The 112,748-nt window shown below is 59.8% G+C and carries 106 protein-coding genes and 1 pseudogene (2 of these 107 cut by a window edge); 48 read left to right on the top strand and 59 right to left on the bottom strand.

The window, feature by feature from the left end:
• Nucleotides 1-26 carry the beginning of a DUF2141 domain-containing protein gene (locus NTD81_RS12215; RefSeq protein WP_262182702.1) on the bottom strand. 388 nt of this gene lie to the left of the window's left edge, so the window shows 26 of its 414 coding nt (coding positions 1-26); the start codon lies at nt 24-26; its stop codon lies beyond the left edge, outside the window.
• Between the two features lie 87 nt (nt 27-113).
• On the opposite strand from NTD81_RS12215, the gene NTD81_RS12210 reads away from it, so the two are divergent.
• From NTD81_RS12210 to NTD81_RS12185, 6 genes are all read left to right on the top strand, one after another.
• A complete protein-coding gene (locus NTD81_RS12210) occupies nt 114-1,031 on the top strand; it encodes a dialkylrecorsinol condensing enzyme (protein WP_262182701.1) in 918 nt (305 codons plus the stop codon).
• 19 nt (nt 1,032-1,050) lie between these two features.
• Nucleotides 1,051-2,208, top strand: a complete 1,158-nt coding sequence (locus tag NTD81_RS12205; RefSeq protein WP_262182700.1) for a beta-ketoacyl-ACP synthase III — start codon at nt 1,051-1,053, stop codon at nt 2,206-2,208.
• Nucleotides 2,209-2,210: 2 nt separating this feature from the next.
• Complete coding sequence (locus tag NTD81_RS12200) at nt 2,211-2,618, top strand: hypothetical protein (RefSeq protein ID WP_262182698.1); 408 nt, start codon at nt 2,211-2,213, stop codon at nt 2,616-2,618.
• On the top strand, nt 2,615-3,613 hold the full coding sequence (locus NTD81_RS12195) for a BtrH N-terminal domain-containing protein (protein WP_262182696.1): 999 nt from the start codon (nt 2,615-2,617) through the stop codon (nt 3,611-3,613). The genes NTD81_RS12200 and NTD81_RS12195 overlap by 4 nt, the downstream gene beginning before the upstream one ends.
• Before the next feature lie 741 nt (nt 3,614-4,354).
• Nucleotides 4,355-6,211, top strand: a complete 1,857-nt coding sequence (locus NTD81_RS12190; RefSeq protein WP_262182694.1) for a S8 family serine peptidase — start codon at nt 4,355-4,357, stop codon at nt 6,209-6,211.
• 28 nt (nt 6,212-6,239) lie between these two features.
• Nucleotides 6,240-6,701 carry a hypothetical protein gene (locus NTD81_RS12185; RefSeq protein WP_262182693.1) on the top strand — a complete coding sequence of 154 codons (462 nt, stop codon included), beginning with the start codon at nt 6,240-6,242 and terminating at the stop codon, nt 6,699-6,701.
• Nucleotides 6,702-6,882: 181 nt separating this feature from the next.
• Here NTD81_RS12185 and NTD81_RS12180 read toward each other — a convergent pair whose 3' ends face one another.
• The 6 genes from NTD81_RS12180 to NTD81_RS12155 are packed head-to-tail and all read right to left on the bottom strand — an operon-like array spanning nt 6,883 to nt 11,211.
• Nucleotides 6,883-7,386, bottom strand: a complete 504-nt coding sequence (locus NTD81_RS12180; protein WP_262182691.1) for a hypothetical protein — start codon at nt 7,384-7,386, stop codon at nt 6,883-6,885.
• On the bottom strand, nt 7,377-8,501 hold the full coding sequence (locus tag NTD81_RS12175; RefSeq protein WP_262182689.1) for a beta-ketoacyl synthase N-terminal-like domain-containing protein: 1,125 nt from the start codon (nt 8,499-8,501) through the stop codon (nt 7,377-7,379). The genes NTD81_RS12180 and NTD81_RS12175 overlap by 10 nt, the downstream gene beginning before the upstream one ends.
• The gene (locus tag NTD81_RS12170) at nt 8,498-8,764 is read right to left on the bottom strand and encodes an acyl carrier protein (protein ID WP_262182688.1); all 267 of its coding nucleotides are present in this window, start codon (nt 8,762-8,764) and stop codon (nt 8,498-8,500) included. The genes NTD81_RS12175 and NTD81_RS12170 overlap by 4 nt, the downstream gene beginning before the upstream one ends.
• Nucleotides 8,746-9,930 (bottom strand): ABC transporter permease, encoded by a 1,185-nt coding sequence (locus tag NTD81_RS12165; protein ID WP_262182685.1) that lies wholly within the window; start codon nt 9,928-9,930, stop codon nt 8,746-8,748. The genes NTD81_RS12170 and NTD81_RS12165 overlap by 19 nt, the downstream gene beginning before the upstream one ends.
• On the bottom strand, nt 9,927-10,811 hold the full coding sequence (locus NTD81_RS12160) for an ABC transporter ATP-binding protein (RefSeq protein ID WP_262182684.1): 885 nt from the start codon (nt 10,809-10,811) through the stop codon (nt 9,927-9,929). The genes NTD81_RS12165 and NTD81_RS12160 overlap by 4 nt, the downstream gene beginning before the upstream one ends.
• A complete protein-coding gene (locus NTD81_RS12155; protein ID WP_262182682.1) occupies nt 10,804-11,211 on the bottom strand; it encodes a beta-hydroxyacyl-ACP dehydratase in 408 nt (135 codons plus the stop codon). The genes NTD81_RS12160 and NTD81_RS12155 overlap by 8 nt, the downstream gene beginning before the upstream one ends.
• A gap of 92 nt (nt 11,212-11,303) precedes the next feature.
• Between NTD81_RS12155 and NTD81_RS12150 the strand changes: the two genes are divergently transcribed.
• Nucleotides 11,304-11,858: a methyltransferase family protein gene (locus NTD81_RS12150; protein WP_262182681.1), complete on the top strand. Its 555-nt coding sequence runs from the start codon at nt 11,304-11,306 to the stop codon at nt 11,856-11,858.
• Nucleotides 11,859-11,861: 3 nt separating this feature from the next.
• On the opposite strand, the gene NTD81_RS12145 is transcribed toward NTD81_RS12150, so the two are convergent.
• Nucleotides 11,862-12,299, bottom strand: a complete 438-nt coding sequence (locus tag NTD81_RS12145) for a hypothetical protein (RefSeq protein WP_262182680.1) — start codon at nt 12,297-12,299, stop codon at nt 11,862-11,864.
• A 96-nt stretch (nt 12,300-12,395) separates the two neighbouring features.
• On the opposite strand from NTD81_RS12145, the gene pip reads away from it, so the two are divergent.
• Both pip and dtd read left to right on the top strand, forming a co-directional pair.
• Nucleotides 12,396-13,367, top strand: a complete 972-nt coding sequence (pip, locus tag NTD81_RS12140) for a prolyl aminopeptidase (protein ID WP_262182679.1) — start codon at nt 12,396-12,398, stop codon at nt 13,365-13,367.
• Nucleotides 13,364-13,801, top strand: a complete 438-nt coding sequence (gene dtd, locus NTD81_RS12135) for a D-aminoacyl-tRNA deacylase (protein ID WP_262182678.1) — start codon at nt 13,364-13,366, stop codon at nt 13,799-13,801. The genes pip and dtd overlap by 4 nt, the downstream gene beginning before the upstream one ends.
• Before the next feature lie 50 nt (nt 13,802-13,851).
• On the opposite strand, the gene NTD81_RS12130 is transcribed toward dtd, so the two are convergent.
• On the bottom strand, nt 13,852-14,442 hold the full coding sequence (locus NTD81_RS12130) for a 2-hydroxychromene-2-carboxylate isomerase (protein ID WP_262182676.1): 591 nt from the start codon (nt 14,440-14,442) through the stop codon (nt 13,852-13,854).
• Nucleotides 14,443-14,477: 35 nt separating this feature from the next.
• Nucleotides 14,478-15,206, bottom strand: a complete 729-nt coding sequence (locus NTD81_RS12125) for an SDR family oxidoreductase (protein ID WP_262182674.1) — start codon at nt 15,204-15,206, stop codon at nt 14,478-14,480.
• A 97-nt stretch (nt 15,207-15,303) separates the two neighbouring features.
• Between NTD81_RS12125 and NTD81_RS12120 the strand changes: the two genes are divergently transcribed.
• Complete coding sequence (locus tag NTD81_RS12120) at nt 15,304-15,789, top strand: winged helix-turn-helix transcriptional regulator (protein WP_262182672.1); 486 nt, start codon at nt 15,304-15,306, stop codon at nt 15,787-15,789.
• A gap of 1,143 nt (nt 15,790-16,932) precedes the next feature.
• Here the strand turns inward: NTD81_RS12120 and NTD81_RS12115 are convergent.
• The 9 genes from NTD81_RS12115 to ubiE all read right to left on the bottom strand — a co-directional run bounded on the left by NTD81_RS12115 (nt 16,933) and on the right by ubiE (nt 22,976).
• Nucleotides 16,933-17,640 (bottom strand): 16S rRNA (uracil(1498)-N(3))-methyltransferase, encoded by a 708-nt coding sequence (locus tag NTD81_RS12115; protein WP_262182670.1) that lies wholly within the window; start codon nt 17,638-17,640, stop codon nt 16,933-16,935.
• Entirely contained in the window at nt 17,637-18,422 is a 786-nt protein-coding gene (gene tatC / locus NTD81_RS12110) for a twin-arginine translocase subunit TatC (protein WP_262182669.1), read from the bottom strand. The genes NTD81_RS12115 and tatC overlap by 4 nt, the downstream gene beginning before the upstream one ends.
• Nucleotides 18,419-18,889 carry a Sec-independent protein translocase protein TatB gene (gene tatB / locus NTD81_RS12105; RefSeq protein ID WP_262182668.1) on the bottom strand — a complete coding sequence of 157 codons (471 nt, stop codon included), beginning with the start codon at nt 18,887-18,889 and terminating at the stop codon, nt 18,419-18,421. Before tatB ends, tatC begins: the two co-directional genes overlap by 4 nt.
• Before the next feature lie 8 nt (nt 18,890-18,897).
• The gene (locus NTD81_RS12100; RefSeq protein ID WP_262182667.1) at nt 18,898-19,158 is read right to left on the bottom strand and encodes a twin-arginine translocase TatA/TatE family subunit; all 261 of its coding nucleotides are present in this window, start codon (nt 19,156-19,158) and stop codon (nt 18,898-18,900) included.
• 22 nt (nt 19,159-19,180) lie between these two features.
• Nucleotides 19,181-19,513: a phosphoribosyl-ATP diphosphatase gene (locus tag NTD81_RS12095; RefSeq protein ID WP_262182665.1), complete on the bottom strand. Its 333-nt coding sequence runs from the start codon at nt 19,511-19,513 to the stop codon at nt 19,181-19,183.
• Nucleotides 19,506-19,907, bottom strand: a complete 402-nt coding sequence (hisI, locus tag NTD81_RS12090; protein ID WP_262182664.1) for a phosphoribosyl-AMP cyclohydrolase — start codon at nt 19,905-19,907, stop codon at nt 19,506-19,508. The genes NTD81_RS12095 and hisI overlap by 8 nt, the downstream gene beginning before the upstream one ends.
• 77 nt (nt 19,908-19,984) lie before the next feature.
• Entirely contained in the window at nt 19,985-21,592 is a 1,608-nt protein-coding gene (gene ubiB / locus NTD81_RS12085; protein WP_262182662.1) for a ubiquinone biosynthesis regulatory protein kinase UbiB, read from the bottom strand.
• Nucleotides 21,589-22,206: an SCP2 domain-containing protein gene (locus tag NTD81_RS12080; protein WP_262182660.1), complete on the bottom strand. Its 618-nt coding sequence runs from the start codon at nt 22,204-22,206 to the stop codon at nt 21,589-21,591. The genes ubiB and NTD81_RS12080 overlap by 4 nt, the downstream gene beginning before the upstream one ends.
• Nucleotides 22,206-22,976, bottom strand: a complete 771-nt coding sequence (gene ubiE, locus NTD81_RS12075) for a bifunctional demethylmenaquinone methyltransferase/2-methoxy-6-polyprenyl-1,4-benzoquinol methylase UbiE (RefSeq protein WP_262182659.1) — start codon at nt 22,974-22,976, stop codon at nt 22,206-22,208. The genes NTD81_RS12080 and ubiE overlap by 1 nt, the downstream gene beginning before the upstream one ends.
• A gap of 222 nt (nt 22,977-23,198) precedes the next feature.
• Here ubiE and NTD81_RS12070 point away from each other — a divergent pair, with 222 nt between their 5' ends.
• The 3 genes from NTD81_RS12070 to NTD81_RS12060 all read left to right on the top strand — a co-directional run bounded on the left by NTD81_RS12070 (nt 23,199) and on the right by NTD81_RS12060 (nt 25,156).
• Entirely contained in the window at nt 23,199-23,477 is a 279-nt protein-coding gene (locus NTD81_RS12070; RefSeq protein WP_262182658.1) for a polyhydroxyalkanoic acid system family protein, read from the top strand.
• Between the two features lie 109 nt (nt 23,478-23,586).
• Complete coding sequence (locus NTD81_RS12065; RefSeq protein ID WP_262182656.1) at nt 23,587-24,042, top strand: phasin family protein; 456 nt, start codon at nt 23,587-23,589, stop codon at nt 24,040-24,042.
• A 10-nt stretch (nt 24,043-24,052) separates the two neighbouring features.
• The gene (locus NTD81_RS12060; RefSeq protein WP_262182655.1) at nt 24,053-25,156 is read left to right on the top strand and encodes a phasin family protein; all 1,104 of its coding nucleotides are present in this window, start codon (nt 24,053-24,055) and stop codon (nt 25,154-25,156) included.
• 45 nt (nt 25,157-25,201) lie between these two features.
• Here the strand turns inward: NTD81_RS12060 and NTD81_RS12055 are convergent, their stop codons facing one another.
• From NTD81_RS12055 to betB, 11 genes are all read right to left on the bottom strand, one after another.
• Complete coding sequence (locus NTD81_RS12055; RefSeq protein ID WP_262182653.1) at nt 25,202-25,819, bottom strand: TetR/AcrR family transcriptional regulator; 618 nt, start codon at nt 25,817-25,819, stop codon at nt 25,202-25,204.
• Between the two features lie 69 nt (nt 25,820-25,888).
• Complete coding sequence (gene phaC / locus NTD81_RS12050; RefSeq protein ID WP_262182651.1) at nt 25,889-27,571, bottom strand: class II poly(R)-hydroxyalkanoic acid synthase; 1,683 nt, start codon at nt 27,569-27,571, stop codon at nt 25,889-25,891.
• A 48-nt stretch (nt 27,572-27,619) separates the two neighbouring features.
• Nucleotides 27,620-28,474: a poly(3-hydroxyalkanoate) depolymerase gene (phaZ, locus tag NTD81_RS12045; RefSeq protein WP_262182648.1), complete on the bottom strand. Its 855-nt coding sequence runs from the start codon at nt 28,472-28,474 to the stop codon at nt 27,620-27,622.
• Nucleotides 28,475-28,622: 148 nt separating this feature from the next.
• Nucleotides 28,623-30,302, bottom strand: coding sequence for a class II poly(R)-hydroxyalkanoic acid synthase (phaC, locus tag NTD81_RS12040; protein WP_262182647.1), 1,680 nt, complete (start codon nt 30,300-30,302; stop codon nt 28,623-28,625).
• A 307-nt stretch (nt 30,303-30,609) separates the two neighbouring features.
• On the bottom strand, nt 30,610-30,981 hold the full coding sequence (locus NTD81_RS12035) for a DUF971 domain-containing protein (RefSeq protein ID WP_262182645.1): 372 nt from the start codon (nt 30,979-30,981) through the stop codon (nt 30,610-30,612).
• Between the two features lie 63 nt (nt 30,982-31,044).
• Nucleotides 31,045-32,382, bottom strand: coding sequence for an ATP-dependent protease ATPase subunit HslU (gene hslU / locus NTD81_RS12030; RefSeq protein ID WP_262182644.1), 1,338 nt, complete (start codon nt 32,380-32,382; stop codon nt 31,045-31,047).
• Between the two features lie 25 nt (nt 32,383-32,407).
• Nucleotides 32,408-32,938, bottom strand: a complete 531-nt coding sequence (gene hslV, locus NTD81_RS12025; RefSeq protein WP_262182643.1) for an ATP-dependent protease subunit HslV — start codon at nt 32,936-32,938, stop codon at nt 32,408-32,410.
• Nucleotides 32,939-33,076: 138 nt separating this feature from the next.
• Nucleotides 33,077-33,766: an SPOR domain-containing protein gene (locus NTD81_RS12020; protein ID WP_262182641.1), complete on the bottom strand. Its 690-nt coding sequence runs from the start codon at nt 33,764-33,766 to the stop codon at nt 33,077-33,079.
• Nucleotides 33,767-35,506 (bottom strand): arginine--tRNA ligase, encoded by a 1,740-nt coding sequence (argS, locus tag NTD81_RS12015; RefSeq protein WP_262182638.1) that lies wholly within the window; start codon nt 35,504-35,506, stop codon nt 33,767-33,769.
• Nucleotides 35,507-35,693: 187 nt separating this feature from the next.
• A complete protein-coding gene (gene betA, locus NTD81_RS12010) occupies nt 35,694-37,385 on the bottom strand; it encodes a choline dehydrogenase (protein WP_262182635.1) in 1,692 nt (563 codons plus the stop codon).
• Nucleotides 37,386-37,471: 86 nt separating this feature from the next.
• Nucleotides 37,472-38,944 (bottom strand): betaine-aldehyde dehydrogenase, encoded by a 1,473-nt coding sequence (betB, locus tag NTD81_RS12005; protein WP_262182633.1) that lies wholly within the window; start codon nt 38,942-38,944, stop codon nt 37,472-37,474.
• Nucleotides 38,945-39,317: 373 nt separating this feature from the next.
• Between betB and NTD81_RS12000 the strand changes: the two genes are divergently transcribed.
• Nucleotides 39,318-40,853, top strand: coding sequence for a BCCT family transporter (locus tag NTD81_RS12000; RefSeq protein ID WP_262182970.1), 1,536 nt, complete (start codon nt 39,318-39,320; stop codon nt 40,851-40,853).
• Between the two features lie 49 nt (nt 40,854-40,902).
• Here NTD81_RS12000 and betI read toward each other — a convergent pair whose 3' ends face one another.
• Nucleotides 40,903-41,496 carry a transcriptional regulator BetI gene (gene betI, locus NTD81_RS11995; protein WP_262182631.1) on the bottom strand — a complete coding sequence of 198 codons (594 nt, stop codon included), beginning with the start codon at nt 41,494-41,496 and terminating at the stop codon, nt 40,903-40,905.
• Nucleotides 41,497-41,708: 212 nt separating this feature from the next.
• Here betI and NTD81_RS11990 point away from each other — a divergent pair, with 212 nt between their 5' ends.
• Nucleotides 41,709-42,929: a sensor domain-containing diguanylate cyclase gene (locus NTD81_RS11990; protein WP_262182629.1), complete on the top strand. Its 1,221-nt coding sequence runs from the start codon at nt 41,709-41,711 to the stop codon at nt 42,927-42,929.
• Here the strand turns inward: NTD81_RS11990 and NTD81_RS11985 are convergent.
• The 5 genes from NTD81_RS11985 to NTD81_RS11965 all read right to left on the bottom strand — a co-directional run bounded on the left by NTD81_RS11985 (nt 42,921) and on the right by NTD81_RS11965 (nt 47,509).
• Nucleotides 42,921-43,334 carry a GFA family protein gene (locus NTD81_RS11985; protein WP_262182628.1) on the bottom strand — a complete coding sequence of 138 codons (414 nt, stop codon included), beginning with the start codon at nt 43,332-43,334 and terminating at the stop codon, nt 42,921-42,923. The genes NTD81_RS11990 and NTD81_RS11985 overlap by 9 nt on opposite strands.
• Before the next feature lie 137 nt (nt 43,335-43,471).
• Nucleotides 43,472-44,332, bottom strand: a complete 861-nt coding sequence (locus NTD81_RS11980; protein WP_262182626.1) for a glycine betaine ABC transporter substrate-binding protein — start codon at nt 44,330-44,332, stop codon at nt 43,472-43,474.
• A gap of 122 nt (nt 44,333-44,454) precedes the next feature.
• The gene (locus NTD81_RS11975) at nt 44,455-45,399 is read right to left on the bottom strand and encodes a choline ABC transporter substrate-binding protein (protein ID WP_262182624.1); all 945 of its coding nucleotides are present in this window, start codon (nt 45,397-45,399) and stop codon (nt 44,455-44,457) included.
• 24 nt (nt 45,400-45,423) lie between these two features.
• Nucleotides 45,424-46,311, bottom strand: coding sequence for an ABC transporter permease (locus NTD81_RS11970; protein WP_262182623.1), 888 nt, complete (start codon nt 46,309-46,311; stop codon nt 45,424-45,426).
• Nucleotides 46,304-47,509 (bottom strand): glycine betaine/L-proline ABC transporter ATP-binding protein, encoded by a 1,206-nt coding sequence (locus NTD81_RS11965; RefSeq protein WP_262182621.1) that lies wholly within the window; start codon nt 47,507-47,509, stop codon nt 46,304-46,306. The genes NTD81_RS11970 and NTD81_RS11965 overlap by 8 nt, the downstream gene beginning before the upstream one ends.
• Nucleotides 47,510-48,339: 830 nt before the next feature.
• On the opposite strand from NTD81_RS11965, the gene NTD81_RS11960 reads away from it, so the two are divergent.
• From NTD81_RS11960 to NTD81_RS11945, 4 genes are all read left to right on the top strand, one after another.
• On the top strand, nt 48,340-49,719 hold the full coding sequence (locus NTD81_RS11960; RefSeq protein WP_262182620.1) for an L-serine ammonia-lyase: 1,380 nt from the start codon (nt 48,340-48,342) through the stop codon (nt 49,717-49,719).
• 385 nt (nt 49,720-50,104) lie between these two features.
• Complete coding sequence (locus NTD81_RS11955; protein ID WP_262182619.1) at nt 50,105-51,202, top strand: GlxA family transcriptional regulator; 1,098 nt, start codon at nt 50,105-50,107, stop codon at nt 51,200-51,202.
• A gap of 88 nt (nt 51,203-51,290) precedes the next feature.
• Nucleotides 51,291-51,758: a MarR family winged helix-turn-helix transcriptional regulator gene (locus NTD81_RS11950; RefSeq protein ID WP_262182618.1), complete on the top strand. Its 468-nt coding sequence runs from the start codon at nt 51,291-51,293 to the stop codon at nt 51,756-51,758.
• Nucleotides 51,759-51,797: 39 nt separating this feature from the next.
• Nucleotides 51,798-53,009, top strand: coding sequence for an MFS transporter (locus tag NTD81_RS11945; RefSeq protein WP_262182616.1), 1,212 nt, complete (start codon nt 51,798-51,800; stop codon nt 53,007-53,009).
• 28 nt (nt 53,010-53,037) lie between these two features.
• On the opposite strand, the gene gbcB is transcribed toward NTD81_RS11945, so the two are convergent.
• A complete protein-coding gene (gene gbcB, locus NTD81_RS11940; protein WP_262182615.1) occupies nt 53,038-54,138 on the bottom strand; it encodes a glycine-betaine demethylase subunit GbcB in 1,101 nt (366 codons plus the stop codon).
• Between the two features lie 328 nt (nt 54,139-54,466).
• Between gbcB and gbcA the strand changes: the two genes are divergently transcribed.
• The 8 genes from gbcA (at nt 54,467) to NTD81_RS11900 (ending at nt 65,937) form a co-directional block, all read left to right on the top strand.
• Nucleotides 54,467-55,756, top strand: a complete 1,290-nt coding sequence (gbcA, locus tag NTD81_RS11935; RefSeq protein ID WP_262182612.1) for a glycine-betaine demethylase subunit GbcA — start codon at nt 54,467-54,469, stop codon at nt 55,754-55,756.
• Between the two features lie 338 nt (nt 55,757-56,094).
• A complete protein-coding gene (locus NTD81_RS11930) occupies nt 56,095-57,072 on the top strand; it encodes a dipeptidase (protein ID WP_262182609.1) in 978 nt (325 codons plus the stop codon).
• A gap of 1,486 nt (nt 57,073-58,558) precedes the next feature.
• On the top strand, nt 58,559-59,089 hold the full coding sequence (locus tag NTD81_RS11925) for a DUF5943 domain-containing protein (protein ID WP_262182608.1): 531 nt from the start codon (nt 58,559-58,561) through the stop codon (nt 59,087-59,089).
• A gap of 61 nt (nt 59,090-59,150) precedes the next feature.
• Nucleotides 59,151-61,211 (top strand): dimethylglycine demethylation protein DgcA, encoded by a 2,061-nt coding sequence (gene dgcA, locus NTD81_RS11920; protein ID WP_262182607.1) that lies wholly within the window; start codon nt 59,151-59,153, stop codon nt 61,209-61,211.
• A gap of 449 nt (nt 61,212-61,660) precedes the next feature.
• Nucleotides 61,661-63,643, top strand: coding sequence for a dimethylglycine demethylation protein DgcB (gene dgcB / locus NTD81_RS11915; RefSeq protein WP_262182605.1), 1,983 nt, complete (start codon nt 61,661-61,663; stop codon nt 63,641-63,643).
• Nucleotides 63,640-64,863: an electron transfer flavoprotein subunit alpha/FixB family protein gene (locus tag NTD81_RS11910; protein ID WP_262182604.1), complete on the top strand. Its 1,224-nt coding sequence runs from the start codon at nt 63,640-63,642 to the stop codon at nt 64,861-64,863. Before dgcB ends, NTD81_RS11910 begins: the two co-directional genes overlap by 4 nt.
• The gene (locus tag NTD81_RS11905; RefSeq protein WP_262182603.1) at nt 64,850-65,644 is read left to right on the top strand and encodes an electron transfer flavoprotein subunit beta; all 795 of its coding nucleotides are present in this window, start codon (nt 64,850-64,852) and stop codon (nt 65,642-65,644) included. Before NTD81_RS11910 ends, NTD81_RS11905 begins: the two co-directional genes overlap by 14 nt.
• A 41-nt stretch (nt 65,645-65,685) precedes the next feature.
• Complete coding sequence (locus NTD81_RS11900) at nt 65,686-65,937, top strand: hypothetical protein (protein ID WP_262182602.1); 252 nt, start codon at nt 65,686-65,688, stop codon at nt 65,935-65,937.
• 8 nt (nt 65,938-65,945) lie between these two features.
• On the opposite strand, the gene NTD81_RS11895 is transcribed toward NTD81_RS11900, so the two are convergent.
• The 6 genes from NTD81_RS11895 to NTD81_RS11870 form a co-directional block, all read right to left on the bottom strand.
• Entirely contained in the window at nt 65,946-66,986 is a 1,041-nt protein-coding gene (locus tag NTD81_RS11895) for a low specificity L-threonine aldolase (protein WP_262182601.1), read from the bottom strand.
• Between the two features lie 359 nt (nt 66,987-67,345).
• A complete protein-coding gene (locus NTD81_RS11890; RefSeq protein WP_262182600.1) occupies nt 67,346-67,882 on the bottom strand; it encodes a hypothetical protein in 537 nt (178 codons plus the stop codon).
• A 55-nt stretch (nt 67,883-67,937) separates the two neighbouring features.
• Entirely contained in the window at nt 67,938-68,468 is a 531-nt protein-coding gene (locus NTD81_RS11885; RefSeq protein WP_262182598.1) for a hypothetical protein, read from the bottom strand.
• 372 nt (nt 68,469-68,840) lie between these two features.
• Entirely contained in the window at nt 68,841-69,350 is a 510-nt protein-coding gene (locus NTD81_RS11880; protein WP_262182596.1) for a hypothetical protein, read from the bottom strand.
• Nucleotides 69,347-70,051, bottom strand: coding sequence for an alpha/beta hydrolase (locus NTD81_RS11875; protein ID WP_262182595.1), 705 nt, complete (start codon nt 70,049-70,051; stop codon nt 69,347-69,349). Before NTD81_RS11875 ends, NTD81_RS11880 begins: the two co-directional genes overlap by 4 nt.
• Nucleotides 70,048-70,605, bottom strand: a complete 558-nt coding sequence (locus NTD81_RS11870; RefSeq protein WP_410017149.1) for a PAAR domain-containing protein — start codon at nt 70,603-70,605, stop codon at nt 70,048-70,050. Before NTD81_RS11870 ends, NTD81_RS11875 begins: the two co-directional genes overlap by 4 nt.
• Before the next feature lie 205 nt (nt 70,606-70,810).
• Here NTD81_RS11870 and glyA point away from each other — a divergent pair, with 205 nt between their 5' ends.
• The 7 genes from glyA (at nt 70,811) to fdhA (ending at nt 79,706) form a co-directional block, all read left to right on the top strand.
• On the top strand, nt 70,811-72,061 hold the full coding sequence (gene glyA / locus NTD81_RS11865; protein WP_262182592.1) for a serine hydroxymethyltransferase: 1,251 nt from the start codon (nt 70,811-70,813) through the stop codon (nt 72,059-72,061).
• A gap of 55 nt (nt 72,062-72,116) precedes the next feature.
• The gene (locus NTD81_RS11860; RefSeq protein ID WP_262182591.1) at nt 72,117-73,367 is read left to right on the top strand and encodes a sarcosine oxidase subunit beta family protein; all 1,251 of its coding nucleotides are present in this window, start codon (nt 72,117-72,119) and stop codon (nt 73,365-73,367) included.
• Nucleotides 73,368-73,378: 11 nt separating this feature from the next.
• Nucleotides 73,379-73,696 (top strand): sarcosine oxidase subunit delta, encoded by a 318-nt coding sequence (locus tag NTD81_RS11855; protein ID WP_262182589.1) that lies wholly within the window; start codon nt 73,379-73,381, stop codon nt 73,694-73,696.
• Complete coding sequence (locus tag NTD81_RS11850; RefSeq protein WP_262182587.1) at nt 73,693-76,713, top strand: sarcosine oxidase subunit alpha; 3,021 nt, start codon at nt 73,693-73,695, stop codon at nt 76,711-76,713. The genes NTD81_RS11855 and NTD81_RS11850 overlap by 4 nt, the downstream gene beginning before the upstream one ends.
• A complete protein-coding gene (locus NTD81_RS11845; protein ID WP_262182586.1) occupies nt 76,706-77,341 on the top strand; it encodes a sarcosine oxidase subunit gamma in 636 nt (211 codons plus the stop codon). Before NTD81_RS11850 ends, NTD81_RS11845 begins: the two co-directional genes overlap by 8 nt.
• A 95-nt stretch (nt 77,342-77,436) precedes the next feature.
• Nucleotides 77,437-78,300, top strand: coding sequence for a formyltetrahydrofolate deformylase (gene purU / locus NTD81_RS11840; protein ID WP_262182585.1), 864 nt, complete (start codon nt 77,437-77,439; stop codon nt 78,298-78,300).
• 206 nt (nt 78,301-78,506) lie between these two features.
• Nucleotides 78,507-79,706 (top strand): formaldehyde dehydrogenase, glutathione-independent, encoded by a 1,200-nt coding sequence (gene fdhA / locus NTD81_RS11835; RefSeq protein WP_262182583.1) that lies wholly within the window; start codon nt 78,507-78,509, stop codon nt 79,704-79,706.
• A 46-nt stretch (nt 79,707-79,752) separates the two neighbouring features.
• On the opposite strand, the gene NTD81_RS11830 is transcribed toward fdhA, so the two are convergent.
• Nucleotides 79,753-81,480: an acid phosphatase gene (locus NTD81_RS11830; RefSeq protein WP_262182581.1), complete on the bottom strand. Its 1,728-nt coding sequence runs from the start codon at nt 81,478-81,480 to the stop codon at nt 79,753-79,755.
• A gap of 330 nt (nt 81,481-81,810) precedes the next feature.
• Between NTD81_RS11830 and NTD81_RS11825 the strand changes: the two genes are divergently transcribed.
• From NTD81_RS11825 to NTD81_RS11805, 5 genes are all read left to right on the top strand, one after another.
• Entirely contained in the window at nt 81,811-82,377 is a 567-nt protein-coding gene (locus tag NTD81_RS11825; RefSeq protein ID WP_262182579.1) for a DUF2780 domain-containing protein, read from the top strand.
• A 327-nt stretch (nt 82,378-82,704) separates the two neighbouring features.
• Nucleotides 82,705-83,931, top strand: coding sequence for an HD-GYP domain-containing protein (locus NTD81_RS11820; protein ID WP_262182578.1), 1,227 nt, complete (start codon nt 82,705-82,707; stop codon nt 83,929-83,931).
• Nucleotides 83,932-84,018: 87 nt separating this feature from the next.
• Nucleotides 84,019-84,705, top strand: coding sequence for a two-component system response regulator CreB (gene creB, locus NTD81_RS11815; protein WP_262182577.1), 687 nt, complete (start codon nt 84,019-84,021; stop codon nt 84,703-84,705).
• Nucleotides 84,705-86,129 (top strand): two-component system sensor histidine kinase CreC, encoded by a 1,425-nt coding sequence (gene creC / locus NTD81_RS11810; protein WP_262182576.1) that lies wholly within the window; start codon nt 84,705-84,707, stop codon nt 86,127-86,129. Before creB ends, creC begins: the two co-directional genes overlap by 1 nt.
• Before the next feature lie 251 nt (nt 86,130-86,380).
• Nucleotides 86,381-86,812 (top strand): CBS domain-containing protein, encoded by a 432-nt coding sequence (locus NTD81_RS11805; RefSeq protein WP_262182575.1) that lies wholly within the window; start codon nt 86,381-86,383, stop codon nt 86,810-86,812.
• A gap of 41 nt (nt 86,813-86,853) precedes the next feature.
• Here NTD81_RS11805 and NTD81_RS11800 read toward each other — a convergent pair whose 3' ends face one another.
• From NTD81_RS11800 to NTD81_RS11785, 4 genes are read right to left on the bottom strand one after another with little or no spacing between them, the layout of a single operon-like run.
• A complete protein-coding gene (locus NTD81_RS11800) occupies nt 86,854-87,342 on the bottom strand; it encodes a DinB family protein (protein WP_262182574.1) in 489 nt (162 codons plus the stop codon).
• Nucleotides 87,343-87,362: 20 nt separating this feature from the next.
• Nucleotides 87,363-87,698, bottom strand: coding sequence for a DUF2834 domain-containing protein (locus NTD81_RS11795; protein ID WP_262182572.1), 336 nt, complete (start codon nt 87,696-87,698; stop codon nt 87,363-87,365).
• A gap of 40 nt (nt 87,699-87,738) precedes the next feature.
• Nucleotides 87,739-88,209 carry an OsmC family protein gene (locus NTD81_RS11790; RefSeq protein WP_262182571.1) on the bottom strand — a complete coding sequence of 157 codons (471 nt, stop codon included), beginning with the start codon at nt 88,207-88,209 and terminating at the stop codon, nt 87,739-87,741.
• A gap of 39 nt (nt 88,210-88,248) precedes the next feature.
• On the bottom strand, nt 88,249-88,689 hold the full coding sequence (locus tag NTD81_RS11785; protein WP_262182570.1) for a DUF2628 domain-containing protein: 441 nt from the start codon (nt 88,687-88,689) through the stop codon (nt 88,249-88,251).
• A gap of 170 nt (nt 88,690-88,859) precedes the next feature.
• On the opposite strand from NTD81_RS11785, the gene creD reads away from it, so the two are divergent.
• Complete coding sequence (creD, locus tag NTD81_RS11780) at nt 88,860-90,218, top strand: cell envelope integrity protein CreD (protein WP_262182568.1); 1,359 nt, start codon at nt 88,860-88,862, stop codon at nt 90,216-90,218.
• A gap of 45 nt (nt 90,219-90,263) precedes the next feature.
• The gene (locus NTD81_RS11775; protein WP_262182567.1) at nt 90,264-90,569 is read left to right on the top strand and encodes a hypothetical protein; all 306 of its coding nucleotides are present in this window, start codon (nt 90,264-90,266) and stop codon (nt 90,567-90,569) included.
• Between the two features lie 96 nt (nt 90,570-90,665).
• Here the strand turns inward: NTD81_RS11775 and NTD81_RS11770 are convergent, their stop codons facing one another.
• From NTD81_RS11770 to NTD81_RS11735, 8 genes are all read right to left on the bottom strand, one after another.
• Nucleotides 90,666-91,295, bottom strand: a complete 630-nt coding sequence (locus tag NTD81_RS11770; protein WP_262182566.1) for a glutathione S-transferase N-terminal domain-containing protein — start codon at nt 91,293-91,295, stop codon at nt 90,666-90,668.
• Nucleotides 91,296-91,395: 100 nt separating this feature from the next.
• Nucleotides 91,396-93,054 carry a cation acetate symporter gene (locus tag NTD81_RS11765; RefSeq protein WP_262182565.1) on the bottom strand — a complete coding sequence of 553 codons (1,659 nt, stop codon included), beginning with the start codon at nt 93,052-93,054 and terminating at the stop codon, nt 91,396-91,398.
• On the bottom strand, nt 93,051-93,362 hold the full coding sequence (locus tag NTD81_RS11760; protein ID WP_262182564.1) for a DUF485 domain-containing protein: 312 nt from the start codon (nt 93,360-93,362) through the stop codon (nt 93,051-93,053). The genes NTD81_RS11765 and NTD81_RS11760 overlap by 4 nt, the downstream gene beginning before the upstream one ends.
• Nucleotides 93,363-93,519: 157 nt before the next feature.
• Nucleotides 93,520-93,684, bottom strand: a complete 165-nt coding sequence (locus NTD81_RS11755) for a hypothetical protein (protein WP_262182563.1) — start codon at nt 93,682-93,684, stop codon at nt 93,520-93,522.
• The gene (locus NTD81_RS11750; protein ID WP_262182562.1) at nt 93,681-94,811 is read right to left on the bottom strand and encodes a PepSY-associated TM helix domain-containing protein; all 1,131 of its coding nucleotides are present in this window, start codon (nt 94,809-94,811) and stop codon (nt 93,681-93,683) included. Before NTD81_RS11750 ends, NTD81_RS11755 begins: the two co-directional genes overlap by 4 nt.
• A gap of 51 nt (nt 94,812-94,862) precedes the next feature.
• Nucleotides 94,863-97,238, bottom strand: coding sequence for a TonB-dependent siderophore receptor (locus tag NTD81_RS11745; protein ID WP_410017155.1), 2,376 nt, complete (start codon nt 97,236-97,238; stop codon nt 94,863-94,865).
• Between the two features lie 129 nt (nt 97,239-97,367).
• Complete coding sequence (locus NTD81_RS11740) at nt 97,368-98,324, bottom strand: FecR family protein (RefSeq protein ID WP_262182560.1); 957 nt, start codon at nt 98,322-98,324, stop codon at nt 97,368-97,370.
• Nucleotides 98,317-98,838 carry a sigma-70 family RNA polymerase sigma factor gene (locus NTD81_RS11735; RefSeq protein ID WP_262182559.1) on the bottom strand — a complete coding sequence of 174 codons (522 nt, stop codon included), beginning with the start codon at nt 98,836-98,838 and terminating at the stop codon, nt 98,317-98,319. Before NTD81_RS11735 ends, NTD81_RS11740 begins: the two co-directional genes overlap by 8 nt.
• 187 nt (nt 98,839-99,025) lie before the next feature.
• Between NTD81_RS11735 and yegQ the strand changes: the two genes are divergently transcribed.
• A complete protein-coding gene (yegQ, locus tag NTD81_RS11730) occupies nt 99,026-100,342 on the top strand; it encodes a tRNA 5-hydroxyuridine modification protein YegQ (protein WP_262182558.1) in 1,317 nt (438 codons plus the stop codon).
• Nucleotides 100,343-100,345: 3 nt separating this feature from the next.
• Here yegQ and NTD81_RS11725 read toward each other — a convergent pair whose 3' ends face one another.
• Both NTD81_RS11725 and NTD81_RS11720 read right to left on the bottom strand, forming a co-directional pair.
• The gene (locus tag NTD81_RS11725) at nt 100,346-101,053 is read right to left on the bottom strand and encodes a PolC-type DNA polymerase III (RefSeq protein ID WP_262182557.1); all 708 of its coding nucleotides are present in this window, start codon (nt 101,051-101,053) and stop codon (nt 100,346-100,348) included.
• Nucleotides 101,054-101,062: 9 nt separating this feature from the next.
• On the bottom strand, nt 101,063-103,000 hold the full coding sequence (locus NTD81_RS11720; protein ID WP_262182556.1) for a putative nucleotidyltransferase substrate binding domain-containing protein: 1,938 nt from the start codon (nt 102,998-103,000) through the stop codon (nt 101,063-101,065).
• Between the two features lie 311 nt (nt 103,001-103,311).
• Here NTD81_RS11720 and pgaA point away from each other — a divergent pair, with 311 nt between their 5' ends.
• The 4 genes from pgaA to pgaD are packed head-to-tail and all read left to right on the top strand — an operon-like array spanning nt 103,312 to nt 109,627.
• On the top strand, nt 103,312-105,765 hold the full coding sequence (pgaA, locus tag NTD81_RS11715; protein WP_410017154.1) for a poly-beta-1,6 N-acetyl-D-glucosamine export porin PgaA: 2,454 nt from the start codon (nt 103,312-103,314) through the stop codon (nt 105,763-105,765).
• Between the two features lie 9 nt (nt 105,766-105,774).
• Entirely contained in the window at nt 105,775-107,778 is a 2,004-nt protein-coding gene (gene pgaB / locus NTD81_RS11710; RefSeq protein WP_262182554.1) for a poly-beta-1,6-N-acetyl-D-glucosamine N-deacetylase PgaB, read from the top strand.
• Nucleotides 107,775-109,115, top strand: a complete 1,341-nt coding sequence (pgaC, locus tag NTD81_RS11705; RefSeq protein ID WP_262182553.1) for a poly-beta-1,6-N-acetyl-D-glucosamine synthase — start codon at nt 107,775-107,777, stop codon at nt 109,113-109,115. Before pgaB ends, pgaC begins: the two co-directional genes overlap by 4 nt.
• Nucleotides 109,112-109,627 (top strand): poly-beta-1,6-N-acetyl-D-glucosamine biosynthesis protein PgaD, encoded by a 516-nt coding sequence (pgaD, locus tag NTD81_RS11700; RefSeq protein ID WP_262182552.1) that lies wholly within the window; start codon nt 109,112-109,114, stop codon nt 109,625-109,627. The genes pgaC and pgaD overlap by 4 nt, the downstream gene beginning before the upstream one ends.
• A gap of 55 nt (nt 109,628-109,682) precedes the next feature.
• On the opposite strand, the gene NTD81_RS11695 is transcribed toward pgaD, so the two are convergent.
• Nucleotides 109,683-111,860 carry a malate synthase G gene (locus NTD81_RS11695; RefSeq protein ID WP_262182551.1) on the bottom strand — a complete coding sequence of 726 codons (2,178 nt, stop codon included), beginning with the start codon at nt 111,858-111,860 and terminating at the stop codon, nt 109,683-109,685.
• Nucleotides 111,861-112,152: 292 nt separating this feature from the next.
• Here NTD81_RS11695 and NTD81_RS11690 point away from each other — a divergent pair.
• Both NTD81_RS11690 and NTD81_RS11685 read left to right on the top strand, forming a co-directional pair.
• Nucleotides 112,153-112,598: pseudogene (locus tag NTD81_RS11690) on the top strand (N-acetyltransferase family protein).
• Nucleotides 112,599-112,620: 22 nt separating this feature from the next.
• Nucleotides 112,621-112,748, top strand: the beginning of a protein-coding gene (locus NTD81_RS11685; protein ID WP_262182550.1) for a glycine cleavage system protein R. 391 nt of this gene lie beyond the right edge of the window; 128 of the gene's 519 nt are visible here — the first part of the coding sequence; its start codon is at nt 112,621-112,623; its stop codon lies beyond the right edge, outside the window.

Raw genomic sequence — 112,748 nt, 5'->3', positions numbered from 1 at the left:
GCCTGGCTGGCACACAGGAGCAACATGAGGCTGGCTAAGGGCTGGCACATCTTTGGAGCAGGCAGAAATCTCTGTGGCATAATCCGCGACTTTAAAATAATAAGTGACTGGTGATGCGACACGTACTCATCGTGCATTTCTCTCAAACGGGCCAGCTGGATCGTCTCACCCAGTCCGTTAGCGCGCCATTGCTGGAGCGTGATGATATCCAAGTGGATCATCTGCTGCTTGAGCCTGCGCAAGCCTATCCCTTTCCCTGGCCGTTTTTGCAGTTCTTCCGCATCTTCCCGGAAACCGTGCTGATGCAGCCGCAGCCGCTCAAGCCGCTACAGGTCGATGCCAGCCAGCGCTACGACCTGATCATCCTTGCTTACCAAGTCTGGTTTCTCTCGCCGGCGCAGCCAATGACGGCGTTTCTTGCCTCGCCTGAGGCCGCGCAACTGCTCAAAGACACTCCGGTGGTGACCCTGATCGGCTGCCGCAATATGTGGCTGATGGCCCAGGAGAAGGTCAAGGCGCGCCTCAGTCAGCTTGGCGCCAGGCTGCTGGATAACATCGCCCTGACCGACGCCTGTGGCACTGCCGCGAGTTTTTTAGCCACCCCGCTGTGGCTCTTCACCGGTCGGCAAAAGCCCTACAGCTGGGTGCCGCGGGCCGGCATTGATGAGGCCCAAATCGCAGGTGCCCGGCGCTTTGGCGTGGCTATCCAGCAGCGTCTAAGTGCCGACGACCTGCCCTTAAGCGCGCCGATGTTGCGCGGCCTGGGCGCGGTCAAGGTGGATGAAAAACTCATCGCCAGCGAAAAGGTCGGCAACCGCAGCTTCCAGCTCTGGAGCCGTTTGCTTAGCGCCATCGGCCCTGCGCAAAGCATGCGGCGCGGCGTGGGGCTGCTGGTCTACATCGTATTTTTGTTGTGCCTGATCGTCACCGTGGTGCCGCTTAGTGCGTTACTGAAGAAGCTGCTGGCGCCCTTAACCCGTGCCCGCACGCAACGTGAGAAGGCTTATTTCGCCGGCCCATCGGGTGAGTGACAAGTCCTGAGGATGTGTTGTGGTTCAGTCTGTATTTATCAACCGAGTTAATGCGTTTCTGCCCCACGCCGCCGTCAGCAATGAGCAGATGGAGGAGCGTCTAGGGCTGGTCGGCGACAAGCCTTCGCGGGCGCGCAAGCTGATCTTGCGCAGCAATGGCATTGTGCAGCGGCACTACGCCATCGATCCCGCAACCGGCGCGCCGAGCATGAACAATGCGCAGCTCAGCGCTGCAGCCATTCAAGGCCTGACCGGCGACGGCTTTGCCTTAAGCGATATCGAGTGTTTAGTCGCTGGCACCGCTTCACCAGACCAGGTCATGCCCGGTCACGCGGTGATGGTGCAGGGTGAGTTGGGCAACCCGCCGTGTGAGGTGGTGTCCACCGCCGGCATCTGCCTGTGCGGCATGACGGCGCTGAAGTACGCCTGGTTGAGTGTGGCCAGTGGTGAGAGCCGCAACGCCGTGGCCAGTGGTTCGGAGTTGGCCTCCGCGTTGATGCATGCGCGCAACTTCAACGCCGAATATGAAAGCCGCCTGAGCGAGTTGGATGAGCGCCCGGAGATCGCTTTCGAGAAGGACTTTCTGCGCTGGATGCTCTCCGATGGCGCCGGTGCCGTGCTGCTGCAAAATCAGCCGAATGCCAGTGGTATAAGCCTGCGCGTGGACTGGATCGACATTCTGTCATTCGCTGATCAGATGCCGGCCTGCATGTATGCCGGCGCCGAGATGGTCGACGGGCGCCTGCAAGGTTGGAGTCGTTACGACGGCGCCGAGCGCAATCGCCTGTCGGTGATGGCGATCAAGCAGGACGTCAAGCTGCTCAATGACAATATCGTTAAGTACACCGTCGAAGAGACCCTTAAGCGCGTAATGCAGCGCCGCGAGTTGAGCGCACAGGCCATCGATTACTTCCTGCCTCATTACTCTTCGGAGTTCTTCCGTGAGCGTTTGGCGGTGGGCCTGGCCAATGTCGGCTTGCCGATTCCGCAGCAGCGTTGGTTCACCAACTTAACGCGCAAGGGCAACACTGGGGCGGCGTCGATTTTTATCATGCTCGCCGAACTGTTTAACTCCGATCAGCTGCGCGCCGGCCAGCGTTTGCTCTGCTATGTGCCGGAAAGCGGCCGTTTTTCCAGCGCTTTTATGCATCTGACCGTGGTCGGACAGGACGACTAATCATGAAGCTCGACGATGTGCCGCAGGATTCCAGCACCGTCTACGGCGGGCACAGCAAGCTGCTCTACGCCGTCGACGCTGAAGGTCATTATCAAGGTGCACAGAGCGCTGGCTGGGAGCCGGAAACCTACTCGACGCAACTGGCCGTGGCTGAGCTGCAAGAGCAGGAGGCTGAAGCCCATGCGGCCTGGCAGCGCGGCGAGCTGTCGGCACTGGGGTTCCTGATGTATCGCTACCGCCTCGATGAGCCGGCCCTGGCGCAAGTCACCGGGCTATGGCGCTGGCGCGTGCGCCGGCATTTGCGCCCGCACATCTACCGCAAGTTATCCGCCGCAGTTCTCAGCCGCTACGCCGAGGCCTTTGGCCTGCCGTTGGCAGATTTAATCGCTTACCAGAAGGGCCACGCATGAGCAGTTTCCAACACCGGCAAAGCGCCCATTGCGAAAGCGGCGTGATGGCCAGCCTGCTCAGTCACGCCGGCTTGCCCATGAGCGAGCCGATGGCCTTTGGCTTGGCCTCGGGTCTGGCGTTTGCCTACCTACCTATCGTTAAGCTCAGTGGCATGCCGCTGATCGCTTACCGAATGCCGCCCAAGCACCTGATCAAAACCCTGAGCAAACGTCTCGGCGTGCGCCTGCACACCCGCACCTTCGGCAATCCGCAGCAGGGCAAGCAAGCGCTGGATCAAGCGCTGGAACGCGGTCAGCTGGTCGGTCTGCAAAGTTCGGTGTTTTGGCTGCCGTACTTTCCGCCAGAGATGCGCTTTCATTTCAATGCGCACAACCTGCTGGCCTATGGGCGTGACGGCGACGACTACCTGCTCAGCGATCCGGTGCTGGAGGAGCCCGTGCGCTGCCCCAGCGCCGATCTGCAAAAAGCCCGCTTCGCTAAAGGCGCATTGGCTGCCAAAGGCTTGATGTACAGTCTCGAACAAGTGCCGCTGGAGCACGACTGGCACCAGTTGGTGCGCAAAAGTGTGTTGTCCACCACGCGCATCCTCGACGGCATGCCGCTGCCGTGGATCGGCATTCGCGGCATTCAGCACCTGGCCGGGCAGGTGGCCAAGCTCGACCCCAACAATGCCAAATACAACCGCCTGTACCTGACCCATATTGTGCGCATGCAGGAAGAAATCGGCACCGGCGGCGCGGGCTTTCGCTTTATGTATGCCAGCTTCTTGCAAGAAGCCGGCGCACTGCTCGGTGAGCCAAGCCTCAACGAAGCTTCCAGCCGCCTCACCCGCATCGGCGACACCTGGCGCCAGTTCGCCTCCGCCTGTGTGCGCGCCAGCCGTAGCAAAGGCGAAACAGCAAACTTCGCCCCTATCGCCGAAACTCTGCGCGGCATCGCTTTGCAAGAGCGTGAGTTGATGCAGGAGTTGGCGGCGTGGAGTAAGCGCAAATAAGCGTGCAGGGTTGACCCAGTGGTGGATAAACCTAAGCCCTTATCCACCGCAAAAACGCGCCAGCCTCGCGCCAACGCAAGGTGGCTGGCGCTTCACCCATCCCCCGCGAACCAGGTTCTGCCAGCTCGCTGCAGCGTAAAGCGAAGAGGCATTGCCAATCAGTGATGCATGCAACTGTTGGCGATATTTGCCAGGTCAATTAGTGCTGCATTCTGTAGTGAGTAAATTAATTATTCATCTGATCGTTATTATTGAGTACTTTTATAGTGCTTTACTTATAATAATGGCATTTGGCCTCTACGACTAAAGTTTTATAGCGTATTGTCAGTTGCAAAACTATAAAAAGTCCCAGTGTTAGTTAAATATTATTAATGCTGAATTAAGCGGATATTTTTCTTGCACGATAGCCCTATTCTTATTTGAGGATGGGCAGTTGTTAAGAGATTTTGTGCTTTTTAGGATGGTTGTTTTCTCTCAGATCGCGCAACGCGAATAAGTTTTTCTAACTGAGCCATCGCTAATTAATCTGGAACTGATTTGCCAATATTGCTTGTTGGTGAATATATGGCTCCAGGTACTGCTTTTATCTCTTATAAATATATAACTTTTAATTTTAAAAGGAGGAAAATCTACTCGCTGTTTGCCCTATGGACATCTTATCGACGTTAAGGATTTCGTTTGAGTGGTGTCCGCGCAATACCTAGCTACAAGTCAATAATGCCTAACAGATGGAGACTGGAAATGAGGCTAAATACTCTTGCATTGACTGTTGCCGCTACAATTTCAACTGGCGCTATTTCACCGGTATTCGCTGATGAGAGTTGTAAGCTTATAAGCGTAAGTGAGCAGGTGGATATTTCCCGTACCTCGCCCCAGCGTTGTTTGCCTGGGCTTAACCCCCTACAGGGGCAACAATGGAACCTTCTGAATAATGGGCAGGATGCCTTTAGTAGTACTGGTGGTGTACCGGGTAATGATCTGAACCTTTGGTGGGTGCACCGCCTGGGAGGCTTAGGTCAAGGGGTTAACGTTGCCGTTGTGGATGACGGTTTGGAAATTGCGCATCCAGATTTGGCCGCGAATATTCGGCCCGGATCAAAAAACTTTTCGAACAATAGCAACGATCCCACGCCGAGCAATAGGAATGATGCTCACGGCACCTCTGTAGCCGGTATTATTGGCGCTGTGGATAATAAAATCGGCATCAAAGGTGTTGCGCCACTCGTGAAGCTTCAAGGCTTTAACATTATTGCTACTGGAAGTCAGCAACGACTGTCTGATTTTCTCTATGCCTTAGGTAACAGCCCGGCAACAGCGGATAATCGGTTGTTCAATCAGAGCTATGGCAGCACTCCGACCAATTCGCCAAACAGCAACTCATTGTTTGACCAACAGCAAGATGCTTTGCTCGAGTCTAAGACTCTGGCCACTAAGGACAGTGCTGTTTATGTCAAGGCTGCCGGTAACGGATTCGCTAGCTTTGGATCAGATATCTATACTTACCGGCGCCGGGTGGCGGAACCGCAGATTCCGTTCTTTGGCAGCAATATAGAATCAGCGGCCACCAACTTCTGGAATACAGTCATCAGTGCCATCAATGCTGACGGTGTTCGCGCCTCTTATTCCAGTGTGGGCAGTAACGTGTTTTTTGCCGCGCCAGGTGGCGAAGATGGCAGTAAACTACCGGCTCATGTCACGACGGATCTTTTAGGGTGCAACCGAGGATATAGCTCTACGAATTACGCTGTAAGCAACCGCCTGCATAATGATCGCACGCTTGATCCCAACTGCGACTACAACGGGATTATGAATGGCACCTCAGCCGCGACACCTAACGCGACAGGCTCTCTGGCCTTATTGATATCAGCCTACCCGCAACTCTCAGCTCGCGACTTTCGCGACATTATTGCGCGCTCAGCGACACGTATAGATCCCAATCAGCAACCTGCTGTTTTGACCTATTCGAGCGCAGCCGGGCAGCGCAAGGTGACGGCTTTAGAAGGATGGGAAAAAAATGCCGCCGGGACGTGGTTTAGCCCGAGTTATGGCTTTGGCCTTATTGATGTAAACAGCGCGTTGAAACTTGCGGCCAGCCACACCCCGCTACCACCATTGGTGCAGTCGCCTTGGAAACAAGGGAAACCAAGCAACGCCAGCCTGGCAGCTATTCCCGATGTCGGTAGCCAGCCAACCACATCTGCAATTCAGGTCAGCGACGCGCTTACGGTTGAAGGGGTTCAGGTGCGGATTAACCTAGACCATCAGCGTGTTAGTGATCTGTTGATTGAGTTGGTATCACCCGCAGGCACACGCAGTGTGCTGCTCAATCCACTCAACGGTCTGATCGGTCAGGCGGCTGATAAAGCTGCGGGGCTGTCGCCAAGTCCAGGCTTGCGTAATTACAGGCTGTTATCCAACAAGTTTTACGGTGAGTCCAGCGCCGGTCAGTGGAAGCTCCAAGTCACCGATGTGAGCAATAGCGCGCGCCGTTTAGTCAGAACATCAATAATCTCTGGCGTAACCTCGGAGTTGGTTGAGGCGAACAATACAGCGGAAGGTAAGCTGATCGATTGGTCTATTCGGGTTTTGGGGCACTAAAGCCTAGCCGCATATAGGAGTGATATTCATGAAGCATTATTTTTTGACCTATGGTTTGCTCTCAATGCTGGCCGCTGTTTCTCTACCCGCAATGAGCGAAGAAAGCGTCAGCATTGAAGGGGCGACCTATCAGCCTGTTGAAGTCAATGGCCAGCGCTATTACCTCAAAGATTCAGGCACTCGTACCCGGACAGCACGTAGTGCTGACGGCGCATCGGCTAGTCCGGGTCTGTACATTGGTGACATTGTGCGCCGAGATGCGGTTGAACCTGAACTGAGGGTAAACGGCGGTATTCTGGTAAAAGCCAGTGAGCCAGAGGCTCAAGCTATCGCACAGCGCTACGGTTTGCAGGTGCAGAACAATATCGGAGGCATTGCTTTGCTCAATGCTACAGGCTCGACCGATTTGAGGCAGTTAGCTGCGCGTCTGCAGCAAGAAGGCCATGAGGTGGAAATTGAGGTGAGTGGGCCGTTATTAAGGCCTAACTAAGATCACGGCGTCGCCGTCACGTGCTGTAGGTGGCGGTGACGCTGATCTTTAACCCTCTTGGGCCTGAATGGCAGCGCGAATTTTTAGCGCAAAGTTAAAAGTTAAGAGCCAGAACTACTTAATGCTCGGCGCGCAAATGATTAAGCAGCCCTGCTGCACAGGGTGAATAGCCCCAGGTTTTCTAGACACTCTCCAGGCTCCTTTCCATCAGCAACTCAGCACGTACTACAAGCTCTGTGCGCTCATCACACACCACCAATAACGCCTGCTCAATCAGCCCATCTGCCAAATCCAAACTCGCCAAAGCCTGCAACTGTGGCCAGACATGCTCCCCTGCACCAATAAATAGATTCGGTCCTTCCAGCCCCAACTGCTGGGCGATATGGAAGCCGGCGGCGTTGCTGACGCTGTTGACAAACTCAAACGGCTTGGGCTGTTTGTGTTGCACGCACACGGCGTTAAGCAGGGCGCCCATGGTGCTGCGGTCGGGGTGGCTGGTGGCCAGATATAAACCGCAGCGGCCGTTGATTTTGCTTTTAAGCGGGGCGGCGGCGAGCAGGCACTGGAGGATCAGGCGGTCGATACGGCGCGGTGGGTTTTGCAGCCACTGGCTGAGCTGGGCTTTAAGTTCTTTATCGCTAAACGCGGCGGTGTCGCGGACTTCATGGCTGGCGATTAGGCGCATGTGGGGGCTCCCGGCAGGCAGCCTTGTAACACTAAGCTGGCGTTGTTGCCGCCAAAGCCGAAGAAATTGGCCAGCAGCAGGCTGTCGGCGTTTAGCGTTTGCGGCTGTGCGCAGAGCGGCAGGCTGGCCTGGGCGGCGTAGTCGACGGCGGGCAGGGCGCCGAGTTGCAGGCTTTGCAGCAGCAACAGGGTTTCGCTTAGACCGCAGGCGCCGAGGGTGTGGCCGATGGCGGGTTTGAGCAGGCTTAAGGTCGGCATCTGCCGGGGATAGAGCAGGCGCATGCCGTTGTGCTCGGCCTCATCGTTTGCCGTTGTCGCGGTGCCGTGTAGTTTGACCAGGTCGATCTGCTCGGCGCCGCACTCAGCGCTGCGCAGGGCTTGTTGCATGACCCAATGGATATGGCTGCCATCTTCCATTGTGGTGGTCAGGCTGCTGGTGTCGCAGGCGCTAAAGCCACCGAGCAAACGCCCCAGTGGTGTCGCGCCCGGCTCGCGGCTGAGCAGGGCGCAGGCATAGGCCTCACCGAGAATCAGACCATCGCGCTCGGGGTGAAACGGCCGGTACGCAGCGCTGGGGCTACTCAGCATCAGCGCGCCAAAGCCTTGCTGGGCGATGCTGCTGGGCGTCTCGAAACTCAGCACCAAGGCACGCGTGTACAGGCCGCTTTTGACTAGCCGCGCGCCATATAGCAAAGCGTTGGCGGCGCTGGTGCAGGCGGTGTTGAGGGTGAAGGCGGCGGCAAAGCCCCAGCGCTCGCGCACTTGCTGGGCAATGCTGTCCAGCGCGGTGGAGTCGGCGGCAGTGAAGCCTTGTTGGCGCTGCGCCAGTTGCTCCAACTGGCTGATATCCAAGCTGGTGCTGGCAATGATCAGCAGGCAATCGTCCAGCGCCGCGCGGCTGTCGGCCAAGGTGCTGCGGATCAGGCGATCCAGGCGCTGAGCCAACTCGGCTGGCGCGCCTTGGGCGTATAGGTAGCTGCGCGGCTCGTGCAGTTCATGCAGGGCAAAGCTGGCCCGTGGGCCTTGTTGGCCGCGGCTGAAGGCGTCGGCGGCGCTGCTTAAATCGGCGCCCAGAGCGCACTCCAGTGCGGCGCTTTGCACATACACTGGCGTCACTGCTGTTGCCTGATAAAACTGGCGATGCTGCTGATGCTGGAGAGGATGCGCCGGCCATCCTTGGCCCCTTCAATGCGCACGCCGTATTGCTGCTGCAGGGCGAGGGACACTTGCAGGGCGTCGAGGCTGTCCATCTGCACGCGGCTTTTACCGCCGAACAGCTGTTCATCATCGGTAATTTCTTGCCAGTCGATGTCGTCTTCTTTATCGCACTCGCGAATAATCAGTTGCTTGAGTTGTTGTTCTAGTAATGAGTGGTCCATTGCGTGTGCCGTATTCTTCTTGTTAACAAAAGCAGCCCGCCTGCGCCCAGCACTGCTGCAAACAGCACTAGGCGCAGGCAATAGGGGGCAATATCCATCAGGGTGGCGTGCCCCACCAGCAAGCTGAGAAAAGCGTCGAGCGCCCAACTCATGGGGGAGAGCTGCGCCACCTGGGCCATAGTCTCAGGCATAACGCTCTTGGGCACCATAATGCCGCCCAGCGCCGCGAGGATGATATTGATACCGCCGCCCAGCAAGAGCGCTTGCTCACTGCTGCGCGCCAAGGCTGCCAGGAGCAGGCCGAGACTACAGGTGGCCAGGCTTAAACACACCGCCAGCAGTACATAGGCGGCGGCACTGCCAGGCAGGCTCAGGCCGGGCAGGCCGAGCAGCGGCAAGGCGTACACGCCGATGCCCAGCAGTAGGGCGAATTGCACCAGGTTGATGGCCGCGTAGGGCAGCAGTTTGCTTAAGATCAGCGTGCTGTGGCTGAGGCCCATGGCCCGCAGGCGCAACAGGGCGCCGCTCTGTTGCTCGCGCTGGAAGCCGCCGGCCATGGGCAGCACCACAAAGAACATGCCGAAGATCAGCCAGGCCGGCACGCTCAGTTGGCTGGCATTGGCGCGGCCGCTTAAGTCGCCGCTGGCCAGTTGTTCCAGCTCGGTGATCTGGCTTTGTGTGCGTTGTTGCACCCGTTGCAGTTGTTCCGCCTGGCTCAAGTCGCTGCCCAGCGCGCCACTGTCTTGCAGAAAGGCGCGTAGGCGGGTTTGCGCTAAGGCCACATTGACCGCACTGTGCAGACGCTGGCGCGAGAGCTTATCGAACTGCGCCGGGAAACTCAGGCTCGGGCCTTGGTGCGGGGTGTCGAGCAGGTGTGCGGCGAAGTCGGGCGGCAAGCTGATGGTGGCCAAGCGTTCGCTGCTTGCGCGCAGCAATTGGCTGTCGCTGAGCTGCGCTTGCAGGGCGGCGCGAAAGAATCTGCTGTTGTCGTCATCCGCCGCTTGCAGGAGTAAACGCAGGGCCGGTGGCCGCTCCTGCATATAGCTCGACATGGCGCCGGCCATCAGCAGCAAAAACAGGGTCGGCATAATAAACAGCACGGCCAGCGCGTGGGGGTCGCGCAGCAGTAGCAGCAGCTCTTTGCGCAGCAGCGCCCATAGCCTCATAGGCGTCCACCGTTGAGCTGTAAGTAGAGTTGCTCAAGGGATGGCCGGCCAAAACGCAGCAGGCTCGGCAACGGTGTTTGCTGGCTGACGAAGCGGGTGATGGCCTGTAGTTGTGCGGCGTCCAACCGGTTAATGCGCAGGCCTCTGGGCAGCGCTTCGGCGCTTAATTGCAGGCTGTGGATCAGCTCCGTGATGCCGGCCGGGACCTGCTGCGGCCATTCCAGCAGCAAGCCGTGGTTGTCGCCGAGCAGTTGGCGTTTATCCACATCCAACCGCACCTGGCCTTCATGCAGCAGGAGGATACGCTGGGCGACGCGCTCGACTTCTTCCAGATAGTGGCTGGTGTAGATCACCGCTTTGCCGGCGGCGCACAGTTGTTCCACCGCGCCGAGCAGTGGCTGCCGATTGCTGGCGTCGACGCCCACGGTGGCTTCATCGAACAGATACAGGTCCGCCGGTTGCAGCAGGCCGATGGCGAAATTTAAGCGCCGTTGCTCGCCACCGGAGAGCTGCTCGCTGCGCCGTTTAAGCAGGCTGCCGAGGGCGCAGACGTCGATGCACTGGGCTAACTGCTGACGGCGCTCGGCACCGCGCAGGTGGTACAGGTCGGCAAATAGATTGAGGTTTTCCGCTACCCGCAGGGCGCCGTAGAACGCCAACTGCTGGGGAATCAAGCCCAGGCGCGGTTGGCTATCCCAATGCATCTTTCCTTGTTGAACCGCCAGCACGCCGCTGATGAGCGACAGCAGGGTGGTTTTGCCGGCGCCATTGCTGCCGAGCAAACCGAGGCATTGGCCGGCTTGCAGGTGCAGATCGATCTGGCTCAGGGCCGCGCGCTGGGCCCCGGGGTAGTGATGGCTGATCTGTCTAAGCTCAAGCATGGATCAGCACCAGCAACAGTTTGCCGTCGAGCAACAACTGGCCCTGATGGTGGATGGCAAAGGCATACAGGGCACCGCCCGGGCTCAGGGCTTCTTGCTCCGCGCTTAGGTGCAACACGCCGTCGCGCACGTCTGGCTCGTGATGCAATTGCAGCTGGGAAAGCTTGCCCACTAGTGCCATTTCAATGGCGCTGCTATCGCCGTATAGGGCACCATGTGCGGCACATAACTGCGCTGCCGCCTCAAACAACAAACAGGCTGAAGCGTCACTGCGCACCTTGTGCAAGTAGTGCCAGGCGCTAAGGCCAGTGATGCGGCGCGGGTCGTGTTGCAGCAAACTGTCCAGCCACAGGGCAGTACCTTGATGGGGCAGCAGGCTGAGCAGTTGAGTGCGGTCCATGGGGGGCTGCGTGGGCAAATGGAACGGCAGTGTAGCAGAGGGGGTAATGCTGGCGCAGCGCTGCCAGTTGGGTCGGTGATGGAGGAATAAAAATGGGCGCTCTACAGGTTTCAGCTTTTGTGCTGGGCACTTTGCTCTTGCTGGCGTTGTCTTGGCAGGCCCTGCGCCGACCGCAGTCCCACGGTTTTTACCGTTTCTTTGCTTGGGAGGCGATCCTCGTTTTGCTGGTGTTCAATGGCCCGTACTGGTTTGTCGAGCGTTACAGCGCCCATCAGTTGGCATCCTGGGCCTTGTTATTCGCCTCGCTGCTCGTGCTGGTGCCGGGTGTGTACCAACTGCGCCGTGCCGGCAAGCCCAATGATCAGCGCAACGATGCCGAGCTGTTTGCCTTTGAACGCACCTCGCAACTGGTCACCAGTGGCGTGTTCAGCCATATCCGCCATCCGCTGTACGCCTCGTTGTTGCTGCTGGCGTGGGGCGTGGCGTTTAAGCAGCCCAACGGCCTCAGTTGGACGCTGGCCGGTATCGCCACGGTGGCCTTGTATCTGACGGCCAAGTTTGATGAGGCCGAGTGCTTGCAGCAGTTTGGCGATGCCTACAGCGAGTACATGCAGCGCAGCAAAATGTTTGTGCCCTGGATGTTTTAGCCGCTACTGCCAATCGAGCCGGGCCAGGCGCCACTGGCCTTGCTCCAGCCACCACTGCATCTTCAATTGCAAATGCTCGGCGCTATTGGGCAGTAAGTTCTGCGCCCCGGTCAGCGCCACCCGCGCCTCGGTCAGACCGCGTTCACTGTAGGGGCCATCGAGGCTCGTGGTTTTGCTCAGGGTGATGATCTGCACCCGCTTATGGCGCATAAACAGCGCGAGCATGCTGCGCTGTGCCCAGGCGCGGTCGTACTGCTGCTGGGCGAGAAATTGCGGATGCAGTTGTTCCATCACCGCACTGGCGCGCTTGCCCTGAAGGTTTTTTTGCAGTTGGCTGACGGCCTCTTCCAATGCCGCCTGGTTGCTGTCTTGTGGCGTGCAGGCGCTCAGCATGGCGAATACAAGGCAGATAAAAGCGCGGGGGATAACCCAGCTAGGCATGCTCAAGTCCTTTTTTCATGGTTATGATGCTTGGCATTGCGACCCGCCTGTAGCCGTTATCGGGCTCCGGGGCGCGGCTAAGTATAGGAGCAAGTTATGCAGACCTTGTACCCGGAAATTAAGCCTTACGCTCGTCACGCCCTCGCAGTGCAAGCCCCCCATGTCTTGTACGTGGATGAGAGTGGCCGCGCCGATGGCCTGCCAGTGGTGTTTATCCACGGCGGCCCAGGCTCGGGCTGCGATGAATCGAGCCGGCGTTTTTTCGACCCGAACCTGTACCGCATCGTGACCTTTGATCAGCGCGGCTGCGGGCGCTCGACGCCTTTTGCCGAGCTGGAAAACAACACCACCCAAGACCTGATCGCCGATATGGAAAGCATCCGCGAGCATCTGGGGATCGATAAGTGGGTGTTGTTTGGCGGCTCTTGGGGTTCGACCCTGGCCCTGGCCTATGCCCAGGCTCACCCTGAACGCGTGCATGGTTTGTTGCTGCGCGGCATCTTTCTGTGCCGCGAGCAGGAGCTGGAGTGGTTCTATCAGCGCGGTGCCAGCCGCCTGTTCCCAGATTACTGGGAAGATTACATCGCGCCGATCCCGCCGCAGGAACGCGATGATCTGATCGCGGCGTTCTATAAGCGCCTGACCGGTGCCGATCAAATTGCCCAGATGCATGCGGCCAAAGCCTGGGCCACCTGGGAAGGGCGGACTGCCACGCTGCGGCCTAATCCGCAAGTCGTGGAGCGCTTCACCGACGCCAATCGTGCCATGTCGATTGCCCGCATCGAGTGCCATTACTTCATCAACAAAGGCTTTTTAGAGCCTGACCAGTTGTTGCGCGATATGCCCAAGATCGCCCACTTACCGGGGGTGATCGTGCATGGTCGCTATGACGTGATCTGCCCGCTGGATAACGCCTGGGCGCTGCACAAGGCTTGGCCCAACAGCGAGTTGCAGATTGTCCGTGATGCCGGTCACGTGGCCTCGGAACCCGGCAATACCGACGCCTTGGTGCGGGCCACCGATGCCATGGCGCGGCGTTTACTTAACTTAGCTCCGGATGAAGCATGAAGGCTTTGATTCAACGCGCCCGTGGCGCACGGGTGGAGGTGGCAGGGCAGGTCATTGGTGCCATCGAGCAAGGCTTATTGGTGTTGGTCGGCGTCGAGCCGCACGACACGCCGGCCAGCGTCAGCAAGTTGCTGCATAAACTGCTCAACTACCGGGTATTTAGCGATGCTGACGGCAAGATGAACCTGTCGCTGAAAGATATTCAGGGGGGCTTGCTGCTGGTGTCACAGTTCACCTTGGCTGCCGATACTAAAAGCGGTTTGCGCCCGGGCTTCTCCACGGCGGCGCCACCGGCTTTAGGCGAGCAGTTGTTTGATCTGTTGGTGGCGCAAGCCCGTGAGCAGCACCCGACGGTTGCCACCGGCCAGTTCGGCGCCGATATGCAGGTGCATCTGGTTAACGACGGGCCGGTGACCTTTTTGCTGGAGACTTAAGCCCACAGGCGGCCCGCACAGGCATGGTGGTGGGCCGCTGGAGCGCAGTTTTACTCAGCCTTGAGCGCTGCGGCGACAAAGTCCAAGCGGTCTTGGCCAAAGTACATTTGTCCATCGATAAAAAAAGTCGGTGCGCCAAATACCCCGCGTTTAACCGCCTCGTCAGTGTTGTCCTTAAGCTGCTGCTTGACCGCTTCGTCTGCAATCTTGGCGGCAAACTCAGTGGGGTTGAAACCCGCTTCAGTCAGCAGCTGCGCCAGCACCTGTGCATCGCCCAAGTTCAGCTGCTGCACCCAAATGCCTTGGTAGATGGCTTGCATGTAACGCTCGAACTCTGGCGTGCCGGCATAGGCCACGGCGCCGCGCATCAACTGCAAGGTGTTGATCGGGAAAAACGGGTTGAGCTTAAGCGGCACTTCATAGCGTTTAGCGAAGCGCGCCATGTCCTGGAACATATAGCGGCCCTTGGCTGGCAGGCTGACTGGCGACTGGTTGCCGATGGCTTTAAACAGCGCGCCTAGCAGTAGCGGGCGCCAGATGATTTGGGCGCCGGTGGCTTGGGCAATAGCTGGCAGCTGGGTAAAGGCCAGGTAGCTGGTGGGGCTACCGAAGTCGAAGAAAAACTCTACGCTTTTGCTCATGTTCACTGCTCCTTAGGATGGTTATGGCTTGGGGCTTAGAAGGTTTCTGACCAGGGCCGTAGATCCAGCTCATGGACCCAGCAATCGCGGGGCTGGCAGTGGATTTGCCAGTACTGCTCGGCGATATGCTCAGGGTTGAGGATGCCGTCCTCGTCTTTGCGCTGGTACAGGGTGGGGAAGTTGTCGCGGATAAACGCCGTGTCGATGGCGCCATCGATAATCGGGTGGGCGACATGGATTCCCTTCGGCCCTAGCTCCCGCGCCATGCTTTGGGCCAGCGCGCGCAAGGCGAACTTGGCGCTGGCAAAGGCGGCGAAGTGGGCGCGGCCGCGTAGCGAGGCCGTGGCGCCGGTAAAGATGATGCTGCCTTGGGCGCGCGGCAGCATGACTTTGGCGGCTTCGCGGCCGGTCAAGAAGCCGGCTAAAGCGCCCATCTCCCAGACTTTGCGGTAGACCCGCTCGGTGGTTTCGCTGATGGAAAACTGCACATTGGCGCCGATGTTGAAGATCACCGCGTGCAGCGGCCCGACTTCGCGCTCGATGGTGGCAAACAGCTCGACCACGTGCCCCTCAAGCCGCGCATCGCAGGCAAAAGCCCGTGCTTGACCGCCCGCCGCCTCAATCTCAGTGACTAAGCCCTGCAACTTATCGGCACTGCGCCGCGCCACGCAGGCCACATAGCCCTCGCGGGCGAATCGTTTGGCAATGGCGCCGCCGGTGGCATCCCCGGCGCCCACCACCAGCACAGCTCGGCTTTGGCTCATAGCTACTCTCCGTTAGTTCTGTTTTGGAACTTGCGGATAGTCAGTTCCATTTAGGAACCTGTCAAGCTAAAGTGCAGGCCATTGTCTGGAGGTGCTCATGCGTTGGGAAGAACTGGATCAGCAGCCGTGCTCCTTGGCCCGCACCCTGTCGGTGGTGGGTGATCGTTGGACCTTGCTGGTGCTGCGCGAGTGCTTTCTCGGCACGCGGCGTTTTGATGATTTTCAGGCGCGTTTAGGCGTGACTCGTCATGTGCTGGCCGATCGTTTGAAGACCTTGGTCGAGGCCGGCGTGCTACACAAAGAGGCCTACCAGCAGCGGCCGCTGCGCGAGGAATATCGGCTCAGTGCGAAGGGCTTGGACCTGTATCCGGTGATCGTCAGTTTGGTCGATTGGGGCGACCGCCATATGAGCGGCCCGGAAGGTGCGCCGATCCAACGCACCCACAAACGTTGCGGCAAGCCCATGCAGGGTGTGCTGGTGTGCTCCGAATGCGGCGAGCCATTGCACGGCCAGGACGTGGCCCTAAGCGAGGCGCCGGCCTTTAAGGGACAACTGTTACCGGCCCACTGGCACGCTAAGTAGCCAGGATTAACTTAGCGCTTTATCCATCCACTGTGGTTATGGAGCCTGGTGACCAAGCTACGCGTTGATCAGGGGGTAGGGCGGCAATCTCCGCACCGATGCTTGCACCACGGCAGCCACCCACCCAACGTAGGGTGGCCAAGGCCGCGCAGCGGCCTTGACCACCATCACCACAGTGCCCTCATGCTTGAAGATTTACCGGTATATCCATGACGGACGCCTGGTGGATGGATGAAGCGCCATCCACCCTACGCTCTGGCGCGTGCAGCGGTAGGGTGCAATCGCCGCACAGGCGCTTGCACCGAGGGGATGCAGAGGGTAGGACGGCAATCGCCGTACAGATGCTTGCACCACGGCAGCCACCCGCCCCAACGTAGGGTGGTCAACGGCCGCGCAGCGGCCTTGGCCACCATCACCACAGTGCCCTCATGCCTGAAGATTTACCGATATATCCATGACGGACGCCTGGTGGATGGATGAAGCGTCATCCACCCTACGCTGGCGCGGGCAGCGGCAGGGGGCAATCGCCGCACAGGCACTTGCACCACGGCAGCCACCCGCTCCAACGTAGGGTGGTCAACGGCCGCGCAGCGGCCTTGGCCACCATCACCACAGTGCCCTCATGCCTGAAGATTTACCGGTATATCCATGACGGACGCCTGGTGGATGGATGAAGCGCCATCCACCCTACGCTGGCGCGGGCAGCGCTAGGGCGCAATCGCCGCACCACGACAGCCACCCGCCCCAACCTAGGGTGGTCAACGGCCGCGCAGAGGCCTTGGCCACCATCACCACAGTGCCCTCATGCTTGAAGACTTACCGATATATCCATGGCGGACGCCTGGTGGATGGATGAAGCGTCATCCTCCCTACGCTCTGGCGCGGGCAGCGCTAGGGCGCAATCGCCGCACAGGCGCCGCACAGGCGCTTGCACCACGGCAGCCACCCGCTCCAACGTAGGGTGGTCAACGGCCGCGCAGCGGCCTTGGCCACCATCACCACAGTGCCCTCATGCTTGAAGATTTACCGATATATCCATGGCGGACGCCTGGTGGATGGATGAAGCGTCATCCACCCTACGCTCTACGGGGCCGGCGGCGTTGAACCCCTTAGGCTAAACGCGGTGCGGCTTATGGCAGGGGGTTAGTAGAGGCGGGCAAGCAGGGCGGTGACGGCGGTTTCGACGCGCAGGATGCGCTCGCCAAGTTGCACCGGCTCTAGGCCTGCCTGCTTCAGCAAATCCACCTCATAGGGAATCCAGCCGCCTTCTGGACCGATGGCCAAGGTGACTGGCTGGGTGACCGCGCGGGGGCATTCTGGGTACTCGCCGGGGTGGCCGACCAAGCCCAGGGTGCCGGCGGCCAGTTGCGGCAGTTGGTCTTCGACAAAGGGTTTAAAGCGCTTCTCGATGATCACCTCAGGCAGGACGGTATCGCGGGCTTGTTCGAGGCCCAGAATCAACTGCTCGCGGATCACTTGGGGGGCGAGAAAGGGCGTTTGCCAGAAGCTTTTTTCCACCCGGTAGCTGTTCAGCAGCACCACTTTCGGCACGCCCATGCTGCTGATGGTTTGCAGCACACGGCGCAGCATCTTCGGGCGTGGCAGGGCCAGCAGCAGGGTCAGGGGCAGTTTGGCGGGCGGTGCTTGGTCAAAGCTGACGCTTAAGCGCGCCTGCTGTTGATCCAGTTCGAGCAGGTGGCCTTGGCCCATCAGCCCGCCGATACGACCAACCCGCAGGCTGTCGCCGATGGCGGCCCGGTGCACTTCCAGCAGATGTTTAAGGCGCCGGCCGGTGAGGCAAACCTGATCGACAGCGACAAAGTCGCTGTCTTCTAAGAGCAACAGGTTCAAGGCAGTGGCGCAGGTGGCTGGTCTGGCTGCTCGGCTTGTTCTTCTTCAACTTGATGCTTTTTGATCATGCTGCCGCACAGCAGGCCCACTTCAAACAGCAGCCACATCGGTACTGCCAGCAGGGTCTGGGAGAAAATATCCGGCGGGGTGAGGATCATCCCCACCACGAAGCAACCAATCACCACATAGGGGCGGATCTTGCGCAGGGTGGCGACATCGACGATGCCGACCCAGATCAGCAGGAAGGTCGCCACGGGGATCTCAAAGGCCACACCAAAGGCAAAGAACAGGGTGAGGATAAAGCTCAGGTACTCGTTGATGTCGGTCATCATCGCCACGCCGTCAGGGGTTACGCTGGCGAAGAAGTGGAAGATGATCGGGAACACCAAGAAGTAAGCGAAGGCCATCCCGGCGTAGAACAGCAGAATGCTCGATGCCATCAATGGCACGGCCAGGCGCTTCTCATGTTTGTACAGGCCCGGCGCGATAAAGCCCCAGAGCTGAAACAGAATCACTGGCACGCTTAAGAAGAAGGCAATCCACGCGGTCAGCTTGAAGGGCGTAAGAAACGGTGAGGCCACCCCAGTGGCAATCATCGTGGCGCCTTCGGGCAGGTACGCGCGCAGCGGAGCCGAGACGATGGTGTAGATGTCTTGGGCGAAGTAGAACAGCGCGCCAAACAACAGCAGTACCGCGATCACGCAGCGCAGCAAGCGACTGCGCAGCTCAGCCAGGTGCGAGATCAGCGGCATTTCCTGATCAGTTTCTGGTAGTGGACTCATGATTGCGGTTTGTCCTGAATCACTGGGCTTGGCGCCGCGCCACCTGCGCTTGGAACAGCTTCAGGCTGGGCCGCGGGCGCTGTTGGCGTGGCTGTCGCTGGCGCTGCTGGTGCGGCAGCGATGGCTTCAGGGCTGTGCACGGCGGGCGTCGCCTGAGGCGTGCCCGGCGTAGGTTCAGCCGCGGCGTTGGGCGTGGGTGGCGCCAGTTTGCCGGCATCGATCAGCTCTTGCTTCATCGCCGCCATTTCCCGCTCAAGCTGCAAAATCTGCTCATTGTGCAGCTGTCGGCGGATTTCATCGGCGCCGAGTTCCTGCTCAACTTGCTGCTTGATGGCATTGAAGCTGCGTTTGATTCGGCCAATCCACAAGCCGGCCGTGCGCACGGCTCCGGGTAAACGTTCGGGGCCAAGCACCACTAAGGCCACCAGCCCCACCAGTACTAATTCGGAAAAGCCGATATCAAACATGGCTAGGCTCAGTCTTTGCGCGCTGGGTCTTCAACTTTATGCACTTGGCCGTCAAAGGTTTGTGGCTGATTCAGCGGCGCGGTGGGTTGTTGTGGTGCAGCAGGGCTGGCCTGTTCGGCTTTGCCTTCGTCTTCGGTGTTCATCGCTTTGCGGAAACCTTTGATGGTTTCGCCCAGGTCCGAGCCCAAGTTCTTCAGTTTTTTGGTACCGAAGATCAGTACCACGACCACCAGGATGACGATCCAGTGTTTCCAGTCAAAAATACCCATGTCGAGCTCCTCGCAAAATTAATTAGTGGGTCTCACGGGCGGCTTTTTCAGCGTGCCCGGAGAGGCCAAAACGGCGGTTCAGTTCGTCCAGAACAGCTTGGGGGTGCTGACCCAAGGCGGCCAGCATGACCAGACTGTGGAACCACAGGTCGGCGGTTTCATAGATAAGGTCGCTGCAGTCTCCGGACTGTTGAGCATCCTTGGCAGCCAGAATGGTTTCCACCGATTCCTCACCGACCTTCTCGAGAATTTTGTTTAAGCCCTTGTGGTACAGGCTGGCCACATAAGAGCTGTCAGGTGCAGCACCTTTGCGTTCTTCCAGCACCTGGGCCAGGCGCGCTAGGGTGTCACTCATGGCTGTGTCCTTTGTGATAGATGCTGTCTGCCGGTTTGATCACGGCATCAACGGTCTTCCAGCTGGCGTCGTCATAAACGCGGTAGAAGCAGCTTTCACGTCCGGTATGACAAGCGATGCCGCCGATTTGCTCAACTTGCAGCGTTATTACGTCAGCGTCGCAGTCCAAGCGTAGCTCATGCAGTTTTTGCACGTGGCCGGACTCTTCACCTTTGCGCCACAGTTTGCCGCGCGAGCGTGACCAATATACGGCACGGCCTTCAGCTACAGTCAGAGCGAGGGATTCGCGATTCATCCAGGCCATCATCAAGATGCGCCCGCTCTGGTAATCCTGGGCAATCACAGCGACTAAGCCGTCCTTGTCCCAGCGAATTTCATCAAGCCAATCAGTCATTTCTCGTTAATACCCTGGCGGGCCATACAGCAGGTGGGATCGAAGGCGCTAAGTGTGACAGCCAAGGCCGTTTATGGCTATCGGCGAACGACCAAGTACAGACCCGCCACGCCCATTAACCAGGCTGGCCAAGTGCTTAGATTTACCCAGTCTGGGCTGCCACTGAGCAGCACCGCCGCACCGACTAAAAGGCCAGCACCGAGCAGGCGCAATACGCCACGATCCTCAGTTTTGAGCGCAGGCGCAGCTTGGTTATGGCTGTGCGGCTGGGAATAACGCTCGAGCAAATCGCGGGTCATATTGGCCAGGTGCGGCACTTGCTCGACTTGGCTTTGCAGATTCTGCAAAACCGTTTTCGGGCTGTGACGCTCGCGCATCCAGCGCTCGAGGAACGGCAGGGCGGTGCTCCACAGATCCAAGTCGGGGTACAGCTGGCGGCCCAGACCTTCGATATTGAGCAGGGTTTTTTGCAGCAAAACCAATTGCGGCTGCACTTCCATATTGAAGCGTTGCGCGGTCTGGAACAGGCGCATCAGCACTTGGCCGAAGGAAATGTCTTTGAGCGGCTTATCGAAAATCGGCTCGCACACTGTGCGGATTGCCGCCTCGAATTCGTTGACCTTGGTGTCTTTGGGCACCCAGCCAGAGTCGATGTGCAGCTGCGCCACTTTGCGGTAGTCGCGTTTGAAAAAGGCCATCACGTTGCGCGCCAGGTAGTCCTGATCCTCGGGGGTCAGGCTGCCGACGATGCCGCAGTCGATGGCGATGTATTGCGGGTTCCACGGCGTGCGTGTGCTGACGAAAATATTGCCCGGGTGCATGTCGGCGTGGAAAAAGCTGTCGCGGAACACTTGGGTGAAAAAGATCTCCACACCGCGCTCGGCAAGCAGTTTCATATCTGTACGCTGATCGGCCAGAGTGACCAAGTCAGTGACCTGCACGCCGTAGATGCGCTCCATCACCAGCACTTTAGGCCGGCACAGATCCCAATACACTTGCGGCACGTACAGCAGCGGCGAGCCTTCAAAGTTGCGCCGCAATTGGCTGGCGTTAGCCGCCTCGCGCAGCAGGTCGAGCTCGTCGTAGATGGTTTTTTCGTAGTCACTGACTACTTCGATCGGGCGCAGGCGGCGGGCATCGGCCGAGGCTTTTTCCGCGAGCCGGGCGATCATAAACAGCCAGGCGATGTCCTGCTCAATAATCGGTTTGAGGCCGGGGCGAATAACCTTTACGACGACTTCTTCGCCGCTTTTCAATTGTGCCGCGTGGACTTGCGCCACCGAGGCCGAGGCCAGCGGTTGGCCATCAAAACGGGCGAATACCTGCTCAACCTTGGCGCCCAACTGGCTCTCGATCAGCGCCAGGGCTTTGGCCGGGTCGAACGGCGGCACGCGGTCTTGCAGGTGCGCCAGTTCATCGGCGATATCAGCCGGCAGCAGGTCGCGGCGGGTCGAGAGAATCTGGCCGAACTTAATAAAGATCGGCCCCAGCTCTTGCAGGCTCAAACGTAGGCGCGCGCCACGCGACAACGTGGGCTGGCGCCGTGGCAGCCAACGCCACGGCAAGGCATGGCGCAGCAGGCGGGCCCAAAACGGCAGGGGCAGGCTGAACAGCAGGTCATCCAACTGGTGGCGGATGATCACGCGCAAAATGCGCAGCAGGCGACGCAGGGCAAGCAGCTTCATGCAGTGGGCTTATGGCGTTGGGCGAGGCGCTCGATACGCGCGTCGAGACGGTCGAGGGACAGTTTTAACTGATCCAGTTCGGCAAAACGGGCATCGGCTTCGCGCTGCCCCACTAAGGTGCGCGACTCTTCACTGAGGTAATCGGCCAGATTCAGGCGCAGGCTTTCCAAGGTCTGTTTGAACCATTGGCTGCGGCTGCGCAGGTGATTACCCACCAGCGGGCTGGCGATGGGGCCGAACCAGCGGGCCAGTTCGTATTCCCAGTCCAGTTCGAGGTCTTGCAGAATGGCTGCCAGTTCCAGCAGCGCGGCACTGTCGCCGTCGAGCTGGACATCGGGGCCATGCAAAATGCTGGTTTTATCTTGGCTTAGGGCCAGGCGCAGCAAGCTGCTAGCGGAGGCGTGCAGGTGGCAGTCAGTCGCGCCGGCCCACTGCGCAGCCAGTTGCAGGCCGTCGGCATTGGGCAGGATAAACACCTGAACATCTGGCGCGGTGCAGTGCACGGCGATGACCTGACCGCTCAGGCCAGCCAGACGCGGCAGTGCCGTGCTGTCCAGCGCCAGGACGCGATTGAGGCCCAGCTCAACGCCGGCCAGCAGCCCGGTGACTAGCATTAGGGTTTGACACCTCGGTGCAGAGCGACGATGCCGCCAGTCATGTTGTGGAAGGTCACGCGTTCAAAACCGGCATCGGCCATCATGGCTTTGAGGGTTTCCTGATCCGGGTGCATGCGGATCGACTCAGCCAGGTAGCGGTAGCTGTCGGCATCGTTGCTGATCAACTTGCCGGCCAGTGGCATAAAGTGGAATGAGTAGGTGTCGTAGAACTTCGACAGCAAGCCATTAGTGGGCTTGGAAAATTCCAGCACGAGCAGACGGCCGCCCGGTTTCAGCACGCGCAGGATGGAACGCAGCGCGTCTTCTTTATGGGTCACGTTGCGCAGGCCGAAGGCGATGGTCACCACATCGAAGTGGTTATCCGGGAACGGCAGCTTTTCGGCGTCGGCCTGAACAAACTGCACGTTGCCAGCCACGCCTTTATCCAGCAGACGATCACGACCGACTTTGAGCATCGAGGCGTTGATGTCGGCCAGCACCACTTCGCCGGTGGGCCCTACAAGGCTTGAAAATTTGCGGGTCAGATCACCGGTGCCGCCGGCGATATCCAATACCCGGTTGCCCCGGCGCACGCCGGACAGTTCGATGGTGAAACGCTTCCACAGCCGATGCAGGCCACCGGACAGCACATCGTTCATCAGGTCGTATTTGCTTGCTACGGAGTGAAAGACTTCGGCGACTTTTTCCGCCTTTTGGCTTTCCGGCACATTCTGGAAACCAAAGTGGGTGGTGGCTTCGCTGTCGCTGCTCTTGCGCGGATCGTTCATCTTGGCCTTTCCTAAAACACAGGGGCTGCATCTAAAAGTGGCGTTCATTCTAAACCCAAATCGTGGCTCTGGGTTTTTATGCTGCATAGCATTGGACAAACTGCTATGCGCGCGGTGCAGCTTGGCTGCCTGAGCCTTGCTATAGTCGCGCCTTGTAGAGATCCGGGGCGCGGGACCTAAGGTCGCAGCTCAGGGTTTAAGCTTATTGCCGAGGAGCCTTGCATGGCCAAAATCACCATTGAACGTCCCCACAGCCTGGGCCGTGACGCCGCGCGGCAGAAGGCCGAGCAACTGGCTGAGCGTCTGGCTCAACAATATGACGTGCGTTATCGCTGGAATGGCGACAGTTTGGAGTTTAAGCGCAGCGGTGCTGACGGCAGCATAGATGTGCATGAGGACCGTGTACGGGTGCGTTTGAGTTTGGGCTTGTTGCTGTCGGCCATGAGCAGCAGCATCAAACGTGAGATCGAAGACACCCTGGATAAACACCTGCAGGCCTGATTTTGCGCGGCATGCCACCTTAGTATGTCGTTTCTAATTTTCCTCATTACTGTGCATCTAAGCCTGCGTTTCGTGGGTGTTTACTCAACCAATTTGAGTGAGGTGCAGCATGTCGAAAGCCGTCGTTAAAAAAACTTCGCTGAAAAAAACTGCCGCTGCCACGGCCAATACTGAGGTGTTGGCGCCGGTAAAAGGCTATGCGCGGAGTGTTTGGTTAGCTGGTTTAGGCGCCTATGTGAAGGTCGGGCAAGAGGGTTTGGGCTATTTCAAAAGCCTCGTTAAGAGCGGTGAAGGCATTGAAAACCAAGGTAAAAAGCTCTTCGATAAGCAGCTTGAAGCGGCCAACGAACAGCTCGGTAGTGTCAAAGTCAGCTTGGTAAGCAATGTCGATAATGTGAAAAACCAAGTAGAAAATAAGCTGGAAAAACTTGAAAAAGCCTTCGACAATCGGGTCGCTAGCGCACTCAATCGTATTGGCATTCCGTCCAAGCAGGATGTTGAAACTCTGTCTGCTAAGCTGGATGTGCTGAGCGCGTTGCTCGAGCATGTCGCGCGTACCAAGTAAGGAGAGCAGGATGGTCGTCAAAAAGAAAACCGAGAAGCAAACCACTTCCTGGGTTGGCGAAGTCGAGAAGTACTCTCGCCAAATCTGGTTGGCTGGTTTGGGGGCCTATTCCAAGATCAGCAAGGACGGCAATAAGCTGTTCGATAACTTGGTCAAGGATGGCGAAAAAGCTGAGAAGCAAGCGAAGACAGAGGTCGGCGCCGCTAAAGCCACTTTGGGGGCGAAAGTGGGCAACGCTAAATCCAAAGTCGATGAAGTAAAAGACAAGGCGATTGGCAAGTGGGGCGAGCTGGAAGAAGCCTTCGACAAGCGCCTGAACAAAGCGATCTCGCGCTTGGGTGTACCGAGCAGCAATGAAGTGAAATCGCTCAACGCTAAAGTTGATAACCTCACTAAACAGATCGAGAAACTGACCGGCGTATCGGTCAAATCGGTCCCCGCCGCGAAAAAAGCTGCTGCCAAACCAGCTGCTAAGCCAGCCGCAAAAGCTGCCGCTAAACCCGCTGCTAAGCCAGCTGCAAAAGCTGCCGCCAAACCAGCTGCTAAGCCAGCCGCAAAAGCTGCCGCCAAACCCGCTGCTAAGCCAGCCGCAAAAGCTGCCGCCAAACCTGCTGCTAAGCCAGCTGCAAAAGCTGCCGCCAAACCTGCTGCTAAGCCAGTTGCAAAAGCTGCCGCCAAACCCGCTGCTAAGCCAGCCGCAAAAGCTGCCGCCAAACCAGCTGCTAAGCCAGCTGTAAAAGCTGCCGCTAAACCAGCTGCTAAGCCAGCCGTAAAAGCTGCCGCCAAACCAGCTGCTAAGCCAGCCGCAAAAGCTGCTGCCAAACCAGCGGCTAAGCCAGCCGTAAAAGCCGCTGCTAAACCTGCAGCTAAACCAGCGGCTAAGCCAGCCGTAAAAGCCGCTGCTAAACCTGCAGCTAAACCAGCGGCTAAACCGTTGGTAAAAGCTGCACCTAAGCCGGCTGCTAAACCTGTGGTAAAAGCTGCACCTAAGCCAGCTGCAACGCCGGCGGCCAAGCCAGCAGCACCTGCTGCCGCGACGCCAGCCCCAGCCCCTGCGCCGGTGGCTACTGCACCAAGCGCCCCGGCTGCTGCAACGCCGACCACGCAGTCGTAATACCTGCTGTTGCAATGCCCACGCCCGGCCTAGTGCCGGGCGTTTTTATTCATCATGCAGATAGCGTTTGGCCAAGTGTTCGGCGGCTTGGCGAGAATCTTCCGGTAGATGCGGAGCCAGCAGCATCATCACCTGATAAACCACCAGGCGACTCTCGCCCTCACGGCCCATGATGCGTTGGTAATCCAGGGCAAATAGCAGGGTCAGGGTGATCTGCTCGACTAACTGCACAAGCCTAGAACTGTCGCTGGCCAATGGGTTGTCGCCAGCCAGTTGCAGCAGCAACCAGTTGAGCATGCGTTTGAGTTGGATCAGCCACAGGCGGATGCCGTGTTCCAGTTTCGGTAAACGGCTGGTGAGGTTGGACAGGTCTTGGAACAAGAAGCGGTAGGCGGCCAGACGCTCGACGATCAGGTGCAGCAGCAGCCAGCAATCTTCGATATCCAGCTCGACCTCTGCCGGCGGCGCTAGCAGCGGCGCCAACTCATTTTGAAAGCGCTGAAACAAACCCAAGGTCAGCGGCTCTTTGCCATGGAAGTGGTAATACAGATTGCCTGGGCTGATGCCTAATTCATTGGCGATCTCCAAGGTTGAAACGTTCGGCTCGCCCTTTAGGTTAAACAGCAGCAGGGCGTAGTCGAGGATGCGGTCGCGGGTCTTCATAGGCTGTGGTCATACCGGCGCGGCGAAGTGATGAAGGCCGGCTTGGTGCAATGCCGGCCTGTGGTGGCGTTAACGCATATGCACATAGGTGCCGGGGGCTGCATCCATGGCCGGGTGTTGCGCGCTGCCCAGGCGCGGCTGGATGTTGTGCTGGGCGCCACTGCGTTGTTGTAGCCAGCTCAGCCATGCTGGCCACCAACTGCCTTTAACTTCTTCGGCGGCGTGGTACCAGGCGCGTGGATCGCTGGCTAAATCATGGCTGTGGCGGTAGCCGGCTTTGGGGTGTCCAGGCGGGTTGAGGATGCTCTGGATATGCCCACTATTGGCCAGAACAAACTCACGCTTGCCGCCGAGCAGCGAGGCCGAGCGATACACCGCATCCCAGGGCGTGATGTGGTCGTTGCAGCCGGCCACGGTAAAGCTGTCGACCTTGACCTTGCTTAAGTCCACGGGCGTGCCGCACACCTCCAAGGCGCCGGCGCGGGTCAGTGGGTTGTATTTGAAGAAGTCGATCAGTTCGCCATGCAGGGCAGCGGGTAAGCGGGTGTTGTCGTTGTTCCAGTAGAGGATGTCGAAGGCTGGCGGTTCTTTGCCGAGCAGGTAATTGTTGATCCAGTAATGCCAGATCAGCTCGTTGGGCCGCATCCAGGCGAAGATCCGCGCCATGTCACGGCCCTCCAATACGCCTTGTTGATAGGAGCGGCGCTTGGCCGCCTCGATGCTCAGCTCATCGGCAAACAGCAAGGCCGGGCTGTCGATCTGGCTATCCAGCAGGCTGACCATATAGCTGGCGCTGGCCACTTTGCGCAGCATGCGCTTGCCTTGCAGGTGGCCCTGCAGCGCGGCGCTGGTCAGGCCGCCAGCACAGGCGCCGAGCAGATTCAGGCTTTTGCTGGCGGTGATTTGCAGGCAGGCGTCGAGGGCTTGCTCCAGCGCGTGTACATAGCTCGACAGTCCCCATTCGCGGTGTCGTGGATCAGGGTTACGCCAGCTGACGATAAAGGTTTGCAGGCCGTTTTTCAGGGCGTATTGGACAAAGCTGTTGTCGCTTGCGAGGTCGAAAATATAGAACTTGTTGATTTGCGACGGCACGATCAGCAGCGGCTTGGCGTACTGCTTTTCGGTCATGGGTTTGTACTGGATCAGCTCCAGCAGCTCGTTGCGAAACACCACCGCGCCGCCAGTGGCTGCCAAGTTACGGCCCACTTCAAAGGCATGCTTGCTGACTTGGCTGGGCAGGCCGTGGTTGTTCAACAAATCATCGTAGAGATGATTGAGGCCGCGCAGCAGGCTGGCGCCGCCGGTGTTAAACAACTCCTTGAGCACCAGCGGATTCAGCGGACTGTTAGACGGCGCCAGGGCATCACCGAGCTGGCTGAGCACGAAGTGGGCGCGGGCCTGATCATCCGCGCTCAGTTGGCTGTCGTTAACCCACGCGCTGAGTTGCTGGCGGCAAGCCAGATAGCCTTGCAAGGTGCGCTGATAGACGGGGTTGTGTTGCCAGCTGGGGTCCTTAAAGCGGGCGTCTTTAGGATTGACTGAGTAGGGCTGATCGCCGAGCAGAATCCGCCCTAACTGGCTGCCTAAGGCCTGTGCATGGCGGGCCGTATGCAAGGGGCGTTTGACGCTGTGCAAGGCCAGTTGGCGCAGGGTGCTGAGCAGATCACGGCCGCGCAGGCCGACCACCGCATTGTGCACATTGAGGTGGGCGCCGGCCTTGCTGGGTTTTGGCTTAGCGGGTAGCTCGGGCATAGGGCAACACTCCATGGTCAAACCAATAGGCTGCGCAACTGCGTGTGACTAACCTTGTGCGGCTTGCGGCTGCGGGTGCATCACCGCAGGTTGCCGCTCCTCCTCTAAGAACTTCATGATGATCGGCGCCACGGCTTCGGCGCGGGTGACCAAGAACAGATGGCCGTCATCGATCACATGTAATTCCGAGTTGGGAATCCGCCAGGCCAGCATGCGCATGTTCACCAGCGGAATCAGTGGATCGTCATCACCGGCCAGCACCAGGGTTGGCTGCTTGATCTTGTGCAGCCAGTGGATGCTGGTCCAGCCTAAGCCAGCGAAGAGTTGCCAGTAGTAGCCCAGCTTGCCGCCAGAACGCACCTTGCTGGCATGGGACAGCGCCAGTTTGGGGTCGCGGCGAAACGCTCCGCCGTAAATATCCGGAGCAATTTCCACGCCATAGGAGGGTTGGATATAGCGCCTGGGACTGGCCATCCGCCACAGCACCTTAGGCTTGCCCGGCAGCATCACGGCGCCGGCAGAGGTGGCGGCGAGAATCAGTTTTTTGCAGCGCTCGGGGTAATCGTGGGCAAACTGCTGAGCCAGTGCACCACCCCAGGACACGCCGATGGCGTTGACCTGGCCGTAGTCCAGATAATCGAGCATGCGCGCCGCCAGCTTGGCCAAGCTGGGGAAGCGATAAGGCGTGTTGGGGGTGGAGGAGCCGCCGACGCCAGGGACGTCGAAGGCGATCACTTCCAAGTTCGGGTCCAGTGCACGGACAAAGGGCATGACCAGTTCTAGGTTGGCACCGATGCCATTGAAAATCAGCAGCGGCGTCATCTCGCCGGTGCCGGGGCGCACAGCCGTGCGGATGGTCTGGCCATCCAGCTCGATGGTGCGAAACTCAAATGGTAGCGACATGCGCATAGCCCTGTTTAGTTAAATCACGGGTACAGCCCGGCCAGCGCTTTGCCAGGGCGTAGGTCGGTGCCTGCTTCACCTGCCCAGGTCGTTGGGCTGGTAGTGACACCTCCTGTGTCACGGGCATGTGCGCGCACTGCGCGGTTAATCAACGCTCGTGGACATAGGTGCCGGGAGCCGCCTCGCCTGCGGGGTATTTTTTATTGCCTAAGTGCCGGGGGGCTTTTTTCAATTCACCCGAGCGCTCGGCCAACCAGCTTTGCCAGTGCAACCACCAGGAATCCGCCTTCTTGGTTGAGCTGGCTTGCCAGGCTTTGGGGTCAGCCGGCATCTCGCTGTTGGTCATGTAACGCGCCTTGGGATTACCTGGCGGGTTGAGGATGCTCTGGATATGACCGCTGTTGGATAAAACAAATTCCACTTTGCCACCAAACAAGCGTGCCGATTTGTAGCAGGACTCCCACGGCGTGATGTGATCGGTGGTGCCGGCGACGCAGAACAGGTCGGTGGTGACCTGGCGCAGATCAATCGGCGTGCCGCAGACTTCCAAAGCCCCTGGACGCACCAGCGGATTGGTCTTGAACATCTCGATAAACTCTCCGTGCAGAGCGGCGGGCAGGCGCGTGGTGTCGTTGTTCCAGTAGAGGATGTCGAACACCGGCGGCTCATTGCCGAGCAGGTAGTTGTTGACCCAGTAGTTCCAGATCAAATCATTAGGCCGCATCCAGGCAAACACCTTGGCCATGTCGCTGCCTTCCAGCACCCCAGCCTGGTAGGAACGACGCTTGGCCAGCTCCAGGCTTTTTTCGTCGGCGAACAGCGCCACATCGGTTTCTAAACGGTAATCCAGCACGCTGACCAGCAGGGTCAGGGCGTTCACTTTGTGCTCGCCCAGCGCCGCGTAATGGCCGAGCAGGCTGGCGGTGGTCAGGCCGCCGGAGCAGGCGCCGAGCATGTTGATGTCTTTGCTGCCGGTGACAGCGGTGACTACGTTGATGGCTTCTTTCAGGGCTTCGATATAGGTCGACAGGCCCCACTCGCGGTGCGCTTTGGTCGGGTTACGCCAGCTCACCACAAAGGTTTGCACGCCGTTGCGCAGCAGGAAGCGCGCCACGCTTTTATCCGGCGACAGGTCGAAGACGTAGAACTTGTTGATTTGCGGCGGCACCACCAGCAGCGGGCGCGCATGCACTTGCTCGGTGATGGGCTGGTAGTGGATCAGCTCCAGTAGGTCGTTGCGGAAGATCACTGCGCCGTCGCTGGTGGCGACGTTCTTGCCGACCTCGAAGGCGTTCATGTTGACCTGGCTGGGCATGCCGCCGTTGTGCACGATGTCCTTGGCCAAGTGGGAGAGGCCGTCGAGCACGCTCTTGCCGCCGGTTTCAAAGAAGCGTTTAACCGCCGCCGGGTTGGCCATGCTGTTGCTCGGCGCCATCGCTTCGGTCATCAAGTTGATCACGAAGTGGCCACGGCTGGCGTCTTGCTCGGACAGGTTGCTGTGCTCAACCCAGTCATGCAGCTCTTTGCGCCAGGCCAGGTAGGTCTGCAGATAACGCTTATACAGCGGGTTTTGGCTCCACGCCGGATCGCTAAAGCGGCGGTCGCCTTCGGCCGGGCTGAGTTCGGATTGGCCGAGCAGGACGTTTTTTACTTCCATGCCGAAATGGGCGATGTGCTTGACGCTGTGCAGGGGTTGCTTGATGGCTTGCTTGAGGACGATGCGCGCGGAGGTGAGTAAGTCTTTACCGCGGATGCCTATCACTGGGTTAAGGCCCAGGGTGTTTTCGGAGGCTTGGTGTTTCAGGTCGTCATTATTTTTATCGGTCATCTACAACGCTCCATTGTCCTGGACGAATAGCGGCGTGTGGTTTGCGTTCGGGTGGCGCAGGGACTCCATGGCTAGATGCGGCACAGGCCGGATGTAGCGCGTTGCTGGGTCAACCCGCAGCATGAAAAGTCACAAGGTACTTGGTTACCCGAGTTTGCCAAAATGTGCAAGATGGCGGCGAACAGGATCGAACGTGCAGGCAGTATGCAAAAGCAAATTAGAAAATGCGCTCTAACTTACAAGCACGGCAGTAGACGCATCGCCGCTTAGCTGCGGGGTAAAGCGGCGAGGAAAGTGAGCGGAAAATTTACAGCAGCAGTTTGACCACGCTTTCGTTCGGGTCGCGGGATTTGCCGGCACTGGCAAGCTCGGCCAGGTAGTCTTGCCACAGCTCAGTTTGGCGCAGGGCCAGTTGTTCGAGGTAATCCCAGGTGAACAGGCCGCTGTCGTGGCCGTCATCAAAGGTCAGTTTCAAGGCGTAGTTGCCGGCCGGTTCAACCTGGGTCAAGGCCACGCCGAGCTTGCCGAACTGGAGGATGGGGTTGCCGTGGCCCTGCACTTCCGCTGAGGGTGAATGCACCCGCAGAAACTCGGCGGGCAGGCTGTACTGCTCGGCGCCGTAGTGCAGTTCTAAAGTCTTGGAGGCTTTGTGCAGTTTGATCGCGCTGGGAATTCGCATGGCCGTGCACCACATGAGGCCGCTAGGCCTGGCGCGCGCTGCGGCCAGGCCTGCGGTGGCTGATTAGAGGATGTAGCGCGAAAGGTCTTCGTCTTGCGCCAGCTCGCCGAGGTGGCTGTTGACGTAAGCGGCGTCGATCACGATGGGCGTGCCGTTTTGCTGGCCAGCCAGATCACCGGCGCTGAACGAGACTTCCTCCAGCAGGCGCTCCAGCAGGGTGTGCAGGCGACGGGCACCGATATTCTCGGTCTTCTCGTTAACCTGCCAGGCAATCTCGGCGATGCGCTTGATGCCTTCCGGGACAAACTCGATGCCCAGGCCTTCGGTGTTGAGCAGCGCCGCGTATTGCTCGGTGAGCGACGCATGTGGCTCGCTCAGGATGCGCTCGAAGTCTTGTGGCGACAGGGCCTTGAGTTCAACGCGAATCGGCAGGCGGCCTTGCAGCTCCGGCACCAGATCACTCGGCTTGCTCAGGTGGAAGGCACCGGAGGCAATAAACAGGATGTGGTCGGTTTTTACCGTGCCCAGCTTGGTGGTCACGGTGCAGCCTTCGATCAGTGGCAGCAGGTCGCGCTGCACGCCTTCACGGGACACATCGGCGCCGCCGGCGTTGGCGCGCTTGGCCACTTTGTCGATCTCGTCGATAAACACGATGCCGTGCTGCTCAACCGCTTCCAGGGCTTGAGCCTTAAGCTCCTCCTCGTTGACCAGGCGCACGGCCTCTTCATCGCGGATCATTTTCAAGGCGTCTTTGACCTTCAGCTTGCGGCTTTTGGTCTTGCCCTTGCCCATGTTGGCGAACAGGTTTTGCAGCTGGCTGGTCATTTCTTCCATGCCCGGTGGGGTCATGATTTCCACGCCCACTGGGCTGTCAGCCACTTCTACGTCGATTTCTTTATCGTCCAGCTGACCTTCGCGCAGGCGCTTGCGGAACAGCTGGCGGGTGTTGCTATCGCTCGGCGTGCTGGCTTCGTCACCGAAGGTGCGCGCCGGCGGCAGCAGGGCGTCGAGGATGCGGTCTTCGGCGGCATCTTCCGCGCGGTGACGGACTTTGACGATTTCCTGCTCACGCAGCATCTTGATCGCCGCATCTGCCAGGTCGCGGATGATCGACTCCACGTCGCGGCCGACATAGCCGACTTCGGTGAACTTGGTCGCTTCGACTTTGATAAAGGGGGCGTTGGCCAGCTTGGCCAGGCGCCGGGCAATTTCGGTCTTGCCGACGCCGGTTGGGCCAATCATCAGGATGTTTTTCGGCGTGACTTCGGCGCGCAATTCGGCCGGCAGTTGCATACGCCGCCAACGGTTACGCAGGGCGATGGCGACAGCGCGCTTGGCATCGTCCTGGCCGATGATATGGCGATTGAGTTCGTGAACGATCTCGCGGGGCGTCATAGACATGCAGGGTACTCCGAAGAGACGGCGCTTATTGCGCGCAGTCTTCTTCCTCAATAGTCAGGTTCTGATTGGTGAAGACACAGATCGAGCCGGCAATGTTCAATGCCGCTTCGGTAATTTCGCGGGCGCCCAGCTCAGTCTTTTGCAACAGGGCCATGGCCGCCGCTTGGGCGAAGCCGCCGCCGGAGCCCATGGCGATCAGGCCATGCTCAGGTTCGACGACGTCGCCGTTACCGGTGATGATCAGGGACGCGTCTTTGTTGGCCACCGCCAACATAGCTTCCAGGCGACTCAGGGAGCGGTCAGTGCGCCAGTCTTTGGCCAGTTCTACGGCAGCGCGCACGAGGTGGCCCTGGTGTTTTTCCAGCTGGCCTTCAAAGCGCTCAAACAGGGTAAAGGCATCCGCGGTAGCGCCGGCAAAGCCAGCCAACACTTGGCCGTGATAGAGGCGCCGAACTTTCTTCGCGTTGCCTTTCATCACGGTGTTGCCGAGGGACACCTGGCCGTCGCCGCCCATAACGACTTTGCCATTACGACGAACTGAAACGATGGTGGTCAAGGGGGAGTCTCCATGCAGCGAGGCGAAAATGCCTAATGCCGATGAAGTGGGGGCGCTTGGCGCCGGCTTCAAGCCCCAGGCCGAATCCAGCCGACAAATAGTCATGCAGGATTGGCCCAGGCCTGAAAAGTCGCGGGGTTACTGGACCTGGCGCTGCTGTAACAGCAAGTTACTGTAGCCGTGGGACGCCAGGTTCTTTTGCGCACTGCCCAGTTGCTCGCGGCTGGCGAAGGGGCCGACTAACACCCGGTACCAGGTTTCATCACGCACCGTGCCAGACTCCACTTGCACGTTCTGCCCGAGCAGTATGATCTGCGCGCGCAGGCTGTTGGCGTCGTCCTTGCGGCGGAACGAGCCGGCCTGGAGGAAGAACTGCGAAGTCAGCGGGCCTTTGGCTACCACGGTGGGCGCCGGTGGCGGCTCCTTGCCGTTCAGCAGGGCTTCGGCACGGGCGGCGTCGATCTTCGCGGCTTCCTCCGGCGTCACCGGTTTTTGCTCCGGCGGCTTAGGTGGCGGCGTGGGTTCGATGGCCTGCGGCGGCAGGATCACTTCCGACTCCGGCAGCAAGGTGTAGAAGTCGTACTTAGGCTTAGCCGGCTCAGCTGGCTTAGGCTTCTCGGTCACCTTGTTCGGTGCCTTGTTGCCGGCTTGCTCACCACGATCACGCTTGATGTCGCCCTTGCCCGGCTCAAGGCTGAACAAGAACACCATAAAGCCGCCGATGACTAGCCCGCAGACCAGCCAAAACCAGCCTGGCACGGGTTTTTTGGCCGGCGCTTGATAGCGGCTGGCGCCGCGCTTGGGTGCTGGTTTTTTCTTGGCGGCCACTTACATGCGCTCCAAGGTATCCAGACCGAGCAATTCAAGGCCTTGCTTGAGCGTGCGACCGGTCAGCGCGGCGAGGCGCAGGCGGCTGTTTTGCGTAGCAGGATCTTCAGCGCTGAGGATCGGACAGTGTTCGTAGAAGCTGGAGAACAGCCCAGCCAGGTCGTAGAGGTAGGCGCAAAGCAGGTGCGGTACACCTTTATCGGCGACACCATTGAGCACTTCGCTGAACTGTGCCAGCTTGCCGGCCAGCTCGATTTCTTGCGCAGCTTGCAGGTTCAGCTGGCCGTCGATCTGCTCGTAACCCTTGCCCAGCTTGCGGAACACGCTGGCTACCCGGGTGTAGGCGTAGAGCAGGTACGGCGCGGTGTTGCCCTCGAAGCTGAGCATATGCTCGAAGTTAAAGCTGTAGTCGCTGGTGCGGTGCTTGGACAGGTCGGCGTATTTCACCGACGCGATACCCACCGAACGGGCGATCTGGCGCAGCTCGTCTTCGGCGAGATCCGTGTTCTTGCCCTTAACCAAGACGTAGGCGCGTTCTTGCGCCTCGATCAGCAGGTCGATCAGTTTGACCGTACCGCCGTCGCGGGTCTTGAACGGACGGCCATCGGCGCCATTCATGGTGCCGAAGCCCATGTGCTCCAGTTGCATCTCTGGATGCACGAAGCCGGCCCGGCGCGCCACTTCAAAGACCATCTGGAAGTGCAGGGCCTGGCGTTGGTCAACGAAATACAGCGAGCGGTCCGCGTGCAGTTGCTGGCTGCGATAACGCATGGCAGCCAGGTCGGTGGTGGAGTAGAGGTAACCACCGCCGGCTTTTTGCACGATCACCGGCAGCGGATTGCCTTCGGCGTTTTTGAATTCGTCCAGGAACACGCACTGCGCACCGTTATCTTCGGTGAGCAGGCCTTTGTCACGCAGGGCCGCAACGATGCCTGGCAGGTCGGCGTTATAGGCGCTTTCACCTTTGACGTCGGCCATCGACAGCTTAACCCCGAGCAGGTCATAGACCTTCTGGCAGTGCGACAGGGAAATATCGTTAAAGCGGTGCCACAGGTCCAGGCACTGCTCATCACCGGCTTGCAGCAGCACGACTAATTCGCGGGCGCGGTCGGCGAACTCCGGGGAGTCGTCGAAGCATTTTTTGGCGGCGCGGTAAAAGCCTTCCAGATCCGCCAGCTCGCTTTCGGCGGCGGCCGGGTTGGCCTCCATAAAAGCCAGCAGCATGCCGAACTGGGTGCCCCAGTCGCCGACATGGTTCTGCCGGATCACCTTGTCGCCCAAGAACTCCAGCACCCGCGCCACGCCGTCACCGATGATGGTGGAGCGCAGGTGGCCAACGTGCATTTCCTTGGCCAGGTTCGGCGAGGACAGGTCGACCACCACGGTTTGCGCCGGGCCAGCCTTGCGCACGCCCAATTGCGCGTCGGCGAGGAAGCTATCCAGGCGTGCGGCCAGGGCTTGGGTGTTCTGGTAGAAGTTAAGGAAACCGGGACCGGCGATCTCAACTTTGCTGATCTGCGCATCGGCTGGCAGCGCCGCGATGAGTTTTTCGGCCAGGTCGCGGGGCTTCATCGCGGCTTGCTTGCTCAGCATCATGGCGATGTTGCTGGCGAAGTCGCCGTGGGTTTTATCCTTGGTGTTCTCCACCTGGATGGCCGGGCTCAAGCCTTCAGGCAGCACGCCTTCAGCGGTGAGACGGGTCAGGGCTTGCTGGATCAGGTGGCGAATGTTGTCTTTCATGGTCTGCTCAGTCGGCCGTGGAAACGGCGGCGCACAATGGCGCTGGTTGAAAACTGCACATTATCGACGCGCTTGGGCCAAGGCTTCAAGACGCAGATGCGCGTGACCGGCTAACCGGCGACTGAACCTGACGGGAATTGGCGCTGCAGGGCAACCCGCAGCCACTGGGGTGGCTACGGGCCATGACCTACTTGGCCTGGCGCTGCGGGGTGCCGCGCACCGGAGCGCCGTTGGCCACGTAGTAGGGCGCGGTGCTGCGCGGCAGGGGTGTGCGACCACGGATTTGATCGGCGATTTTCTCGGCGATCATGATCGTTGGCGCGTTGAGGTTGCCGGTGGTGATGATCGGCATGATCGACGCATCCACCACGCGCAAGCCCTGCATGCCGTGTACGCGGCCTTGAGCATCGACCACGGCCATGTCGTCTTCACCCATCTTGCATGAGCAGGACGGGTGATAGGCCGTTTCGGCGTGCTCGCGGATAAACGCGTCCAGCTCGGCATCGGTTTGCACCTGGGCACCGGGGCTGATCTCGCGGCCACGGTAAGGATCGAGCGCGGCCTGGGCCATGATCTCGCGGGTGATGCGGATGCCGTCGCGGAACTCTTGCCAGTCCTGCTCGGTGGCCATGTAGTTGAAGAGGATGCTGGGGTCTTGCCGCGGGTCTTTGGATTTGACCTCAATGCGCCCCCGGCTCGGCGAGCGCATGGAGCCCATGTGCGCCTGGAAACCGTGCTCCTGCACGCCCTTGCTGCCGTTGTAGTTAATCGCGACCGGCAGGAAGTGATACTGGATATTCGGCCACTTGAACTCTTCGCGGCTGCGGATAAAACCGCCGGCCTCAAACTGGTTGCTGGCGCCCAAACCGCTGCCGAAGAACAGCCACTGCGCGCCAATCGCCGGCTGGTTCCACCATTTGGTGGCCGGATAAATCGATACCGGCTGGGTGCAGGCGTATTGCAGGTACAGCTCAAGGTGATCCTGCAGGTTCTGGCCAACCCCTGGCAGGTCGTGGACCACGGGAATCTCCAGGCTGCGCAGCAACTCCGCGGGACCGACGCCTGAGCGCTGGAGAATTTGCGGCGAGGCGATGGCGCCGCCGCACAGCAGCACTTCACGGCGCGCACGGGCCTCGTGGGGTTGATTGCTGGCGCCAAGCAGGTAGCTGACCCCAGTGGCGCGCTTGTCAGTGAACAGAATGCGGTCGGTGAGGGCGTGGGGCACGATGGTCAGGTTAGGCCGCTGCCGGGCCTGATCCAGATAACCACGGCCCGTGGCGGCGCGGCGGCCTTCTGGGGTGACGGTGCGGTCCATCGGGCCGAAGCCTTCTTGCTGGAAACCGTTGAGGTCGTCGGTGCGCGGGAAACCGGCCTGCACGCCGGCCTCGACCATGGCGTGGAACAGCGGGTTGTTGCCGTTCTTCGGCGTGGTCACGCTGACCGGGCCGTCGCCGCCGTGGTACGGATTAGGGCCGATATCGCGGGTTTCGGCTTTGCGGAAATACGGCAGGCAGTCCAGATAACTCCAGCTCTCCAGACCTTTGAGTTGCGCCCAGCCGTCGTAGTCCAGGGCGTTGCCACGGATGTAGCACATGCCGTTGATCAACGACGAGCCGCCAATGCCCTTACCGCGTCCGCATTCCATGCGGCGGTTGTTCATATGCGGCTCGGGGTCGGTCAGGTAAGCCCAGTTATAGCGCCGGCCTTGTAGCGGGTAAGCCAGGGCCGCGGGCATTTGGGTGCGAAAATCAAAGCGATAATCCGGGCCGCCGGCTTCCAGCAGCAGCACGCTGACCCCGGCATCTTCGGTCAGGCGGGTGGCCAGCACGTTACCGGCCGAGCCAGCGCCGATGATGATGTAGTCGTATTCATTGCTCATAAGCAAACCTCTGCACGCGGGCTGGCGCAGGCCAGCCAGGCTGAATAGGTGGGGCGCAAGGCGGCGCCCGAGAAATCCCAGCGGCTTTAGAACACCGAGTTGTAGTCGCCCAGCTCAACCTGCACCGATTTGATGCGGGTGTAGTGGGCCAAGGTGGTCAGACCGTTTTCGCGACCCACGCCGGATTGCTTGTAGCCGCCCACGGGCATTTCGGCCGGTGACTCGCCCCAGGTGTTGATCCAGCAGATGCCGGCTTCGAGCTGGTGGATCACCCGGTGCGCGCGGTTGAGGTCGCGGGTCACTAGGCCCGCAGCGAGGCCGTACTCCGTGGCGTTGGCGCGGCGGATGGCTTCTTCTTCAGTGTCATAAACCAGGATGCTCATCACCGGGCCGAAGATTTCTTCGCGCACGATGGTCATCTCGTCCGTGCAGTCGCTGAATACGGTCGGGGCGACATAGGCGCCATTGGCGTAGTCGCCGGCGCTGACGCGTTCGCCACCGATCAGCAAGCGCGCGCCTTCGTTACGGCCGCTGTCGATGTAGTCCAGCACGCTTTGCATATGGGCAAAGCTCACCAGCGGGCCGAAGTTGGTGGCGTCATCTTGTGGTTCGCCTAAGCGGATGCGCTTGACCCGCTCCAGCACCTTGGCTTCAAAGCGCGCTTGCAGCATGCGTGGGATAAACACGCGGGTGCCGTTGGTGCAGACCTGGCCGGAGCTGTAGAAGTTGGCCATCACCGCGATGTCGGCGGCGCGGTCCAGATCCGCGTCTTCGAAGATGATCAATGGCGACTTGCCGCCCAGCTCCATGGTCACTTCTTTGAGGGTCGAGCTGCTGGCGCTGGCCATGACTTTTTTGCCGGTGACGGTGCCGCCGGTAAAGGAAATTTTTTCGATGCCCGGATGTTCGGTGAGCCACTGGCCAACCTCGCGACCGCTGCCGGTGAGCACGTTAAACACGCCATCGGGCACGCCGGCCTGGGTGTAGATCTCGGCCAGTTTCAGCGCGGTCAGGGAGGTGACTTCGCTGGGCTTGAAGATCATCGCGTTGCCGGCTGCCAAAGCTGGGGCGGACTTCCACAGGGCGATCTGGATCGGGTAGTTCCACGCCCCGATACCGGCCACGACACCCAGCGGCTCGCGGCGGGTGTAGACGAAGCTGGTGTCGCGCAGCGGAATTTGCTCGCCTTCGATGGCCGGGATCAGGCCGGCGTAGTACTCCAGCACGTCGGCGCCGGTGACGATATCCACGTAGCGGGTTTCCGACAGCGGCTTGCCGGTGTCGAGGGTTTCCAGCGCGGCCAGCTCGTCGTTGCGTTCACGCAGGATGTCCACGGCTTTGCGCAGGATGCGCGAGCGCTGCATGGCCGTCATCGCCGCCCAGACTTTCTGCCCGGCCGCCGCGCTAGCTACAGCCTTGTCCACATCGGCTTGGCTGGCGCGCTGCACTTTGGCCAGCACTTCGCCGTTGGCTGGGTTGATGCTGTCGAAGGTTTGCCCGCTGCTGCCGGCGACGTAACGGCCACCAATGTAGAGCTGCTGTTCGGCGAATCGAGTCATGGATGGTCTCTCTTAAGGCTGTGGGAATCCTTAAAGGAATTCTCCTGGTGTGGGCAAATCACCGGGCGAGTAGGGCTGGCGCCGGTAATGGCAAGGTGAAAATCAGCCTACTTTATTTTTATTGAACGTTCAAACAATAAAGAATAAGCTCGGTTCCACGACCAAGGTGCGGCGCAACGTCGCATCAGCTAGGGAGGCAGGACGTGCCATAGAAACGCGCCACCACCTTGGCGGTCATTACAATGCCGGCGGGACTCCGCTTGCGTGCATATCCACTGCCCTGGAGCTCCGCGATCTTATGAGTAGTTCTGCCTCTGCGATTGCCGTCCCTACGACTTCTGTCCCGCCTGGCAAAGTCCGTCTCAACCCCTTGGTGTTTTACGGCTCAACCAGCTTGATTGTGCTGCTGAGCCTGATCCTGATTATCTTTCCCGAGGCTGCCGGCGCTTGGCTGGCCAAGGCGCAGTTGTGGCTGTCGCGCAGCTTTGGCTGGTATTACATGCTGGCGATTGGCGCCTATCTGGTGTTTGTCCTGTATGTCGCGCTGTCGCGTTTCGGCACCCTGCGCTTAGGCGCTGATCACGAGCGGCCGGAGTTCAGTTACGGGGCCTGGGCGGGCATGTTGTTCTCCTCCGGGATTGGCATCTCGCTGCTGTATTTCGCCGCCTCGGAGCCGCTTGATCACCTGTTTAATCCGCCCCAAGGCGTGGCTGGCAGCCCGGAGTCGGCCGGCCAAGCGTTGCAGCTGACCTTTTTGCATTGGGGCGTGCATGGCTGGGCGATTTACGCGCTGGTTGGCCTGGCGGTGGGCTACTTCGCCTATCGCCATAAGCAACCATTGGCCCTGCGTTCGGCTTTTTATCCGCTGTTTGGCGAGCGCCTGACCCGGGGCTGGGTGGGCAATGCGGTGGATTGCTTCGGCATCTTTGTGACCCTGCTCGGTCTGGTCACTAACTTAGGCATTGGCTCGTTGCAGGTGTCATCCGGCTTGGAATACCTTTTTGGTCTTCCGCACAGCCCCAGCGCCTTGCTCATGGTGATTTTGCTGATGAGTCTGGTGGCGACCCTGGCGGCGGTGTCGGGGGTGGAGAAGGGCATCCGGCGTCTGTCCAACCTCAACATCATCCTGTTTAGCGGGCTGCTGATATTTGTTCTGCTGGCCGGCAATACCCTGCACTTGCTCAACAGCTTGGTGCAGAACTTGGGCAATTACTTCGACGGTCTGGTGCTGAAGACTTTTGATCTCTACGTGTACACCGGTCATGCCGGTAAAACCGAAGAGTGGCTGGGCCTGTGGACCCTGTTCTACTGGGCCTGGTGGATTTCCTGGGCACCTTTTGTCGGCATGTTTATCGCGCGGATTTCCCGCGGCCGCACCGTGCGCGAGTTGGTGTTTGGCGTGCTGCTGATCCCGCTGGCGTTCACCCTGGCCTGGCTGTCGATTTTCGGTAACAGCGCTCTGGACCTGGTGCTCAACCATGGCGCCGACGACCTGGCCAAGGCCGCGCTGGAGCAGCCGGCCATGTCGATCTACCTGCTGCTGGAGCACTATCCCTGGTCCAAGCTGGTGATTGGCGTGTCGATCTGCGTTGGCTTTGTGTTGTTCCTGACCCCGGCTGATTCCGGCTCGATCATGCTGGCCAACCTGTCACGCGAGGGCACCGAGCTGGATCAGGACGCTCCGCACTGGTTGCGGATCTTCTGGAGTGTGCTGATTACCTTGGTGACCATCGGCCTGCTGTTCGCCGGTAACTTCACCGCTATGCAGACGGTGGTGGTGCTGGCCGGCCTGCCGTTCTCGGTGGTGTTGCTGCTGTATATGTTTGCCTTGCTCAAGACCATGCGCGCCGATGTGGCGCTGGTCAGCCAGCGAGCCGCAGCAAACTCCCGCAGCGCCGGTGGTGCTTAAGCATTAGTCCGGCGCGCCCTGCTGCAGCAGTTGAGTTAAGTCGCCTGACTTAGCCCAACTGCTTGGCCAGTTGCAGGTCCAGATAGTCGTAGGCGATCTGCATGGCTTGTTGAGTATCGAAGGTCTCGCCGGACAGTGCGCCGCGCAGCCACAGACCATCGATCAATGCCGCCAGGCCACGGGCGGCACTGCGCGCCTGATCCGGCGGCAGCACTAAACGAAACTGCCCGCACAGGTTGGAATACAGCCGGTGGTCGTTGACCCGCTGTAAGCGGCGCAGGGCCGGCTGGTGCATGCTGGTGGCCCAGAACGCCAGCCAGGTTTTCATCGCCGGGCCGCTGACCTGGCTGTCATCGAAGTTGCCTTCAATAATCGCCCGCAGATGCTCCCGTGGCGCGCCGTCGTGCAGGCGTTGCCGGCGTTGCCGCACGGCATCGCTCAAGGCCTGCATCAAATGCCGCATGGTGGCTTCGAGCAGGCCATTTTTGTCGCGGAAGTAGTGGCTGATGATGCCGTTCGAGACCCCGGCGATACGGGCGATATAGGCGATGCTGGCGTCGCTCATGCCGACTTGATCGACTGCCTCCAGGGTCGCGGCGATCAACTGCGAGCGGCGGATCGGCTGCATTCCAACCTTAGGCATGGGACTTCTCCATCAAGGGCCAATAGCTGAATGCGCGCAGTCTAGGCCGTCTGATGTTGATCAATCAATCAACCTAGGGCCTTTGCGATGTCTTATTGCTTTACATCTCTGGAGTTAATTCAGAAAACTTTTCTACACTCAGCAGATCACCTCGACGTACGGACGTGCCCGTAGTCGAATGTCACTCAACCTTGGCTAGTTAGGCTAATCAATTGAATAGCTCCTGTAGCGAGATCGATATCGAAGTAGTACGCCAGCAGCTCGACCAACCCTCGCGCAGTTTAGGGTTTCCGGCAGCATTGGAATGTGAGTTTGCCAATGAGTTACGCAGCACTGAGCAGCGCAGCGCGCTATTTACCTCATTTTTCCTGATGCTGTTGTGGGCGGCTTATCTGGGCCTGGATAGCTGGCGCTGGCAGTTTATTCGCGGGGGTGAATACGCCGAGGAGTTCCTGTTGGGCGTGGCCATGCCACGGGTGCTGGTTATGCTGTGCTTTGCCTGGGTGGTATGGCTGCTCAGCCGGGCGAGCACTCCGTTGCAGCAGCGCAACGTGTGGATGGCCATTCTGGTGTTGGCGTGTAGCAGCGGCATCGTCATGACCTCTTACACCCTGCGTAATGTCGGCTTGCATGAGACCAGCAGTGTGCTGCTGCTGACCGTGGTGGTGGCCTTGTATCCCTTGGGTGTGCCGCTGCGGCAGATGTTGCCGGTGGCGGCGGCGGTGTGCCTGATCTGTGGCCTGGCTGGGCCGTTTATGCTGAAAAAACCGGCCGATATGCTGACCCATTGGGTGACGATGGGCTCCATGGTGGTGACCTTATTTCTCTCGGCTGTCACCGCCTATTACCGCGAGCGGGCCAAGCGCGAGCAGTTTCTGCTGCGCAAACTGTTGAAATGGGAGGCCGGTCACGACCCGCTTACGGGCTTGGGCAACCGGCGCCTGTTTAACGACCAGTTCCAGCGTTATATGGGCCATACCCGCCGCGAGCAGCAGCAACAGCTGTTTTTGGCGATCATCGATATCGATCACTTCAAGCTCTACAACGATCACTACGGCCATCAGGCCGGCGATGAGGTGCTGCGCAAAGTGGCCAAGGTGCTGCGCGGGCATCTGCGCCGGCCGTTGGATCTCGCCGTGCGTTTAGGCGGTGAAGAGTTTGCGGTATTGGTCCACAGCGACAATGCACAGGGCTGCAGCAGCTATATCCAGGGGATGGTCAACGCCTTTCGCGACTTGAATATCCCCCATGCGGCCTCGCCGACGGCGGCGTACGTCAGCGTCAGTATTGGCCTGGCGCAAATGCATGACGGCGACAGCATGGACAGTATGTTCAGCCGTGCCGACAAGCTGCTGTACAACGCCAAGCAGCAGGGCCGTAACCGCCTGTGTATGGAGCCGACGGCGCAGCCGCGCAGTCGCCTGTCAGTCTGACGGCGCTAGGCGATCCGCCGGGTGGTTGATGCCATCGAGCAGCGCCACTTCAGGCAGTAAGTACGGGTTGATGCCTTCCAGGCAGGCTACGTTAAACCCGTACTCATCAGGCTTGGAGCGGCGCTGGTGGTGGGTATAGATGCCGCACACTGAGCAAAAGTAGTGCTTAGCGGTGTGCGTGTTGAACTGATACAGGGTCAGTTGTGCCTGGCCGGCAAGAATACGAATGCCATCCAGCGCCACCGACGCGACAATCGCCCCTTTGCGCCGGCACAGCGAACAATCGCAGCGCCGTGGATTGACGATGCCGTGCGGTAACTCCAGCAACAGCTGTACAGCGCCGCAATGACAGCTGGCCTGGTGCTGCTGATGTACGCTGACGCCTCCCACCTGTTTGATGCTCATGCTTGGCTCCACGGCGCGCTGCATAAGTTTTTGCTTTTACCGCAGTGACCTGTTGCTGACAATGACGCGGCGCTGGCCGGTGTTCGCGGTTATGCAAAAAAAACGGGCCGTAGCCCGTTTTCAGTCAGGCCCATCACTCACTGAGTCAGCCACTGCGCCACGCGCTCAGGGTTCTGCTCGACCCAGGCTTTAGCGGCGGCTTGCGGTTTGGCGCCGTCGCGGATGCTCAGCATCACTGCGCCGACTTCTTCCGCGCCCCAGCTAAATTTACTGAGGAAGGCGGCAGCCTCAGGCGCTTTTTTGCTGAGTTCGGGGTTGGCGATGGTGTCGATACGCTCAGCCTCGCCAAACACATTCTTCGGGTCATCGAGGAAGCGCAGTTGCCATTTGGCGAACATCCAATGGGGGATCCAGCCGGTCACGACTATGGCCTGGTGTTCTTTCTCGGCGCGGGCTAACGCTGTGGCCATGGCCGGCCCGGAACTGGCCATGAGTTTGATCTTGCTTAACTCGTACTGCTTCAACGCATCCTCGGTGCGGCGCATCACGCCGGCGCCGGCATCGATACCGATGATCTTGCCGTCGAAATCCGCGCTGTAGGTTTGCAGGTCGGCAATGCTTTTCGCCTGCACATATTCCGGCACGATCAGGCCGATTTTGGCCCCTGCGTAGTTGGTGCCCAGCACGCTGATTTTGTCCTTGAGCTTGGCGTAGTACTCGCCGTGGGTGGCCGGCATCCAGGCTGACAGGCTGGCGTCCAAATCACCGCGGGCAACGCCTTGCCACATGATGGCCGGCTCCACGGGTTTGAACTGCACCTTATAGCCGAGCTTGCTGTGCAGGATTTCGCCGGCCACATAGGTGGCGGCAACGCTGTCATCCCAGCCGTTGACGAAGCCAATGCTGAGACTGGGTTTGTCAGCGGCGTGGCTGATGCCCACGGCCATGCTTAAAGCCAAACCGATAAGGCCAGTACCAAGTTTTTTTAAAGTCGCCATGCTGCTCTCCTGAGGGGTAACGCCGTGTCTTGCGGCAATAGCTGGCCGCGTGCTGGTGAACCAGCGCGGCACGGGGGGCGGGGGAGGCCGGCGCAGCCAGAGGCTGCGCCGGTGGGTTGGGGTTACAGACCGAGGTGTTTCTTCACCGCGGCCAGGCCATCCTGGCCGTCGAAGGTGCTGACGCCTGCCAGCCACTGCTCAAGAATCGCCGGGTTGGCTTTCAGCCACTGCGCCGCCACGGTGGTGGGGTTCTGCTTTTGCAGGACCTTATCCATCAGTTGGCTTTCGATCTCGACGCTGAACTGCAGGTTATTCAGCAGCTTGCCAACGTTGCTGCAGCGCGCCTCGTAATCTGGCGGCACCACGGTGAACACCTTGGCCGCGCCGAAGTCGGGGCCGAACACTTCATCGCCGCCTTCCAGGTAGGTGATGTCGAACTGGGTGTTCATCGGGTGGGGCGCCCAGCCGAGGAATACTGCTGGCTCGTTTTTCTTAATCGCCCGTTGGATCTGGACCAGCATGCCGGCTTCGCTGGACTCGACCATCTTGAAGTCGCCCAAGTCGAACTTGTTGGCCTTGATCATGCCGTCGATCAGCAGGTTGCCGTCGTTGCCCGGTTCGATGCCGAAGATCTTGCCGCCCAGTTGATCTTTAAACTTGGCAATATCGGCAAAGCTTTTCAGCCCGGCTTGGGCCGCGTAGGTCGGCACGGCGAGGGTGTATTTGGCGCCTTCGAGGTTGGCCTTTGGCAGCACCTTGACCCCGCCGCTTTTGGTGAACGGCTCAATCACCGCGTCCATGGATGGCGCCCAGTAGCCGAGGAAGACGTCGATCTGCTTGTTTTGCACGCCGGTAAAGGCGATGGGGACCGACGCCATGATCTTGCGGGTCTGGTAGCCCAGCGCCTCGCTCAAGGTCATGGCGACGCCGGTGGTGGCGGCGATATCGGCCCAGCCGATCTCGGCGAAACGCACCAATTTGCAGCTTTCTGGTTCTTGAGCCCAAGCGTTTTGTAGCAAAGTCATGCAGAGCAGGCCGGCGCCTGCGATCTGTTTTATAGTTTTCATCTGCGACTCCCGTGTTGGCCAAAGTTACGCCTTAGTGGCGCTCAGCTTGCCGTTAACCCAGCGCGACAACCTGCTGCGTTTGGCGGTTTTTGGTGTACCAAAACTCTCGGTGATGCGGTCGAGGATGATCGCCAGCAGCACTACGGCCATACCGCTTTCAAAACCCAGGCCGATGTCCAGGCGCTGGATGCTGGCCAGCACATCGTTACCCAGGCCGCCGGCACCCACCATGGAGGCGATGATCACCATCGACAGAGCCATCATGATGGTCTGGTTAACCCCGGCCATGATCGACGGCATGGCGTTCGGCAACTGCACCTTGAACAACAGCTGGCTGGGGGTGCAGCCGAAGGAGTGGCCGGCTTCGATGATTTCTTTATTAACCTGACGGATGCCCAGGGCGGTTAAGCGCACCGCCGGCGGCATGGCGAAAATCACCGTGGCGATGATGCCCGGCACCCGGCCCAGGCCAAACAGCATGGCGGCGGGGATCAGGTAAACGAAGGCGGGCATGGTCTGCATAAAATCGAGGATCGGCCGGATCAGCGTGGCCACCCGCTCGCTGCGCGCCGCCCAAATGCCCAAGGGCACGCCGAGCAGCAGGCTGATCAAGGTGGCGGAGAAGGTCAGGCCGAGGGTCACCACGGTCTGCTCCCAGAAGCCGGTCAATACAATCAGAACAAAGGCCACGGCGGTGAACACGGCAAATTTAAAACCGATGCGCCACAGCCCCAGGCCGACGAAAATCGCGATCAGCAGCCAGGCCGGCGGCAGCAACAGCAGCCACTCGATGCCTTCGGAAAAACCGTTAACCACCTTGCCGATGCTGTCGAAGCCGTCGCTGTAGTTATCCAGCAGGTGCTGCACGGCATCGTTGACCCAGCTGCCGAGGTCGAGCTTTTTCTCACTCATGGCTCTCTCCCTGTAGCCGGCTGAGCAGACGGCCTTTGCTGATGGCGCCGCTGTAGCAGCCGTGCTGGTCGATCACCGGTACCGGCCCTTCGTTGTCCACCAAGCGTTCGATCACTTCATTGAGATTGAGGTGTTCGGGGATCGGCTGCACGGCCTTGAGCACCTTGTGATCCAGGGCCACGCTGCAACCGCCGTCGACGAGCAAGGCGATTTTTTCCAGGCTGATCGAGCCTTGGAAGACGTTTTGCTCGTTGACCACAAAGGCGTAGTGCTTGTCCTTGGCCAGCAGCTCCTGGCACACCAGCTGGGCGTCCGGGGCTTTGCCGTTGTGCACATACACCGGCACGCTGTCGGCCTTGAGTTGCCCGGCGGTGAGGTAGCGGTTGGTGTCGACGGTGTTGAAGAAGTTGCGCACGTAATCGTTGGCGGGATTGTCGATCAGCTCTTGCGGGGTGCCGACCTGAACCAGCTTGCCGCCCTCCATGATGCCGATGCGATTGCCGATGCGCATGGCTTCTTCGATGTCGTGGCTGACGAAAATAATGGTGCGTCGATCGGTCTTTTGCAGCTCCAGAAGGATGTCCTGCATCTCCCGGCGCTTGAGCGGATCGAGGGCGGAGAAGGCCTCGTCCATGATGATCATCGAGGGGTTGACCGCCAGCGCCCGGGCCAGGCCGACCCGTTGCTGCATGCCGCCGGACAGCTCGCTGGGCAGCTTGTGGGCGAACGTATCCAGGCCTACTTGCTTGAGCACCTGCATGGCCCGTTGTTCGCGCTCAGCTTTGTTTTTACCGGCCACTTCCAAGCCGAAGGCGGCGTTCTCCAGCACGCTGCGCGAGGGCATCAGGGCGAAGGATTGGAACACCATGCTCATGTCGCGGCGACGCAGATCAATCAGCTGCGCCTTGGGCAGCTTGGCGACGTTTTGCCCGTCGATATAGACGTTGCCGGCGCTGGGCTCGACTAAGCGGTTGATCAGGCGAATCAGGGTGGATTTGCCGGAGCCGGAAAGGCCCATCAGCACGAAAATTTCCCCTTCCTCGACGCTAAAGGACACGTCGCTGACGCCAATAATCGCGCCTTTTTCCGCCAGTATGCGTTCCTTGCTCCAGCCCTGCTGTAACAGGGCAATGGCTTCTTGGGGGTGTGCGCCAAAAACCTTATAGAGATTCTCGACGACGATTTTTCCAGACTGCATGGGATCATTCCCCTTCAGTAGACATCCAGATCAGTACTGCGGACCGCTCTGGCGCGCTGGGCGCCTGGAGGGTGATGCCGACTGTTCTTGCCTGTGTGGATTTACTGGGTTTCTGGGTGCTGCCCAGATTTAGCCCGACACACCCATACCCACTCGTTGTCCGTGCCGGGTCAAGCATCAGCCGGCGGCGGGCTGTCGAATGGGCAGCGCAGGTGCTGTTGGCTAAGCCTGTTCTGCAAAGCCTGTTCCAAACCCTCTGGCAGTTGTTTTAAGCCCGTTCCTGGGCGATTCCATCGCGCACCTGCGCCGTGCTGGGCTACAAAAATTATGTTTAGGGCGCCTGCTGTGGGCGGTCCTGACCTGTTACCTGCGGGCAGGCAACCGCGGCGAATTCTGCTGAGTCAACGATATAGTCTTCGGCTTGGCGCAATTATCGGTTTGCGACTCTGACGTGTTGCGCCACGACATGCGGGGTAAGGGTGTTTTGACCTAGTGCTCAAGGCCAGTCAGCAGTGGGCTTGCGCAACCTGCTGGAGGAGTCATTGGCGCGCTAAAAAACCAGCTAGCGGCAGTGGATGAGTCACCACCCTAACAGACTTTTACCCCGAGCAACCTGCTGCGATACACGCCCTGCGCGACCCTGTCGCAGGTGGCCAATGGCTCCCGCCAAGGCGCGCCGGCACTGCTTGGCAAGCTTATCTCGAGTGTTGGGCAGCGACATTGGCGAACCTCGCCTGACGGCTTTAGATATGGCTGAGTCGGTATGGGGCGGCGCTGTGCGCGCGAATTCTCGAACATGGGCCAGGTTCAGCATGGTGAGGAAAAGCAGTGTGGCTATCAGCGTATTTGACTTGTTCAAAATCGGCATCGGTCCATCCAGTTCGCACACCGTCGGGCCGATGCGCGCCGCTGCTTTATTCAGCGGCGCCTTGCAGGAGCAGGGCGTACTTGAGCAGTGTCAGCGGGTGTTGGTGCAGCTGTATGGCTCGTTATCAGCCACCGGCGTCGGCCATGGCAGCGACCACGCGGTGCTGATGGGTTTGATGGGCGAGTGGCCGGATCAGATCGAGCCAAGCCACATCGCTCCGCGCATCGCCGAGCTGCGCAGCAGTCAGCGTTTGCTGCTGGGCGGGCGGCACGGCATCGAGTTTGTTTGGGCGCGGGATCTGTTAATGCTCGAGGAAAACCTGCCCTATCACCCCAACGCGATGTCCATCAGTGCCTATGACAGCGCCGGCGCGCTGCTCTATAGCAACACCTACTACTCAGTTGGCGGCGGCTTTGTGCTGGATCAGCAGCAGGCCACCAGCGCTCAATGGGATCAGCCGCACAGCCCGCTGCCCTATGACTTTGACAGCGCGGAGCAACTGCTGCAGTTATGCGCCACGCATAAGCTGCGTATCTCGGCGTTGATGTTGGCCAACGAGCGGGTGTGGCGCAGTGAGGCAGAAATTCGCAGCGGCCTGCTGCGTATCTGGCAGGCCATGCGCGACTGTGTGGAGCAGGGCTTGCGGCAGGAGGGCGTGCTCCCCGGCGGCCTCAATGTGCCGCGTCGCGCCGCCAGGCTGTACCGCAGCCTGCAGCAGATGAACAGGCCCAATGTGATCGGCTCGACCCTAAGCGGCTTGGAATGGGTCAACTTATTTGCCCTGGCCGTCAATGAAGAAAACGCCGCGGGCGGACGGATGGTCACTGCGCCTACCAATGGCGCGGCGGGGATTATCCCGGCGGTGCTGCATTACTTTGTGCGCGTAAGCCCCACCGTCAGTGAAGACGATGTCGTGGACTATCTCCTGGCCGCCGCGGCCATCGGCATCCTGTGTAAAAAGAATGCCTCGATCTCAGGCGCTGAGGTCGGCTGCCAAGGTGAAGTCGGTTCGGCCTGCGCCATGGCCGCTGCTGGCTTGGCCGAGATATTAGGGGGTACGCCGGGGCAGGTGGAAAACGCCGCGGAAATTGGCCTGGAGCATAACCTGGGGCTGACCTGCGACCCGGTTGGCGGCCTCGTGCAGGTGCCGTGCATCGAGCGCAACGCGATTGCCGCCGTGAAAGCCATCAATGCCGCGCAAATGGCGTTGCGGGGTGATGGTCAGCACTTTATTTCCCTGGATCGGGTGATTCGCACCATGCGCGACACCGGCGCCGATATGCACGACAAGTACAAGGAAACCTCCCGTGGCGGCCTCGCCGTTAGCGCTGTGGAGTGTTAGTCAGGCGCCCGCCTTAGAAGGTCGGCTGTGCACCTGCGCAGTGCCTTCGCCCGGTCTTGGTGCGCTTAACTGGCCCAACCATAACGCCGTCTGGGGCTGACGTTACCGGCTAATGCGTTGTCTGGTGACAGCCTGACGCCGCCAGGTGCTACCGGAATGCACAGGCGTGGATGGCGCGTGGCTTGTGGGTATAAGCCTAGAATTAAATGCACTAGAAGGCATCGGGGTTGCTGACCGCTAAATTTATAATTGAACGTCTGATCAATTTAGGCACGGCCTTTGCGTTAGGCACTGCAGTACGGCGTTAAGCCGTTAATAAAACAAGAGACGAGTCCAGCCCCAGAGACTCGTCATACTGCGATGCTTCGCGTGAGGAATGCCCCAGATGAACCATTTCAGCCACGGCGCGCAACCGCCCAGCAGCGTTCAAACCATTGGCTTCTTATTGCTGGACAACTTCACCTTGATTTCCCTCGCGTCGGCGGTCGAACCGCTGCGCATGGCCAATCAGTTGTCCGGCAAAGAACTCTACCGTTGGCACACCCTGACTCAGAGCGGTCAGCCGGTGTGTGCCAGTGACGGTTTGCAGATCACCCCGGATGCCAGCATGGCCTGCGCGCCGCGCTTGGATGGCGTGATCGTCTGCGGCGGGGTGGACATCCAGCACAGCGTTACGCGTGAACACCTGCAGTGGCTGCAAGCTCAGGCGCGCCACGGTGCCCAGTTGGGCGCGGTGTGCACTGGCAGTTGGGCGCTGGCCAAGGCCGGGCTGCTCGATGGCTATGAATGCAGCGTGCATTGGGAGTGCTTGGCCGCGATGCAGGAAGCCTTTCCCCGCGCCGGGGTCAGTACCCGCTTGTTCTCCATCGACCGCAATCGCCACACCAGCTCCGGCGGTACTGCACCGATGGATATGATGCTGCACACCATCGGCCGTGAGCATGGCCGTGAACTGGCCGCTGCGATTTCGGAGATGTTTATCTACGAACGCATCCGCAACGAACAAGACCACCAGCGCGTGCCGCTCAAACACATGCTCGGCACCAATCAGCCGAAGTTGCAGGAAATCGTCGCGCTGATGGAAGCCAATCTGGAGGAGCCCATCGACCTCGACCAGCTGGCGCTGTATGTGGACGTGTCGCGGCGTCAGCTTGAGCGCCTGTTTCAGAAGTACCTGCACTGCTCGCCGTCGCGCTACTACCTGAAGCTGCGCTTGATTCGCGCGCGCCAATTGCTCAAGCAAACCAGCATGTCGATCATTGAAGTGGCCTCGGTTTGCGGCTTTGTTTCCACCCCGCATTTCTCCAAGTGCTACCGCGAGTATTTCGGTATTCCGCCGCGTGATGAGCGTGCCGGTCAGCAAGGTTACAACGTGGTGTTGATGCCGCTGCCGGAGGATCTGGCGCGCAGCAACAACTCCGCCGCGCTGGCAGCGCTGAACCGTGCCCAAGGCGAGTCGACCTTCGCCAGCGTGCGCCTGTAACGCCCCACAGCCGGCCAGCTGAACTGGCCGGTAGCGGCGCGCATTTAGCCATTGACCATTTTGTGGCCAGTGTCTAAGAATAGTTTGTATGCAAACTATATCTTCTGAAGCCAGTGACTCTTTCGACAGCCGCGCCCGCAGCCGTTTTGGCCTGCTGGTCGCGGGGGTCTACCGGCAATGGCGACGTCAGGTCGAACTACACTTCAAGCAACTGGATCTTACCGACGCCACGCGCACGCCGTTGCTGGCGCTGTATGACCATGGGCAACCGCTACGGCAGAAAGACTTAGCCGAAGCCTTGGGCTTGGATACTTCATCCTTGGTGCGGGTACTGGCGCAGTTAGTCGAGCGTGGCCTGTTGCAGTGGCAGTACGACGGCCACGACCGCCGCGCCAAGTGTTATTCGCTGACCGCCGAAGGCCTGGCCACGGCGCAGGTCATCGTGGAAAAAAGCCTGCAGATTGAGCAGATGATTTTGGCGGACTTAAGCGCCGAAGAATTAGCGGTCACCCGGCGTGCCCTGAGCAAAATCAACCAGCGTTTTACCCAGCTCTAGCTGGCCCATCGACCCTTGCAGCAGTAGACGGATAGCCCCATGAAATTGCCAGGTTCACCCGCATTCTGGGTGAGTTTTACCATGGTCGTCGGCGGTATGAGCACGGCCTTGATCAGCCCGCTATACCCGCTCTACCAAAGCTTGTGGAGCTTGCCGGTGAGTCAGGTATCGCTGATTTACGTGGTGTATATGTGCGGCGCCCTGGGCAGCTTGCTGATGCTCGGGCGCCTGTCGGATCAGCTGGGTTTTGCCCGGGTGATGCTCGCAGGCTTAGTCCTGATGCTGGGCGGCACGCTACTGACTGTATTGGCCTGGAACCTGTCGAGCTTGATCATCGGGCGTTTTATCGTCGGTGTGGCCGCCAGCCTGATCACCACGTCGGGGTCCATGGGGCTCACGCTGATGAGTCCCAAGGATGGTTTGCAACGCGTGGCCATGCTCAGCAGCGTGCTGATCGCCTTTGGTTTTGGCATGGGCCCGCTGCTCGGCGGGATTATGGGGCAGTGGGCGCCGGCGCCGCTGCACACGGCTTATCTGCCGGTTCTGCTGTTGGGTAGCCTGGCCGTATGGGGCCTGTGGCAGCAGAACTTCGCGCCGCCGCCGCGTCAGGCCGAGGCCGCTAAGCTGTGGCGCTGGCTGGCCTATTTACTGCCGCGTCTGACCTGGCCTGCGCGTACTGACAGCGGCGCCTTTACCCTGACCTGCGGCCTGCCGTTTTTAGCTTTTGGCGTGTTTGGCTTGTATGCCGCCATGGCGCCGCTGTTTTTAAACAAGATGGTCAGCTGGCACGGGCCAGTGGTGGGCGGTGCGGCGATTGCCTTGATCCTGCTGGCCTCAGCGGGCGTGCAAATCCTCTCGCGGCGTCTGCATATCCACCTCAACGGCTTTTGGGGCTTGCTGGCGCTGGCGATCAGCAACGCCCTGATGATCCTCAACCTGAACCTAGGCTCGGCCGTGGTGTTTGCCTTGGGCGTGCTGCTGGCCGCCACCGGCCATGGCATGAGCATGTTGGCGGGCAGCAGCATGGTTACGCGGCTGGCGCGGCCGGACAATCGCGCTGGCATGCTCGCCACTTATTGGGTGATCGGTTATGTCGGCGCCATTGTGCCGATGTTGGCCATGGGCTGGATCGCCGACCACTGGGGGCTGGACCTGGCTGTGGAGCTGTTTTGCGCCCTGATCATCGTCCTCGCCAGCGTGCTCGCCCTTGCGGTGCTGATCCACCCACGGCTGCGCACGGCGCAGGACTGACCGCTCAGCCTGCGCGGGGTAAGACGCTTTAGAAGTCGATGCTCACGTCGCTTTGCGGCACGCTGCAACAGGCGAGGATATAGCCGTCGGCGAGGTCCTCATCGGTGATCCCGCCGTTGTGTTCCATCTGCACTTCGCCGCCAGTTTTGAGCACCTTGCAGGTGCCGCAAATGCCCATGCCGCAGGCTTTAGGGATATGCAGGCCGAGCTTGGCGGCGGCGCCGTGTACGGTTTCGCCGGGGCTGACATGGATGCTTTTGCCGGTGCTGATAAAACTCACCTGATGCTGCTCGGCCATGGGCACGGGCGGCGCCTCGGCGGCTTCGGCGGCCAGCTCTTTGACCTCGGCGCGCACCTCAGCCGGCGTCGCGCCAAAGGCTTCCTCATGGTAGTGAGCCATGTCGAAACCTTGTTCTTGCAGCAAGCGTTTGACCGCAGCCATATACGGCGTGGGCCCGCAGCAGAAGATTTCCCGTTGCAGATAGTCCGGCGCCATCAGCTGCAGCATGGCTTGGTTGAGATAGCCGCGATAACCGGACCAGGGCTCGCCCAGGCCGTGCTTTTCACAGACCAGATGCAGGCTGAAGTTATCCACCCGCGCGGCCATTTGCTCCAGCTCGCGGTGATAGATGATGTCCTTTGGCGAGCGCGCACTGTGCACGAACACCATGTCGACATTGGCGTTGGTGTCGTAGAACCAGCGCGCCATCGACATCACCGGGGTAATGCCAACGCCGCCGCTGAGCAGCAGGACTTTTTCTGCCGGAAAGTCGATGGCATTAAACAGTCCCACCGGGCCATGCACGGCCAGCTCCTGGCCGGCTTGCAGGTTGTCATGCAGCCAGTTGGAGACCACTCCACCGGATACGCGCTTGATGGTGATGGAGAAGCTATAGGGCAACGACGGTGAGCTGGAGATGGTGTACGAGCGCATCACCGGCGCGCCGTTGATCTCCAGCTCCAGGGTGACGAACTGGCCCGGCTTAAAGAAGAACATCAGGGGCTGGTCGGCCATAAAGCAAAAGGTGCGCACATCCCAGGTTTCTTCGATGACCTTAACGCAGCGCACCAAGTGGCGACCGTTGCTCCAGGTTTGGGTGGTGACGGGATTGAAAAAGTCGTTCGACATGCAGATTTCTCGCGATCAGCAACAGCGTGGACGGATGGCTGGATTGTGCGCATGGCGGCAGCGGGCTATTTGTCCATCCACGACATTTCCATGCTTATCGCGACCTTGCCCGTGGGCGCTGGCCTGCAGCGTCGGAAACGGACGTTCGCATGTCGCGCATAGCTAAGGATTCGCCCTGCCGCGCAGCCACACTCTGGGCAACGACTATAGCCGGCCAGAGCCATTGCAGCGTCGGCAGCCTTGCGCCACCGCGCGGTCAGCAGCACGGCTGCGCAGATAACCACCGCATTGCTCCTGCTTGAATGGCGAGCAGGTTGAGGAGAGCACGATGGACGTCACGACCCCCTTATCCCTCGGCGACCCATTGGCCGCCGCCCGCCAGGCCACGGCGCAAATGCTGCACAGCCGCGAGCGCACCTTCTCGCTGCCGCAGCCGTTCTACAACGATGAGCGCTTGTTCCAACTGGATATGCAGGAAATCTTCAGTAAGGAATGGCTGATCGCCGGGATGATCTGCGAAATCCCCAGCAAGGGCAATTTCCTCACCCTGCAAGTCGGCGCCAACCCGGTCATGGTGGTACGCGGCGCTGAGGGCAGTGTGCACGCCTTCCATAACGTCTGCCGCCATCGCGGCTCGCGCCTGTGCACCAGCGACAAGGGCAAGGTGGCCAAGCTGGTCTGCCCCTATCACCAATGGACCTACGAGCTGGATGGCCGCCTGCTGTTTGCCGGCAGCGAGATGGGCGCCGAGTTCAAGCTCAGCGATTACCACCTCAAGCCCGTGCAGTGCAAAGTCGCCGGCGGTTACATCTTTATCTCCCTGGCGGAAAATCCCCCGGCCATCGACGACTTCCTGGCGACGCTTACGCACTACATGGAGCCCTACGACATGGAGAATGCCAAGGTGGCGGTGCAAACCACCCTGGTGGAAAAAGCCAACTGGAAGTTGGTGATAGAAAACAACCGCGAGTGCTACCACTGCAACGGCTCGCACCCTGAACTGTTGAATACCTTGCTGGAATGGGATGATGTGACCGATCCACGCGCCACCCAGGCCTTTAAAGATCAGGTGGCGGAATGCACCAGCCGCTGGGATCGCGACAATATTCCTTACGCCCATGCCAGCTTTGGCCTGCGTAACCGCATCGTGCGCATGCCCCTGCTCAAGGGCACGGTGTCCATGACCATGGATGGCAAGCCGGGCAGCAACAAGCTGATGGGGCGCATCACCGATCCGGACTTGGGCTCCATGCGCATCCTCCATCTGCCGCACTCATGGAACCACTGCATGGGCGATCACCTGATCGTCTTCACCGTATGGCCGCTCAGCGCCCAGGAAACCATGGTGAGCACCAAATGGCTGGTGCATAAGGATGCCGTCGAAGGTGTCGATTACGACGTCGAGCGCCTGCGCCAAGTGTGGGACGCGACCAATATGCAAGACCGCCAGCTGGCTGAAGAAAACCAGCGCGGTATCAATTCCGTGGCCTACCAGCCTGGGCCGTACTCGCAAACCTATGAGTTTGGCGTGATCAACTTCCTCGACTGGTACAGCGAACGCATGCTCAACAATCTAGGCGCCACGCCTGCGCCCTATCTGCGCCAGGTCGGGGGTTGAGATGAGCCTGAGTCTAGTGTTGCTGCTCGGCCTGAGCCTCTACAGCCTGCTGGCGGCGCGTCGGACAGCTTAGGTTCAGCTTGCAACGGTTAAATTGCAGATGGCCAACCTTAAGCATTGAGAGTGTTACGGCTCCCTTACCTCTGTCAGAGCTTCTGGCAGAGGTTTTTTTTGCCCGGCATTTATGTGCGCCGGGCTGAGTAAAGGCGACGTGGCAATTGACGTTTTCGGCAATCCCTCAGTCGCTTTTGCGCCCGGGCCTTAGGCAGGCCGGGGATATGCTCACCTCAAAGCGCTGGCACAAGGTTCAGCGCGCCAGTCAGGCCAGGGGAGAGCCCATGAACCCAGCACAAGTACACGCCGACAGCATCGTGATCGACGGGCTGATTATCGCCAAGTGGAGCCGCGAGCTGTTTGAGGACATGCGCAAGGGAGGGCTCACCGCAGCCAACTGCACGGTGTCGGTGTGGGAGGGCTTTCAGGCCACGGTTAATAGCATCGTCGCCAGCCAAAAGCTGATCCGCGACAACAGCGATTTAGTCATGCCGGTGCGCACTACCGCCGACATCCGCCAGGCTAAGGAACTGGGCAAAACCGGCATTCTGTTTGGCTTTCAAAACGCCCATGCCTATGAAGACCAACTGGGCTATGTGGAGATCTTCAAGCAGCTCGGCGTGGGCATCGTGCAGATGTGCTACAACACGCAAAACCTGGTGGGCACCGGCTGCTACGAGCGCGACGGTGGGCTGTCCGGGTTTGGCCGCGAGATCGTCGCCGAGATGAACCGCGTAGGGGTGATGTGCGACCTGTCCCACGTCGGCTCGAAGACTTCGGAGGAGGTCATCCTCGAATCGAAAAAGCCGGTGTGCTACTCCCATTGCCTGCCTTCGGGGCTTAAAGAGCACCCGCGCAATAAGTCCGATGCCGAGCTTAAGTTTATTGCCGACCACGGCGGTTTCGTCGGCGTCACCATGTTTGCGCCGTTCTTGGCCAAGGGCATCGATTCGACCATCGACGATTACGCCGAAGCCATCGAATACACCATGAATATCGTCGGCGAAGACGCCATCGGTATCGGCACCGATTTCACCCAGGGCCATGGTCAGGACTTCTTCGAATATCTGACCCACGACAAGGGCTATGCCCGCCGTCTGACCAGCTTCGGCAAGATCATCAACCCGCTGGGCATCCGCACCGTCGGCGAATTCCCCAACCTCACCGAAACCCTGCTTAAGCGCGGCCACAGCGAAAGCGTGGTGCGCAAGATCATGGGCGAAAACTGGGTCAGGGTGCTTGCCGATGTTTGGCACGAGTAAGGCAATGCCGCTGGGCTGCGTAGGGTGGCTGACGGGGTAGGACTTGTAGGGTGGATGACGTTCTTTTCATCCACCAAGGGGCACCGCGAGACGCCTTAACGGTGGCCGGGTAAAGCGCCGTCGGATCGGCTGACGCGGTAGGACTTGTAGGGTGGATGACGCTCTTTTCATCCACCAATGGCATCGCGAAACGCCTTAACGGTGGGCGGGTGAAGCGTCGCCCACCCTACGGATCGGCTGAGCGGTAGGACTTGTAGGGTGGATGACGCTCTTTTCATCCACCAAGGGGCATCGCGAGACGCCTTAACGGTGGCCGGGTAAAGCGCCGTCCACCCTACGGATCGGCTGAGCGGTAGGACTTGTAGGGTGGATGACGCTCTTTTCATCCACCAAGGGGCATCGCGAGACGCCTTAACGGTGGCCGGGTAAAACGTCGTCCACCCTACGGATCGGGTGACGCGTTAGGGCTTTGTAGGGTGGATGACGCTCTTTTCATCCACCAAGGGGCACCGCGAGATGCCTTAACGGTGGCCGGGAAAAGCGTCGTCCACCCTACGGGTCGGCTGAGCGGTAGGACTTTGTAGGGTGGATGACGCTCTTTTCATCCACCAAGGGGCATCGCGAAACGCCTTAACGGTGGACGGGTAAAGCGTCGTCCACCCTACGGATCGGCTGAGCGGTAGGACTTTGTAGGGTGGATGACGCTCTTTTCATCCACCAAGGGGCATCGCGAAACGCCTTAACGGTGGCCGGGTAAAGCGTCGTCCACCCTACGGATCGGCTGACGCGGTAGGACTTGTAGGGTGGATGACGCTCTTTTCATCCACCAAGGGGCATCGCGAGACGCCTTAACGGTGGCCGGGTAAAGCGTCGGCCACCCTACGGATCGGCTGACGCGGTAGGACTTGTAGGGTGGAGGACGCTCTGTTCATCCACCAAGGGGCACTGCGAAACGCCTTAACGGTGGCCGGGTAAAGCGTCGTCGGATCGGCTGACGGGGTAGGACTTGTAGGGTGGATGACGATCTTTTTATCCACCAAGGGGCATCGCGAAACGCCTTAACGGTGGCCGGGTGAAGCGTCGTCCACCCTACGGATCGGCTGACGCGGTAGGACTTGTAGGGTGGAGGACGCTCTTTTCATCCACCAGGGGGCACCGCGAGATGCCTTAGCGGTGGACGGGTAAAGCGTCGTACGGATCGGCTGACGCGGTAGGACTTGTAGGGTGGATGACGCTCTTTTCATCCACCAATGGCATTGCGAGACGCCTTAACGGTGGACGGGCAAAGCGCCGTCCACCCTACGGATCGGCTGACGCGGTAGGACTTGTAGGGTGGATGACGTTCTTTTCATCCACCAAGGGGCACCGCGAGACGCCTTAACGGTGGCCGGGCAAAGCGTCGTCCACCCTAGGTAAAACGATTTTTTTGCATGCGGTTGCTAGGCCGTGTGTTCAACCACTGATGAGCTTTTTGGAGTCTGCACCCATGGCCAAACACGCCCCCGAACTGCCGATTGAAGTGGACAGCGAAACCGGCGTCTGGACCACCGATGCGCTGCCCATGCTGTATGTGCCCCGGCACTTTTTCGTCAATAACCATATGGGTATCGAAGAGGTTCTGGGCGCCGAAGCCTATGCCGAGATTCTTTATAAAGCCGGCTACAAATCGGCCTGGCACTGGTGCGAAAAAGAAGCCGAGTGCCACGGCATCGAAGGCGTGGCGGTGTTCGAGCACTACATGAAGCGTCTGTCGCAACGCGGCTGGGGTTTGTTCGGGATCGAAGCCATCGACCTTGAGCAAGGTACCGCCAGCGTGCGCCTCAAACACTCGGCTTTTGTGTATGTGTACGGCAAGTGCGGGCGCAAGGTCGACTACATGTTTACCGGCTGGTTTGCCGGCGCCATGGACCAGGTTCTGGCCGCCCGTGGCAGCAGTCTGCGCACCGTGGCCGAGCAAGTGTATGGCGGCTCCGAAGAGGGTCACGACGATGGCCTGTTTATCGTTAAACCGATCTAAAAAATCCATTCATTCGTGATTGAAAACGTAGCGAACGCAGTCGTTTTTAGAGGGTGCCCCAATGGCTTTCGAGGCTATGTTTCAGCCGATCCAAATCGGCAAACTGACCATCCGCAACCGCGTGCTCAGCACCGCCCATGCCGAGGTGTACGCCACCGATGGCGGCATGACCACTGAGCGCTACGTGAAGTACTACGAAGAGAAGGCCAAGGGCGGTATTGGCCTGGCCATCTGCGGCGGCTCCTCGGTGGTGGCGATCGACAGTCCGCAGCAGTGGTGGAGCTCGGTCAATCTGGCCACTGACCGCATCATTCCGCATTTTCAGAATCTGGCCAACGCCATGCACAAGCACGGCGCCAAGATCATGATTCAGATTACCCACATGGGCCGGCGCTCGCGTTGGGATGGCTTTAACTGGCCGACCTTGATGTCACCGTCCGGCATCCGCGAGCCGGTGCATCGGGCCACCTGCAAAACCATCGAGGTGGAAGAAATCTGGCGGGTGATCGGCAACTACGCCCAGGCCGCACGCCGGGCCAAGGAAGGCGGGTTGGACGGCATTGAGCTGTCCGCCGTGCACCAGCATATGATCGACCAGTTCTGGTCGCCGCGGGTCAACAAGCGCAGCGATGAGTGGGGCGGCAGCTTTGAGGGGCGGATGAAATTCGGCCTCGAAGTACTCAAGGCGGTGCGCGCCGAAGTGGGCGCGGACTTCTGTGTCGGCATGCGTATCTGTGGCGACGAGTTCCACCCCGATGGCTTGTCCCACGACGATATGAAGCAGATCGCCGCCTATTACGACGGCACCGGCATGCTCGACTTTATCGGCGTGGTCGGTTCCGGTTGCGACACCCACAACACCCTGGCCAACGTCATCCCCAATATGAGCTTTCCGCCGGAGCCGTTCCTGCACCTGGCAGCGGGGATCAAGGAAGTGGTCAAGGTGCCGGTGCTGCACGCGCAGAACATCAAAGACCCCAATCAGGCCTCGCGCATTCTTGAAGGCGGCTATGTGGATATGGTCGGCATGACCCGCGCGCATATTGCCGATCCGCACCTGATCGCCAAGATCAAAATGGGCCAGGTCGATCAGATCAAACAATGTGTCGGCGCCAACTACTGCATCGACCGTCAGTACCAAGGCTTGGATGTGTTGTGCATCCAGAACGCCGCCACCAGCCGCGAATATATGGGCCTGCCGCATATCATCGAAAAGTCCAGCGGGCCTAAGCGCCGCGTGGTGGTGGTCGGTGGCGGTCCGGCTGGCATGGAGGGCGCGCGGGTGGCCGCCGAGCGCGGTCATGAAGTGATCCTGCTGGAGAAAAAGGACAGCCTCGGCGGGCAGATTTCTTTAGCCGCGAAAGCCCCGCAGCGCGATCAAATGGCCGGCATCACCCGTTGGTATCAGCTGGAGCTGGCGCGATTGAACATTGACCTGCGCTTGCTCACGGCGGCGGATGCCGAGGGCATTCTGGCGCTCAAACCGGACATCGTGGTGCTGGCTAACGGCGGCCATGCCTTTATCGAGCAGAACGAACATTGGGGCGCTGCCGACGGCTTAGTGGTCAGCAGTTGGGACGTGCTCGACGGCAAGGTGGCGCCGGGCGGCAACGTGCTGGTTTACGACACCATCTGTGAGTTTACCGGCATGTCGGTGGCCGACTTTATGGCCGAGAAGGGTGCCAAGGTGGAGATCGTCACCGACGACATCAAGCCCGGCGTGGCCATCGGCGGCACCAGCTTCCCGACGTACTACCGCAGCCTCTATCCCAAAGAAGTGATCATGACCGGCGACCTGATGCTGGAGAAGGTCTACCGCGAGGGCGACAAGCTGGTGGCCGTGTTGGAAAACGAATACACCGGCGCCCGCGAAGAGCGGGTGGTCGATCAAGTGGTGGTGGAAAACGGCGTGCGCCCCGACGAGAGCCTGTATTACGCGCTCAAGCAGGGCTCACGCAATAAGGGCCAGATTGATGTGGATGCGCTGTTCGCGATCCAGCCGCAGCCGTGCCTGAGTGAACCTGGTGACGGCTACCTGTTGTTCCGCATCGGCGACTGCGTGGCCCAACGCAACACCCACGCCGCGATCTACGACGCTTTGCGCCTGTGTAAGGACTTCTGATCGCTACGGCGCTGCGCGGTTTGGATAGTGGTGCATGGCCAGGGCCATACACCCTACGGGTTAGCTTTGTAGGGTGGATGACGCTTCATCCATCCACCAAGGTGCCACGCGGTTTGGGTAGTGGTGCATGGCCAGGGCCATGCACCCTACGGGTTGGCTTGTAGGGTGGATGACGCTTCACCCATCCACCCAGGTGTCGCGCGGTTTGGGTAGTGGTGCATGGCCAGGGCCATACACCCTACGGGTTGGCTGTGTAGGGTGGATGACGCTTCAGCCATCCACCAAGGTGCCACGCGGTTTGAAAAATGGTGCATGGCCAAGGCCATGCACCCGGCGGGTTGGCTTGTAGGGTGGATGACGCTTCACCCATCCACCCAGTTGCCACGCGATTTGAAAAACGGTGCATGGCCAAGGCCATACCCACAACGATTTATCAAACGAGGATGGTCATGCTGAGCGTTATTTTGCCAATCCTGCTGTTTACGGCGTTGTTGCTGGCCATCTTCGGCGCGCTGAAACGCTTTGCCTTGTGGCGCCAAGGCCGGCCGGCTGCGGTTGATTGGCTGGGCGGCTTATTGGCCATGCCACGGCGTTATCTGGTCGATCTGCACCATGTGGTCGAACGCGATCCATACATGTCCAAGACCCATGTGGCCACGGCCGGTGGTTTTGTGCTGGCGGCGCTGCTGGCGCTTCTCGTGCATGGCTTTGGCCTGCAGAGCCAAATCCTCGGCATTGCCTTGCTGGTTGCCTGCGCACTGATGTTTGGCGGTGCGTTGTTTGTCGCCAAACGCCGGTTGAATCCTCCCACGCGGCTGTCCAAAGGCCCGTGGATGCGCCTGCCGAAAAGCCTGCTGCTGTTTGCCGGCAGCTTCTTTATCGCCACGCTGCCGGTGGCCGGGATTCTGCCGGAAGGCTTCGGCGGTTGGCTGCTGGCGTTGGTGCTTGCCATTGGTGTGGCCTGTGGTGTGTCGGAGCTGTTCTTCGGCATGACCTGGGGCGGGCCGATGAAGCATGCCTTTGCCGGGGCCCTGCATCTGGCCTGGCATCGCCGCAGCGAACGCTTTGCCGGTGGCCGCTCCACAGGTCTTAAGGCCCTCGACCTAAGCGACCCGAGCGCACCTTTGGGCGTGGGTAAACCCAGCGATTTCACCTGGAACCAACTGCTCGGCTTCGACGCCTGCGTGCAGTGCGGCAAGTGCGAAGCCATGTGCCCGGCCTTTGCTGCCGGCCAGCCGCTCAACCCGAAAAAACTGATCCAAGACATGGTCACAGGCTTGGCCGGCGGCAACGACGCGAATTTTGCTGGGTCGCCCTATCCATCCCCTGACGGCAAGGGCAGGCCCCTTGGCGAGCACAGCGGCGGCCTCCATCTGCCCATCGTCGCGCGGCAAGGCACGGCGCTGGTCGACGCCGACACCCTGTGGTCCTGCACCACCTGCCGCGCCTGCGTCGAGGAATGCCCGATGATGATTGAACATGTCGATGCCATCGTCGATATGCGTCGTCATCTCACTCTGGAATACGGCGCCACGCCGAACAAGGGCGCCGAGGTGCTGGATAACCTGATCGCCACCGACAACCCCGGCGGCTTTGCCCCCGGTGGCCGGCTGAACTGGGCGGCGGACCTTAACCTGCCGCTGATGGCCGACAAGCCACAGGTCGAGGTGTTGTTCTGGGTCGGTGATGGTGCCTTTGATATGCGTAATCAGCGCAGCTTGCGGGCTTTTGTCAAAGTGCTGAAGGCGGCGCAGGTGGACTTCGCCGTGCTCGGTCTGGAGGAGCGCGACAGTGGCGACGTGGCTCGTCGTTTGGGCGATGAAGCCACCTTCCAGAGCCTGGCCAAGCGCAATATCGCCACGCTTAACCAGTACCGCTTTGAGCGTATCGTCACCTGTGATCCGCACAGTTTTCATGTGCTGAAAAACGAATACCCGGAGCTGGGCGGACGCTATCAAGTGCTGCATCACAGCAGTTACCTACAGCAACTGATCAGCGCTAAACGCTTGCCCTTGGGCCGCGCAAACGGCCTTAGCCTGACCTATCACGACCCCTGCTATCTGGGCCGTTACAACGGCGAGTACGAGGCGCCGCGCGCGGTGCTTAAGGCCTTGGGGATTGAGGTGAAAGAGATGCAGCGCTCAGGCTATCGCTCGCGTTGCTGCGGCGGTGGCGGCGGTGCGCCGATCACCGATGTTCCTGGCAAACAGCGCATCCCCGATATGCGCATGGCCGATATTCAAGATACCGGTGCTGAAGTGGTGGCCGTCGGTTGCCCGCAGTGCACCCTGATGCTGGAGGGTGTGGTGGGGCCGCGTCCGCAAGTTAAAGATATTGCCGAGCTGGTGGCCGAGTGTTTACTGGAACTCGCACCGGCCAGCACGGCCAAGCCGGCGCCGGTCGAAGCCGCGGTGTTGGAGGCGCAGCTATGAGTCAGTTGATTCGTCGTGACCCGCGGGCGCTGTGGATCGCCCGTAACCGTTTGCATCCGCTGCATGCCGCTCTACAGCCGCAGGCAGAGAGCTGGCTGGGAGCCAACGGCGTGCTGCGCAAAAATCCCCATGCCGCCGGCTTTATCGGCCCGAACGGGATCAAGCGCATCGACCGTAGCGGCCAGCAGCAAGCCGGCTTTAACGCGCAGTCTGTAAGTGACGAAGCGCTGCAGTTACCTCTGCACCGGGTGGCGCAACCGGCGTTTTATATTGCTGTGGTGCCGGATATGCCTGGCGGCCGCTTAAGCAGCCACGATAAAGATCTACTCGGCCTGGCCCGGCAATTGGCAGGCAGCGCCGGCGCGGTGCTGGCGGTGATCTTCGCTGAGCACAAGGAAACCGCGTTGGCGCTCAATGGCGTCGACCGCTTGCTGCATCTCAACCAAGACGCCTATCACGGCTATTGCCCGGAAGTGCGGGTAGAGGCACTGCGCCAACTCGATCAGCAATTACAGCCGCACCACTGGCTGCTGCCGGATAGTCGCAGCGCCGGTGGCGAGTTGGGCCGGCGCTTAGCTGCCAGCCTCGGGGAGCGTCCGGCAACGCGGGTGTGGCAGGTGCAGGGCGAGCAGTTAAGTGGTCGCGCCGGGGCCGGCCAGCAAGACCTGCTGCAACCGCTGCGGCGGATTATCTTGGCCTGCGCCGAATGTGCCCAGCCGGTCAGCGAAACCCGCCACGAGGTGCTGGCGCTGGAGCTGGAGGCCGCCATACTGCCGCGCTCTGCTGTCATCGTCGATCTGGGCGCGGTGGCGGTCGATCCGGCGCAAACGCCGTTGGCCGAGGCCGAGTTTATTCTCAGCGGCGGCAATGGCGTGCGCGATTGGCCGTTGTTCCATGAGGCCGCCAGCGTGCTCGGCGCCACCGAAGGCGCCTCACGGGTAGCTGTGGACGATGGCCATATGCCGCGCCCACGGCAAGTTGGCGCCACCGGTACTTGGGTCACGGCGCGGGTGTATCTGGCCGTGGGTATTTCCGGGGCGGTCCAACACCTGCAAGGCATTGGCGCCTGCGACAAGGTCGTGGTGATTAATCTCGACCCCGGTTGCGACATGATCAAACGTGCCGATCTCGCTGTTATTGGCGACAGCAGCGCGATCCTGCAAGCGCTGATCGAGCAAGTACAGGCTTATCGTCAGGGAGGTGCCCGTGCCGCCGCTTAACCCGCCAACCAGCACGCTCAACACTGTGGCATTGGTTTCCATCGGTGCTCACCCCAGCTCCGGTCGCGCCCGCCGCGCCGAGCAGGATGCCCGCGCGGTGGAGCTGGGCCTGCGTCTGGCTGGGGAGCGCCTGCAAGTGCTGCACGCGGGTGATCCCCAGGCTGAGGCGTTGCGCGCTTATCTGGGCATGGGTCTGGAGCAAATCCAAGTGCTCGAACAACCGGCGCAGGCCGATGCGCTACCCGTACTCAGTGACTATTTGGCCGCCAGCGATGTGCAACTGGTGCTGACGGGCAGCCAGGCGGAAACCGGCGAAGGTTCAGGGATGTTGCCCTACCTGCTGGCGCAAGAATTGGGCTGGCCCTTGGTGGTCGGGTTGGCGGCGGTAGAGCAGGTTGAGCAGGGTGTCGCGCAAGTGCTGCAAGCCTTACCGCGCGGTCAACGGCGGCGTTTGCAGGTGCCGCTGCCGTTTGTGGCCAGTGTTGATAACGCCGCCCCGGTGGCCCGGCAAAGTGCTTATGGCCCGGCGCAGCGTGGCGTGCTGAAGGCCAGTGACGTGCAGGTAGTGAGTGATGAGTTATTCAGTCACGCGCAACTGCAAACGGCTAAACCCAGGCCGAAGCGGCTTAAGCTGATCAAGGCGAAAACCGGCGCCGAGCGCATGCGCGCTGCCACCGCCAAAGCCAGTGGCGGCAGTGGTCAGGTGCTGAAAGACTTGAGCCCGGCTCAAGGCGCTGAGGCGATTCTTAAAGTGTTAATCGAAGAGGGCGTACTGCGCTAAGGTCCGCTTTAGCGTGACGGTCATTAAGTGAGGGATTGAGCATGATGCATGCCGAGTTGATCGATCAAGAAGACCTGCGCGAGCGCCTCGTCGCCCTGGGCTTTGCCGTGCCGCCCGGGGTCAGCGCCGAGCAAGCCTGTGACTATGCTGTCAGTGGCTTAAGCCCCGAGCGGGCACAGGTGCTGCGCAAGTTGGTGGAGGAATTGCTCGGTGGTAGCGCGACCCTCTTACCGGCAGTGCGCGAGGCGATTTCGCGCACCTTATTGCCGGCCTTGGTACCGCGCCCGGTTTAACTGAACGCTTAAGCGTTCATCGCCAAACGGATGTCCGCCGCCAATTGGCGTACGCGCTGCTCGTCGGTGTCCCACGAGCACATGAAGCGTGCGCCACCGGCGCCGATAAAGGTGTAAAAGCGCCAGTCTTTACTGCGCAGAATCTCCAGCGCCGGCTCAGACAGTTGCAAGAACACACCGTTGGCCTCAACCGGGAACATCAAACTGACCCCCGGAACATCGGCTACCAGTTCCGCCAGCAAACGGGCGCAGCGGTTGGCGTGCTGGGCGTAACGCAGCCAGGCATCGCCTTGCAGAATGCCGACCCAGGGCGCCGACAGATAGCGCATCTTCGACGCCAACTGACCGGCCTGCTTGCAGCGGTAATCGAAGTCTTCGGCCAGGTCTTTGTTAAAGAACAAAATCGCCTCACCCACCGCCATGCCGTTTTTGGTGCCGCCAAAGCACAGCACATCCACCCCGGCCTGCCAGGTCAGCTCAGCCGGCGTGCAGCCGAGAAAGGCACAGGCATTGGAGAAGCGCGCGCCATCCATATGCAGACGCAGGCCCAGCTCCTTGCACACCGCGCTGATCGCCCGTACTTCGGCCGGCGTATACACGGTACCCACTTCAGTGGCTTGGGTGATGGTCACGACACGCGGTTTGGGATAGTGAATGTCTTGGCGTTTCAGGGCAATTTCGCGGATCGCCTGCGGCGTCAGCTTGCCGTTCTCGGTCTTCGCCAACAGCAGCTTGGAGCCGTTGGAAAAGAACTCCGGCGCACCGCATTCGTCGGTCTCAACGTGGGCCGTCTCGGAACAGATCACGCTGTGGTAGCTCTGGCCCAAAGAGGCCAGGGCCAGGGAGTTGGCAGCGGTGCCGTTAAAGGCAAAGAACACTTCACAATCGGTGTTAAACAGCTGGCGGAAATGATCCGCCGCGCGGGCCGTCCATTCATCATCGCCATACGCCCGTTGATGGCCCTGATTGGCCTCGGCCATGGCCTGCCAGGCCTCCGGGCAGATACCGGAGTAGTTATCACTGGCGAATTGTTGGGATAGATCGGGCATGGAGCGCTCCTGGATAAGGCAGAGTTCAAACCACAGCCCAGGATTGTGTCCTGAACCATGGGGGTATTCAGACCACGGTAGGTGGGGATTATTCCTTGTGTCCGGCGCGCCGACCAGTGCCGTTTACCGTTGCAGGAGTGTTGCGCGCCAACGCGCAAGGTGGCCGCGTACCTAACCGACTGGCAGCAGGAAGTCCGCTTGTGGGTACACCATTTGCCGTCTTGGACCCAGGCGCGGGTTCGCCCTCCTGATCACGGGGTATGGCCAAGGGGGAAGGCATTTAATTATTCTGCTGTTATAAAACTAAACAAAAAACTTTGTTATTTGACGTGTTTCAATGTGTTGGATACCAACGCGGATTAGTCGCAATACCATCGCGTGGCACCTAGTTCTTTCTCATTAATCTTGACTGGCGCAATTGACCAAGATGCTGGTGAGCCGGTTATACATTTCACTGTGTAAAATGAGGCGCGCCGACCCTTTTGGTCATGAGAAATAAGCATAATTGAATAGATGCCGGGTTTAATTTCTATTGCTGGCGTCTCAGTGTTAAAGGATTGTATTTCTTCACCATAAGGTATGCACGTGGTAGACGTTAGTCGAGGTCCTAGCGTTGCTTGGTCTTGACTATAAGTTGCCCAAACATATGTATCGTCATTTCGGCTTATTGATATTCCGTCTAGCCGCACTTCATTTTCATCTACATTAGCGTTTCTAGAGAAAAAATATCCTTCAGTTTGGTAGTGGGTATCTACGCCAAGGCAAAAACCTTTATCTTTGACCCAGATATTTGCCTCCCCCTCGTGATGGCGTGACATTGCCATGGTTGGTGGTGCCATATAAAAGTATGTAATAGCAATTAGTGTGAAAACAGATATTTTATTGTTTGTTGCCATTGCTATTTTGATTTTCTTTATATTGGCCGGGGGAGGTGGGCATGGAATTGGTGACTTATTCGCAATAAAAGCGGTTGGGGTTGGTCTCGTTTTTATTGACCTTTACAGGTGTAACAGTCCAAGTCCCTTGCTGATTACTTACACATACTCTGGTATAGAACCATGCACGTCGATCTTTATGGTCTATCGCCTCTAGCATGACTTTATAAAGCCCAGCCTCAACAGGCTTGGCTGGTGATCGGGTAATGAATGAGCTGATAGTTTGTCCATATACTAGGCAGGTGCTAGAGGTTAAGAGTGGTCCGTTTGACATGCTTTCAGGCGGTAGGTAGTAATCCCACAATGTTGAGTCTGTTCCGCTGACCGCTATTCTGTACAACTTGACTTGGTTCTCATCAACCTGTGCTCGATTAAAGAAAATAATTCCGTCAGTTGCGTACTGGTCGTCTACTCCGAGGCAGAGATCGTTGCCTTTTACCCAAATGCGAGCTTCTCCATCGTGATGGCGCGACATTGCATGGGCTGCAGTGGATATATGCAGTAATCCAAACACTGTGAAAAGGCTAAGGAAGAAGTTTTTTGTCATTTGGATTGCTCAGGAAGTCTGCGAGAACATTCAGGTATGGCGTTATGCTGTTTATTTTAAAACCGCTTTTGCTTCGGGACGGATTGCCAATTATCCAAGCAAAGTGTCGTTTGCCCTGCATGTGGGGCCGGATCTCATGCGGCTTATCGAAAAGCGAAGGGTTCTCAATAGAACAGTAAAGCGTTTAATCGTTTTTTGAGATGTTTTCTGTTCGAGAGAACACGGCATCTATAACCTAGTTCGAAGTGAACTATCATGGGCCCTAAAACCGGTTGTCGAGTCGGATGTGTATATTTCCCTATTTGGTTTCCCCTCAGCGGCTCTGTTTAAAGACTAATTGGCTGTGGGGCAGAGGTTAGGTGACGATTAAATTTATTTAATAGCCTCCAGGATCTGTTGGGTAGGAATAGTTAAGGTGTTGCTGTAGTAAGCGCGATAGGGGTAAAGCGTTATTTTTACTTTGCAAGGCAGCGATATGCGTTCAGCGAGCTGTTTCTTTAAATAATTTTCTTTCAGATAGTCAAAGCTCGTCCCTTGGGCTTTTGTCTGGGCAAAGTAGATACTGGCTTCATACTCATAGCTAAACTGCTCATTATGGCTGCGCTGGAAATCGCCTATTGCATAACTGTCTATGCGTTTATCCATCTCGAAGATAGCGGGCGTGTCTAATGAGCAGATCAACTGCTTACTTATTACGCTCATGTCTTGGGATGGTTTGAATAAGTTCAATAGCTCTATGTTTGAGCGGAAGCTGACTGTGTAGAAGTGTGTCTGTGTATCTTTATTGATTGAAATAAACTCTAAGTCAGCCGCTTTTTGGCCATGATCTTTCATGCAGGAAGATAAGGCGATGGCGCTTATAATTATAATTATTTTTTTCATTCTGTACTGCCATTTAGGTACTGATTAATTGAATCTAGAATATGCTGTTTAGCAGATTTTCCAGTTGGCAAGAGAATAGTGAATAATCCGATTGCATCATAATGGTTATTAGGTGCTACAGCGTTAACCTGTGGTCCCTCTGTTATGATCCAGCGCTCTCCAAACTCAGCCACTTTGTCAGACTGATCAGGTGTTTTGGGTTGAGACCGAATATTGATCCAAAACTTACTGGATGGCTGAGGTTCTTTCCAATAGATATCAGAAAATGTTTGAACGAGAAAGCCTTCACCTACAGGGTCTAATGTAATCAGCATTTCAACGCGATAACCTGCGTCGGCTAGATGCCGAGATAAGTGGGCTCCGTTCCAGCCACCTAGGCTGTGTCCGACTATGTATACAGGTATGGCCTTGGTAGGAATATTTTTCAGTACATAGGTATTTATGTCTTCGTTGCCACGTGCCTCGTTGTAGCCCAAGTAGTGAGAGATGTACTCGGCTTTATCCCTATATGGTGTCAACTCTTTATCCAGTGAACTTTGGGCATTGGCGACGTTGCCGAAAGGGCCGCTAAAGTAGTAAGCCTCTTTATCACCGGCCCCCCCAATAAAAAACACCACAGCCTTCTTGACCGTTACTTGCACGGTTTTGACGCTCTTATCGGTGGCCGGAGTTAAGGAAAAACTTCTAGCCTCATTGCTCATAGCTGCTCTCCCGGCAACACCTGGATGTTCTCGCTGGCGCCCATGCTGCTGACCATATGGGTAAAGCCCTTGGCGTCGGATGTGCCTTTTTCTAAGGTGCCGTTGGCGCGACGGATGGTGTAGGGGTAGTAGGCCAGGGGCTCGCCGGTTTCGGCGCAGACCAGTTGGAAGTTGTCCTGAAACATATTGGCCAACGGCAACGGCGGCACAAACGGCGCCGGCGTGTGCTGGGTGCCGACCACCACATCGCCGGAGCCGGTGATGATCACCCCGCCATGGGCGGTGGCGCTGCCTAGGAAGGCAATCGGTTGGCCGTTAACCAGAATATTGCTGATGCCTTGGGTGACGCTGTCACCACAGGCGGTGCTGTCGCCCACGCGCAAGGCGGGGAGGCTATTGATCAGCACATTCGGTGAGCCGGTAACCGTGGGGTTAACCCCATGGCCGGATTTCGGGCAGTCGTCTTTATCGCTGAGGCGGGCGGCGGGCTTGCTCATGCTGGCTCCTTGCGCGGGATTAACGGTCCGTCCTGGATCGTGCCTTGGTACTGCCAAGGCCTCTGTTGTGCATATGTTCGACAAGCTGTTGGTGGTTTTTCTCCGCGCTTATGTCGCAAACGACATTCCCTGTGGCGTGCCTAGGCATCTCAGTAGTCCGGGGCGGCCCTACCATCGCTGACAAGTGGGGCTTGGCCGCAACCGCCAGAGCCTTGTCAAAACGACACCGACTTGTCGCATGCAGTTGCCGCAGGAGATCACGATGTTTAGCAAGCAAGACCAGATTCAGGGCTATGACGATGAGTTGCTCAGCGCCATTACTGCTGAGGAGGGCCGTCAGGAGCAGCATATCGAGTTGATCGCTTCGGAAAACTATTGCAGCAAACGGGTGATGCAGGCCCAGGGCAGTGGCCTGACCAATAAATACGCCGAGGGCTATCCGGGTAAGCGCTATTACGGCGGTTGTGAATATGTGGATAAGGTCGAGCAGTTGGCCATCGACCGGGCCAAGAAGCTGTTCGCTGCGGACTACGCTAACGTCCAGCCGCACTCGGGTTCTTCCGCCAACAGCGCGGTGTATCTGGCGCTGCTTAACCCCGGCGATACCTTGCTGGGCATGAGTCTGGCCCACGGCGGCCATCTGACCCACGGGGCCAAGGTGTCGTCGTCGGGCAAGCTGTATAACTCGGTGCAGTACGGCATCAACGCCCAGGGCCTGATCGATTACGACGAGGTCGAGCGGCTGGCCCTGGAACACCAGCCGAAGATGATCGTCGCGGGTTTTTCGGCTTACTCGAAAACCCTCGACTTCGCCCGCTTTCGCGCCATCGCCGATAAGGTCGGTGCGCTGCTGTTTGTGGACATGGCCCACGTCGCCGGCCTGGTCGCCGCGGGCCTGTACCCCAACCCGATTGCGTTCGCCGATGTGGTCACCACCACCACCCACAAAACCTTGCGTGGCCCACGGGGCGGTTTGATCCTGGCGCGGGCCAACGCGGAGATCGAGAAAAAGCTCAACTCGGCGGTGTTCCCCGGTGCTCAAGGTGGCCCGTTGATGCATGTGATCGCGGCCAAGGCAGTGTGCTTTAAAGAGGCCATGGAGCCGGGCTTTAAAACCTATCAACAACAGGTGATCGACAACGCCCAGGCCATGGCTGAGGTGTTTATCCAGCGCGGCTATGACGTGGTCTCCGGGGGCACCGATAACCATCTGTTTCTGCTCAGCCTGATCAAGCAGGGCATCACTGGTAAAGACGCCGACGCTGCGCTGGGCCGCACCGGCATCACCGTGAACAAAAACGCCGTGCCCAATGACCCGCAGTCGCCCTTTGTCACTTCCGGTCTGCGTATCGGCACCCCGGCGGTGACCACCCGTGGTTTTAAACAGGCGCAGTGCCGCGAGCTGGCCGGTTGGATCAGCGACGTGCTGGAGCACTTAGGCGATGCCGATGTGGAGGCGCAGGTGGCGACCTTGGTGGCCACGCTTTGCGCCGAGTACCCGGTTTACCGTTGAGCTGCCCCGGCTGCTGTGCCCGGTGGCCGCTGACCCGAATTTTCAGGAGTACTTCATGCAGCGTTATTCCGGCTTCGGCCTGTTCAAACACGCATTCAGCCATCACGAGAACTGGCAGCGCATGTGGCGCAACCCGACGCCTAAGCCGCTGTATGACGTGATCATCGTCGGCGGTGGCGGCCATGGTTTGGCCACGGCCTATTACCTGGCCAAAGCGTTCGGCGTGAAGAACGTCGCGGTGATCGAGAAGGGCTGGCTGGGCGGCGGCAACACCGCGCGCAACACCACCATCGTGCGTTCCAACTACCTGTGGGATGAGTCCGCGCATCTGTACGAGCATGCGATGAAGCTGTGGGAGGGGTTGTCGCAGGACCTCAACTACAACGTCATGTTCTCCCAGCGCGGCGTCTACAACCTCTGCCACACCCTGCAGGACATGCGCGACTCCGAGCGGCGGGTGAATGCCAACCGCTTAAATGGCGTGGATGGCGAGCTGCTGGATGCCAAGCAGGTCGCCGCAGAAATCCCCTATCTCAACTGCAGCAAGCACACCCGCTATCCGGTCATGGGCTCCACCGTGCAGCGCCGTGGTGGCGTGGCCCGTCACGATGCGGTGGCCTGGGGGTATGCCCGCGCCGCCGATGCGCTGGGAGTGGATCTGATTCAGCAGACTGAAGTGATCGGCTTCCGTAAAGAAAACGGCGCGGTGATTGGCGTGGAAACCAGCCGTGGTTTTATCGGCGGCAAGCGCGTGGGCGTGGTCACCGCTGGCAACTCCGGGCATATGGCGCGGCTGGCGGGCTTTCGCCTGCCGCTGGAGTCCCATCCGCTGCAAGCGCTGGTGTCGGAGCCGATTAAACCGGTGATCGACAGCGTGATCATGTCCAACGCCGTGCACGGTTACATCAGCCAGTCGGATAAAGGCGACCTGGTTATCGGCGCCGGCATCGACGGCTACAACGGCTACGGTCAGCGCGGCTCCTACGGCACTATCGAGCACACCTTGCAGGCCATCGTTGAGCTGTTCCCGGTGCTGTCGCGGGTGCGCATGAACCGCCAGTGGGGCGGCATTGTGGATACCACCCCTGACGCCTGCCCGATCATCTCGAAAACACCGGTGGCCAACCTGTTTTTCAACTGCGGTTGGGGCACGGGTGGCTTTAAAGCCACGCCGGGTTCGGGCCATGTGTTTGCCGCCAGTTTGGCCAAGGGCGAGATGCATCCTTTGGCCTTGCCGTTCTCGATAGAGCGTTTCCATACCGGCGCATTGATTGATGAGCACGGCGCTGCTGCCGTGGCTCACTAAGGGGCTGTTTTATGTTGCATATCCATTGCCCGCACTGTGGCGAATTGCGCAGTGAAGAAGAATTCCACGCCAAGGGCCAAGCGCATATTCCCCGGCCACTGGACCCTGCCGCGTGCAGCGATGCGCAGTGGGGCGAGTACCTGTTCTTCCGCGATAACCCACGGGGGATTCACCACGAGCTGTGGGTGCACGCGGCCGGTTGCCGCAAGTACTTCAACGCCACCCGCGACACCGTCAGTTATGAAATTTTAGAAACCTACAAGATCGGCGAAAAACCTAGCGTGACTGCGCCGCAAACCAGCAGTGGCCAAGAAGGAGTAGCGCCATGAGTCAGGTCAATCGACTGGCCCAGAGCGGCCGTATCGATCGCAGCCAGCCGCTGTCTTTCACATTCAATGGCCAGAGCTACCAAGGCTTCGCTGGCGATACCCTGGCTGCAGCGTTGCTGGCCAACGGGGTGGATATAGTCGGGCGCAGCTTTAAGTATTCACGTCCGCGGGGCATCGTTGCCGCCGGCGCTGAAGAGCCCAATGCAGTGTTGCAGATTGGCAGCACCGAGGCGGCGCAGATCCCCAACGTACGCGCCACCCAGCAGGCGTTGTACCCGGGCCTGGTGGCCAGCAGCACCAACGGCTGGCCGAGCGTGAACAACGATGTCATGGGCATTCTCGGCAAAGTCGGCGGTGGCATGATGCCGCCGGGTTTCTACTACAAAACCTTTATGTACCCGCAAAACCTCTGGCTGACTTACGAGAAATACATCCGTAAGGCCGCCGGTCTTGGCCGTGCGCCAACCGCTGTGGACCCGGACAGTTACGACCATATGAACCAGCACTGCGATGTGCTGGTGGTCGGTGCCGGCCCGGCCGGTTTAGCCGCCGCCCTGGCCGCTGGGCGCAGTGGTGCGCGGGTGATCCTCGCCGATGAGCAGGAAGAGTTTGGCGGCAGCTTGCTCAGCACGCGTGAAAGCCTCGACGGTAAGCCGGCTGAGCAGTGGTTGCAGAGCGTGCTGGCTGAGCTGCAAAGCCTGCCTAATGTGCTGTTGCTGATACGGGCCACGGTCAATGGTTATCACGATCATAACTTCCTCACTATCCATCAGCGCCTGACCGATCACCTCGGTGAAGTCGCGCCCATGGGCAGTGTGCGCCAGCGCATGCACCGGGTCCGGGCCAAGCGCGTGGTGTTGGCCTGCGGTGCCCATGAGCGGCCATTGGTCTATGGCCACAACGATGTGCCCGGCAATATGCTCGCCGATGCGGTGAGCACCTATGTGCGCCGCTATGGCGTCAGCCCGGGGCGCAAGCTGCTGCTGTCGACCAACAACGACTACGCCTACCGCACCGCGCTGGACTGGCTGGATGCCGGCTTGGAAGTGGTCGCGGTCGCGGATGCGCGGCATAACCCACGTGGCGCTTGGGTGGAGCAAGTGCGCGAGCGCGGTGTGCGGGTGCTCACTGGCAGCGCGGTGGTCGAAGCCTTTGGCAGCAAGCGCGTGACTGGGGCGCGGGTGTGCGCCATTGATAGCGTGGCCCATCAGGTCAAGAGCAATGGGGAGCGGATCGACTGCGACCTGATTGCCAGCTCCGGCGGCTACAGTCCGGTGGTCCATCTGGCTTCGCACTTAGGCGGCAAGCCGCTATGGCGCGAAGATATTCTGGCCTTTGTGCCCGCCGCAGGCGGCTTTCAACAACGCCAGTGCGCCGGTGCGGTCAATGGCCAGTTTAGCCTGAGCGCGGTGCTGGAGGATGGCGCCAAGGCGGGTGCCTGGGCCGCCACGGAGTGCGGTTTTAGCCCCAGCACTGTGGCCTTGCCGCAAGCCGAGGCGCGCGCCGAAGAGGCGACGCTGGCGCTGTTTCAAGTACCCCACGACAAGCCCACGGCGCGGGCGCCCAAGCAGTTTGTCGACCTGCAAAACGACGTCACCGCGGCGGGCATTGAAATCGCCACCCGTGAAGGCTTTGAGTCGGTGGAGCACGTTAAGCGCTATACCGCCTTGGGCTTTGGTACTGATCAAGGCAAGCTGGGCAATATCAACGGCCTGGCCATCGCCGCACGGTCGCTGGGCATCAGCGTGGCGCAGATGGGCACCACCATGTTCCGCCCCAACTACACGCCGGTGACCTTTGGCGCAGTCGCAGGGCGCCATTGCGGCCCGCTGTTCGAACCGAAGCGCTACACCGCCCTGCACAGCTGGCACGTTAAGCAGCACGCCGAGTTTGAGGATGTCGGCCAGTGGAAGCGTCCTTGGTACTTCCCCAAAGCCGGCGAAGACCTGCACGCCGCCGTGGCGCGCGAGTGCCTGGCGGTGCGCAACTCGGTGGGCATTCTAGATGCCTCGACCTTGGGCAAAATTGATATTCAAGGCCCGGATGCCCGTGAGTTTCTCAACCGCGTGTACAGCAACGCCTGGACCAAGCTGGATATTGGCAAGGCCCGCTACGGCCTGATGTGCAAGGAAGACGGCATGGTCTTCGACGATGGCGTCACCGCCTGCCTGGCCGATAACCACTTCCTTATGACCACCACCACCGGTGGGGCCGCGCGGGTGCTGGAATGGCTGGAGATTTATCACCAGACCGAGTGGCCCGAGCTTAAGGTGTACTTCACTTCCGTCACCGATCACTGGGCGACCATGACCCTGTCCGGGCCGAACAGCCGCCAGCTGTTGGCCAAGGTCAGCGATATCGATCTGGATAAAGACGCCTTCGCCTTTATGAGCTGGAAAGAAGGGCAGATCGGCGGGGTGCCGGCGCGGGTGTTCCGTATCAGCTTTACCGGTGAGCTGAGCTATGAAGTCAACGTGCAGGCCAACTACGCCATGGCCGTGTGGGAGAAGCTGATCGCCGCCGGCGAGGAGTTCAACCTGACCCCTTACGGCACCGAAACCATGCATGTGTTGCGCGCCGAGAAGGGCTTTATCATCGTCGGCCAGGACACCGATGGTTCGGTGACTCCCGACGATCTCAACATGAGTTGGTGCGTGGGCCGTAACAAGCCGTTCTCCTGGATCGGCCTGCGCGGCATGAGCCGCGCCGACAGCCTGCGCGATGACCGCAAGCAATTGGTCGGGCTCAAGCCCATCGATCCACAGCAGCTGCTGCCTGAAGGCGCGCAGTTGGTTGATGCGCCTAATCAGGCGATTCCCATGGCCATGGTCGGTCACGTCAGCTCAAGCTATTACAGCGCCGCCATGGGCTACAGCTTCGCCATGGCGCTGGTTAAGGGCGGGCTCAAGCGGATGGGCGAGCGGGTGTTCGCACCGTTGGCCGATGGCCGTGTGATCGAAGCCGAAATCGTCAGCTCCGTGTTCTATGACCCGCAAGGGGATCGCCAGAATGTCTAATTTGATCAACGTCTTCCCACAACGTCCGGCTGCTGGCCGGGCTGAGTCGCCGCTGTACCACGCGGATTTAGCCAGCCTGGCCGGCAAAGGTCCGGCCAACCCTGGCGTGACCCTGTGTGAGCTGAGTCTGCTCGGCCATCTGGTGCTGCGTGGCGATGCCGGCGACAGCCAATTCGTTAGCGCCGTGGAGCAAGTGCTGGGCTTGCGCTTGCCGCAGCCGTTGCAACTGGTCAGCGCCGGTGAGCGTTCGGCGCAGTGGCTGGCGCCGGATGAGTGGCTGCTGATTGTTGCTGGTGGCACTGAGTTTGAGCTGGAGCAAGAGCTGCGGGCTGCCCTGAGCGGCCAGCATGTGTCGCTGGTGAATGTCAGCGGCGGGCAAACCTTGCTGGAGCTGCGTGGTCCGAAAGTACCTGAGCTGTTGATGAAGTCCACCAGCTACGACGTGCACCCGGATAACTTCCCGGTGGGCAAGGCGGTGGGCAGCCACTTCGCTAAGTCGCAGTTATTTATCCGCCATAGTGCTGAAGACACCTGGCAGTTGGTGGTGCGCCGCAGCTTTGCCGACTACATCTGGTTGTGGCTGCAAGATGCCAGCGCCGAGTACGGCTTGGCTATAGCCGCGCACTGAGTCTTGGCGTGCTGCATGCAGCGCGTCCTTCCCCCCGTCAGGCCGCACTGCCTGACGGCTGCTCAGCCGCCTAAGCGGCGCAGGAGATACCTGGCATGAGCCGCACCCCGGACACCTGGATTCTGACCGCCCACTGCCCGAGTTTGCTCGGTACCGTGGATGCGGTCACCCGCGTGCTGTTTGAGCAAAATTGCTACGTCACCGAGCACCACAGCTTTGATGATCGGCTGTCGTCGCGCTTCTTTATTCGCGTCGAGTTTCGCCAACCTGAGGGCTTTGCTGAATCGTCACTGCGCACGTTGTTAAGTGAGCGACTGGGCGCCTTCGGTATGCAGTTTGAACTGACGCCGCCGGGCTATCGGGCCAAGGTGGTGTTGATGGTGAGCAAGGCTGATCACTGCCTTAACGACTTACTCTATCGCCAGCGCATCGGTCAGTTGGCCATGGACGTGGTGGCGGTGATCTCCAACCATCCCGACTTGGAGCCGCTGGCGCGTTGGCACGCCATCCCCTATTACCATTTCCCCCTCGACCCCAATGACAAACCTGCGCAGGAACGCAAGGTGTTGCAGGTGATCGAGGACAGCGGCGCCGAGCTGGTGGTGCTTGCCCGTTATATGCAGGTGCTCTCGCCCGAGCTGTGCCGAAAGCTAGATGGCTGGGCGATCAATATCCACCACTCGCTGTTGCCCGGTTTTAAAGGCGCCAAGCCCTATCATCAGGCCTATCAAAAGGGCGTGAAGTTGGTTGGCGCCACCGCCCATTACATCAATAACGACCTCGATGAAGGGCCGATCATTGCCCAGGGCGTCGAGCCCGTCGATCACGCCCATTATCCCGAAGACCTGATTGCCAAAGGCCGCGATATCGAGTGCCTGACCTTAGCCAAAGCGGTGGGCTATCACATCGAGCGCCGCGTGTTCCTTAACGCCAACCGTACCGTGGTGCTGCGCGCTTAACAGCAAGCGCAGAACCGCCCTGGTTCTGCGCCTTGGTGCAAGTGTCAGCCGAGCGTAATGCGGCCCTCCCGCCGCGCCTTTACAGCGGAGAGGCAGTACCGCACTGCCTTAGCGGTCTCTCCCAGTTGCAAGCTTATAAGCCTGTGCAAGGTCGCGTGGCCGCTGGCTACGCCTTTGCCGTCATAACAAGCAAGGAGAAATCAACTATGTCTGGTAATCGTGGAGTGGTGTATCTCGGCGCCGGTCAGGTCGAGGTGCGTAATATCGACTATCCCAAAATGCACGACCCGCGCGGCAAGAAGATCGAGCACGGGGTGATCCTGCGCGTGGTATCCACCAATATCTGTGGCTCCGATCAACACATGGTGCGTGGCCGCACCACCGCTCAAGTGGGCTTGGTGCTGGGCCATGAGATCACCGGCGAGGTGATCGAAAAGGGCAGTGATGTGGAGAACCTGAAAATCGGTGATCTGGTCTCGGTGCCGTTCAACGTCGCCTGTGGCCGCTGTCGCTCGTGTAAGGAACAGCACACCGGCGTGTGCCTGACGGTTAATCCGGCCCGTGCCGGTGGCGCCTATGGTTATGTGGATATGGGCGACTGGACCGGCGGCCAAGCGGAGTACGTGCTGGTGCCGTACGCCGACTTCAATTTGCTGAAGTTACCGGATCGCGACAAAGCCATGAGCAAGATCCGCGACCTGACCTGCCTCTCCGACATCCTCCCCACCGGCTATCACGGCGCGGTGACGGCGGGCGTTGGTCCGGGCAGCACGGTGTATGTGGCGGGCGCCGGGCCGGTGGGGTTGGCCGCTGCGGCGTCGGCGCGCTTGCTCGGGGCGGCGGTGGTGATAGTCGGCGACGTCAATCCGGCGCGCTTGGTGCATGCCAAGGCCCAAGGGTTTGAGGTGGTCGATTTGTCTAAGGACACGCCGCTGCATGAGCAAATCGCCGACCTGCTCGGTGAGCCAGAGGTGGACTGTGCGGTCGATGCGGTGGGCTTCGAGGCCCGTGGGCATGGCCATGCCGGCGCCCAGCAGGAGGCCCCGGCGACGGTGCTCAACTCGTTGATGGGGGTGGTGCGGGTGGCCGGCAAAATCGGTATTCCCGGCCTGTATGTCACCGAAGACCCAGGTGCGGTGGATGCGGCGGCCAAGACCGGCAGCTTAAGCATTCGCTTTGGCTTGGGTTGGGCGAAATCCCACAGCTTCCACACGGGGCAAACCCCGGTGATGAAGTACAACCGCCAACTGATGCAGGCAATCATGTGGGACCGCATCAACATTGCCGAGGTGGTGGGTGTGCAGGTCATCAGCCTGGACGATGCACCGCGCGGTTATGGCGAGTTCGATGCCGGGGTGCCGAAGAAATTTGTGATTGATCCGCATAAGCTGTTTAGCGCCGCTTAAGGCTCTGGCGCTGGCCGTGTCCGTTGACGGCCAGCGCTGTACGCGGCTAAGTGCGGGTTAAATCCAACGCATTGGTCAGGTCGCCCATGGGCGTTTGCCCTCGCTCGCGCATGGCATCGTCACGGCTTTTAATGCCCTCCAGGGTTTCCAGCGCAAACACCCGCGTGATCAAGCGCAGGATCGAGGCGGTGTCGTAAATAGTGTGATCCACCGTGCCTTTGCGGGCGAAAGGCGAAACCACTAAAGCCGGAATCCGCGTGCCCGGTCCCCAGCGATCCCCCTTAGGCGGCGCCACGTGATCCCACCAGCCGCCGTTCTCATCCACCGTGACGATGATCACCATGTTCTGCCACTGCGGGCTGCGCTGCAGCACCTTCAGCACGCGGTCGATATGCCGGTCGCCGGCGGCCACATCGGTGTAGCCGGCATGCATGTTGAGATTGCCCTGGGGTTTGTAGAAGCTCACGGGCGGCAGCTTGCCGGCCTCGGCGTCGGCGAGGAATTTGTTGGTTGTGGACTCATCCCCCAAACCGCCATCGCGCAAGCGTCTGGCTCGCGCTTCGGGCTGTTCAGGACCGAGGTTCGCGAAGTAATTAAACGGCTGATGATGAAACTGAAAGTTGGGGATCTTCGGCATTCCCGCCGACTCGGCATAAGCGTCGAGGGTGGCCTGCCAGGCGCCGCCATACCAAGCCCAGTCGATCTGCCGCTTATTCAGCTTGTCGCCGATATGCTCGTGCTCTTGCGGCAACAGCACATTGGCTTCATCGGCCTTGGCATAGTCGCGCCGCTGAGGGTCACGCAGCGCCGTCGGCCAATACGGCGGATACATCGTATTAACCGCATAGCCGTCCGGGCTCAGGGCGCTGGGGCCAAACTGCGGCGGGCCGTCCATGGCGCTGGCAGGAGAACCGGGCAGCGGCTGCAGGTGCGTGCCGGCAGGGTCATCGCCCTGCACGGTCGCCATCTGCGTGCGCGCCGGGGAGTTGGCCGCATCCGGATAGAATGGCACCTGGGCGCTGATCAGATATTGGTGATTGAGAAACGAGCCACCAAAGGTGCCCTGGAAAAAGTTATCGCACAGCACGAACTCCCGGGCCACATCCCACAGGCGCAGGGAGTATTGGCTTTGCCCGTAGTAGCCCATGGGCAGCGCGCCGGAGTCGGCCCAGGCGACAAAACCATCGTTCTTGCCCCCGTTGATTTGCATCTGGTTCTGATAGAACACATGGCACAGATCACGGGTCACCAGGTTCAGTGGCAGGTCTTCAGCATTTGGCCCTTTCAAGGCAAAGGGCGCATTGCTTAAGTGTTGCTGAAACTGAGTGCCGGCGGGGTAGGTGACACCATCCACGGTCTGCGGTCCGAGCTGCAAGATACCGCCCCAAATAGGCGGCAACTCGCTGAGCACTCGGCCATCGCGATCACGTTGCTGGTACTGCTCAGGCGTCAGGGCGCTAAGGGGTTGCTGCACGCCGGGGAAGTGGGCGAATAGGTTGTTAAAGCTGCGGTTCTCGGCATATATCACCACGATATTTTGCACCTTGGCGCGCAGGGCTAAATCCACTTGCCCAGCACTCAGGGGGGCTACTGTGGTGGTTTCTGCTGCCCGACTGCCTTGGCTAAAACCACCCAGGCTGGCTCCGACACCGAGCAGCGCGGCACTGCCGAGAAAACGCCGACGGCTGCTAGTGGCGCTGATTTGGCTGCTCTGTTCAGGTTGCTCGGGGGGTAGCTCAGGGTCTGTGGGGTGCGGGTTTTGTTCATCGCTCATGGGGCCTCCTAGGGGCTGAATCTCATTCTTGAGGGACATGGCTGCGCCCGATAATGCGCCAGGCATCTAGGGCTCGCGGGCCTGATAAATCTGAAAGTTGCGCGTAATACGCTCAGCGCCTTGGCGGCGAGTAGTTACCGCCGTGTGGTGTGGCTGATTTGGCCGGTGAAGAATCCAGCTAAGGCGCGTTATAGAGCGGCGCGATGACGGTTGGATGAACTTGCTGGCGACGTGGTGCACAATGCGACGGAACGATCGCACCGTTAAGCCGGTCGAAAAATTGCTTAAGTGCCGCCATCGCGGCGCCCTTTATGTTGAAGAGGTTTGTTGATGAAAATTTCCCGCAGCGTTGTACTGGCAAGCGTATTGAGCTTGGGCGCCAGCCCGGTATTTGCCGCTGGTTTTAACCTGAATGATGCCGCTGGCGCCCTGTCGACCTTAAGCGGTGGTAATACTTCTGCCACTGGCAGCAACGCACAAACCCTGGGTCTGGTGAACTCCCTGACTCAGCTCAACGTCACTCCGCAGCAAGCGGTCGGCGGCACTGGCGCCATGCTCAGCCTGGCGAAGAACCAACTGAGCGGCAGCGACTACAGCCAACTGGCGCAAAGCGTGCCAGGCGTAGATAAGCTGGTGGGCAGCGAAGGCCTGAGCAACCTCAGCAGCCTGAGCAGCTTGCTCGGTAAAAAAACCACCGCGACGCCGAGCAGCGCTGTGCAAGATGCAGTGAGCAATGTTGAAAACACCGCCGATCTGAACACGGCGTTCAGTGCCTTGGGCATGGACAACAGCATGGTTGGCCAATTCGCGCCAATCCTTCTGCAATACCTCGGTCAGCAAGGTGCCAGCAATTCGCTGCTGAGCAGCCTGGGCAACATCTGGGGCGCCGCTAAGTAAGCGCTGCGCTGCTGCTAAAAAATCCGGCTTAGGCCGGATTTTTTTGCTCTGTGGTTTTTCCCGCAGGCCCTGCTGGAGGTCTGCCGGTTGCATCATTTCAGCCTAAAACACGCAACGACTTAGCTAAGCGTGCTAATAATGGCCAATGTATGGCCATTCCGCCTTGGGGCATTTGGACTTGATGGCCTGCGGCGTTGTTCAGTTACTCAAGCGAGGTGGCTTCGGTGCTTATGGCTTTCTGATGATCAGTTGACAGATTTCGGGTTGAGCACGCATTGCTCATCTAAGCTTCCTGTATAACTGCTCTACATCTTGAGTTTTGACCCCATGTACAAGCGCATTGCCGCCAGTGACCTGCGAGTGGGTATGTATATCCACGAGTTTTGCGGAGCCTGGATGGATCACCCATTCTGGCGCCCCAAGTTCTTGTTGAAATCTGCCAAAGATCTTGAACGCATCCAAGCCAGCAGCATTGGCGAGCTGTGGATCGACGTCAGCAAAGGTTTGGACGTTGCCGCAGGCACCGCCAGCATCAGCCCGGAAGAAGCGGCGGCCGAGGCCGAAGCCAGTCTGCGTAGCGCCGCCAAGGTTCGGGCCGCGGCCCTGACCACCAGCATGGACGATGAAGTGCAGCGCGCGGTGAAACTCTGTCAGCGCTCCAAAGAGGCGGTGATCAGCATGTTCGCCGATGCGCGCATGGGCCAGGCGCTGCACTTTGAACAAGCTGATGAGTTAGTGAAGGACATCGCCGACTCGGTGCTGCGCCACCCCAATGCCTTGATCAGTCTGGCCCGGCTGAAGAACGCCGATGAGTACACTTACATGCACTCGGTGGCGGTCTGCGCGCTGATGATCGCCTTGGCCCGCCAGCTCGATCTGGACCCGGCCACTACCCGTGAGGCCGGCCTGGCCGGCTTGCTCCACGATATCGGCAAAATGGCGGTGCCCGATGCGGTACTGAACAAGCCCGGTAAGCTCACCGACGCCGAGTTCAGTTCAGTGCGCAAGCACCCGGAGGCGGGGGCGCGCATGCTCGAAAAAAGCCAACAGGTCAGTGATTTGGTGGTGGATGTGTGCTTGCACCACCACGAAAAAATCGATGGCAGTGGCTACCCCCATCACCTCTGTGGCGACAAAATCAGTCTGCTGGCTCGCATGGGGGCGGTCTGTGATGTGTATGACGCCATCACCTCGGATCGGCCGTACAAAAAAGGCTGGGACCCGGCGGAGGCGATCCGCAAGATGGCCGAATGGAAAGGCCATTTTGATCCGCAGGTGTTCCAGGCTTTTGTCAAAACGGTGGGGATTTATCCGGTCGGCTCTCTGGTGCGTTTGCACAGTGGGCGTATCGGCGTGGTGATCGAGCAACAAGCCAACTCACTGCTCACGCCTAAGGTTAAAGTATTCTTCTCGGCCAAGTCGCGCATGCCTATCCCCCTTGAAGTCATCGACCTCAGCAAGCGCAAAGACCAGGACAAAATTGTCAGTCGCGAGTGTGCGCAAGACTGGGGTTTTCGCGATATTGAGCAGCTGTGGTGCGGCCAGCCGGTTTAGCGCTGATGAGTGCGGTTGCGCCTCTGGCTTGACCAGCCGCATGGGCTGGCGCAGGCTCGCTGCTGACTGGCCCACAGCAGGACGCCCATGCCGCATATTCTGATTGTTGAAGACGAAGCTGCCATCGCTGACACGTTGATCTTTGCCTTGCACAGCGAAGGCTTTACCACCCACTGGGTGAGCCTGGCCGAGCAGGCTTTGCAGGAACAGCAGAGGAGCCCCGCCGACCTGCTTATCCTCGATGTGGGGTTGCCGGATATCAGTGGCTTTGAAGCGTGCAAGCGGCTGCGGCGTTTTTCCGAGGTGCCCGTGATTTTTCTGACGGCCCGCAGCGAAGAAATCGACCGTGTGGTGGGGCTGGAAATCGGCGCCGATGATTATGTAGTCAAACCCTTTAGCCCCCGTGAAGTGGCGGCGCGGGTCAAAGCCATCCTCAAGCGCAGCACGCCCCGCGCGCAGAGTGACGGCCCTGAGGCGGGCGGGCCGTTGCACTACGACAGCTTGCGTCAGCAGGTGCAGTATCACGGCCAGTTATTGGCCCTGACTCGCCATGAGTTGCACTTACTCAAGCTCTTGCTCAGTCAACCGGAGCGGGTCTTTTCTCGCGAGCAATTGCTCGATGGCTTAGGTGTGGCGGCGGATGCCGGCTATGAGCGTAACATCGACAGTCACATCAAAAGCCTGCGCGGCAAATTGCGCCAGGTGCGCCCTGCGGCGGAGCCGATCCAGACCCATCGTGGCCTAGGCTACAGCTACTCGCCGGGGCACGTCTGATGCCGTTAGGGATTCGCATCTTTCTGGTGTATTTCCTCTTCGTCGGCCTGTCCGGCTGGTTTGTGCTCAACACCGTGACCGATGAGATTCGCCCGGGGGTGCGCCAGTCCACCGAGGAGACGCTGGTGGATACCGCCAACCTGCTGGCGGAAATTCTGCGTGATGATCTCAAGCGTGGAGACCTGCAACAGGGACGCTTGGCGGAGTTACTCAAGGCCTATGGTCAACGCCAACCCCAGGCGCAGATTTGGGATGTGCGCAAAGACTCGGTCAACCACCGCATCTATGTCACCGACGCCAAGGGCATCGTGCTGCTCGACTCCACGGGCGATGCAGTGGGCCAGGATTACTCGCGCTGGAATGACGTGCTGCTGACCCTGCGTGGCGAGTACGGCGCCCGCAGCACCCGGGAAGATGCCAATGATCCTGACTCGTCGGTGATGTATGTGGCGGCGCCGATCAGAGACGGCCAACAGATTATCGGTGTGGTTTCCGTGGCCAAACCGAATCGCACTTTGCAGCCCTATATCCAGCGCTCCGAACAGCGCCTGACCTGGTTCGGTGGCGCCTTGATCGCTCTTGGCCTGCTCGTGGGAGCGCTGTTGTCGTGGTGGCTCAGTGCGGCGCTGGGCAAACTCACCCGTTACGCCCAGCAGGTCAGCGCCGGCGAGCGCGCGGCTTTGCCCAAGGTGCCCAACGGTGAGCTGCGGCAACTGGCCGAGGCGTTGCAACGCATGCGCACCGAGCTGGAAGGTAAAGCCTACGTCGAACGCTATGTGCATACCCTGACCCATGAATTGAAGAGCCCGCTGGCAGCCATCGGCGGTGCTGCCGAGTTGCTCGCTGAGCCGATGCCGCCTGCGCAGCAGCAGCGCTTTGTCAGCAATATCAGACAAGAAGGCGCGCGCATGCAGCAGTTGATCGAGCGCCTGTTGCACCTCGCTCAGGTCGAGCAGCGCCAGGGCCTTGAGGAGCAAGTGGCGGTGCCGCTACGGGCGCTACTTACGGACTTGCTGGACGCGCAAATGGCGCGCATCAGCGCTGCTAAGGTGCAGGTTGAAAACCATGTTGCGGCGCACCTGGCGCTGCGCGGGGAGCGCTTTTTATTACAGCAGGCGCTGAGCAATCTGCTCGATAACGCCCTCGACTTCACCCCGCCTGACGGGCGCCTGACACTCAGCGCGCAGCGCCACGGCGAGCAGTTGCAGGTGCGTTTGTTTAACCAGGCCGAGGCCATTCCGGACTACGCCCTCGAGCGTATTTTTGAGCGTTTTTATTCCCTGCCACGGCCCCATAACGGGCGTAAGAGTACGGGCTTAGGCTTGAGCTTCGTCAGTGAAGTGGCGCAGCTGCACGGCGGCACCTTGCAGGTGGCCAACCGCGACGATGGTGTCGAGGTGCTACTGCTACTGCCCCGTGCATAGGGGGCGTAACTGGTCGGCCAGCCCCCTCCGGCGCGTTGCGCCTGCTACCTTTACATCTTGCCCCGCAGCGGGTCTTATTAAACCTCGGGCTGCTGCAATAGGTCGCAGGGATTTGCCCCGCAACAGCCTGAAACCCGCTTGCTTAAGGGCTTGCTTGATGCTCTGATTCTCGCCTCGATTTGGCAGCTATGCTCAATGCAGCCAAGCCGGAGTGAATTCACTACCCAGATAAAAACAAGGGGAGCCACTGCATGATCACAGTCGCCGAAATACTCAGAGCCAAATCCAATGCAGCTGTTTACAGCGTGACCCCGCAGACCAAAGTGTTGGATGCAGTAAAGCTGTTAGCCGAAAAGGGTATCGGTGCCCTGGTGGTGCTCGACCAAGGGCGCTTGGCCGGCATCGTCAGTGAGCGTGACTACGCACGCAAAATCGAGCTGCTGCAACGCTCCAGCTTCGACACGCCGATTAGCGAGATCATGACCGCCAACGTCATCACCGTCGGCCCGCGCGATACCCTCAATTACTGCATGCAACTGATGACGGATCGCCATCTGCGTCACCTGCCCGTGGTAGCCGATGACGAGCTGATTGGCTTGCTGTCCATTGGTGACTTGGTCAAACACACCATCGCGGAGCAGGCCAGCCTGATCCAGCAGCTTGAGCAATATATTCGCGGCTAGGTCGCACGCCCTGACGCCTGGCCAACGGGCGGCAGGGTGACTCAGTTTGCCTTGGGTTGCCGGCGCTGCGGCTGCTGCTCATGTAAAAAACGTGTGTAGATATCCCGGGGTGGCGCCACATTCACTTGCGCCAGAATTCGCCCGACTGCACCACGGTGATAACCGCCGTGGGTGATCAGATGCACGAGTATTTCCTCCCGGCTCATGCTGGCGTTATCAGCATCGACAAACTGAAAGCTCAGGCGCTCTGCCAGTTGCTCTGCACTCAATGTGGCGACGTAATCCAAGTACCAGCGATCGGTGGTTTGTACCTCAGCGTACAGCCCTTCCAGCGTCGGTGTTTGCTCGGTATTGGTGGCGCTGTAGCCGTGGCTTAGGCCTTGCAAATGAGCGACGAAGATCCGCTCCACCACGTAGATATGATTGAGGATACGCAGCGCCGCGTGCAGCTCGGCGGCATGCTTGTGCGGCTCCAGTTTAGCCACCTGGGCAAACAGCTCGTCATTGGCCCAGGCTTTGTATTGCAGCAACGAAACCAGCAGGCTGCTGCTCAGACGTCGTCTCCTTTGAGCTGCGTAGCAGGTTTGTTGGGCAGCGCTCTTAGGACGCAGTAAAGCAGTGGGCCAAGTGAGACAAACAGCGCCGTCAGGATAAAAAATCCGCTCAGATAGAGCAGCGATTTACCGCGCTTACGGCCATCGTGGTAGATCCACACACAGGCCATACTTGCCAGCAAGTAAAGGTCAATCACCACCTGGGCAGTATCGGCGTGGCTGAGTAACTGCAGGCCGAATTGCATCAGCGACTGTTCGGCGTGGACCATCACCCATAGGGTGTAGGCGCCAAAGCTGATGAAGCAGAACAGGGGAAGCAAGAGTTTTAGCATGGTGGCGTCCTGTCTTGATGGTTGTTGGCACTGTGCGCAATTAATCGCTAAAGCGTGGCTCGCAGCGCACTTCAGATTTCACCGAGTTGGCTATAAAGCATTCGGCGTGGGCCTGCTCGTGCATCTGGCGGATTTGCTCGTGGCTGGGCTGGCGCTCACCACTGAAAATGACCAAAGGACGGAGCGTGATCAGCGCGATATAGGCTTTGCCGACTTCATTGGTTTGCATCAGGCCGCTGGCGTTATCCTGGTAGCTATCCACGCAAAAGCGCCGGCCGGCGGCGATGGATAAAAACCACAGCATATGGCAACTGGCTAATGAGCCGACAAAGGCTTCTTCGGGGTCCAGGGCGCTGGCATCCGAGTAAGGCAGCGGCACCACGTGGGGTGAGGAGGAGGCGGCGATTTCTTGGCCGCTGTCAAAGCGCAGCACATGCCGGCGGCTGTAACGGTTATCGAGAAATGCTTGCCCCTCGCGTTGCCACAACAGCTCGGCTATATATTCCGCCATCAATGATTCTCCCTTTTATCTATATGAGCCGTGCTGGCCCTACCACCAGCCGTTATCGTTGAGCAGGCACTTTTTGTAGTAGTCGATATTGGCGCGAACGGCGAACACCGCAGCCACTCCATAGCCCAACGCACGCCCCAGTTGTGCGTAACCCAGATAATCAAGCAAGAGACTCCCGGCAAAGGCGATGCTGACGCAGACCACAAACAAGCTGAGGGCCTTACGCCACATGCCTTTGGCCAGGTAATAGAACGGCCCAAAGAGAAAGGCCAGTACGTTAAACGTGCCGATCTGCCAGCGTTGAGCAAAGGTCAGTTGCTTGAAGTGGGGCATTTTCGGCCCACCGGCTAAGTGGATGCCGCGAAAGCGTTTTTTCCAGCGTGCGGATACCGCTAACGCTTCGATTTGCTCGAGGCTGACGGTGCTAGCCGGGTCCGTCAGGCTGCTTTGCGGTGACTGGTAAGGTGATGCGTCGGTCATGGATGCTCCTTGCGCAAGACGTACTGCACGCTAACGCCCTGCTTGCGGCCTGTCCATACAGCCGCTGTGCATTTGCCGCTAATTTTGCACGCAATCTCCACAGCCTCTGCATAAAGGCCACAAACAGCCTCGCCACACTGGGCGCACCTTAACCCATTGGAGAGCGGTGTATGACTCGAGCACTCGGCTACAAACTGGGCACTATTGCCTTGCTCATGCTGCTGTTATTGATTCCCTTGTTGATGATTGATGGCCTGGTAAGCGAACGCCAGGAGCAGCGTGCCGAGGTGGTGCAAGATATCGCGCGCAGCTCCAGCTACTCGCAGCAGCTGATCGGGCCGATTCTGATTGTGCCCTATACCAAACGCTGGCAGCAGTGGAAAACCCGCGCCTCTACCGGCGAACGCTATCAGGCCGAGCTAAGCGAAAGCGGGCGCCTGTACTTCTTGCCGGAACGCTTTGAACTCAATGGCCAGATCAGCACTGAACAGCGCGCCAGAGGCATTTATCAGGCCTTGTTGTACCGCAGCGATAACCAGATCAGCGGCCACTTTCAGTTGCCCGCACGCTTGGGCCTGGGCGATGAGCTGGGCCTGTATCAGTTCGGGCAGGCCTTTCTAAGCGTGGCCATTAGTGATGTGCGTGGCATCAGCAACGATCTGCAACTGCGCTTTAACCAGCAGGATTTGCCGTTCGCTCCCGGCAGTGGTGATGAGCATTTCGCCAACGGCGTGCATGCGCTGTTACCCGCACTGGACACCGCCGGTGGCCAGCCCTTGGCCTTTGCCTTCGAGCTCAAACTGCAAGGCACGCAGCAGCTCAGCATCACCCCGGTGGGGCGGCAAAGCTCGGTGCAGTTACGTGCTGACTGGCCCCACCCGAGCTTCGTTGGTGAGTATTTACCGCTTAGCCGGCAAGTGAATGAGCAGGGCTTTAGCGCGCAGTGGCAGACCAGTTTCTTTGCCAGTGGCCTGGAAGATGCCTTGCAGCTGTGTGTCACCCAACAACGCTGCGAGCAGTTAGAGGATCGCCATTTTGGTGTGAGTTTTGTCGAGCCGGTGGATCAGTACCTCAAGACGGATCGGGCGATCAAATATGCCTTGTTGTTTATCACCCTGACCTTTGCCCTGTTCTTCCTCTGTGAGGTGCTCAAGCGCCTGGCCGTGCATCCGGTGCAATACGCCTTAGTCGGGCTGGCTCTGGCGCTGTTTTATCTGCTGCTGTTGTCCTTAAGTGAGCACTTGGGCTTCGTCCTGGCCTATGCCTTGGCGGCTTCGGCCTGTGTGCTGCTGTTAGGTTTTTACACCCGCTTCGTGCTGCGCAGTGCGCGCCTGGGCTTGGGCTTTGCCGGGGTATTAAGCGCACTGTACGGCGTGCTGTTTGTGTTGCTTGGCTCTGAAGATTACGCCTTGCTGCTGGGCTCATTGTTGGTCTTTGGCGTGCTGGCAGTGGTGATGTGGCTGACGCGCAAACTGGATTGGTACAGCGTCGGCAAACCCCCTCAGCTCAACCCTTCCCTTGAGTCTTAAAGCACGCCGTGGCGCAGCCTGGTCTGCGCCACCAAGGAGTTTTCTATGTTGAGCAAATGGCTGAGCTTTACCGGTTGTTTCGTCTTGGGCTTGGTCTTGGCCCTGATCACCCTAGTGGCGCTGATGTTCTGCGGCCAGTTCGAACTCATCAAGCTGCTGCAACTGAGCGGCCAGCCGCTGGCGCAGGTGGCCTTAGTGGTGCTGCCGGATGGCTTTTGGCAGAGCCTGAGCGGCACCTTGGACGCTGCCCATAATCCCCACGTACGTTCATTCCTCAGCTTATGCGCGGCGCTGGGGCAGCTAGGGCTATTACTGGCGGCGGGGTTTTACCGCCTGTGGGGGCGCTCATGAGCCGGCACTTAGGTTTACGCGAGGAGCGGCGCACCGGGCATTTGCTGGCCCGGCGCATTGCCCGCTTGTTTCCCGAGCGTTTTAGCCAGCCATCGTTTAGGCCTGCGGCTGGGTCGCCAAGAGGGCCGGCTGCTGACTAAACCCGGCATACCAATCCGCCAGTGCCGGGTGGCGCTGGCGCCAGGCCAGGTCGGGTTGGCGCAGGTCTAGATAACCCAGGGCACAACCGAGGCCGATGGTGGCGATATCCAATTGCTGGCTTAACTCTGCGCCAGTGGCTAGATGTTCAAACTGCTGTAAGGCGCGTTCGATCTTTTGCCCCTGGCCGTCCAGCCAGACGTCCCAGCGCAGCGCCTCGGGGCGCAGAAAGCTTTCGTAGCGCATCAGTACGGCGGCGTCCATGATCGCATCCGCCAGTGAGGCCAAGGTCAGCCGTTGCCAACGCTGCGGGCCGCTACGGGGAATCAGTGGAGTGCCTGAGTGTTGTTGGTCGAGGTAGTCGAGAATCACCCGGCTATCGTGCAGTACGCTGCCGTCGGCGAGGATGAGCGCGGGGATTTTGCCGGCGGGGTTGTTGGCGTTCAGCTCGGCGACGGGCTGGGTGGGCGCCGGTTGCACTAGTTGCAGCTTTACCCGATCGGTTTGCCCCGTGGCATGCAGCAGCACCAGCACTTTGCGCGCGAAGGGCGACAGGGGCGAGTAGAGCAGAGTCATGGTGACGGCCATAAAGCAATCCTTGAATCGTGAGTTAGAGGGGCTGTCAGGCAAAGTCCAGGCATAAAAAAGGCAGCCCGTAGGCTGCCTGTTCTAACACAGTTGCTGCGCTTTAGTGAGCGCTGGCACCACTGGCACCAAGGCCGGTTTGCGAACGCACGAACTGCGGTACAAAGCGTGCCCGTTCTTCGCCAGCCACTTTGGACTTATCGGTGATGGAGAAGAACCAGATGCCGATAAAGGCCACGATCATCGAGAACAGCGCCGGGTACTCGTAAGGGAAGATAGCTTCGGCATGGCCGAGCACTTGCACCCAGATGGTTGGGCCGAGAATCATCAGGGTGACTGCGGTGAGCAGGCCCATCCAGCCGCCGATCATGGCACCACGGGTGCTGAGGTTCTTCCAGTACATGCTGAGGATCAGCACCGGGAAGTTGCAGCTGGCGGCAATCGAGAAGGCCAGGCCGACCATGAAGGCAATGTTCTGATTCTCGAAGGCGATGCCCAGCACGATGGCCAGTACGCCCAAGGCCACGGTGGTGATCTTGGAGACGCGCAGCTCGTCTTTCTCGTTGGCTTTGCCCTTCTTGATCACGCTGGCATACAGGTCGTGGGACACCGCCGAAGCGCCGGCCAGGGTCAGGCCCGAGACCACGGCGAGGATGGTGGCGAAGGCCACTGCCGAGATAAAGCCCAGGAACCAGCTGCCACCCACGGCGTTAGCCAGGTGCACGGCGGCCATGTTGTTGCCACCGATCAGGCCGCCCGCGGCATCGCGGAAGTCTGGATTGGTGCCCACCAGCAGGATGGCGCCGAAGCCGATGATAAAGGTCAGGATGTAGAAGTAGCCGATAAAGCCGGTGGCATAGAACACCGATTTACGTGCTTCTTTGGCATCCGACACGGTGAAGAAACGCATCAGGATATGCGGCAGGCCGGCGGTACCGAACATCAGCGCCAGGCCCAGGGACATCGCCGACAGCGGGTCTTTCACCAGGCCGCCCGGGCTCATGATCGCCTCACCTTTAGGGTGCACGGCGATGGCCTCGCTAAATAGTTTGGCGAAGTTAAAGTCGACGTGCTTCATCACCATCAGTGCCATAAACGAGGCACCGCACAGCAACAACACGGCCTTGATGATTTGCACCCAGGTGGTGGCGAGCATGCCGCCGAACAGCACATAGAGCACCATCAGAATGCCCACCAAGACCACGGCGACGTGGTACTGCAAGCCGAACAGCAGCTCGATCAGTTTGCCGGCGCCGACCATCTGCGCGATCAGGTAAAACGCCACCACCACCAGCGAACCGCAGGCCGAGAGGGTGCGGATCTGGGTCTGGCCGAGGCGGTAGGAAGCCACGTCGGCAAAGGTGTATTTGCCCAGGTTACGCAGGCGTTCGGCGATCAAGAACAGAATCACCGGCCAGCCGACCAGGAAGCCGATGGAGTAGATCAGGCCATCGTAGCCGGAGGTGAACACCAAGGCGGAAATGCCGAGGAAGGACGCCGCCGACATGTAGTCGCCGGCAATCGCCAGGCCGTTTTGGAATCCGGTGATGCTGCCGCCGGCGGTGTAGAAGTCGGAGGTCGATGTGTTGCGTTTGGACGCCCAGTAGGTGATGTACAGCGTGGCGCCAACGAAGGCGAGGAACATCACAATGGCCGAGACGTTAAGCGGCTGGCGTTGCACGTCGCCTTCAATCGCACCGGCGGCCCACAGGGCAGGGGCGATGGCGAGCAGGGCGAGAGCGCTGAGGGAGCGTTTGATCATGGCTGCACCTCGTCGAGAATGGCTTGGTTGAGGTTATCGAACTCGCCATTGGCGCGGCGCACGTAAACGCCAGTCAGGATGAAGGACACCACAATCAAGCCAACCCCCATGGGGATGCCCCAGGTGATCGAGCTGTCCGCACTGATGCGGGTGCCGAGCAACTGCGGCTGGAAGGCAATGAGCAGAATAAAGGCCACATACAGGCCGAGAATGATGCTGGAGAGGAGCCAGGCGAAGCGTTCGCGCTTGGCGACCAACTCCTGGAAGCGCGGACTCGCTTGGATCCGTGCGTAGCTATCGTCGTGCATTATTGTTGTCCTCCGACGGTTTGGGGTATCGCTAACTCTAGGCCCCAAATGCCGCCGCGACAGACGACCTTAGTCGTAAACCACGGGGGCTGTAGACCAAGGTCGTAGAGAACAAGTTAACCTCTTGTAATGGCCGGATCGGCCTCGTTCGCCGCCGCTACTTACGCAGCAGGGGCCAAGTGCCGAGCAGCGCTGGCAAACCCAAGCCGAGCCAGGCCAGGGCATCCCACAGGCCATCGCCGAGCAGCGCGCTCAGCAGGCCAATAGCGCTGAGCAAGGCGATCACGGCGGGCAGGGCAAAGGTCGTTTGGCGCCAGTTCATGGTTGCACCTGCACGGCGTCTTTGACCCGCGGCCGATTGCGCAGCCGCACCCACCAAAGGTACAGGCCGCTGCCTAGGACGATGATGGTCAGCACATCCAGCACGGCCCAGAGAATCTGCATCGGCCGGCCACCATAGTCACCAAAGTGCAGGGGTTGCGACAGCGCCAGTGCATCCATGTACCAGGGGCGTTCGCCGACGGCGGTGACCTTGAGGGTTTGCGCGTCGATCAGCACCGGGGTCCACAGATGGGAGGTGAGGTGTGTGCTGCCTTGCATAAACACGCTGTAGTGATGCTCGCTGGAGAAGCGTGTGCCGGGGAAGGCGATAAAGTCTGGCAGCATTCCCGGCGCGGCCTGGCTGGCAATGGTCAGCAGGTTATCGACCGAGGCACGTTGGCTCAGCGGCGGCGCATCGCGATAGGGCGCGACCATGGCGGTGAGTGAGTCGTTGCGCCAGGCGCTGATCAGTAAGTCGGCGCAGGCGCTGATCACTCCGGTGACACCGACCACCAAGGCCCAGGTCAGGGTGACGATACCAATCAGGTTATGCAGGTCGAGCCAGCGCACGCGGCGCGACTTATCGCGGCGGACTTCGGCGAATTTAAGCCGGCGCATAAACGGCGCGTAGAGCACCGCACCGGAAATAATCGACAGCACAAACAGCAGGCCCATAAAGGCCAGCAGCAGCTTGCCGGGCAGGCCGGCAAACATATCCACATGCAGGCGCAGCATCACCATCAGCAGGCCGCCATTAGCCGCTGGCATGGCCACAGGTTCGCCGCTGCGAGCGTCGAGCATGAAGGTGTGCGACAGGTTGGGATCGGTGCCCGCCGTGGCCGCGGTAATCGCCACCACGCCGTTGCGCTCGTCTTTGTCATAGCCAAAGTACTGCACCACTTCGCCGGGGCGATGGCGCTCGGCTGCTTCGACCAGCGCCTGCAAACTCAGGTGCGGCGTGGTGGCGGGCATGGCCTTAAGCTCAGGCGCGTCACCGAGCAGATGCTCCAGCTCATGGTGGAAAATCAGCGGCAGGCCGGTGAGCGCCAACAGCAGTAAAAACAGGGTGCAGATCAGGCTGGTCCAGGTGTGAATCACCGACCAGCGACGGATGCTTGTGCTCTTCATAACAGGCTCACTAGGACCGAGGCCGCCCGCTGGAGGCGGCCTCGATAGGCTTTACCACTTGTAGTTGACGCTGGCGACTACGTTGCGCTCATCGCCGTAGTAGCAATAAAAGCCATCGCAGGTGGAGAGGTAATCTTTGTTGAAGATGTTCTTCGCATCCAACGCCAGCCTGGCGCCTTTGAGCGAGCTGGCGAGGCGGCCCAGGTCGTAATGCACCGAGGCGTCATACACGGTGTAGGAGCTGGTGTAGCCCCAGTCGGAGTTGATTGCATCGCCGTAGGAGTCGCCGACATAGCGCACCCCAGCGGCCAGACCAAGACCATCCAGCACACCGGCGTGCCAGGTGTAATCAGCCCAGACCGTGGCTTGGTTACGTGGCATCTGCTTCATGCGCTGGCCTTTTTCGCCTGGGTTGCCCTTAACGATTTCGCTGTCGGTGTAGCTGTAGGAGCCGATCAGCTTGAGGTTTTCGGTGACGTCGGCGTTAGCCTCCAACTCCAGGCCCTTGACCCGTACTTCACCGACTTGGCGGGTGATGTTGTTCTCGCTGATGCTCATGTTTTCCTGGGTCAGGTCAAACACCGCGGCACTGAACAGCATGCTGGTGCCGGGCGGTTGGTATTTGATGCCCAGTTCGACTTGCTGGCCTTCGGTGGGCTTCATCGCCTCGGTGCTGCTGACCAAACTGCCCATCACCGGCTGGAAGGATTCGGCGTAGGAAAGGTAGGGCGTGATGCCGCTATCAAACACATAGCTCAGGGCGGCGTTGCCGGTGAATTTCTTCGCGCGATCCGTGTTGGTCGCGTCGCCAAAGTTATGGAAGGTGGTGGCGGTGTGCACCCAGTCTTCACGGCCGCCCAGGGTCAGGCGCCAGTTATCCAGGGCCAACTGATCCTGGATATAAACACCGGTTTGCTGAATCTTTTGCTGGTAGTCGTACATGGTGAAGTACTTCACCTTGGAGAAATCCTGACCATAGCTGGGGTTGTGGATGTTGCTCGACGGCACGCCATCGGAGCCCCACAGCCAGCTGGAGTTATTGTTGCTGCGCTGGTGATCCACGCCGAGCAGCAACGTGTGGCTGATTGGCCCGGTCTGGAAGTCGGCCTGGAAGTTGTTATCCACAGCGAACTGGGCGATGTCTTCGTTGACCTTACCGGCGCTGCGCTTGATCGTACCGTCAGGGCTGACCGACTCATCAGGGCCTGCGGGCCAGAACTGGCCACCGGCGGTGATGCCGTTAAAGTCCAGATCGTTCTTCACATAGCGCAGGTTTTGGCGGAACTGCCAAACATCGTTGAGTTGGGTGTCGAAGGCATAGCCCAGGGAGTAGTAAGTACGGTCGTAGAACTCCCAATCCGGATCACCGAGGTTTTTGTGATGGGAGATCTTGCCCGCCTCGCTGGGCAGCTTGGTGCCTTGCAGCGGCAGGAATTGCCCGGTGATGCCGGTGTCGTCGCGGGTGTATTGGGAGAGGAACGTCAGATGGGTGTCATCGTTGATGTTCCAGGTCAGGCTTGGCGCGATGTTGTAGCGCTTGTCTTCGATGTGATCGATCACTGTGTCGCTGTCGCGCACGGTACCGCTGATGCGGTACAGCCAGGTGGCCTCGTCATCGAGTTTGCCGGTGCTGTCGAAGTTGATCTGGCGATGATTATTGCTGCCGACCTGAGCTTCGACTTCATGGCTGCTGTTCTCCTGCGGGCGTCGGCTGACCATATCCAGCAGGCCGCCGGGCGGGGTTTGGCCATACACCGAGGAAGCGGGGCCGCGCAGCACGTTGATGCGTTCCAGGTTCCATGGCTCGATCTTCGGCGTGACATAGGTGCCGCGTGGCAGGGGCAGGCCATCGAGGAACTGGGTGGGAACAAAGCCGCGAATCAGCAGCCAGTCGTTACGGCTGTCGCTGCCATAACCGCTGCTCTGCACGCCGGCGGTGTAGCGCAGGGCATCGTTGAGGCTGAGGACGCTGCGATCCTCCATTTGCGCGCGGGTGACCACGCTGATCGAGCGCGGCGCTTCGGCCAGTGCCGTATCGGTCTTGCTGCCGGCAGCGGTGCGTTGCGCCAGATAACCGCTGGTGGGGCCCCAGGCGTTTTCGGTTTCCTGGTTGCCGGTGATCAGCACGTCCGGCACGTTCAGCGCTGCGCTGTCGGGCTCCGGTACCAAACTGTAAGTGCCGGCATTGCCTGCCTGCAGTTGCAGGCCGCTGCCGCGCAGGGCTTGTTTGAGCGCATCCAGACCCGAGTAGTCACCTTCAAGCGCGGCGGCCTGTTTGCCAGCGGTCAGCGCCGGGTCGATGCTCAGCACGATGCCGGCTTGGCTGGCGATCTGGCTAAGGGTGCTGGCCAAGGGCGCAGCCGGCAGCTGATAGGGCTGAGCTAAGGCCTGGCCACTGAGGCCAGCCAGGCTGATGGCGAGACTCATGGCAAGGCTGGGCAACAAGGGGCGCAACGGCAATGGGGCGGGTGTCATAGGGCAACTCTCCGGGACAGGGATGCAGCTGAATGTCCTATTGCCGAAGCAGGGCGCAAAAGTGACAGGGGCTGGCGAAAATTATTTTTGCGCCAGCGCCGGCACCACCCGCTGCCACCAAGAACCCACACGTTGAATGCGCACGGGCAGACTGGCGGGCAGCGCCGCCAGGGCCTTATCCGTGTCGTAGAGGGGGAAGCTGCCGCTGATGCGCAGGTTGGCCACCTGCGGATCAACGCCCAGATAACCCTGTTGATACTGACCCAACTGGTCGAGCAGTTCGGCCAAGGGCAAGTTGTCCGCCACCAGCATGCCTTTGCTCCAGGCTTCGGCGCCGGGCGCCGCCGTCTGAATGCGGCCCAGTTGCTGGCGTTGCATCAGCACCTGCTGGCCCTGGTTGATCACTTGCTGTTCAGCGCTTTGCGCCGGCGTGGCAGCCACCGCCGACTGCAACACAATCAGCCGCGTGGCATCGCCTTCGCGGCGAACCAGGAAGCGTGTGCCGAGGGCCTGCAAGCGGCCTTGTGCGGTGCGTACGATAAAGGGCCGGCTATCGCCATGGGCGGTCTCGACCAGAATCTCGCCGCTGCGCAAATACAGGCGCCGCTCCTCGGCATCGAACTCGATATCCACGGCGCTGGCGCTGTTAAGACGCACTTGAGTTTGATCGCTCAGGCGCAACTGGCGTTGCTCGCCATAAGCGGTGTATTCATTACTGAAGTAATCGCCCAGCTCGCGGTATTGGTTGAACAGGGCCAACACCAGGCCGGCGCTGAAGACGAAGCCCAGCACGGTGCCGATCCGGCGCTGCCCTTGTTGGCGGGCATTGTGCAGCAAGGCCTGGCGCGCTGGCGCGGTGGCCGCGCAAGCGAGGCGCAGGTCGACGCCATTGAGTTGCTGCCACACCCGGCTGTGTTCCGGGTGGGCGCACAGCCACTGGTTAAACGCTTCGCGCTCGGCGGCGCTGGCAGTGCCGGAGTCGAGGCACAGTTGCCACTCGATGGCCGCGTCCAGCACGCGGGCGCTGACGCTATTCACTGGGCTGGCCATAGAGCGCGATATAGCACTGGCGCATACCCTGGGCCAGGTATTGGCGCACGCGGGAGACCGACACGCCCAAGCGCTCGGCGATCTCGGCGTGGCCTAAGCCATCCAGGCGGTTATACAAGAACGCGGCGCGGGCGTTACGCGACAGACCGCTGAGCAGGCGCTCGATTTCATGCAGGGCTTCTAGGGCCAAGGCCTGCTGTTCAAGACTGACCGAGTGCTGTTCGGTTTGTTGCGCCAGGCTTTCCAGGTAGGCGCGCTCCAGCGCGCTGCGGCGCCAGTGATCAATCAGCAGGCCTTTGGCGATGGTGCTCAGCAGGGCGCGGGGCTCGCGCGCTTGGTGCAGGTCGTCGCGGCCGCACAGACGGACGAAGGTGTCTTGACTGAGATCCTCGGCCCGCTCCGGGCTGTACAGGCTTTTGCGCAGCCAACCGAGCAGCCAGCCGCGATGTTCCCGATAGAACAGGCTGAGTAACTGCTGCTGTGCGGAATCCTGTACTGCCACGCCAACCTCGGAAACGCTAAAATTATCGAGAATTATTCGCATATGATGGCAGGCGCACGGCATAGCGGCAATCGAGTGTCCGTTCAGGTCGATGTATGGCAAAGCGCAGCGGCATAGATTTAGGTCAATACGCCGCTCTAACTGGCGCCTTAAAGTGACCGGCTCGGTTCGTTAGCAAAGTGCAGTTATGTCGACTCGGTCACCTTTCGTTGAGCTTCTGTCCCCCGCCGGGACCTTAAAAAACATGCGTTACGCCTTCGCCTATGGCGCCGATGCGGTGTACGCCGGGCAGCCGCGCTACAGCCTGCGGGTGCGCAATAACGAGTTTGATCACGCCACGCTCAAGCAAGGCATCGACGAGGCCCATGGCCTCGGTAAACGGTTTTATGTGGTGGTGAACATCGCCCCGCATAACGCCAAGCTGAAGACCTTCCTCAAGGACTTGGCGCCGGTGATCGCGATGGGGCCCGATGCGCTGATCATGTCCGATCCGGGATTGATCATGCTGGTGCGCGAGCACTTCCCACAGATGCCGATTCACCTGTCGGTGCAGGCCAACGCGGTGAACTGGGCCAGCGTCAAGTTCTGGCAGCAGATGGGCCTTAGCCGGGTGATTTTGTCCCGCGAGTTGTCCTTGGAAGAGATCGCTGAAATCCGCCAACAGGTGCCGGCCATGGAGCTGGAAGTGTTCGTCCACGGTGCGCTGTGCATGGCCTATTCCGGGCGCTGTTTGTTATCTGGCTATATCAATAAGCGCGACCCGAATCAGGGCACCTGCACCAATGCCTGCCGCTGGCAGTACAAGGCCGAAAGCGCCGGGCAAAACGAGCTGGGCGAGATCGTCAACATCGTCGAGCCGACTTTGGGCGAGGGCGCGCCGACCACACAGATGTTCTTGCTGGAAGATGCCAGCCGCCCCGGCGAACAGATGGCCGCTTATGAAGATGAGCACGGGACCTACATCATGAACTCCAAGGACCTGCGCGCCGTGCAGCATGTCGAGCGGCTGGTGCAGATGGGCGTGCACTCGCTGAAGATCGAGGGGCGGACCAAGTCCCACTACTACGTGGCGCGCACCGCCCAGGTCTATCGCAAGGCCATCGACGATGCGCTCGCCGGCCGGCCGTTTGATAAGAGCCTGATGGATACCTTGGAGTCCCTCGCCCATCGTGGTTACACCGAAGGCTTTCTGCGGCGCCATGTGCACGACGAATACCAGAACTATCAACACGGCAGCTCGGTGTCGGAGCGTCAGCAGTTTGTTGGTGAGCTGACCGGCGAGCGGCGTGGCGACCTAGCCGAAGTGCGGGTAAAAAACCGTTTCGCCGTCGCTGATCAGCTGGAGCTGATGACGCCCCAGGGCAACCTGCGCTTTACCCTGGAGCATTTAGAGAACCGCAAGGGCGAGGCCATGACGGTGGCTCCGGGCGACGGCCATGTGCTGTACCTGCCGCTGCCGCCAGAGGTGCAGTTGGACTACGCCTTGCTGATGCGTGATCTGTAAGCCTCACAGCGACATCCCTTGCTGGCGCTGGCGCCATTGGCTTAGGCGCTGCTGCAAGGCGGCGAGGCTGTCGAGCTGCTGGCGCCGCGCCTGGCGAAACAGAATCAGCGCCAGCTCGGCGGTGGCCAGGGCATCGGCGCTGGCGTGGTGACGCTGCAACACCTGCAAGTGGAAGTGGGCTATCCAGTCATCCAGGCCGCCGTGGCGAATATTGGCTGCGGGGTTAAGCATGGGGGCCAGCTCGGCCACATCAAAAAACCGATGCTGCAGGCGCAGATCCAGGGTTTCCAATAGGGCGCGGGCGAGCATGCGCTGATCAAACCCGGCATGAAAGGCCAGCAAGGGGCTGCTGCCGACAAACTGCATAAAATCCAGCAGCGCCTGGGCCGGTGCCACGCCATTGGCGATCTGACTGGGGGCCAAACCATGGATCAAGGTGCTGGGGTTGGCCGGTGCGGCGGGGCGCAGTAGGGTGCATTCAAACTGTTGGCCGAGCTGAATGCCGCCTTGGTCGATCACCACCGCGCCAATCGACAGCAGCTGATCGCGCTTAAGGTCCAGGCCACTGGTTTCCAGATCCAGCACCACCAGACGCTGTTGCTCCAGCGGGGCATCCGTCAGGGGCGCGGGCGCGGGCAGTTGCTCGCGCCGGGCTAAGTCGTGGCTGCTTAGGCAGACGCGGCGCGGGCGCCACCAGTTAAATCCATTCATAACAGCTGCTCATAACTGATAGCGCAGACTCAGGCTGCTTTGCAGGCGCTGCGCCTGGCGCAGGGATTCACGCAGGATGCGCTGGTCGAGCAGGTTCAGTTGGCTCGGGTCGATGCGGTTGGAGTAGGGCAGTTGCGCCCGCGCCTGGAGCTGGTGCTGCTGCATGCGGGTCTGCTGAATAAAGTGATAGGCCTCCTCATAGGCCGCGCCATCCTGGGCCTCGATCACTTGCCGGGCGACCAGCTCGCGCAGCCGCTCCAAGGTGTTGCAGGTGCTGATGCCATGGGCCAAGGCCAGCAACCGGGCGGCATCGACAAAGGGCGTGAGGCCCTGGACTTTTAAATCCAGGGTGTCTTTCTCCGCGCCTTTGCGCGCTAAGACAAAGCTGCGCAATACGCCCACCGGCGGTTTGTGGCGCAAGGCGTTCTCGGCCATACGGCGTTGGAACAGCGGGTTATCGGCGATCTGCGTCAGCACCCCGGCGCGCAGTTGCTCGCAAGGCTCGCTCGGCCCCCATACGGCGCGCAGGTCGAAATAGATGGTGGCGGCCAGCAGGCTCTGCGCCGAGGCCTCGTGGATAAACTGGCTGAAGCGCTTGCTCCACTCCTGCTGGGATAAACACAGCGCCGGATTGCTGGCCATGATCTGCCCTTGGCACAGGCTAAAGCCGCACTCGGCCAAGGCCTGGTTAATCTGCTCGGCCAATGGCAGCAGGCGCCCGCGAATCGCCGCGGCCTCCACGGCATCCTTGGCCGCAAACAAAATGCCGTTGTCCTGATCGGTGTACAGGGTCTGCTCGCTACGGCCTTCGCTGCCAAAACACAGCCAGGTGAAGGCTACGCCGGGGTCGCCGAGTTGCTGCAGGCACAGCTCAATCACCCGGCATACGCAGTGATCATTTAAACGGGTGATCAGTTGGGTGATCTGCGTCGAGCTGGCGCCATGGGCCAGCATGCTGTCGACCAAACGCTGCACCTCCACCCGTAGCGCCACTAAGCTGGCGATGCTGCCGGCCTGGCGAATGGTGCGGGCCAGATGAACCAGGTCGACGCGCTGCAAACTGAACAGGTCGCGCTCCGAGATCACCCCGCATAAGCGCCCGTGCTCCACCACGCAAACGTGGGCGATATGCCGCTCGGTCATCGCCAGTGCCGCATCAAAGGCGCTGGCGCTGGGCGGCAGATGAAATGGCGCTTGGGTCATCAACTGGCTGATCGGCTGCTCCAGCGCGTGGCCGTCGGCGACCACCCGGCGCAGGTCGCGCAGGGTAAAGATGCCTTGCGGGCGCTGCGCGCCATCGACCACCACAATGCTGCCCACATGTTGCTCATCCATCAGTTTGACGGCCTCGCGCAGCGGCAACTCTGGCCCGCAACTGAGCGGCGCGCGCATGGCCAGCTGACCTAAGCGGGTATCGAGGGAATACTGCGCGCCGAGGGTTTCCACGGCGCGCATTTGCACCTGCTGGTTGACCTGATCGAGCAGGCTGCTGACGCCGCGCAAGGCAAAGTCGCGCAGCGGGCTGGACAGGGCAAATAGCTTGATAAAGGCGGTTTTCGGCAGCAGCAGGCAAAAGGTGTCGGCACCGGCAATGTGTTCGGTGCGGGTGGCGCGTTCGCCGATCAAGGCCGCCAGCGGGAAGCACTCGCCGCTGCTAATCTCAAAGGTGCTTTGCCGGTTGCCTGTGGCCGCTCCGGGTTGGCTGCGCTCGCCCTGCACGCGGCCTTGTTTAACGATGTAGAAGTGCTGCACCGGGCCGTCTTGGGGGGCAATGATGGTGTCGCCGGCGGCATAAAAGCGTAACTGACAGTTTTCCACCAGGTAACCCAAGTGGGCGCTTTCCATCTGATTGAACGGCGGAAACTTGTGCAAAAACTCCATGGTGCCGTGGATGTTCTGCAGCACCGCAGTTTTGCCTGCCTGGGCGAAATCGTCTGCCACAGCCATGGGCTGTCCTCGGTTGAGCCTTGATTAGCGCAGGCTGGCTAAAGGCTGAGTAGGGCGCCATTGGACCTAAGTAGAAGTGAACTCAGTCACGTAAAACCACAAGAAAAATTCAATATCTCGAACAGATTCGCAGTTTTTTTTACATGCTGGCACTGTGCGGTTCGTCTGGTCGGTGTCAATAAAATGTTCTTTCCGTGTGATAATCGGTCTTGGTGTCAATAAAGTGGCTTTTGACTCTAGCTCCTTTAGCAACGCAATAGCCAAGAACCGAGACAGGGACTTAGTCCGTGAAGCTATACCCAATCCACAAAATGGCAGCCGCAGGTGCTGTTCGGCGTTTTTCGCCCGGACGAATCGGCCTGTTGTGCTCCTCCCTCTTGCTGACTGGCTGGGCCCACGCTCAGTCGTCCTATGATCAACTGATTGAACGTGCGCGCGCCGGCGATTACGCCCCTGCGCTGACTTATCTACGTCAGCAGGAAGTGGATTGGCACTCGCCGCACTTTCTCACCGATCACCTGCTGATTGCCAGCTGGGCCGGTGAAGATGCTGAAGTGGTGCAGCTGTACGAGCAGCCGGGTACGGCTAACACAGTGAATGCCGATGCCTTGGCCGCAGTGGCGCGGGCTTACCGTAACTTGCGCCAGTGGCCGCAGGCATTGAATGTGTACCGTCAGGGCTTGCTGCGTTTCCCTGAGCATCAAGGCTTGTTGCTGGGCGAGGTGATGACCTTGGCCGATGCCGGTCAGCGCAGCGCGGCCATCAGCCGTGGGCGTAGTCTGGTGACGCGCGCGCCGAATGATCCAGAACGGCGTCTGGCGCTGGCCTATGCCTACTTGGCCGATGGTCAGCGTTATGCCGCCCTGGCCGAAGTGGATAAGGCCAAAGACCTGGCGCCAGGCAGTGTCAGCGTGGCCCGTGAATACCTCTTGGCGTTGCAAAACGCCGGCCTCGCCCAGCCCGCTTTAACCCTCGCCGAGCGCTACCCGCATTTACTCGACGCCGCGCAACTGCGCAGCCTGCAAGGTGATGTGCTGGCTGAGCAGGTGCGCCAGGCGCATCTGGCCACGCGCTCCGAGACGCAGCGGTTTGACCTTGCCGATCGCGCCTTGGCTCAGGCCGAACGTTGGTGGCAGCAGTGGCAAGCGTTGCCGCAGGCGCAGGGCAATATCCAGCGGCTGCGTATCGACCGCCTGGGTGCCTTGCATGCGCGCAGCGACATGACGCAGGTGCTCAGTGAATACCAGCAGCTCAAAGCCGAACAGGTGACGCTGCCGGATTACGCCCTGCGTTGGGTGGCTTCGGCTTACCTGTATCTGCGCCATCCCGAAGAAGCTGCCGGGCTGTACCGGCAGATCATCGCCGGTGAAAACGACAAGCACCCCGAGTGGCTGGAGGATCAGCGCAGCTTGTTTTACGCCTTGGTCGAGAGTGGTCAGGTCGAGGCTGCCGATGCCCAAGCCGCCGTACTCGCCACCCAGCAAGCACCGCGCACCTATCTGGTCGGCAACCCTGAGCCTGAGCCCAACCCCAATTGGTTGGAGTCCCAGGAGCTGAAGGCCGCCAGCGCCATGCAAATCAATGACACGCCAGTGGCCGAGCAAAGCTTGTCGCAGCTGGTGGCCAATGCGCCGAACAACAGCTCGCTGCGCACCAGCTTGGCCAGTCTGTATCTGGTTCGTGGCTGGCCGCGCCGGGCCGAGGAAGAACTGAAAGTGGCGGAGAGCACCGCGCCGCGCAATCTCGATCTGGAGGTCGAGCAAGGCTTCGCCGCCCTCGAACTGCAAGAGTGGCAGCAGATGGATATGTTGGCCGATGACGTGATCAGCCGTTATCCGGAAAACCTCCAGGCCCGGCGCCTGGAAAAACTGCGCAAGGTTCATCACATGGCCGAGTTGCGGGTTAACGGCTATCGCGGCCTGGGCAGCGGCAGTCAGGTTTCCGGCGGCGATGATCTGGGCATTGATGCCGTGCTCTACAGCCCGCCGATCGATGATAACTGGCGGGTTTTTGGCGGCGCCGGCTATGCCACCGGTGACTTCGAAGAAGGCCGTGGCCATGACCGCTTCCAGCGCGCCGGGGTGGAATGGCGCTCGCGTAACCACACGGTGGAGGCCGAAGTGTCGAAGCACAACTTCGGCCACGGCGAAAAGCCCGGCATCCGCTTAAGTGGCATGCATGACGTCGACGATTACTGGCAATACGGCTGGTCGGCGCAGTATCTGTCCGCTGATACGCCGTTGCGCGCGCTCAACTCCGACATCACCTCCGACAGCTTAAGTGGCTATGTGCGCTGGCGTGACAGTGAACGTCGCGAGTGGCGCTTAAGCGCCAACGCGGCCAACTTCAGTGATGGTAACGACCGCTTAGGTTTGGTCCTGACCGGTAGCGAACGCATGTATACCGCACCGGACTGGCAGGCCGATCTGGGTCTGGAAGTGGGGGCCAGCCGTAACAGCAATGACAACGATGTGCCGTACTTCAACCCCAAGGGCGAGTACAGCGTGCTGCCGAGCGTGCGTCTGCAACATGCCATCTACCAGCGTTACGAAACCCTCTGGAGTCAGCACGGCGAGATCGGCGCCGGCGCCCTCAATCAGCAGAACTATGGCACGGACGCCATCGGCCTGATCAGTTACGGCCAGCGTCTGCGTTTCGATGACCGCTTCGACGGCGGTCTGGCGGTGTCGTTGTTAAGCCGCCCGTATGACGGCGATCGCGAACAAGAAGTACGCGTGACGTTCGACGTTAACTATCGCTTTTAAGGATATCCCATGGCTCGTTTCTACAGCTGCGTCCTGCTGACTATGGTCGCATTTATGCTGGCGGCCTGCGCCGCCGAAGCGCCGCCCTTTACCGCACCGCATTTGCGTCTGCAGCCCGTGGGGGAAAGCCCCTGGCCCAAAGGTAAGGTGCTGGCGTTGGCCTATCACAACATCGACGATGTCGACGCTGATCAGGCGTTTTTAACCGTGCGTACCGCCAACTTGGTTGATCAGCTGGCTTGGCTCAAAGCCAGCGGCTTCGAGGCGGTGTCCATCGATCAGGTCCTGGCGGCTAAACACGGTGGCCCGGCCTTGCCGGATAAACCCCTGCTGCTGAGTTTTGACGACGGTTACAGCAGCTTTTATCAGCGTGTGTTGCCGATCCTCAAGGCCTACAACTGGCACGCGGTGCTGGCCCCAGTCGGGGTGTGGATGGATACCCCGCAGCAGCAGAAGGTCGACTTCGGTGGCCTGGCGGTGGCCCGTGAGCGCTTCTTGTCGTGGCCAGAAATCAGCGAGATCGCCCGCAGTGGTCTGGTTGAAATCGCCGCCCACACCAATGCTCTGCACTATGGCGCCCTGGCCAACCCCCAGGGCAACGTACAGCCGGCCGCGGTGACGCGCCTGTATGACCCGCAAAGCAAACGTTACGAAACCGACGCGCAGTACAACGCGCGTATCGGCCAGGACGTGCAGCGCATCAGCAATAAAATCCAGGCCGCCACCGGCCGGGCGCCACGGGTCTGGGTCTGGCCTTATGGGGCGGCCAGCGGCACCGCGCTGAAGATCATCGGCGACAACGGCTATGAGCTGGCGCTGACCCTGGAGGACGGCATCGACACCCTGAAAACCCTGCAAGCCGGGCCGCGCTTTTTGCTCAATGGTGACCCCAATACCGATCGTTTTGCTGCCGCCATCAGCACGGTGGATGAGACCGAGCTGATGCGCGTGGCCCATGTCGACCTGGACTACGTCTACGATCCCGATCCGCAGCAGATGGATAGCAACTTGGGCGCGCTGGTGCAGCGCATTGCAGATATGCGTATCACCACGGTGTTCTTGCAGGCTTACGCTGACCCGGTGGGTGATGGTTTAGTCAAAGAGCTGTATTTCCCCAACCGCCACCTGCCGATGCGCGCCGACTTGTTCAACCGCGTCGCCTGGCAACTGCGCACCCGCGCCAAGGTGGAGGTGTATGCCTGGATGCCGGTGCTGGCTTACGACCTCGATTCACGCCTGCCCCGGGTGCAGCGTTGGGCCAAGGACGGCAGCCTGAGCGTGAGCCATGAGCAGTACGTGCGCCTGTCGCCGTTCGATCCTGAGGTGCGTCAGCAGATCGGCGAGATTTACGAGGATCTGGCGCGCCACGCCAACTTCGCCGGCGTGCTGTTCCACGACGACGCCTTGCTCTCCGACTTCGAAGACGCCGGCCCGCAGGCCATGGCCGCCTATCGCGCGGCCGGCTTGCCGGGGGATATGCGCAGTCTGCGTGGTGACGAAGACACCTTGCAGCGCTGGAGCCGCTTTAAGAGCCGCTACCTGATCGACTTCACCACTGAGCTGACCGCCAAGGTTCGTGCCATCCGTGGGCCGCAGGTGAAGACCGCGCGCAATATCTACGCCCAGCCGATCATCAATCCCTATAGCGAAACCTGGTTCGCGCAGAACCTTGATGACTTCCTCGCGACCTACGATTGGACCGCGCCCATGGCCATGCCGCTGATGGAGGGAAGCACTGTTGAGGACTCCGAAGTCTGGCTCGACCAACTCGTGCAGCGCATTGCCAGCCGTCCACGGGCGCTGGAGCGCACGGTGTTCGAGTTGCAGGCGCGGGATTGGCAGACCAAAGAAGGCAAGCCCATCGACAGCCAGTTGCTCGCCAAGTGGATGCGCCGTTTGCAAATCAATGGCGTACGCAACTACGGCTACTACCCCGATGACTTCATTAATGACCAGCCGCGATTGCAGAGCATTCGTCCGGCCTTCTCCAATGCGTGGTTTCCGCTGCCATGATGGATCGTATCTACGCCCTATTAATTCTGTTGCTGGTGTTGGGCGCACCAGTGGGGGTAGCCCTGAGCCTGACTGGCGAGGTGCTGCTGGACTTCGTGTTTTTCTATCCGCTGTTTATGTCGGCGCTGTGGATCTGCGGCGGCACCTACTTTTGGCTGCATTGGGAGCGCCATTGGCGCTGGTCGAATAAGGGGGATGTGGCGCCGCCTGAGCTGAAGGGCCAGCCCTTGGTGTCGATCCTGATTCCGTGCTTTAACGAAGGCGAACACGCGGTGGAAACCATCGGCGCGGCGTTGGCGCAGCGCTATCCGTCGATTGAGGTGATCGCCATCAACGACGGCTCCAGCGATAACACCGGGCAGGTGCTGGACGGCCTGGCTGCCACTGAGCCACGCCTGCGCGTGCTGCATTTGGCGCACAACCAGGGCAAGGCCGTGGCCCTGCGCATGGGCGCGCTGGCGGCACGTAGCGAGTACCTCGTGTGCATCGATGGTGATGCCTTGCTTGACCGTGATGCGGCGGCCTATCTGGTCGCACCGCTGATTGATAATCCTCGGGTCGGCGCCGTGACCGGTAACCCGCGCATTCGTACACGCTCGACCCTGATCGGGCGCGTGCAGGTCGGCGAGTTCTCTTCGATCATCGGCTTGATCAAGCGTACCCAGCGCGTGTATGGCCGGGTATTTACCGTGTCTGGGGTGATTGCCGCGTTTCGCCGCAGTGCGTTAAACCGCATCGGCTATTGGAGCGCTGACATGATCACCGAGGACATTGATGTCAGCTGGCAGCTGCAACTGGATCACTGGAGCATCTTCTACGAGCCGCGGGCGCTGTGCTGGATTCTCATGCCCGAAACCCTGCGCGGCCTGTGGAAGCAGCGCCTGCGTTGGGCCCAAGGCGGCGCCGAAGTGCTGTTGAAAAACATTGGCAGCATCTGGGTCTGGCGCTTTCGCTATATGTGGCCGCTGCTCTTGGAGTTTTGCCTGTCGGCGGTGTGGGCGTTCACCTTTGCCTTGTCCATCGTTCTCTACCTGCTCGGCTTAGTGGTAGAGCTGCCGCCTAATCTGCAAGTCAGCAGCATCATGCCACCGGCCTTTACTGGTTTGGTGCTGGCCTGCGTGTGCCTGCTGCAGTTCTTTATCAGCCTGATGATTGAGCGGCGTTATGAGCAGAACCTGGCCCGCTCGCTGTTTTGGATTATCTGGTACCCCTTGGTGTTTTGGATGGTGACCCTGTGCACCACCTTGGTCAGCTTTCCCAAGGTCATGCTCAAGCGCCGCCAGGAGCGAGCGCGTTGGGTCAGTCCGGATCGCGGGATTAAAAGGAGCGCACCATGAGTTTGCTGATTCATACCCAACAAAAATGGCTGCCGCGGCTGATCGACGGCTTATTGACCCTGCTCGCCTGGGTGGGTTTGGCTTATCTGATCTATCGCGGTGTGCTGGCCCTGCTGCACAACAGCCATATGGGCCTGCGCCTGAGCTTTGGCCTGGAAATTCTGCAAACCCTCAGCACGCTGACGGCCTACGCCGTAGTGGCGTTGGCGATTGGCTTGTGCTTGTTTGCCTGGGCTAAGTACAACGAGCGCCGCGCCGGTAATTACCAGCGTCGCGAGCGGGTGCCGGATGTCGGGGTGCAGTCTCTGTCCGATGAGTTTCAGGTGTCGCTGACGGCCTTTGCGTATCTGCAATGCCAGCAGGTGTTGGTTCTGCATCACCATGACCACGGCAGCTTGTCGGCCATTGAGCTGCCGGGCACCGGTCTGCTGCTGCCGGCCATGACTGAAACGGATATGTTTGAGCAGATCTGCCATAACCTCGAAGGCGAAGCTAAATTGCCTGTGACCTGAAGTTACGCCATAAAAAAACCGCCCGAAGGCGGTTTTTTTATGGCTGGCAAACGCCTTACTGGCCGTTTTTCGCCTTGAACTCACGACGGCGACGATGCAGCACCGGCTCGGTGTAGCCGTTGGGCTGCTTGCCACCTTCGACGACCAACTCCAGCGCCGCCTGGAAGGCGATGTTGTCGTCGAAGTTCGGGGCCAGCGGACGGTACAGCGGGTCGTTGGCGTTCTGTCGATCGACCACCGGCGCCATGCGCTTAAGGCTGGCGACGATCTGCTCTTCGCTGGCGATACCGTGACGCAGCCAGTTGGCCAGCAGCTGGCTGGAGATGCGCAGGGTCGCGCGGTCTTCCATCAAGCCGATGTCGTTGATATCCGGCACCTTGGAGCAGCCGACGCCTTGGTCGATCCAGCGCACCACATAGCCGAGGATGCCCTGGGCGTTGTTATCCAGTTCGTTCTGGATTTCTTCAGCGCTCCAGTTGGTGTCCTTGGCCAGCGGGATGGTCAGGATGTCGTCCAGCGAGGCCCGCGCACGCTTAGCCAGCTCGGCCTGACGGGCGAACACGTCAACCTTGTGGTAGTGCAGCACGTGCAGCGAGGCGGCAGTCGGCGACGGTACCCAGGCGGTGTTAGCACCGGCTAGTGGGTGTGCGATCTTCTGCTCCAGCATGCCGGCCATCAGGTCAGGCATGGCCCACATGCCTTTACCGATTTGCGCGCGACCTTGCAGGCCGGTGGCCAAGCCGATATCGACGTTCCAGTTCTCGTAGGCGCCGATCCATTTCTCCGTCTTCATGGCGGCCTTACGCACTACGGCGCCGGCTTCCATGGAGGTGTGGATTTCGTCGCCGGTACGGTCGAGGAAGCCGGTGTTGATAAACACCACGCGCTCGCTGGCCGCTTTGATGCTGGCTTTGAGGTTGACCGTGGTGCGGCGCTCCTCGTCCATGATGCCGACCTTCAGGGTGTTGCGCTTGAGGCCCAGCACGTCTTCGACACGAGCGAAGATTTCGCTGGTAAACGCCACTTCTTCAGGGCCGTGCATCTTCGGCTTAACGATGTACACCGAGCCGGTGCGGCTGTTCTTACGGCTGGTGTTGCCGTTGAGGTTATGCACCGCGATCAGGCTGGTGAACAGGGCGTCCTGGATGCCTTCCGGAATTTCGTAGCCTTGCGCATCGAGGATCGCCGGGTTGGTCATCAGGTGGCCAACGTTACGGATAAACAGCAGGCTGCGCCCGTGCAGGCTGAGTTCGCCGCCGTCGGCCTTGGTGTAAACGCGATCAGGGTTCATGGTGCGGGTGAAGGTCTTACCGCCTTTGCTGACTTCTTCCGCCAGGTCACCCTTCATCAGGCCCAGCCAGTTTTTGTAGACCACCACTTTGTCGTCGGCATCGACGGCAGCAATGGAGTCTTCGCAGTCCATGATGGTGGTCAGGGCCGATTCCAGCAGCAGGTCTTTGACCCCGGCGGCATCGGTGCTGCCCACTGGCGTGCTGGCGTCGATCTGGATTTCAAAGTGCAGGCCGTTGTGCTTGAGCAGCACCGCTTTTGGCGCGTTGGCCGCACCTTGGAAGCCAATCAACTGAGCCGGGTTAACCAGGCCCACTTGGCTGCCGTTTTTCAGGCTGACTTGCAGTTGCCCGTTGGCGACCACATAGGCCGTGGCGTCAACGTGGGAGGCGCCTTGCAGTGGGGCGGCGTCATCCAGAAAGGCGCGGGCAAAAGCGATAACTTTGTCGCCGCGGACCTTGTTGTAGCCCTTGCCTTTTTCCGCTCCATTTTCTTCGCTGATCGCGTCGGTGCCGTACAGCGCATCGTACAGCGAGCCCCAGCGGGCGTTGGAGGCGTTGAGGGCAAAGCGTGCATTCATCACCGGCACCACCAGTTGTGGGCCAGCCAGACGGGCGATTTCTTCGTCTACATTTTCAGTGGTGGCTTGGAAGTCGGCTGGTTCGGGTAACAGATAGCCGATTTCCTGCAAGAAGGCTTTGTAAGCCGCCGCGTCGTGGGCTTGACCCGCGCGGGCTTGGTGCCAGGCGTCGATTTGCGCCTGAATCTGATCGCGTTTGGCGAGCAGGGCACGGTTTTTCGGGGCCAGGTCATTAATTACCGCTTCGGCACCCGCCCAGAATTTGTCGGCAGCAATGCCGGTACCGGGGATGGCTTCGTTATTCACGAAGTCGAACAGCACTTTGGCAACCTGCAGGCTGCCTACTTGAACGCGTTCAGTCATCACTTGCCTCACTCTGCTCAGCTCTACTTAATAGCCGCTTCGGACCTGGAAAATAAGTCGTGTAGTCCGAGGCGCGGCATACTACATGAAGATCATAGGAAAATCAGGGGGTGCGCGTCGCTCTACGACTAAGGAGTGCTTTGTAGTCACTTCATAGGCATTGGTTGCGAGTAGTGTTGGCTTTTATTCTGTGCGACAGCCGCGATACTACACAGCCTAACGCAGCGCGTCTGCCCCGCCCTTCGACCTATGGTCTGCTTAATCCGCTGGTCCATTCTGGAGGCTTTGCAACATGCTTATCCGCCCCGCTGAAATGGCTGACCTGGCTCTGCTCAATGCGCTGTTCGCGCAGTACCTGAGCTTCTATAATTGCCGAAAAGCCCGGCGCAAATTGCCGCGTTTCTCCAGCAGCGCCTGCAGCAGCGCGACTCGGTGATTCTCCTGGCGCTGGATGAAACAGGCCGCGCCCAGGGCTTCATACAGCTGTATCCCTTTTACGCGTCTTTGCATTTAGCCCCAGCCTGGCTGCTCAGTGATCTGTTTGTGGCAACCTCGGCGCGGCGCCGTGGTTATGGCCGCGCGCTGATGTTGGCTGCCCAAGCCCATGGCCAAGCCAGCGGTGCTTGTGGTCTGCAACTGGAAACCGGGCGCGACAATCTTGCCGGGCAAGCCTTGTACGAAAGTCTCGGTTATGTGCGTGAGGGAAACTTCTACACCTATTGGCTGGGTCTAAGCTGAGCATTCAATCAGGAGCAAGCGTATGCACGATCTCGTACTGACAGTGATTGCCGAAGACAAACCTGGGCTGGTCGAGCGCATCGCCCAGTGTATTAGCAGCCATGACGGCAATTGGTTGGAAAGTCGCATGGCACGTATGGCCGGGCAGTT

The sequence above is a fragment of the Pseudomonas sp. 5P_3.1_Bac2 genome (assembly GCF_025465995.1).
Lineage (GTDB): Bacteria > Pseudomonadota > Gammaproteobacteria > Pseudomonadales > Pseudomonadaceae > Aquipseudomonas.
This window is presented reverse-complemented; position numbering and strand designations above follow the sequence as displayed.

What these genes read in the sequence shown, in the direction of transcription:
- NTD81_RS12210 (WP_262182701.1), top strand. Translation starts at nt 114, where the DNA reads ATGCGACACGTACTCATCGTGCATTTCTCTCAAACGGGCCAGCTGGAT.
- NTD81_RS12200 (WP_262182698.1), top strand. Translation starts at nt 2,211, where the DNA reads ATGAAGCTCGACGATGTGCCGCAGGATTCCAGCACCGTCTACGGCGGG.
- NTD81_RS12195 (WP_262182696.1), top strand. Translation starts at nt 2,615, where the DNA reads ATGAGCAGTTTCCAACACCGGCAAAGCGCCCATTGCGAAAGCGGCGTG.
- NTD81_RS12190 (WP_262182694.1), top strand. Translation starts at nt 4,355, where the DNA reads ATGAGGCTAAATACTCTTGCATTGACTGTTGCCGCTACAATTTCAACT.
- NTD81_RS12185 (WP_262182693.1), top strand. Translation starts at nt 6,240, where the DNA reads ATGAAGCATTATTTTTTGACCTATGGTTTGCTCTCAATGCTGGCCGCT.
- NTD81_RS12180 (WP_262182691.1), bottom strand. Translation starts at nt 7,386, where the DNA reads ATGCGCCTAATCGCCAGCCATGAAGTCCGCGACACCGCCGCGTTTAGC.
- NTD81_RS12170 (WP_262182688.1), bottom strand. Translation starts at nt 8,764, where the DNA reads ATGGACCACTCATTACTAGAACAACAACTCAAGCAACTGATTATTCGC.
- NTD81_RS12165 (WP_262182685.1), bottom strand. Translation starts at nt 9,930, where the DNA reads ATGAGGCTATGGGCGCTGCTGCGCAAAGAGCTGCTGCTACTGCTGCGC.
- NTD81_RS12160 (WP_262182684.1), bottom strand. Translation starts at nt 10,811, where the DNA reads ATGCTTGAGCTTAGACAGATCAGCCATCACTACCCCGGGGCCCAGCGC.
- NTD81_RS12155 (WP_262182682.1), bottom strand. Translation starts at nt 11,211, where the DNA reads ATGGACCGCACTCAACTGCTCAGCCTGCTGCCCCATCAAGGTACTGCC.
- NTD81_RS12150 (WP_262182681.1), top strand. Translation starts at nt 11,304, where the DNA reads ATGGGCGCTCTACAGGTTTCAGCTTTTGTGCTGGGCACTTTGCTCTTG.
- NTD81_RS12145 (WP_262182680.1), bottom strand. Translation starts at nt 12,299, where the DNA reads ATGCCTAGCTGGGTTATCCCCCGCGCTTTTATCTGCCTTGTATTCGCC.
- pip (WP_262182679.1), top strand. Translation starts at nt 12,396, where the DNA reads ATGCAGACCTTGTACCCGGAAATTAAGCCTTACGCTCGTCACGCCCTC.
- dtd (WP_262182678.1), top strand. Translation starts at nt 13,364, where the DNA reads ATGAAGGCTTTGATTCAACGCGCCCGTGGCGCACGGGTGGAGGTGGCA.
- NTD81_RS12130 (WP_262182676.1), bottom strand. Translation starts at nt 14,442, where the DNA reads ATGAGCAAAAGCGTAGAGTTTTTCTTCGACTTCGGTAGCCCCACCAGC.
- NTD81_RS12125 (WP_262182674.1), bottom strand. Translation starts at nt 15,206, where the DNA reads ATGAGCCAAAGCCGAGCTGTGCTGGTGGTGGGCGCCGGGGATGCCACC.
- NTD81_RS12120 (WP_262182672.1), top strand. Translation starts at nt 15,304, where the DNA reads ATGCGTTGGGAAGAACTGGATCAGCAGCCGTGCTCCTTGGCCCGCACC.
- tatC (WP_262182669.1), bottom strand. Translation starts at nt 18,422, where the DNA reads ATGAGTCCACTACCAGAAACTGATCAGGAAATGCCGCTGATCTCGCAC.
- tatB (WP_262182668.1), bottom strand. Translation starts at nt 18,889, where the DNA reads ATGTTTGATATCGGCTTTTCCGAATTAGTACTGGTGGGGCTGGTGGCC.
- NTD81_RS12100 (WP_262182667.1), bottom strand. Translation starts at nt 19,158, where the DNA reads ATGGGTATTTTTGACTGGAAACACTGGATCGTCATCCTGGTGGTCGTG.
- NTD81_RS12095 (WP_262182665.1), bottom strand. Translation starts at nt 19,513, where the DNA reads ATGAGTGACACCCTAGCGCGCCTGGCCCAGGTGCTGGAAGAACGCAAA.
- hisI (WP_262182664.1), bottom strand. Translation starts at nt 19,907, where the DNA reads ATGACTGATTGGCTTGATGAAATTCGCTGGGACAAGGACGGCTTAGTC.
- ubiB (WP_262182662.1), bottom strand. Translation starts at nt 21,592, where the DNA reads ATGAAGCTGCTTGCCCTGCGTCGCCTGCTGCGCATTTTGCGCGTGATC.
- NTD81_RS12080 (WP_262182660.1), bottom strand. Translation starts at nt 22,206, where the DNA reads ATGCTAGTCACCGGGCTGCTGGCCGGCGTTGAGCTGGGCCTCAATCGC.
- ubiE (WP_262182659.1), bottom strand. Translation starts at nt 22,976, where the DNA reads ATGAACGATCCGCGCAAGAGCAGCGACAGCGAAGCCACCACCCACTTT.
- NTD81_RS12070 (WP_262182658.1), top strand. Translation starts at nt 23,199, where the DNA reads ATGGCCAAAATCACCATTGAACGTCCCCACAGCCTGGGCCGTGACGCC.
- NTD81_RS12065 (WP_262182656.1), top strand. Translation starts at nt 23,587, where the DNA reads ATGTCGAAAGCCGTCGTTAAAAAAACTTCGCTGAAAAAAACTGCCGCT.
- NTD81_RS12060 (WP_262182655.1), top strand. Translation starts at nt 24,053, where the DNA reads ATGGTCGTCAAAAAGAAAACCGAGAAGCAAACCACTTCCTGGGTTGGC.
- NTD81_RS12055 (WP_262182653.1), bottom strand. Translation starts at nt 25,819, where the DNA reads ATGAAGACCCGCGACCGCATCCTCGACTACGCCCTGCTGCTGTTTAAC.
- phaC (WP_262182651.1), bottom strand. Translation starts at nt 27,571, where the DNA reads ATGCCCGAGCTACCCGCTAAGCCAAAACCCAGCAAGGCCGGCGCCCAC.
- phaZ (WP_262182648.1), bottom strand. Translation starts at nt 28,474, where the DNA reads ATGTCGCTACCATTTGAGTTTCGCACCATCGAGCTGGATGGCCAGACC.
- phaC (WP_262182647.1), bottom strand. Translation starts at nt 30,302, where the DNA reads ATGACCGATAAAAATAATGACGACCTGAAACACCAAGCCTCCGAAAAC.
- NTD81_RS12035 (WP_262182645.1), bottom strand. Translation starts at nt 30,981, where the DNA reads ATGCGAATTCCCAGCGCGATCAAACTGCACAAAGCCTCCAAGACTTTA.
- hslU (WP_262182644.1), bottom strand. Translation starts at nt 32,382, where the DNA reads ATGTCTATGACGCCCCGCGAGATCGTTCACGAACTCAATCGCCATATC.
- argS (WP_262182638.1), bottom strand. Translation starts at nt 35,506, where the DNA reads ATGAAAGACAACATTCGCCACCTGATCCAGCAAGCCCTGACCCGTCTC.
- betA (WP_262182635.1), bottom strand. Translation starts at nt 37,385, where the DNA reads ATGAGCAATGAATACGACTACATCATCATCGGCGCTGGCTCGGCCGGT.
- betB (WP_262182633.1), bottom strand. Translation starts at nt 38,944, where the DNA reads ATGACTCGATTCGCCGAACAGCAGCTCTACATTGGTGGCCGTTACGTC.
- betI (WP_262182631.1), bottom strand. Translation starts at nt 41,496, where the DNA reads ATGCCTAAGGTTGGAATGCAGCCGATCCGCCGCTCGCAGTTGATCGCC.
- NTD81_RS11985 (WP_262182628.1), bottom strand. Translation starts at nt 43,334, where the DNA reads ATGAGCATCAAACAGGTGGGAGGCGTCAGCGTACATCAGCAGCACCAG.
- NTD81_RS11980 (WP_262182626.1), bottom strand. Translation starts at nt 44,332, where the DNA reads ATGGCGACTTTAAAAAAACTTGGTACTGGCCTTATCGGTTTGGCTTTA.
- NTD81_RS11975 (WP_262182624.1), bottom strand. Translation starts at nt 45,399, where the DNA reads ATGAAAACTATAAAACAGATCGCAGGCGCCGGCCTGCTCTGCATGACT.
- NTD81_RS11970 (WP_262182623.1), bottom strand. Translation starts at nt 46,311, where the DNA reads ATGAGTGAGAAAAAGCTCGACCTCGGCAGCTGGGTCAACGATGCCGTG.
- NTD81_RS11965 (WP_262182621.1), bottom strand. Translation starts at nt 47,509, where the DNA reads ATGCAGTCTGGAAAAATCGTCGTCGAGAATCTCTATAAGGTTTTTGGC.
- NTD81_RS11955 (WP_262182619.1), top strand. Translation starts at nt 50,105, where the DNA reads ATGAACCATTTCAGCCACGGCGCGCAACCGCCCAGCAGCGTTCAAACC.
- NTD81_RS11950 (WP_262182618.1), top strand. Translation starts at nt 51,291, where the DNA reads ATGCAAACTATATCTTCTGAAGCCAGTGACTCTTTCGACAGCCGCGCC.
- NTD81_RS11945 (WP_262182616.1), top strand. Translation starts at nt 51,798, where the DNA reads ATGAAATTGCCAGGTTCACCCGCATTCTGGGTGAGTTTTACCATGGTC.
- gbcB (WP_262182615.1), bottom strand. Translation starts at nt 54,138, where the DNA reads ATGTCGAACGACTTTTTCAATCCCGTCACCACCCAAACCTGGAGCAAC.
- gbcA (WP_262182612.1), top strand. Translation starts at nt 54,467, where the DNA reads ATGGACGTCACGACCCCCTTATCCCTCGGCGACCCATTGGCCGCCGCC.
- NTD81_RS11930 (WP_262182609.1), top strand. Translation starts at nt 56,095, where the DNA reads ATGAACCCAGCACAAGTACACGCCGACAGCATCGTGATCGACGGGCTG.
- NTD81_RS11925 (WP_262182608.1), top strand. Translation starts at nt 58,559, where the DNA reads ATGGCCAAACACGCCCCCGAACTGCCGATTGAAGTGGACAGCGAAACC.
- dgcA (WP_262182607.1), top strand. Translation starts at nt 59,151, where the DNA reads ATGGCTTTCGAGGCTATGTTTCAGCCGATCCAAATCGGCAAACTGACC.
- dgcB (WP_262182605.1), top strand. Translation starts at nt 61,661, where the DNA reads ATGCTGAGCGTTATTTTGCCAATCCTGCTGTTTACGGCGTTGTTGCTG.
- NTD81_RS11910 (WP_262182604.1), top strand. Translation starts at nt 63,640, where the DNA reads ATGAGTCAGTTGATTCGTCGTGACCCGCGGGCGCTGTGGATCGCCCGT.
- NTD81_RS11900 (WP_262182602.1), top strand. Translation starts at nt 65,686, where the DNA reads ATGATGCATGCCGAGTTGATCGATCAAGAAGACCTGCGCGAGCGCCTC.
- NTD81_RS11895 (WP_262182601.1), bottom strand. Translation starts at nt 66,986, where the DNA reads ATGCCCGATCTATCCCAACAATTCGCCAGTGATAACTACTCCGGTATC.
- NTD81_RS11890 (WP_262182600.1), bottom strand. Translation starts at nt 67,882, where the DNA reads ATGGCAACAAACAATAAAATATCTGTTTTCACACTAATTGCTATTACA.
- NTD81_RS11885 (WP_262182598.1), bottom strand. Translation starts at nt 68,468, where the DNA reads ATGACAAAAAACTTCTTCCTTAGCCTTTTCACAGTGTTTGGATTACTG.
- NTD81_RS11880 (WP_262182596.1), bottom strand. Translation starts at nt 69,350, where the DNA reads ATGAAAAAAATAATTATAATTATAAGCGCCATCGCCTTATCTTCCTGC.
- NTD81_RS11875 (WP_262182595.1), bottom strand. Translation starts at nt 70,051, where the DNA reads ATGAGCAATGAGGCTAGAAGTTTTTCCTTAACTCCGGCCACCGATAAG.
- glyA (WP_262182592.1), top strand. Translation starts at nt 70,811, where the DNA reads ATGTTTAGCAAGCAAGACCAGATTCAGGGCTATGACGATGAGTTGCTC.
- NTD81_RS11860 (WP_262182591.1), top strand. Translation starts at nt 72,117, where the DNA reads ATGCAGCGTTATTCCGGCTTCGGCCTGTTCAAACACGCATTCAGCCAT.
- NTD81_RS11855 (WP_262182589.1), top strand. Translation starts at nt 73,379, where the DNA reads ATGTTGCATATCCATTGCCCGCACTGTGGCGAATTGCGCAGTGAAGAA.
- NTD81_RS11850 (WP_262182587.1), top strand. Translation starts at nt 73,693, where the DNA reads ATGAGTCAGGTCAATCGACTGGCCCAGAGCGGCCGTATCGATCGCAGC.
- NTD81_RS11845 (WP_262182586.1), top strand. Translation starts at nt 76,706, where the DNA reads ATGTCTAATTTGATCAACGTCTTCCCACAACGTCCGGCTGCTGGCCGG.
- purU (WP_262182585.1), top strand. Translation starts at nt 77,437, where the DNA reads ATGAGCCGCACCCCGGACACCTGGATTCTGACCGCCCACTGCCCGAGT.
- fdhA (WP_262182583.1), top strand. Translation starts at nt 78,507, where the DNA reads ATGTCTGGTAATCGTGGAGTGGTGTATCTCGGCGCCGGTCAGGTCGAG.
- NTD81_RS11830 (WP_262182581.1), bottom strand. Translation starts at nt 81,480, where the DNA reads ATGAGCGATGAACAAAACCCGCACCCCACAGACCCTGAGCTACCCCCC.
- NTD81_RS11825 (WP_262182579.1), top strand. Translation starts at nt 81,811, where the DNA reads ATGAAAATTTCCCGCAGCGTTGTACTGGCAAGCGTATTGAGCTTGGGC.
- NTD81_RS11820 (WP_262182578.1), top strand. Translation starts at nt 82,705, where the DNA reads ATGTACAAGCGCATTGCCGCCAGTGACCTGCGAGTGGGTATGTATATC.
- creB (WP_262182577.1), top strand. Translation starts at nt 84,019, where the DNA reads ATGCCGCATATTCTGATTGTTGAAGACGAAGCTGCCATCGCTGACACG.
- creC (WP_262182576.1), top strand. Translation starts at nt 84,705, where the DNA reads ATGCCGTTAGGGATTCGCATCTTTCTGGTGTATTTCCTCTTCGTCGGC.
- NTD81_RS11805 (WP_262182575.1), top strand. Translation starts at nt 86,381, where the DNA reads ATGATCACAGTCGCCGAAATACTCAGAGCCAAATCCAATGCAGCTGTT.
- NTD81_RS11795 (WP_262182572.1), bottom strand. Translation starts at nt 87,698, where the DNA reads ATGCTAAAACTCTTGCTTCCCCTGTTCTGCTTCATCAGCTTTGGCGCC.
- NTD81_RS11790 (WP_262182571.1), bottom strand. Translation starts at nt 88,209, where the DNA reads ATGGCGGAATATATAGCCGAGCTGTTGTGGCAACGCGAGGGGCAAGCA.
- NTD81_RS11785 (WP_262182570.1), bottom strand. Translation starts at nt 88,689, where the DNA reads ATGACCGACGCATCACCTTACCAGTCACCGCAAAGCAGCCTGACGGAC.
- creD (WP_262182568.1), top strand. Translation starts at nt 88,860, where the DNA reads ATGACTCGAGCACTCGGCTACAAACTGGGCACTATTGCCTTGCTCATG.
- NTD81_RS11775 (WP_262182567.1), top strand. Translation starts at nt 90,264, where the DNA reads ATGTTGAGCAAATGGCTGAGCTTTACCGGTTGTTTCGTCTTGGGCTTG.
- NTD81_RS11770 (WP_262182566.1), bottom strand. Translation starts at nt 91,295, where the DNA reads ATGGCCGTCACCATGACTCTGCTCTACTCGCCCCTGTCGCCCTTCGCG.
- NTD81_RS11765 (WP_262182565.1), bottom strand. Translation starts at nt 93,054, where the DNA reads ATGATCAAACGCTCCCTCAGCGCTCTCGCCCTGCTCGCCATCGCCCCT.
- NTD81_RS11760 (WP_262182564.1), bottom strand. Translation starts at nt 93,362, where the DNA reads ATGCACGACGATAGCTACGCACGGATCCAAGCGAGTCCGCGCTTCCAG.
- NTD81_RS11755 (WP_262182563.1), bottom strand. Translation starts at nt 93,684, where the DNA reads ATGAACTGGCGCCAAACGACCTTTGCCCTGCCCGCCGTGATCGCCTTG.
- NTD81_RS11750 (WP_262182562.1), bottom strand. Translation starts at nt 94,811, where the DNA reads ATGAAGAGCACAAGCATCCGTCGCTGGTCGGTGATTCACACCTGGACC.
- NTD81_RS11745 (WP_410017155.1), bottom strand. Translation starts at nt 97,238, where the DNA reads ATGAGTCTCGCCATCAGCCTGGCTGGCCTCAGTGGCCAGGCCTTAGCT.
- yegQ (WP_262182558.1), top strand. Translation starts at nt 99,026, where the DNA reads ATGTCGACTCGGTCACCTTTCGTTGAGCTTCTGTCCCCCGCCGGGACC.
- NTD81_RS11725 (WP_262182557.1), bottom strand. Translation starts at nt 101,053, where the DNA reads ATGAATGGATTTAACTGGTGGCGCCCGCGCCGCGTCTGCCTAAGCAGC.
- NTD81_RS11720 (WP_262182556.1), bottom strand. Translation starts at nt 103,000, where the DNA reads ATGGCTGTGGCAGACGATTTCGCCCAGGCAGGCAAAACTGCGGTGCTG.
- pgaA (WP_410017154.1), top strand. Translation starts at nt 103,312, where the DNA reads ATGGCAGCCGCAGGTGCTGTTCGGCGTTTTTCGCCCGGACGAATCGGC.
- pgaB (WP_262182554.1), top strand. Translation starts at nt 105,775, where the DNA reads ATGGCTCGTTTCTACAGCTGCGTCCTGCTGACTATGGTCGCATTTATG.
- pgaC (WP_262182553.1), top strand. Translation starts at nt 107,775, where the DNA reads ATGATGGATCGTATCTACGCCCTATTAATTCTGTTGCTGGTGTTGGGC.
- pgaD (WP_262182552.1), top strand. Translation starts at nt 109,112, where the DNA reads ATGAGTTTGCTGATTCATACCCAACAAAAATGGCTGCCGCGGCTGATC.
- NTD81_RS11695 (WP_262182551.1), bottom strand. Translation starts at nt 111,860, where the DNA reads ATGACTGAACGCGTTCAAGTAGGCAGCCTGCAGGTTGCCAAAGTGCTG.